This is a genomic window from Bacillus sp. G16 (genome assembly GCF_021282335.1).
Taxonomy (GTDB): domain Bacteria; phylum Bacillota; class Bacilli; order Bacillales; family Bacillaceae; genus Bacillus; species Bacillus inaquosorum.
Genome location: NZ_JAJSOZ010000005.1, coordinates 115344 through 230686, shown reverse-complemented (window position 1 = coordinate 230686; position 115343 = coordinate 115344). Strand labels below are relative to the sequence as shown.

The following is a 115343-nucleotide window of genomic DNA, read 5'->3' as shown; positions in this document are numbered from 1 at the left end:
GCTGCTCAGACATCGTATTTAGACAATTTAACTTTGGAAACGTGCTGTGCGGATTTATTGTTTATATCGAAGGAATTGTAAAATCTGAACATATACAGGCTCACGCCCTCCGACCTTGCTTGAGGGATTTGATGGGGATCAGATAGATGAACATAAAGAAGCGCTGCAAAATACACTATCGATTTCAAGCGTTGCGGCAGAAACGATTTTAAGCAAAGGGGCTGTTTATTTGCCGACGGGCATTCAAAATGATTGATCTTGAAGATACGGACTTTCCTTCTTACATTCAAAAGTCGACCTGAAAGCCATGTAACACCAACCGGCATGTTTTAGTCGTATCCAGATTTTGGTTCTTTCTAAATACAAAGCAGCTGATCGACTTTAACAGAATCAAGCCGATCATCAATGTATTGATTTCCCTTTTGCTGCTTTTATTCATCTTTTTGATCATCAAAAGCAAAGCGATGTTCGCCGCCAAAGCAAAACACTAAGAATTTTTGGCCTCTTTTGTCTGATAAACAGAGTTCTGTTTTGTTTTTCCTCTATCTTTCAGATAATACTGTTCAGATGTAAAAAATTCGGTATATAACGCTTTTACCTTTCTGCTCAATAACAACAGTGCAATCACATTCGGAACGAGAATAAAAGCCAATGCTAGATCCAGAAAGCCCCAGATGGCTTTTGCTCCGCCAGCAGCACCTATGATAATAGCCGCTAAATAAACGAATTTGATCACATGTCCTGCCAGCCGCCCGAACAGAAATTCAGCTTGCTTAACGCCGTAAAAAATGACAACCATAATGGTCGAGACAACAAAGAAAACGAGGGAAATCGAGACGAAGTACCCTCCTCCAGAACCGAAATAGTGCTGAAATGCAGCCGTCGTCAGTGCCGCCGGGTCATTTGAGGCATTCTTCCCTGTCCAGACTCCGGATGCAAGGACGACAAAAGCCGTGGTGGTGCAGATGATCAAGGTGTCAATGACAATGCCGATCACAGACCAGAACCCTTGCCTCACAGGGTGATCAGTCATTGCCGCCGCATGTGCAATCGGGGCTGTTCCCATTCCTGCTTCATTAGAATACAGCCCGCGGGCGAATCCCCAGCGAACGGTTTCAGCCAGTGCAGCACCTGCAAATCCTCCAACTGCTGAAGAAGAGGTAAACGCATTGGAAAAGATGAGAGAGAAAAATGCCGGCACTGATGAAAGATTCATGAGAACAATCAGAAGACCGGCTCCCGCGTATGCCCCTGCCATAAGAGGCACGATAAACTCTGTTACTTTTCCGATCCGCTTGACCCCTCCTATCACCACTAACCCGATCAAAAATGCAATGCCGATTCCCGCGTATATTTTATTGAAAGAAAACGTTTCGGCAAGTGAGACTGAAACCGAATTCCCCTGAACCATGATGCTCGGGACCAGCTCCACGATCAGCGCAACAGAGAACATCGGTCCCCCGACAAATTCCCCCTGCTCGTTTTTTTCTCTGTAATGAACAGCAAGCACACTTTCAGAAAACTTAATGGCCATCGCAAATAAGGCAATAAGCCACATCCAAAAAACCGCTCCGGGACCGCCAAACATAATAGCAGCAGGCACACCGACAATGTTCGCCGCACCTATTGTTGAGCTAAGGGCTGACGTCAATGCCTGAAGCGGTGTGACTGTGCCCTCTCCCTTCGGCTTTTTTCCTACGCTGCCGATCGTCTGCTTCAAAATATATAACGGATAGCGAAATTGAAAACATTTCAGCAAAATGGTGAAGTACAATCCCGTCCCCGTCAGCAAGATGATTAGCGGCGGCCCCCACAGCCAATCAGATATTCGCTCTATCCATTCCAATAGTCGTTCCATCCCATCACCCTTTTTTCGTTTATGAGTTCATTTCCCCGCAGATGGAAAAACATAAACCTATAAGACTGAGAACTGCTGGAACATAAAGAGGATGGCTGTTATCAATCGCCATCCTTCAGACAGGAAAAATCAGCTGGAAGAAGGTCTGTTTCGTCCAAGCCGGTCATATACTTTATTCTTATAAAAAGCGGACGCTGGCTTTGAAAACATGCCTTTTTTGTCGACAAGCTTATCAAGCATCATCTGCTTTTCTGTTTTTTTTCTCATTAATTGCTCGCGTTCTTTGTCGTCATAGCACTTTGCGATTAAATGGTCGATGGTCATAAGCTCTTTTTTGAGCGCACCCTCGTCCTCTGCCATTCCCGCATTTTTTAACATACGGTAGCTCATGCGGAGCGATTCGGGCAAGTGTGCCGCGTCATCTTTTGGCAGCGGCTTTCCCATTCCCGGGAGGTTTTCAAATTCTCCGTCTTTGATGGCGCGCTTAATTTTATCTTCAGACACAATATGAGAAAAATCCATCCTTCCACCTCTTTTCATTTACAGCTTATATTTTATCATACAACCGTCACAATACCATTTTATTCCTTAATTTCTAAAAAGAAACCTCTTTTTACATTTGGCAATATGTCAAAAAAACATTGATTCGACGGCGTTTTTCGCCACTTTTACCATCGTACGATTTTCACTTTTCTAATCCGCCGATTCGTGTTATATTTGATACGTTCGTTTTTTCTATCGTTTCGCTCGAACTGTGATCGGAAAAAAGGAGTGTAACAATGAAAACATTTATTAAAGAAAGAGGACTGGCCTTCTTCTTAATCGCGGTCGTCCTATTATGGATCAAAACGTATGTCGGTTATGTCCTTAACTTCAACTTAGGAATAGACAACACGATACAAAAAATATTGCTTTTTGTGAATCCTCTCAGCTCAAGCTTGTTCTTTCTTGGCTTTGGTCTTTTGTTCAAGAAAAAATTACAGCAGACAGCCATTATAGTGATTCATTTTTTAATGTCTTTTTTACTGTACGCAAACATTGTGTACTACAGATTTTTCAATGATTTTATTACAATTCCGGTCATTATGCAGGCTAAAACAAACGGCGGCCAACTCGGCGACAGCGCATTTTCGCTGATGAGACCGACTGACGCCTTTTACTTTATCGATACGATCATTCTGATCATCTTGGCGATTAAAGTGAACAAGCCTGCCGAAACGTCGAGCAAAAAATCGTTCCGAATCGTTCTTGCGTCTTCAATTCTGGTTTTCCTAATCAACCTGGCAGTTGCGGAATCAGACCGTCCTGAATTGCTGACAAGATCATTCGACCGAAACTATCTTGTGAAATACTTGGGAACGTACAATTTTACGATTTATGACGCTGTGCAGAATATCAAATCCAACAGCCAGCGCGCGCTTGCCGATTCAAGCGACGTGACGGAAGTTGAAAACTACATGAAAGCCAATTACGACGTGCCGAATAACGTGTATTTCGGCAAAGCGGAAGGAAAAAACGTTATTTATGTTTCTCTTGAATCTCTGCAGTCATTTATCATTGACTATAAAATTAACGGCAAAGAAGTCACACCGTTCTTAAATAAATTGGCACATGACAACGAAACGTTTTACTTTGATAACTTTTTCCACCAAACGGGACAAGGTAAAACATCCGATGCGGAATTTATGATGGAAAACTCTCTGTACCCGCTGGCTCAAGGTTCAGTTTTCGTAAACAAAGCGCAAAACACGCTTCAATCTGTTCCTGCAATTCTGAAGTCTAAGGATTACACATCTGCTACGTTCCACGGAAACACGCAGACGTTCTGGAACCGAAACGAAATGTACAAAGCGGAAGGCATCGATAAGTTCTTCGATTCTGCCTACTATGACATGAACGAAGAAAACACGAAAAACTACGGCATGAAAGACAAACCGTTCTTCAAAGAATCAATGCCGCTGTTAGAAAGCCTGCCGCAGCCGTTCTATACGAAGTTCATTACCCTGTCTAACCACTTCCCATTCGGAATGGATGAGGGGGATACAGACTTCCCGGCTGGAGACTTTGGTGACTCTGTCGTCAACAACTACTTCCAGTCAGCCAATTACCTTGATCAGTCCATTGAACAATTTTTCAATGACCTGAAAAAAGACGGGTTATATGATAAATCGATTATCGTGATGTACGGAGACCACTATGGCATCTCTGAAAACCACAATAAAGCGATGGCCAAAGTCCTTGGCAAAGATGAAATTACCGATTATGACAACGCCCAGCTTCAACGGGTGCCGCTCTTTATCCACGCTGCCGGCGTGAAAGGCGAGAAAGTTCATAAATATGCCGGAGACGTTGATGTGGCTCCGACCATTCTGCATTTGCTCGGAGTGGATACGAAAGACTATCTGATGTCCGGTTCTGATATTTTATCTAAAGAACACCGTGAAGTCATTCCGTTCCGTAACGGAGACTTTATTTCACCGAAGTACACGAAAGTATCCGGCAAGTATTACGATACGAAAACCGGAAAAGAGCTTGATGAATCTGAAGTCGACAAGTCAGAAGACTCACTCGTCAAGAAGGAACTTGAAATGTCCGATAAAATCATAAACGGAGACCTGCTGCGTTTCTACGAGCCGAAAGGCTTTACGAAGGTGAACCCTTCTGATTATGATTACACAAAACATGGCGAGGATTCTTCCGAAACGTCAACGGATGACGAAGATAAATAAGAAAAAGCAGAGAGGCTAGCCTCTCTGCTTTTTTATTTCACCGCAGCTCTTAATTCCTCCGCCGCAAATTCCACATTTGGGCCAATGATCACTTGAACCGATTGCCCGCCTGATTTGACAACCCCTTTTGCGCCTGCTTTCTTTAACAGCGCTTCATTCACTAAAGCGGTATCCTTCACAGTCAGCCGCAGTCTTGTGGCGCAATGATCAATGGTTTGAAGGTTTTCTTTTCCGCCGAGCCCTTTCAGCATGATGTTTTCATTGACATCCTGAGCTGTATTTTCATCCAGCACTTCATCAATGTCATCATCTTCCCGTCCCGGCGTTTTTAAATTCAATGCCTTAATCAGTACATAAAACACGATAAAGTATATTGCCGCATAGCATATACCTACCAGAAGCAGAAGCAGCGGTTTTTCTGCGATTCCGTAGCTGAGCACATAATCGATGGCTCCGGCTGAGAAAGAGAAACCTGTGCGGATGCCGAGCCAGTTGACGATAAATAAAGACAGCCCGGTTAAGACCGCGTGAACAGCGTATAAAAGCGGAGATAAAAACATAAATGCAAACTCAATCGGCTCCGTAATCCCTGTAATAAACGCAGTCAAGGCAAACCCGATCATCATTCCCGCCGTCGCTTTCCGTTTTGACGGCTTCGCAGTTACAACCATAGCCAGACATGCCGCCGGAAGACCGAACATCATAATTGGGAAGAATCCGGTCATATATGTGCCCGCTGTTGGATCTTTCGCGAAAAAGCGCGCCAGATCACCTGTCACTCCGTTATATTCTCCGAATTGGAACCAGAAAATATTGTTCAGCACGTGGTGAAGGCCAAGCGGAATTAACAGCCTGTTGAACAGGCCGAATATGCCAGCTCCAATGCCGCCGAGCCCCAGCATCCATTCTCCAAACGCATTAATGCCCGATTGAATCGGCGGCCAGACAACTCCGAATATGCCGGCTAAAATAATCGTAATAATGGCTGTTACAATCGGCACAAGCCGTCTGCCGCTGAAGAATCCAAGATATTCAGGCAGCTTTGTATCCTTGAAGCGGTTATAGGTGTAACCGGCTATTAAACCAGCAATGATTCCCCCAAATACCGCCATGTTGTTTGTTTTATCAATTGTCTTTGTCGCCGCGTCAAGCATCAGATACGATATCGCCCCTGATAAACCCGCGGCCCCATTGCTGTCCTTTGAAATGCCGATGGCAATCCCGATCGCGAAAATAAGCGGCAGATGATCAAAAACCGCCGTCCCCGCTTGATAGATAAACGGGATATTAAATACATCCTCTCTGCCAAGCGCAAGGATTATTCCAACTGCAGGCAGAACCGCAATCGGGAGCATAAATGACTTCCCGAGTTTTTGTAAAAATGAAAGCATACCCATCCCCCTCATACCCTTTTTTTTCAAATATACCATATAAGATATCTAGTGATCTATACCAATTTTCCCGGAGTATTTCTTTTTTCCCAGGTCCGTGTGTTTCCTATTTTTAAGACAGTTGTGGTAAGCTTAATCTAGATTATTTAAAAGAAAGCGGGAATGACAGATGATTGTAACAAACGATCAAGAATTAGAAGGCCTGAAAAAAATCGGAAGAATCGTCGCGCTGGCGCGTGAAGAAATGAAACGGAAAGCAGAGCCCGGAATGAGCACAAAAGACCTTGACCTTATCGGAAAAGCGGTGCTTGATGAGCACGGCGCCGTTTCAGCTCCTGAGAAGGAATACGACTTTCCGGGCGTGACATGCATCAGTGTAAATGATGAAGTGGCTCACGGCATACCAAGCACCTCCAAAATTTTAAAAGCCGGAGATCTTGTAAATATTGACATCTCCGCTGAATTTGGCGGTTTCTATTCCGACACAGGCATCTCATTTGTGCTCGGTGAAGGAGAAGAACGCCTTCATAAGCTTTGCCAATGCGCGGAAGACGCTTTTCAAAAAGGGCTGCAGCAGGCAAAAGCAGGCAAGCGCCAAAACCAAATCGGAAGAGCCGTTTATCATGAGGCACGCTCTCAAGGCTTTACCGTCATCAAAACCCTGACCGGCCACGGAATCGGCAGAAGCCTGCATGAAGCGCCGAACCACATCATGAACTATTATGATCCGTTTGATAACGCGCTTTTCAAAAACGGCACAGTTATCGCGCTTGAACCGTTTATTTCAACGAAAGCAGAAACGATTGTTGAAGCTGGAGACGGCTGGACGTTCAAGACACCGGATAAAAGCATGGTTGCCCAAGTTGAACACACCATCGTCATCACAAAAGATGAACCGATTATCCTGACAAAACTGTAAAACACATTCCGGGCTGCCGGATGGTTTAACCTCCGCCAATTGCAGGTAAAGCATCACTATTCTGCAGGAGGAGGTATTGCAATGAACAGAGATCAAGAAAAAATCCAAATTGAAAACGAAATGAATGCAATGCATGGCACAACAAAAGAAGAAATTTTAAAAGACTTCGAGGAATTTAAAGACTACCTGAAAAAACAAGTTAACCGAGGCAGAAAGCTGGGATTGGATGACGGCAAGCTTGTGAAAAGCGCCGCGATCCTGGGAGACTACCTCAAGAAGCATGAAGAGCCGCAAAACAGTGAAGAAATGCTGCTGCAAGAGATTTGGAGCGTTGCGGACGAAGATGAAAAACAACATTTGGCACAGCTGCTGGTCAAATTGGTTGATAAACAATAAAAACACGAGCCGGGCACATATGCTGCCCGGCTTTCTTGATATTGTCACAGCCCGGCTCTTCCAGATATGCTACACTACTATTATGTCTGTGAAAGGAGCCTTTATCTGCATGTGGTTTATTATTTTCGGCATCATTTTTTTCATTGAAGGCATCATTATGACCGTTTACGGCGTGAAGAAAAAAAACGGGATGCTCACATATATCGGCATTGTGTTCAGCATTATGACATTTGGCGTTGTCATGATGAAACTAACCGGCCATTAAATCATATTCAGCTTTACTCCGCATATACATACAGAAGAACATTCGTACAGCTAGTGCGAAAGGCTCAGTTTTTCCCGCACCTCTTTTCAGCATCTTTTCATGGATGTTACAATGCCAATCGTTTGGTAAAATCCTCTCCATTGGGAGAGATAGGGAAAGGAGTTTTCTGACATGCATTACGGCAGTAAAGGCTGGTATGTGGCAGAATTAAAAAAGCAGGGGATCACGCACCATGAAGGAAGAAAGCTTCAAAGCTATAAAACCTATTTTCTTGCCAACCTGCTTGAAACAAAGAAAAAACAATCTTAAAAATGGTAAAGCCGCGCACGTTGATATGCGCGGCTTTTTTTCTATTCAGCGGGCTGCAGCCTGTCCCTTTTTTTCATAAATGACGCTCTCCAGCTTTCCGACAGTGCGTCTTCACTTAAAATCCGCTCAATGGCAGCAAGATTTTTTGTGTCATGGTAGTTGATACGGTTTGCGAATTGGACTGAGATGCTTGCCGCTCCTCTGGACAGCAATTCCAGTTTGGCGCCGGGAGCCACTCTGCCCTCTTCCAGCACGCGAAAATAAAAGCCGGTATAGCCGGTTTGCTGAACCTTCAGCACCATTTCCTTTACACCAAACTTTTTCGCCAGCTTTACACACGGCTGGCGCGGCTGGCTGACCTGAACAACAGCTTCATCAAGCTTGAACACATCCCCGATGCAAACGTTCTCCTCGGTCAGGCCCGTGACCGTCAGATTTTCACCAAATGCGGCGTTTGGCAGCGGTCTTGAGATGAACTCTTCCCAATACGGATAATGCTCCGCCGGGTAGACACAGACAGCCTTATCAGGTCCGCCGTGATTGACGAGGTCCGCCTGTCCGTCTCCTTCAAAATTCTCCCGATACAGCATGACAGCGGAATCAGCCGGCCGCTTCATGATGCCGGTTTCGATTTTCTTTCCGTCATATTCAAGCGTCTGCGGCTTGCCTAGATTAAGAGAAAGAACTGAATAATGCGCTGGTTTCATACAAACACATCCCCTTTACAGGTTGTAAAATGATTGATTATCATAAAAAGAAAAGGTGGTTTTTACATGCTTCAATACCGAATCGTTGTAAACGGCCGGGTTCAAGGTGTGGGCTTTCGCTATTTTGTTCAAATGGAAGCCGATAAGCGAAAACTGGCCGGCTGGGTCAAAAACCGAGATGACGGCCGTGTCGAGATTTTGGCAGAAGGCCCGGAAAACGCCTTACAATCGTTTCTTGAGGCTGTAAAGAAAGGCAGCCCTTTCTCAAATGTTACCGACGTCTCTGTCACTGAATCCCGCAGCCTTGAAGGCCATCACCGTTTTTCCGTTGTTTACTCGTAAGGCTTATCCTGATAAAAGTAGTTTGGCTTAACGATTGTGTTGTCATAGGAACGGTGGAAGATATGAGTGGCAGCGGGTGAAATCGGCGGAATCAGCCACGTCCAGTCCCCCGTCAGCTTTCTGCCCGCTTCTTCCTCCTGTTCTTCAAACCGTTTAAACTGGCTTGCCGCGGTATGATGGTCAACGATGCTGACACCTTGCTTTTTATACGAGTGCAGCACAGCTTTATTCAATTCAACAAGCGCTTGATCCTTCCATAAATCCGTATTGTAATCAGTAGAAATGCCGATAACGGACGCGACTTTTTTGAGCTTGTCGTACCGCTTTTCATCTGCCAGGTTTCTCGCTCCGATTTCCGTGCCCATATACCAGCCGTTAAACGGTGCGGCATTATAATGAATGCCCCCGACCTCAAGCTTCATATCAGAAATAATCGGCACGCCGTACCATTTCAGCTCCAGATCAGAAAACGCTTCGATATCCGGATGTGTGATTGGAACCTCGATCACAAGTGATCGCGGCAGGTCATACCAGACCGGCTGTTCGTCGCCTTTCATGCGAAAAATGAGCGGCAGCAGGTCAAAATCCGTTCGCTCTCCGCGCCAGCCGAGCTCTTCGCAGGCTGCGGTCAGGGAACGGGAAGCCGGGTCGCCGATTCTTTCTCCGTCTGATTCATATCCAGCGTACCGGATCAGCTGATGATTCCATATCTCGACTTGCTTTTCACCCTTCTCTTCCGGAGGGAAAATCGTAATGGTCGGCCTGATTTTCCCGTTATTGGTGGCGGTTTCAATATGATGAAAGAGGGCGTCACGCACTTCTTCCTTCGTCCGGACGTCACGTCTGTCGATGACATTCAGCGAATTCCAGAACAATCTGCCGATGCAGCGGTTGCTGTTTCTCCAAGCCATTTTTGCCCCGTGCGCAAGCTCTTCCCTCGTATGTACATAGCTTCCGGTCCGGTCAATTTCACTTTTAATGCTATCGAGACGGTCTTTCACTTCCTCTTCCTTGCCCAATTCCTGATAGCATGCGGCAATAAACGCTTTCGCTTCGTTCCAAAGTATTTCTTTTTCTTCCAACAAACTCTCCCCTTCAAATCGCATTCATGCTTTTCATTGTATCGTTTTTAAGCCGGAAGACAAATGATTTTTCTGTATCTTCTTGGAAAACAATAAAAAACACCCGCGTGTGTGGGTGTTAAAGAGACGCTAAACGATTTGCCAATTCAATTAAGTCACTGCGAAAGTTTTTGCCGGTCATCGGTATGCCATGCCCCGTCAGCAGTACTTCCGGTTCAAGGCCGGCAAGCTTCTGAATGGATTCGGCAGCCGTCTCTGTGTCAGGCGTGAAATAAGCCGGCGGCCCATGAAGCTCTTGTTTTTGAATCAGGACGTCAGCCATTTTCTCCTGTTCCACGGTAATGACTGCATCGCCTGATACAAGCACGCGTCCGTCCTCGCGGAATAACGAAATATGGCCCGGCGTGTGTCCCGGAGTCGCAATCCACATCCACTCGTCAAGAAACGGTACAGAGCCGTCTTCCGGCAGTGTCTGCACATGTGAGGAAATATCGATGGAGTGCCGCGGAAACAGCGGCGACAGCTTGGCAACCAGCCCGCTCTTGCTGTCAGGACGAGCCGGAGGATAATCCTTTTTACCTGTTACATAAGGCATTTCCCGAGAATGGACATACACAGGAACATCCCAATGCTCAAGGATCCCTTCGATTGCCCCGATATGATCAAAGTGCCCGTGTGTGAGGATAATCGCCCTCAGCTGAAAATCATCGCCGAATCTTTGTTTGGCTTCACTTACAATCATGTCGGCTGATTGAGGCATGCCCGCATCAATTAAAACAAATGAGCGAGGTTCAGAAGGCAGCTGAATAAAATAGACATTCGCAATTTGCACGGTCAAGCCGTGCACCCCTTTTGCCGCTTCGAACCCCGTTCCGCTTCTGACCGAAGTCAGCGGCATATAAGGATCACTCATGATGACACCTCCGGTATGTTGTATGCCGTTAGTGTGTGTCATTACGCTTGAATTATCATACGGAAATAGAGATCGCACCGATCAATAGAGCGATAGCCGTCATGACGATCACTGCGAGAACCGCCCATTTCAATGCGAATTTTTGATGGTCGTCAATAGAAACCCCGACAAGTCCGACAAGCAAATGAGTAGACGGCACAAGCGGGCTCAGCATATGAATCGGCTGGCCGATGATAGAGGCTCTGGCAATTTCCACTTTATCCACACCATATGCGACAGCCGTTTCTGATAAAATCGGCAGCACCCCGTAGAAATATGCGTCATTCGGCATCAGAAATGTGAAAATGCCGCTGGTTAAGGCCACAATCGCCGGGATCAATCCGCCCATTTGTTCAGGAATCATAGACACGAGCGAAATCGCCATTTCATCAACCATTTTGGTGCCTGTCAAAATCCCCGTAAAAACCCCTGCCGCAAAAATCATTGAGCCAATAGCCAGCACGTTGCTGGAATGCGCCGAGATGCGCTGTCTCTGATGCTCAAGGTTTGGATAATTCACAATCAGTGCAATACAGAAAGCAATGACAAACAGTACGGTTAAACTGACTTTACCCGATACTAAACATCCTATCAAAGAAAGCGTTAACAATAAATTGAACCACCACAGCTTCGGCCGCCTCCACTCATCTTCAACCGCAGCCGCCGGTTCATTGGCATTGGCCGGCTGTTTCAGTTCAATCACCCCAAGGCGCTTTCGTTCCGCTTTTCCAAGCACATACGCAACTGCAACCATACAAAGCATCCCGCTTGCGATGACAGGAATCATCGGCCCTGTAAGCTCAGCCGGATCAACCCCCAGCGCGCTCGCCGCCCGCGGCGTCGCGCCACCCCACGGAATCGTGTTCATGATCCCCATGCCGACTCCCGCGATTCCCGCCAGGATAATCGGCCGGATGCCAAGCAGCAGATAGAGCGGAAGCATTGCGCTTGTCGTAATCATATACGTGGTCGAGCCATCCCCGTCCAAAGCGACGAGCATCGTAAGAACCGCCGTCCCGACAACAATTTTTAACGGGTCGCCTTTGACCATGCTTAAGATTTTGCCAACCATCGGATCAAACAGCCCTGTATCAATCATAATCCCAAAATATAAGATCGCAAACATAATCATGACCGCAGTCGGCGCTACCTGCTGAATCCCCGAAATCATCATGTCCCCGACTTCAGTAAATCCAAATCCGGCGATCAGCGCAAACACAATCGGCGTCAAAACTAACGCTGTCAGTACAGAAAGCCGTTTTGTCATGATCAATGCCATAAACACGAGCATCATGAGAAAGCCTAAGATTGCTAACACACCCATTCCCCCTTAAATGAATCCGCTTACATTTTTTCTCCCTTACTCCCCTTTTTGTCTTGCCTTTTTGCCATCGTATGGGAAAACCATTCGCAAGTAAATAAATAGGTTTTTTTGTATTTTTAATTTTTTAAAACCGTTTTGTTCTTTTTGGTCATTTCTGGGTATATCAAAAAGATCCCGGAATGCCGGGATCTTAATGTCCTGTCATAATGCTTTGATAAAAAACGGATTGCTGGTCAAGAAACCGTTTCGTTTCCCTGCTGTTCAAATAAAAGCTTTCCCAATCCTGTTCGTTTATTTTCCGCTTCCACTCAGGCGAGGATGTGACCTTCTTTAGCGCTTGATCCCAGTAAGAAATCTCTTCCTCCGACATGTTTTTCGGGCCCAAAACCCCTCTCCAATGAGAAAACACAAACGGGATCCCCTGCTCCTTCCACGTCGGAACATCAGGAAAACCTGGAAGCCTTTTATCAGACGTTACAGCAGCTAATGTGATATCGCCGTGCCGCTCATATGGTTTCGCTTCAGAAAGTGTCATGGAAGCCGCTTCTATCTCATGTCTGAACAGCGCCTGAATGAGCTGCTCACTGCTGTCATACTGCAAAAATTGAATGTCAAAAGGGTCAATGCCGTACATATCAGCCGCTCTGACAAACGAGAGCTGATCATCATTGCCAAGCCCCGGCGCAAAGCCGATTTTCACCTTGCCGGGATGCATCTTAATCTCATTCAGCAAATCCTTGCCGTTTGTTAACGCTGATCCTTTTGGCAATGCAACAGTCTGCCATTCCTTGGAGAGAATGGCGAGCGGGGTAAAATCGTCTGTTTTTAATTTGCTTTGCCCGAGAAGATCATTGCTCAGGATTAAACTGGACGTCATGCTGATGGTCTGTTTACTGCTTTCATTGACATATTTCCAGCCTTTCTCTCCCCCGCCGCCGGGTTTATAGACAACATGAACCTCACCCTTCACGATCTGCTTCTGCCTCAGAACAGATTGGATCGCCTGCGCTGTGACATCCCAGCCGCCAGAAGGCTCAGCGGGGACGACAATTTCAATTGGCCCGTCTGGCAGGCGCGGCGCAGCCGCCTGCCTGATGTCCCCCTGCATAAAGATCAATAGAGCAATCAATAGGATCATATACTTTTTCATATCTAGTCCGCCGCCAAATAATATTTTCTCTCCGGCCTGCCGATAATCCCGTATTCAAGCTCGGCTCTTGCTTCTTCCTTTGCCACAAGGTACTCGGCATAGCGGCGGGCAGTCGTTCGTGACGCCCCCATTTTTTCCCCAAGCTCTTCTGCTGTCAATCCTTCTGCTGCATTCCGAAGCGCTTCTTTAATTTTTCGCAGTGTTATCGAATTAATGCCTGTCGGCAAATTCTCTGCCGGCAAAGATGTCTTCACACCGTTCCCGAAAATATGATCGATCATGGATTGGCTGACCTCCGGCTGAGACAAAAGCAGCTTCCTTTTTTCTTTATACTGAAGCAGCACTTGTCTGAACTTGTCAGCCGTTACGGGTTTGATCAAATAGTGGGCAATCCCTGCCCTGAGCGCTTCCTGTAAATGACGCGTTTCTGTTGCCGCTGTGATGATCATAATGTCCACTTCAGGAAATCGGCTTCGTATCTCAGGAATCAATGTGGTCCCAAGCTCGTCCGGCATATAAATATCGAGCAGAAGCAAATCAGCCTTTTGTTCCTCCAAAAGCGCCATTGTCTCTTTGGCATTGGCCGCTTTTCCGATAATCTTGAATCCATCAAGCTGTTCAATCAATCTCTCATGGATTTGCGCAACCCGAAAATCATCCTCCGCAATCGCGATGTGAATCAAATGGATTCCCCCTTTGTTTCTCCTTCGGTATAAATACAGTGAATACCGCACCGCCACTTTTTTGGTTCGCCAGTTCGATCCAGCCGCCCAGTTCATGCACTGAGTCTTTGACATTAGCCAGACCGTAGCCTCTCTTCATCCCCTTTGAAGAATAGCCTCTTTGAAATACAGCTTCCATCTTATCGGGCGGTACACCGGGCCCTGTGTCTGATACTTCGATGACAATATCATGGCCCATATCCGTGATGAAAAACAAAACCTCCTTCACGCTTTGCTCTGCTACCGCTTCGAAAGCGTTATCAATTAAGTTGCCAATAATCGTAATGAGATGGGACAAGCCGATATGTGCAGGAAGAGGCGCGAGCGAGCTGTTCTCATCAATAGACAGCTTGACCTTTTTTTCCGATGCCTTGCTTATTTTTCCCAGCAAAATCGCCTGCACCTGCTGCGAATGGATGTTTTGGAATAAAATATCATGCTGTTCATTTTGTATCGCGTATTCTTCTTTAATCAGCTCAATGGCTTCATCATACTCACCGAGCTCAAGCAGCCCTAAGATCGCGTACAGCTTATTTGAGAATTCATGGGTCTGCGCCCTGAGATCCTCAGAATATTTGCGAACCTCTGTCAGTGTGTCGATCAGCTTTTTCAGCTCTGTTTTCTCCCGGAAGCTGACGACAATCCCATACGCCTGCCCGCCTTGAGTCATCACTTTCGTATTGATAATAAAAACTTGATCATTGACACTTACCTCCTGGTTCGGCAGCATGTCTCCTTGTTCAAGCACAGACTTCAGCCCGGCTCCCGGCATGACGTCCTCAATAGGAAGATGGATCACAGGCTCGGGAAGCTTCAGCATCTCGGCCGCCGACACGTTCATCATGGTGACGACGCCTTCACGATTGGTGGCAATGATTCCTTCTCTAATCGCAAAAAGCATTGCATTCCTTTCCCGATAAAGAGCCGCGATCTCATGCGGCTCAAGGCCAAGCGTATCCTTCCTGATGCTTTTTGCCAGCGCGGCGGCACCGGCAAATCCGAGCAGCAGCACAAGCACAGCGATCACACTCAAGTTTCTCAGATGCTTTTTGATGCCTTGCTCCGTCTCCGTTTGCAGAAAATCAACAGACACGCTGCCGATTACTTGGCTGTATCCCTTCTGCTCTTTAATGATCGGCGCGCTCCCTCTGATGACTCTTCGTCCATCTGCTTTTGTTTCAGAAACATGCGAGCCGCCAAACAAAATTTCTCTGCTGCGCTCCAGCTTCTTTTGACCGCTTTTTTCCGAGGCGCTCCGAATGTCTCCTTTTTCGTCCAACACATAAATGGCATACGCGCCAGTCTGTTCTTTCATTTGTTCAATGACCTCTTGCGTCTCAGCCGCATGTCCGCCTTTTCTCTCAATGAGCTCTTTAGCCGGCGGCATATAGGAAATGGTTCTCGCCGTTTGAACCGCCAGCTGCTCTGCCTGTCTCCGTTCCTCCTGTGTATGCTGAACGGCTAACGTAATGGTCAGCACACCAATGACAAAGACCAGCAGAGCCGCAATGAGCCCCATTATTTTTGTTTGCAGGGAAAAATGGACCCGCTTTTTCACCACAGCACCAGCCGTCCTTTCTACCCTAGATCATATCATTTTTTATAGGGAATTTTCTTATTTTTCAAAATCCATTTTCTTGTGAAGGATAAAACATAGGAGGAAATATTTTTTGCAGATAGTTAAATGAAGAGAAAATAAAAAAGGCAGACGAAGTCTGCCTTTTTCTTTCTACCATATACCTAGTACTTTCCACCATAATCCGCCGATCACAAGCCATGTGACAATATGAACGATCGACAGGATAAATCCGATAGACCACCATTTGCCTTGCGAAATGTAGCCTGCTCCGAAGAAGACCGGAGCCGCTCCAGAACCGTAGTGAGTTGTTGACCCGAACAGATTGCTGAAGAATGCGAGGCTCAGCGCTGCTAAAAGCGGCGGTGCGCCCGCTGCCACGATGACAGCCAGGAATGCTGAATACATCGCACTAATGTGGGCTGTTGCACTTGCAAAGAAATAATGAGAATAATAATACACAACAATTAAGATTAAGAACGCCACAATCCAAGAGAATCCTGATACGGATGATTTCATGGCATTGCTGAACCAAGACACCATGCCTAACTCATTCAGGAAGTTGGCCAGCATGACAAGCGCCGCAAACCAAGTGAGCGTATCCCAAGCGCCCTGTTCTTTCTTGATATCATCCCAAGTCAGAACCTGTGATAATAAAAGAACTGACAATCCGATCAGTGCGGTTGTGGTTGCGTCGATGTTGAAGCTGCCGCCAAAAATCCAAAGAGCAAGCACTAAAAGAAACACAATAACCATGGAAAGCTCTGATTTTTTAAATGGTCCCATTTCTTTCAGTTTTTCGGTTGCGATTTTCGCTGCGTCCGGTGTTTCTTTAATTTCCGGCGGATACAGCTTGTAAATCACAAGCGGTGTGATGATTAAGCTTACAAGTCCCGGAACTATCGCGGCAATTGCCCAGCTTGTCCATGTTAAGTCCACCCCTGCGACATCATGGGCCAGCTTGGCAATCAGCGGGTTTGCCGCCATTGCCGTTAAGAACATAGCAGATGTGATCAGATTCCCCTGAAAACCGGTTTTCAATAAGAATGCGCCGATTTTTCGCTCTGTTCCATTTGCCGGGCTTGATCCGAATGTTTCGGATAATGATCTGATAATAGGAAATATAATGCCTCCTGCACGCGCCGTATTACTTGGAATAGCAGGTGAAAGTATTAAATCACTGAACAGCAGTGAATAAGAAAGTCCAAGGGTTTTTTTCCCGAATTTCTGAACGAATACATACGAAATTCTCGCACCGAGCCCGGTTTTGATAAATCCCCGGGAAATAAAGAATGCGATCACGATAAGCCAAATGGTCTTATTTCCGAATCCGCTTAGTGTATCCTCAATTGATAGTGTTCCAGTTAGTGCAGTAACCGCCAATGCAAAAATTGCAATTGCACCCATTGGCAAGGGCTTGGAGATAAAGCCGATAATTGTCGCGACAAAGATCGCAAACAAATGCCAAGCTTTAGGTTCAAGTCCGGACGGAGCGGGAATAAACCAGATGATTAGTCCCACAGCGACAGTAATAAGCAATGGAACAAGCTTTACTGCTGACTGTTTTCCTGCGTCTTTTTCTGAAGCCATAAATAGGTCTCCTCCTATATACTTGTTTTCCGATCCCCTTTCCCATTCTACTCCTTAACTAAGTTAATAAACATTTTAATTAATTAAAAAAACACAAAGGTGAGCAGCCCTTTGTGTTTTTTTCATTTCTTAATTTAGTTTACCCGCGCCCGCTTGAGATATAACATTTGACTTCACATTCGCGGAAGCATCAATTGATCCGTGCAGAGATGGTGTCCATCCGACAGAAGAGCTCAGCCCGTTTGCAGCCGATGCGCTGATCTGCGTACCGTTCAGCAAGGTGCCGGAATCATACAAAGCCGTTCCCCCGCTGAATACGCTGATTGTTTTAGCAGCTGACAGTCCAGGTACGTCAATAACATTGTTTTGAGCATAAATTTTAGATGACTTTCCGATTCCCCACGCATAGCTGAAGGCATAACCTGAGGAGCTTGTGCTGCCTTCATAATAGTTATTGTATACGTGAACCTGCCCGAAGCGGACTCTCGGTGCACGCTGGACGATATTTTTGTAGTGGTTATGGTGAAGCGTAATTTTCAATTTGCCATCATCAGATGTTTTGCTGTCGCTTGATCCGAAAATGGAGCTTTTATCATGATCGTGATAATAGTTGTAAGACATCGTGATATAGTTAGCACCGTTAGAAGCATCAGTTTGTCCGTCATGGTGCTGATATTCTCTGCCGAAATACTTTGGCGATGTGCTGTCCGGACGTGAGCCGTCATTAAATGTACAATGGTCAATCCATATATGCGTGCCTCCGTTTATCGTGATGTTGTCGTATTGAGAGTTCCAGTTTCCTGAGCTTCCGTCAGTTGGATCCCATTGCGGAAAATAATCATAGGCATCCTGGAATTCGAGATTGCGGATAATGACGTTATCACTCTTGATTTGGAAGTTTCCGCCCACAATTTTGGCATTTGTACCTGAACCGACGATTGTCGTGTTTGCAGGAATATCCAGCATGACCCGTGCTTTTTGGTTTTTCTGAGAGCGTGCTCTGGCTTCTTCTTGTGTTCCGGAAGGCTCTTTTTTGCCCCATGTGCTTGGATCATAGGCTTTCAAATATTTGTTCAAATCGTACTCTGGATCTTTATAGTCATTTAAACCAAGCGGCTTCAAATTGTCATCCACATTCATGTCAATTGTTCCCTTGATATAAATGATTTTTGGCGTTGTGTTGGTATCCTTGCCTAATGCTGAGACAAGCTGGTTTCTGTTGCTGACGGTATACACGTTCGAGGACGATGCTTTTGATCCGCCTGTCGTGCCCGTCGAGTACGCGCCCCAGCCATCATTTGACCCTAATGTCTGATGGCCCAAATCAGCCGCGTTTGCGCCAGCTGGAGTCAACCCTAAGAATAGAGCCGTAGCTAACATCACTTTTTTCATCCACTATGAACCCCCATTTTCTATTTTGTGAGATTTTATTCCAATTTATCACAAAAATATAATAGCAAATTGAGGGACATCCAGAACCGAAAATGTTCCGCTATCTAATTGCGGCATTCTGCAAAACATGCACCGCAAAAACCGCAAAAAACCCAAAAGGCCGAAGTTTGCCTTTTGGGTTCTATCCCTGCATTAAGCCCAGGATTTCACTTTTTCATTGTCTGTTACAAAGAGAAGCACTTTCCCTTCATCCAAACGTTTTTCGAATTGAGCGGCTTCATCTTCAGAAAAGCCGATTTCATGAATTTTATTGCGGAGCTCGTCTCCTTTTTTATTAAACACGTTTCCTACCGCATTCTTAAAACCCGTTTCTTTGGCTCCGATCGTGTTGGCGTTCGTGTTGTCTGCCAGCCGTTCCGTTCTGTCATCGTCGTGAGCTAAGACGTATACATCCTCTTTCGCAACACCCATTTGCTGTAATTCTTCTACATCCTTCATGAGCTGTTCGTCGTTTGTATACTCTTTTACAACTGGTTTCATTCCGACATTCCTCCTTCATGATTACTATATTTCTTTCATACCCGGTCGCATATAGATGAAACAGATCCCAGAACATTGAAGCGAAAAACAGGAAGAATGGTAGTAGCCATTTATTTTCCGCCCATGGTAAAGTGATAGGAACGGGGAATATTTTCAGAAAAATCAAAATCAAAGAGAAACCGCTGCACGGAGCAAACGATCATGAATTGCTGTCTTTATCCGTACGAGCAGGAGGTATGTCTAATGCAATACTTTTCACCAGAACAGCAATACAATGCATGGGTTGTGAGTGATTTAGTCAAACAGATTTTCCATCAGCGCGCCGGCTGTTCACCCGGAATTCACGAGCTTGCGGTCTTTGCTGAGGAACATTTTCATATCGATATCGACTTTGTCTTCTCGATTATCATGAATATCGGCGACATTGAATTCGCGCTCGCAGAAGAAATAGAAAAGAAATTGTCCGGTTATCTCGGCGCTCTCCTTCCTTATGTTAATGCTGATATGCTTAAAAACTCTAAAGCTAATGCCCAAGCGTTTTTGTCTCGGAGACACGGCGATGCTGTATACCATTTATTTGTGTCTGATGATGCTTTCATGAGAAAGCAGTAAAACCGACGCTTTCTTTACTAAAAAAATATTGACATGATGAGCCATGCTATTATAGTGTTTACATGTGATAATGATTCTCATTACTAAATCTAAAAAAAGGAAGAATGACATGCGCACCTATTCTAACAAGTTGATTGCCATCATGAGTGTTCTATTAATCGCCTGCTTCATTGTATCCGGCTGTTCATCAAGCCAGAATAACAGCGGAAGCAGCGAAAGCAAGTCTAAGGATTCAAGAGTGATCCAGCACGAAGAAGGAAAAACGCCAGTAAGCGGCACACCTAAGCGGGTGGTTGTCCTTGAGCTTTCATTCTTGGATGCTGTCTACAACCTCGGCATTACGCCGGTGGGCATCGCCGATGACAACAAAAAAGATATGATTAAAAAGCTTGTCGGCAGCTCAATTGATTATACATCGGTAGGCACACGCAGCGAACCGAATCTAGAGGTCATCAGTTCCTTAAAGCCTGATATCATCATCGCTGATGCTGAACGCCATAAAAACATTTATAAACAGCTGAAACAAATCGCCCCGACGATTGAATTAAAAAGCCGGGAAGCGACATATGACGAAACGATCGACAGCTTTACAACCATTGCTAAAGCGTTAAATAAAGAAGATGAAGGAAAAGAAAAGCTTGCTGATCACAACAAAGTCATCAACGATCTAAAAGCGGAGCTTCCGAAAGATGAAAACCGCAACATCGTTCTTGGGGTTGCTAGAGCAGATTCATTCCAGCTTCATACGTCCTCATCTTATGACGGAGAAATCTTTAAAATGCTCGGCTTTACGCACGCAGTGAAATCAAATGAAGCCTATCAAGAGGTCAGCCTTGAGCAATTGAGCAAAATCGATCCAGATATTTTGTTCATCTCAGCCAACGAAGGCAAGACAATTGTAGACGAGTGGAAAACGAACCCGCTCTGGAAAAATCTCAAAGCGGTGAAAAACGGACAAGTCTATGATGCAGACCGTGACACTTGGACAAGATTCAGAGGGATCAAGTCTAGTGAAACAAGCGCCAAAGACGTCCTCAAAAAAGTGTATAATAAGTAAGACTATGAGAAGCGAGGGGAAATCCTTGCTTCTTCGTTTTTGCAATCAGACGCAGTAAGGAAGTGAGACTGTTGTATCATTCAGCCAAACGGCGCTTATCATCGAGACTGATGATATTTATCATCGCACTGATCATTTTTATATTCGGGCTTGGGCTGAATCTATCAGTAGGAGCCTCAGACATCGGCATCATAGATTCATTGAAATATCTTTTTGTATGGGACGGTTCAAAGGAACAGCTCATCATCTCTACTCTTCGCCTTCCCCGCACATTAATCGGCGTTTTCGTCGGTGCCAGCCTTGCCGTAGCAGGGGCGCTGATGCAGGCCATGACTAGAAACCCTCTGGCTTCACCTCAAATTTTCGGTGTGAATGCGGGCGCATCGCTTTTTGTCGTTGCTTCTCTCGTCATTCTGCCGGCATCGCCCTATTCTTCCGTTGTATTCGCTTTTGCGGGTGCGGCAGCAGGCGGCGCGATTGTGTATATGATTGCCTCATCCGGCGGAATGACACCAGTCAAGCTGGCGCTATCGGGAATGGCGGTGCATTTGTTCCTCTCCTCCATGACACAGGCCGTCATTATTTTAAATGAGTCGGGAGAGGATGTTCTGTACTGGATGACAGGCGCGATTGACGGAAGCAATTGGCAGGACGTCATGACCATCGCTCCGTTTTCTGTCATCGGCATCGGGCTTGCCCTCGTGTTTTCCGGTTCTGTTTCTGTTCTCGGTCTTGGGGACGAGACAGCAAAAGGGCTTGGGCAAAACATGAACGGCATCCGGATTCTGATCAGCTTTATCATTTTAATTCTTTCCGGCGCTTCCGTAGCCGTCGCCGGGCCGATCGGCTTTGTCGGACTGCTCATTCCGCATATTGTCCGCAAGCTGATCGGAGAACATTATCAATATGTGCTTCCGTTTTCGGCGCTGTTCGGTGCCATTTTGCTGGTGTACGCAGATGTTCTGGCCAGATGGATTGCGTTTCCTTATGAATCACCGGTCGGCATTGTCACCGCGATTATCGGAACACCGTTTTTCTTATATTTGGCAAGGAAAGGGCGAAATCTGAAATGAAGAAAACAACCAGAAAACAAAAACGCCCCTTGCTGGCGATACTCATATTGGCCGTGCTTCTGATCGTTCTGTCCGTCATCAGCATCGGCTTCGGTGCATTATACATTTCACCGGATGCGGTGGTGACAAATTTGCTGGGACTGGATCATTCCTTTGAATTCATCATCCAGCAATACCGCCTTCCCCGGATTATACTAGCGATTTTGGCCGGTGCCGGGCTTGCCGCGGCCGGTGCGATTTTGCAGGGTGTCATCCGCAATCCGCTCGCTTCCCCGGACGTTGTCGGCATTTCAAAAGGGTCCGGCCTTGCGGCGATGGCTGTGATTCTGATTTTTCCTAAATCGCCGGTGTACGTGCTTCCGTTCTCTGCATTTGCCGGAGCCGCCATTATTGCTGTACTATTATTAATGATAGCCCGCAAAAAAAGCATTCAGCCCTCTTCATTGGCTCTATCAGGCATCGCCTTAGGCGCGGTCTGCCACGCCGGGATGCAATATATGATGGTCAAGTTTCCGGGCGACGTGAATGCTGCACTCATTTGGCTGACAGGCAGCCTCTGGGGAAGAAACTGGGAAGAAGTCAAGCTGCTAGCGCCATGGCTTTTGATTCTTTTTCCGATCGTCTGCATTCTCATACCGAAGCTGGATCTTATGTCACTCGGCGATGAGCTTGCGCAGGGTCTCGGCGAAAACGCAAACCGGCTGAGATTCATTCTGATTTTCACCGCGGTTGCGCTGGCGGGAAGCTGTGTAGCCGTCGTTGGCTCAATCGGTTTTATCGGTTTGCTTGCTCCGCATATCGCCAGACGGCTTACCGGAGAAAAAGCTAAATATTTACTGCCTGCATCGGCATTGATTGGTGCTATTATATTATTAATTGCAGATACGTTAGGGCGCGGCATCATGCCTCCGGTTGAAATACCGGCCGGAATATTGACAGCCGTGATCGGCGCGCCTTATTTCTTATATTTATTGAAATTCGAAGCGAGGAAACAGTAGGGAGAGGATATCATGGGAAAACTGGCTGCAGACCAGCTCACTCTTTCATATGACAGTACAGTGATTATTGACGGAGTCGATTTAAAGATAGAAGAGGGAAAAATCACTGCACTCATCGGCGCCAATGGCTGCGGGAAATCAACAATCCTCAAATCACTCGCCAGGCTGATGGCGCCAAAAAGCGGTACGGTACTATTAGAAGGAAAAGATATCCACCGCCAGCCGTCAAAAGAAGTCGCAAAAAAACTGGCCATTCTTCCTCAATCTCCTCAGGCGCCTGAAGGATTGACGGTAGAGGAATTATGCTATTTCGGCAGACATCCTCACAAAAAACTGTTATCCAAGCATACCCAAGAGGATCACGATATGGTAGAGTGGGCGCTGGAAGCAACGGGAATGATAGAGCTGAAGGAACGGACACTGGATGCTCTCTCAGGCGGCCAAAGACAAAGAGCATGGATTTCCATGGCGCTTGCTCAAGGAACTGATTTGCTTTTGCTTGATGAACCGACCACGTATTTAGACATTTCACACCAGATTGAAGTGCTTGAGCTGCTGAAAAAGCTGAACCGCGATCATGGCCGCACCGTTGTGATGGTGCTCCATGATTTAAACCAGGCCGCTCAATATGCTGACTATCTGATCAGTGTGCTGGACGGAAAAATATACAATGCCGGAACACCGGAAGATGTGTTTACCCAGCCATTTTTCCGTGAAGTCTTCGGTCTGGAATGCTGCATTATGAGAAGTCCGATCGACCAGAAGCCAATGTGCCTGCCGACGGGACTGTGCCCGAAATTACGGGCGTGATAAAAAGGAGAGGAACCCCCTCTCCTTTTTTGTATGCCGGCTTACCTTTTGTATTTCTCCTCCTCTCCATGTTACAGTGGTGTCAATCAAGTGATAGGAGGATGAAAATGACAGCATCTCAGCAGCAAATTCAATTAGCAAGACGCCCGCAAGGTGTTCCCGTTCATGAAGATTTTCGCTTTGAAACCATTCCGGTCCCCGAGCCGAAGCAAGGGGAAGTGCTTGTCAAAACGCTTTATGTATCGGTTGACCCTTATATGCGCGGCCGTATGCAGGATACGAAGTCATATGTTGAGCCGTTCACCTTGAATGAAGCGCTCTCTGGCGGGGTCATCGCTGAAGTCGTATCAGACGGCGATCATCTGAAAAAAGGCGATATCGTCATTGGAAACCTCAGCTGGCAGGAATTTTCCGCTGTGAGCGAGTCTGCCTTGCGAAAAATTGATACAAGCCTCGCTCCCGCTTCGGCCTATCTCGGCATTTTGGGAATGACCGGCTTGACGGCATATTTCGGACTGCTGGACATCGGGCGCCCGAAAGAAGGCGAAACCGTGGTCGTCTCCGGAGCAGCGGGAGCCGTCGGTTCAGCGGTCGGGCAGATTGCCAAAATCAAAGGCGCGCGAGTCGTCGGCATCGCGGGCTCTGATGAGAAAATCGCGTATTTAAAACAGAAGCTGCAGTTTGATGAAGCCATCAATTACAAAACAGCTGAAGATATCCAAAAAGCGCTAGAAGACGCTTGTCCTGATGGTGTCGATGTGTATTTTGACAATGTCGGCGGGCCGATCTCAGATGCGGTCATGAACCTGCTCAATGAATTTGCCCGCATTCCGGTGTGCGGCGCCATTTCTTCCTATAACGCTGAAAGCGAAGAAGATGATATGGGGCCCCGCGTCCAATCGAAGCTGATCAAAACCAAGTCGCTGATGCAAGGGTTTATCGTAGGCGACTACTCCGATCGCTTTTCTGAGGGGGCAAAACAGCTGGCCGAATGGCTAAAGGATGGAAAACTCCATTACGAGGAAACCATCACAGAAGGCTTCGAAAACATTCCTGACGCGTTTCTCGGTTTATTTAAAGGCGAAAATAAAGGAAAACAGCTGATCAAAGTCAGTGATCCGAGCTGACATGATAATGAAAACACGGAGGGATTTTTGCCCTCCGTGTTTTTGTGTATGGTCAGGTGCGAAGAATCAAAGTGAGGAAACCATCTTCATCAGGTTCAGTGTCTTCCAAAGTAAATCCGGCTGCTTGAAAGCAAGCCAAACTGATTCGATTGTCTTCTTCAATGCATGCCACCCATTCCCGCACGCTAGTAAAATCCGGATCAGCCAGCAGTTTTTGCAATATCTGTTTTCCGTACCCTTGAAGCCGGTACAAAGGATTGACGATTAATCCAATATACACCCGCTTCTCTCCGAACTCCATAACGACCATCCCTGCCGGAAGCTGCCCGTCATAAGCCATCATGACAGTATCGTCTTCATCTTTATTCACTCGTGCATACCACACATCTAATGGCAGCATCCCATCCATTCTCCGCCTTGTATCCTCATTTTCAAACCAGTATTCAAGGATTTTCAGCTCCGGCTCCTTCAATCTTTGAAATCTGTCTATTGAAGCCATCTCCTCACCCCGTACGAACCTTTTTCTATTATTTTACAACAAAAAAAGAAGGGCATACAGCCCTCCTTTTTATTTCGTCTTCAATTTTCCGCCTGTATAAACAGCTTCACTCAGCTCTACGCCAAGCTTCTTCGCCATTTTTTTCAGCTTTGATTCTTCGAGTTTCGTAACGAGGCTCAGCACGTTGCCTTCTTTTCCGGCCCGGCCTGTTCGGCCTGATCTGTGTACATAGCCGTCTTCGTCAGGAATATCGGCATGAATCACGTACGGCAGGTTTTCGATATCCAAACCGCGTGCAGCAATATCAGTCGCCAATAAGAGCGGGAACTCTCCGTCTTCAAATGCGGCAATGATTTTCGCCCGCTCCATTTTTTTCGCTTCACTGTGCAGAACACCGAGATCGACATGGTGATACGCCAATTTTTCCGCGTACACACTCAGGTTGCCGATGTCTCTCACAAATACGAGCGCCTGCATGCCTTGGAGTCTTGACAGCTTTTGCAGCAGCTTCACTTTATCGCGCTGGTCGCAAATCAGATATTGATGCTTCACTTTCCCGGCTTCCGTCTTGCTTCGCTGTACCTTCAATACCTCAGGCTCTTGCGCCAATTCGCGGAGCACGTCCTCTGTTTCCTTTTTGAGGGTTGCAGAAAAACATAGAAGCTGCCGGTCTCTTAATGTCGTTTTAATGATTTGCTTCATCGTTTCGCGATGCTCTGGCAGGACAAGCTGATCCGTTTCATCAAGCACGATCGTTTTCACTTCATGCATTTTGAGTTTCTTCGCTTTAATCAGTTCAAACACCCTGCCCGGCGTGCCGACAATGATATGCGGATGTTTTTTCAGCTTTTCGACCTGCTTCTTCACATTCGCCCCGCCGATTAAGGAAGCCGCGCGCAGCTCTGAGCCCGCTTTCCAATCCTGAATCACCTGAAAAATCTGCATCACCAGCTCACGCGACGGCGCTAAAATCACCGCCTGCGGATGCTTCTGATCTGGCTTAATTCGCTCCAAGACCGGCAGCGCATACGCAAGCGTCTTGCCTGTGCCTGTCGGCGATTCCGCGATGACATCCTTTCCATCCATGATCAGCTGTGCTGCCTGCTCCTGAACAGGTGTTGGCTTTTGAAAGCCGGAAGCATTCCAATTCTCTTGTATAAATGATTGTGCATTATGTAAAAATGGCCAAGTTTGCGTCATTTTTGTTCTCCTCAATTCCTGAAATCTACTCCATAGTATCTCAAAACCTCGCCCGGAACGCAATTTTTCTTTTTCTTTCCTATACCTTTCAACATTCCGATTCCTCCTTTATAATCAAAAGGGTGAATAATACACGCCGATTGTGCGTGTTTGATAAACGATAGAGGTGTAAACATGAGTATTTTATCTGTAAAGGATTTAAGCCATGGCTTCGGTGACCGGGCCATTTTTAATAACGTCTCCTTCCGCCTGTTAAAAGGCGAGCACGTTGGGCTGATCGGCGCAAATGGTGAAGGGAAATCAACCTTCATGAATATTATTACCGGAAAGCTTGAACCTGATGAGGGAAAAGTCGAATGGTCAAAAAATGTCCGTGTCGGCTATCTGGATCAGCATACCGTGCTGGAAAAAGGCAAATCGATCCGTGACGTCCTGAAAGACGCGTTCCATTATTTATTTGCGATGGAACAAGAAATGAACGAGATTTACAATAAAATGGGCGAAGCTGATCCCGACGAGCTCGAAAAGCTGCTTGAAGAAGTCGGTGTGATTCAAGACGCGCTGACGAACAATGATTTTTATATCATTGATTCCAAAGTGGAAGAAATTGCCCGCGGCCTCGGGTTGAGCGATATCGGATTAGAGCGTGATGTCACTGATTTGAGCGGCGGACAGCGCACAAAGGTTCTTCTCGCCAAGCTGCTTCTTGAAAAGCCGGAAATTCTGCTTCTCGATGAGCCGACCAACTATCTTGATGAACAGCATATCGAATGGCTGAAACGTTATCTGCAGGAATACGAGAACGCGTTCATCTTGATTTCCCATGATATTCCGTTCTTAAACAGCGTCATCAACCTGATTTATCACGTTGAAAATCAAGAGCTGACACGCTATGTCGGCGACTACCATCAGTTTATGGAAGTCTACGAGGTGAAGAAACAGCAGCTTGAAGCGGCGTACAAAAAGCAGCAGCAGGAAGTCGCTGAGCTGAAGGATTTCGTTGCCCGCAACAAAGCCCGCGTCAGCACGAGAAACATGGCGATGTCCCGCCAAAAGAAACTCGATAAGATGGATATGATCGAGCTGGCGGCAGAAAAGCCAAAACCGGAATTCCACTTCAAGCCGGCGAGAACGTCAGGCAAGCTGATTTTTGAAACCAAGGATTTGGTGATCGGTTACGATTCCCCGCTGTCACGTCCGCTGAACCTCCGCATGGAGCGCGGCCAAAAAATTGCCCTTTATGGCGCGAACGGGATCGGAAAAACGACATTGCTGAAAAGCCTGCTTGGTGAAATCCAGCCGCTTGAAGGCTCGGTTGAACGCGGCGAGCATCTCTTTACCGGCTATTTTGAGCAAGAGGTCAAGGAAACAAACAACAATACGTGCATCGAAGAGGTATGGAGCGAATTCCCTTCTTATACGCAGTATGAAATCCGGGCCGCTCTCGCAAAATGCGGACTGACGACAAAGCATATCGAAAGCCGCGTCTCCGTATTAAGCGGGGGCGAAAAAGCGAAAGTTAGATTATGCAAGCTGATCAATTCGGAAACAAACCTGCTGGTGCTCGATGAGCCGACAAACCACTTGGATGTCGATGCGAAGGAAGAGCTTAAGCGCGCGCTGAAAGAATACAAAGGCTCCATTCTGCTCATTTCTCATGAGCCAGACTTTTATATGGATATCGCGACAGAAACGTGGAACTGCGAGTCTTGGACGACGAAAGTGCTTTAAACCGAAGAAAACCCGCCTGCTGAAGGGCGGGTTTTTTTACTGCCATTTTTTCTGAACGATTCTCAGAAGCTCTGTCTTTTAAAATAAGGTGCAATGGATATGGTTGTAATGGGAAGGTTCCATGATTAAAAAAAGACACTGCATATGCGCAGTGTCTTTCGTTATTAATGTCCCGCCTTAATTCCGGCAAGATGTTTACGTCCCATGAGAAGGACAAGCATGCCGACAAAAACGACGATCCCGCCTACTGTATATGGTGTGCTTGCTGTGAAGTGCTCTGACAGCATTCCCGCAATCCACGGAGCGAGCGCGCCGCCGATGAAGCGGACTGAGCTGTAGGCTGAAGACGCGATTGAACGTTCAACCGGCGCAGAACCCATCACAGCGGTTGTCATGATCGTATTCACCATACCGAGAACAGCACCAGCGACAACGATACATGTAATAATCAATGTCTGATGGTCTGTCCAGATCCCCATGATCATGAGAATGACTGCAAAGGCGATAAAGAGAACAACCAAGGAACGCACTGTGCCCAGAGCTTTGTGCACGAGCGGCGCAGTAAAGACTGACGTAACAGCCAGCAGAAGGCCCCAGCCAAAGAAGACATATCCGAGACCGTGTTCATCTAAATCCAGTACGAACGGAGAATAAGCAAGCAAAATAAAAAATCCAAAGTTGTATAAGAACGCAGATACCGCCATCGTCAGCAGACCTTTATATTTGAGCGCCTTCATGGCATCAAACACACCGACGCGTTTTGCCGGTTTCGGCAATTTTGGCAGCATGAAAGAAATCGCGATTAACGCAATAAACATTAGGACAGATACCCCAAAAAACGGTGCGCGCCATGAAATGCTTCCAAGCTCTCCGCCTGCAAGCGGCCCGACGGAAATCCCGAGACCGAGCGCCGCCTCATACAAAATAATCGCTTGGGCGCTGCCCCCGACAGACACGCCGACGATGACCGCAAGCGCTGTTGAAATAAACAAAGCATTGCCTAATCCCCAGCCGCCGCGATAGCCGACTAGCTGAGCAATTGAGCTTGAACTGCCGCCAAGCCCCGCAAACACAATAATAAAAATAAGTCCGAGAATTAACGTCCATTTCGCGCCGATACGGCTGGAAATGGCGCCTGAGAAAAACATCATAAATCCGGTTACAAGCAAATAACTTGTAAACAAGAGTGATACTTCACTAGGTGAAGCATGTAATTGTGCGGCAATTGCCGGAAGAATTGGATCGACCAGCCCGATTCCCATAAAGGAAATCACACAGGCAAACGCGACAGCCCATACAGCTTTCGGCTGACTGAGCAAGCCCGTTTTCTGATTCACTTGTTTTGTCTTATCCATTTGACCTGACCTCCATCTTTATCCCATTAAAAGAAACGCTACAAAAATAGCGTTTGGCAAACTTTTCATTCGATTGATTGAATAGCACGTTCCGCTTTATCTTTCATGCCTTGCAGGCGTTCTTTAAAGCTTTCGAATGTGCGGATTTTCTCATCAATCAAATCCAGCTGGTGATTCAGTGTTTCCTGAATTTCCTCCAGTTTTTCTTTCCGTTCCTTAGGATCCAGTGACAACAAATACCCCTCTTTGTTTAACTCTAGCTGGCGGCTGGTTTCCATGAAATGCTGAAGCTCCTGAAGGGAAAAACCGAGCACTTCTTTTGTGCTGATGACTTTCTCAAGCTCCTCCATATCATCCTCTGAATAAAGCCTTACGCCGCCGTCTGTCCGTTTCGGCGCCGGAATCAAACCGATTTCTTCATAAAACCGGATGGTCCGCTTTGTCAGCCCGCTTCTTTTGGCTACTTGATCAATCTTCATCCATTCCAAGGTAAATCCCCCTTCGCCGTTTCTGTTCCCATTATACACCTTTTGAACCTTAACGTAAACGTAAAGTTTTGAAAATCAATAAAAAAACGAGTGCATAAAGCACCCGTCTTTCACTGTCCTGTTTAAGCCAAACTTCCTGTCACTGACAGAGACTGCTTTTGAAGGCTTTCAGAAAGCAATTGATACGCAATCACTTTCTTCTTGTACTGCTTCACGACGTCAATATGGTCGTCGTAGCGGTACACAAACAGCTTCACATCATTTTTGCCTTTTTTCGTATCTATCACCAGCGGCGTACCGCCGTTTTCCGGATATAAATAACGCTCTTCGTCACCTGGGTAAATATAATACTTCTCCAGGAAGACAGCTTCGTTAAATTGGTCAATCACTTTCTGCTTCTCTTCCCCCTCAAGACGTTTTCCAGCTAGAGAGAGAACGGCATTTTCGTCACTCAGCTTGGCGTGCACCTCAAATTTGCTGAGCAGCCATTCCATGACGCCTGTTGGAAGACAGGTTAATACGATTTTCACCAGACTCATGAGGATTAACATCACGATAGTCAATGTCATACTTCATCATCTCCATTAGTTTTCCATGTGCCGCTGACACACAATTTCATCCTATCATAAGCAGGGTGTTTCGTTTTTGTACATTATGTGAAAAAAGCGCGGCCTGCTGCGGGCCGCGCTTTTCTAACTTTCAAGTTCTTCTATCATGAGGGACAATTCTGTCCAACGGTCCATAGCAGCCTCAAGCTCTTCCGCCGTTTTCGCCTGTTCGGCCATCAGCTCTTGGATTTTTCCGAAATCGCTGCCTGCTGCGGCGATGTCAGCTTCAAGCTGCTCATGCTTTTCTTCCAGCTGGGCAATTTTATCTTCGATGCCGTCCCATTCAAGCTGATCTTTGTAGGAAAGCTTTTTCCGTTTTTTCTTCGGCTCAGCTTCGGGCTGTTTTGCTTCAGCAGCCGGTTTTTCAGCTGTTTTTTTCGCTTTTGATTCCTCCATGTAATCACTGTAGGAGCCTTGGAAGCGGGAAATGACGCCATTTCCTTCAAACACAATCAAACGGTCGACGACACGGTCAAGGAAGTAGCGGTCATGGGATACGGTGATGACGACGCCAGGGAACTGGTCGATATAATCCTCCAGGACGCTTAATGTTTCGGTATCCAAATCGTTCGTCGGCTCATCGAGAAACAGGACATTCGGCTCCTGCATGAGAACCTGAAGCAAGTATAAACGGCGTTTTTCTCCTCCGGACAGCTTGCGGATATACGTCTGCTGCATCGAACGCGGGAAGAGGAAACGCTCCAGCATTTGTTCAGCTGTAATGATATCGCCATCCGCTGTTTTTACGACCTCCGCCGTTTCTTTTATATATTCAATGACCTTTAACTCGCCATTCATTTCACTATGATCCTGGGTATAGTAGCCGATTCTGACGGTCTGGCCGATCGCAATATGGCCGCCATCTGGAGTATGACGGCCGGCAAGGGCATTTAACAGCGTTGTTTTTCCGATGCCATTTGGCCCGATGATCCCAATCCGTTCCCCCGGTATGACCAGCTCATTAAAGCGGTCGACAAGTATGCGGCCGTCATAAGCGATCATCACGTTCTCCACTTCAATGACCTGGTTGCCAAGACGGTGGGAGCCAATCGCAAAGTCGAGTGAGTTAGATGACTGAGGGCCTTTCTGCTCCTTAAGCGCCTCCACTCGGTCAATTCTCGCCTTTTGTTTTGTGGAGCGCGCTTTCGCTCCCCGTCTAAGCCAAGCCAGTTCGCGGCGCAGCAGGTTTTGCCGCTTCGTTTCCTTTTGCTCAGCCTGCGCTTCCCGTTCCGCGCGTTTTTCTAAAAACACTTCATAGTTGCCTTTGTACGTGTAGAGGCTGCCTCGTTCGAGCTCATAAATGCGGTTCGTGACACGATTTAAGAAATACCTGTCGTGCGTCACCAGCATGACGGCGCCGGGATATTGGCTTAAATATCCTTCAAGCCACTCAATCGTTTCATTATCCAAATGGTTCGTCGGCTCGTCTAAAATCAGCAGATCAGCGGGCTGAATTAAGTTTTTGGCAATGGCCACCCGTTTTTTCTGACCGCCTGAGAGCTCGTTGACTGGCTTTGTTACGTCGTTGACGCCAAGCTTAGACAATACGGTTTTTGCCAAGGTGTTCGCATCCCACGCGTTGTTCGCATCCATTTTCGCCTGCGCCGCCAACAGGTGCTTCTGACGCTGTTCATTTTCAGGGTCTTCCCCCAGTTCATACAGCGCTTTTTCATATTCACGCAAGGTTTTCATCACAGCCGATTCACCGGAATAGATATGCTCCAGCACAGTTTGCCCCGCAGGCAGCTCCGGGTCTTGATGAAGAAATTCAACGTGCACGCTGCCTGATTTCGTGATGTCTCCCTCTTCGATAGATTCCAAGCCGGCAATCACTTTCAGCAGCGTGGATTTTCCTGTTCCGTTCGGCCCGATTAATCCGATTCTCTCATTCTCTTCAATATGAAAGGAGATATGGTCAAATAATGTTTTATCTCCGTATGTTTTATACAGATTTTCCGCTTTTAGTATGCTCATGGTTCCTATCAATCCTCACGTAAGTTCATGTGTACATTTTAAATCAGCCGCTGGAATAAAACTAGTAAAACGTCAGACAAAGTTCATGGAAATGCAGGATAGAAAAAAGACCCGGGACGTTCGTCCCCGGTCTTTTATTCTTCCTCAAGCGCTTTTTCAGCCATTTTTGCAAGATGCTGTGCGCTTCCTGAAATCTCCTGCATCGTGGCGGAAATTTGTTCAACGGCAGCGGCTTGTCCGTCTGTATGCTGATTAATCGACTCGATTGATTCCTCCAGACCTTTCAGCAGGCTGTGGATTTTTTTCGTGATCTGGTCAATCTGGCCGACATTTTCTTTCGAATGCGTTGCTAGCTTTCTGATCTCATCTGCAACGACAGAGAAGCCTTTTCCAGACTCCCCTGCTCTCGCCGCTTCGATCGCGGCGTTCAGGCCGAGCAGGTTGCTTTGGTCAGAGATGCCTTTCACGGTTACTGAAATATCGGCGATTTCACCTGCGCTTTCGCTTACCTTTTTCGCCTGAGAGGAAATGCCCGTCATTTGAGATGAAAACCCGTTGATTGATTCAGAAATATCGGAAATGGCTGCTGCCGTTTGTTCAACAACAGCCGATAAGCTTTCCGCCACATCATGAAGCTTAGACGACTCCTCAAGGCTCGTTCCGAGGCCGACGCCCCCTATCACTCTTCCATTCTCGTCGTGTAGCGGGATGGCGCGTGCAATCAATGGGAAGCCGAACAATTCTTTCGGAACCATGCTCGTCTTCTTCTGATTGGTGCGGATGGCGTCTGTAATAATATCCCCTTCCTGCAGCGGATCGCCGGCTTTTACGTTGAGAGAAAAGGTTTTGGCAGGTATATTCACAAGCAGTTTTTCCGTATCGTAAATGCCGATTGTAATATCATCCTGAACCAGGCTGTTTAAATAAGGGGCTACTTTGACAAACGCGTCCAGAAGGTCTGCGGTTTCTTTTTCCGTTCTTATGCTCAATTCCATTCACTCCTATTCATTAATAAGGGAAGCTGCGTTTTTCGTGCTGGACCGAAATCCATTTCAGTGTCGTAAATTCTTCAAGGCTCCACTCGCCGTTCAAACGGCCGAGACCGGATTGTTTTTCACCGCCGAAGGCCACATTCGGTTCATCGTTGATTGTCGTGTCATTGACGTGAATCATGCCTGTTTCAATGCGCTTCGCAAAAGCCACGCCGCGCTCAAGGTTTGACGTATGTACGGCACCGCTCAAGCCAAACGGGGTTTCGTTTGCGATATCGACCGCTTCGTCTTCTGAATCAAATTTCATAAAGGAGACGACAGGTCCGAACAGCTCTTCCTTGGCAATGCTCATGAACGGTTTCACGTCTTTTAAGATCGTCGGTTCCACGATCGTTCCGTTAAATCCGCCAAGCTTCACTGGAACAGCGCCTTCTTCAATTGCTTTCTCAACAGATCTCATCAGCCCGTCAGTCTGTCTGCTGTTGATTAGAGGCCCGATAATCGTATCAGGGTCCATCGGGTCACCGACTTTCAGCGATTCCACTTTTGCCTGATACAGTTCAAGGAACTTATCATAAATTGATGAGTGAACAAGTACGCGGTTGGCTGACATACAAATCTGTCCTTGGTGTGTAAATCGGCTGAACACTGCCGCATTAACCGCATATTCGATATCCGCATCTTCAAGCACGATAAAGGCGCTGTTTCCACCGAGTTCAAGAAGCGGCTTTTTAAAATGCTTCATCGCAAGCTGGCCGATGTAGCTGCCGACTTTCGTAGAACCTGTAAATGAGATGATCCGCGGCACCGGGTGTTCGACAAAGCTGTCTCCGATCTCTGCAATGTCTGTAACAACAACATTCAGCAGCCCCTCTGGAATTCCCGCGTTCTCAAAAATTTTCGCAATCAGCGTACCGCCGCAAATCGGTGTTTCCTCATGCGGCTTTAACACGACGCCATTGCCGGCTCCAAGCGCGGGCGCCACTGATTTCATAGATAAAAAGAATGGAAAATTAAATGGACTGATGACACCGACAACGCCTGCCGGCACGCGATATAATCTGTTTTCCTTGCCGTCTATTGTTGACGGAAGAATTTTTCCTTCCATGCGGACAGGGAACGTCGCCGCTTCTTTCATGATGTTTTTAACTAGCCCGATTTCAAAGGCCGCTTTGAGCCTTGTTCCGCCAAGCTCTTCCATAATCAAATAAATGATGGCTTCTTCGTTCTCTTCAATATACGTGACAGCTTTTTCTAAGATATTTCTTTTCTCGAACGGATTGATCGCATCCCATTTTTTCTTCGCCAGCGCCGCTGCTCGATACGCTTCATCTACATCGTCAGCAGTCGCTTTTTGGAAGGTTGTAAATGTTTTTTGAGTATAAGGATTTTTGTTTTCCAATACATTTGGGCTGCTGCCCTCCTGCCATTTCCCGCCGATAAACTGTTTATTCAACTCTTCATATTGAAACATGGTCAGCATCTCCTTTTTAACCGCAAGTCAAAATTGGGCGAATCTATTTTTTCTATCGGTTCACCCTGCATAAAATTGAATATGTTATTAGTAAAAATTACTATCCTATAATACGACAACGCTGTTTCGCTTCTATCGTTTAAAGTGGAAAAATATTTTATTGACTGCGCCAAATTTCGACAATATAATACAACAAGAACTGTATATAATGATTAGAATATTTCGAATATTTCAGGAGGAACTTTTGATGAGTTCATTATTTAGAAAAAAACCGCTTGAAACATTGAGCGCGCAGAGCAAGTCAAAAAGCCTTGCCCGTACGTTAAGCGCATTTGATTTAACCTTGCTTGGTATCGGTTGTGTCATCGGTACAGGGATTTTTGTCATTACAGGAACAGTGGCAGCGACCGGTGCAGGTCCCGCCCTTATCATATCGTTTATTTTAGCGGGGCTCGCCTGTGCGCTCGCTGCCTTCTGCTATGCTGAGTTTTCGTCTTCGATTCCGATTTCGGGAAGCGTGTACTCATACTCCTACGTGACACTCGGAGAGCTGCTTGCCTTTTTGATCGGATGGGACCTCATGCTTGAATATGTCATTGCGCTGTCGGCGGTTGCCACCGGCTGGTCTTCATACTTTCAATCACTGCTTGCCGGCTTCAACCTTCATATTCCGGCCGCACTGACAGGAGCTCCGGGAAGCACGCCGGGCGCCATATTTAATCTTCCGGCTGCAGTGATCATTCTCCTCATCACTGCGATTGTCAGCAGAGGCGTCAAGGAAAGCACACGCTTTAACAACGTCATCGTACTGATGAAAATCGGGATCATTTTATTGTTCATCATTGTCGGCATCGGCTATGTCAAGCCGGAAAACTGGTCTCCTTTTATGCCATTCGGGATGAAAGGCGTCATTGTCAGCGCAGCAACTGTATTCTTCGCGTATCTCGGGTTTGACGCGGTTTCTAACGCTTCAGAGGAAGTGAAAAATCCGCAAAAAAACATGCCCGTCGGCATTATTTCAGCGCTTGCCGTCTGTACGGTTCTATACATCACGGTATCGCTAGTGCTGACAGGCATGATGCCTTATACGAAATTGAATGTCGGGGATCCGGTGTCCTTTGCGCTTAAATTCGTCGGCCAGGACGCTGTTGCCGGAATTATTTCTGTCGGTGCCATTATCGGGATTACGACGGTTATGCTCGCTTTGCTGTACGCTCAGGTCCGTTTGACATTTGCCATGAGCAGAGACGGCCTTCTGCCTGGATTGTTCGCAAAGGTTCATCCGTCATTTAAAACCCCGTTCCGCAACACATGGCTGACAGGTATCGTTGCAGCGGGAATCGCCGGGTTTATTAACCTCGGAACACTGGCCCATCTGGTGAACATGGGAACACTGGCCGCGTTTACGGTCATTTCAATTGCTATCATTGTGTTAAGAAAGAAACATCCGGAAATCAAAGCGTCCTTCAGAGTGCCGTTCGTTCCGGTTGTGCCGATTATCAGCGCAGGCATCTGCCTTTGGTTCATGTACAGCCTTCCCGGCATCACATGGCTTTCATTTGTCATCTGGATCGCTGTCGGAGCGCTTGTTTATTTCCTATATTCAAGAAAACACAGCTTATTAAACAAATAATCTCTTTTCAACCGGCGGTGCCTCACCCGCCGGCTTTTTCCTTTTTTTATGTGCTATACTTTCAGTACATATGAGAAAGGGAGACAAACCGATGAAACAATACCGCACTTTATTATTTGATGTAGATGATACCATCCTTGATTTTAAAGCGGCAGAAGCATTAGCGCTGCGTTTGCTGTTTGAAGATCAGAACATTCCTTTAACAGATGAAATGAAGACGCAGTATAAAACAATCAATCAAGGTCTCTGGAGAGCCTTTGAAGAAGGAAAAATTACACGGGATGAAGTCGTGAACACCCGTTTTTCCGCTTTGTTCAAGGAATACGGTTATGAGGCGGACGGCGCCTTGCTTGAGCAAAAATACCGCAGCTTTCTTGAAGAAGGGCATCAGCTTATTGACGGCGCTTTTGATCTTATCTCAAATCTGCAGCACCAGTTTGATTTGTATATCGTGACAAACGGTGTGTCTAAGACACAATACAAGCGTCTCCGTGATTCAGGATTATTTCCGTTCTTCAAGGATATTTTCGTTTCCGAAGACACAGGCTACCAAAAGCCAATGAAGGAATATTTCGATTACGTGTTTGAACGGATTCCCCAATTTTCAGCAGAGCACGCATTAATCATCGGCGATTCGCTGACTGCTGATATCAAAGGCGGACAGCTCGCCGGGCTTGATACGTGCTGGATGAACCCTGACATGAAGCCGAATGAGTCAGAGATCATGCCAGCTTATGAGATTCGTAAGCTTGAAGAGCTGTATCACATTTTGAAAATCGAACATACCGTCAGCTGCTAATCATGCTGACGGCGTTTCTTTTAAAGAGTCTATTTTCCTCTTGATAAATTCTTCACCTTATGAATAATATGGTGATATGCTTTGGTTATATATGTAAGGAGGAGACTCATTTGGCTATTGCCGCCCCGCTAAAAGAAAAAACAATTCAAAAACCCGGCACCACGGTGTATCCGATTTTGATTATCATCGGAATCTGCCACATGCTCAACGATTCGCTGCAAGCCGTGATACCGGCCATGTTCCCTATTTTGGAACGCTCCATGAGCTTGACATTTACACAGCTCGGCATCATCGCTTTCACATTAAACATGGTATCATCCGTCATGCAGCCTGTCGTCGGCTGGTATACCGATAAACGGCCGCGGCCGTACGCGCTGCCAATCGGTCTGACCGCCAGCATGCTCGGCATTTTAGGCCTTGCATTTGCCCCATCATTTGTAACGATTTTATGCTGTGTGTTTTTCATCGGATTAGGCTCGGCCATTTTCCATCCGGAAGGCTCCCGTGTGGCGTATATGGCAGCCGGCACAAAACGCGGGCTCGCCCAGTCGATCTATCAGGTGGGCGGAAACTCAGGCCAGGCGATGGCGCCTCTGATCACCGCGCTGATCCTTGTACCGCTCGGGCAATTCGGCGCTGTTTGGTTCACGCTTGTCGCCGCGCTCGCTGTTATGTTTCTGCTGTATATTGCGAAATGGTACGCTGCACGTCTCGGAAGTCTTGCCCAGAAGTCCGGCAAACAAAAGAAAACGGCTGAAAACACGGCTATCACCAAGTCTGTTGTATCTGCTCTTATCATTATTATATTTCTCATTTTTGCACGTTCTTGGTATACGAGTGCAATCGGCAACTTTTACACGTTTTACGCGATGGATACATATCACGTAAGCATTCAGCAGGCACAGAGCTATATTTTTGTCTTTTTGCTGTTCGGCGCTGTCGGCACGTTTCTTGGCGGCCCGCTTGCAGACCGTTTCGGAAAACGCTTCGTGATTCTCGGTTCGCTGCTCTGCTCGGCGCCGCTGGCGATTGTGCTTCCATTTTCCGGACCGGTGCTCGCCTATGGCGTGCTCGCATTGATCGGCTTGGTTCTGATGTCGAGCTTTTCCGTAACGGTTGTCTACGCACAGGAGCTTGTTCCTGGAAAAATCGGCACAATGTCCGGTTTGACCGTCGGGCTTGCCTTCGGAATGGGCGCGATCGGCGCTGTGGCGCTGGGCGCTCTGATTGACGCCGCGGGATTGACCCCGACAATGATCGCCATTGCCTTTCTCCCTGTCCTCGGCATCCTAGCCTTCTTATTGCCGAGCGATCAGAAGCTGAGAGAGTGGCATAGCTGAAAAACCCCTGCCATGCGGCAGGGTTTTTTTAATCCAGCTGTATAAAATGAGTATCAGGCACTGCGTGCTTCGGGATAAAGCCGTCCGCAAAGTCCGGGAACGCCGACTGTATTTCGTCAATCCATCTTTTCAGGTTTAACACATACGGCATATAAATCATTTCAATGGTCGCTTCGTCTTCAATCCGATAATACCAGCAAAGATTGAACTCATTTTCTGTCACCAGTGTAAACCCGGAGAAATGATAGAAAATCAGCGGCGTTTCATCTATATACACGCGGCCATCCTTTTGCCCGACCTTATAGTTTTCGATATTCCAAAGCGCTGTATTGGCTCCGATTGATTTGACAACATGCACACCCTTGTACTGCGCCGGCCACTTCTCCACATATCGTTGATCACCGTACGTCTTTCGTTCCGTATTCATTTCTACCGTACAAAATTCAATGCAGTCCTGTCTCCACTGCCACACCGCTTCATATGCTTCCTTCGTATTCCCGGCACCGACAAAACCTGTGTTATAGCGGCCGGTCCGTTCATAGTAGGACATGAACCGCGGCGAGTTGCGGTGATCGGTCAAATACAGAGAAGCCGTTGGGTTTTCCGCAAAAATACGTGATGGATCAGAAAAGAAGAACAGATCGGTATCCATATGGGCAAAGTATTCAGCATCATCCCACTTGCTCATGACATGGAATAAAAAGGCGGGCTTCAATGTCCAGCAATATTCATGAAACGTTCGATTGCTTTTCGCTTTCAGCAGCTCCGGGTCTTCCATTTCATGCAGCTGCACAAAGGTCACATGCTCCCATGGCACGTGCTGAAGCAATTCATACGCTTTCTGATCGACACACAGCACATACAAATGAAAATCATCGCAATGCTCATGGAGAGAATGAATCATGGGCATGAGCTTAAAGATATGCGTCCTTGACACTATCGTTGAAAAATGAAATGTACTCATCATACCACATCCAATTATCTAAGATCCACGTGCAGCAAATCGTTGACAAGCGCATACAGCGCATTGGCAAAATCGTTCACGCCAAGCTTTTTCTTCGCTTTTGGCAGGAGCTTGCGGACAGTTTGTAAATCAAAGTTTTTCGCCGTCACCCTTGGTGCTTTTTTTTGCCAATCCGGGTCAATGTTGCGCTCTTTGACAACATGGAGCAGCTCAAGAAACAGATTCAGCAGCATGTCGTATTTCTGAGATTCAAGCAGCTTATGAATATCAGTCATGATGCCGTTCGTCATGTCAGGAGGAAACGGCCCGTTAAAAGCGAGATGAACGTCTAAGGAGCGGATGTTATTGTATTTATCGCACATATAGGCAATGTTTGCCCGAATATCGTCTACAGACTTACAATTGCTCGGGTGCTCCTGATGAACACTGACAATATCGCGATGCAGCCTGAAGGTCAGTCCGGCCTGATGAAGCCTGATCCCAAGGTCGTAATCCTCAAACCCGTACCGCACAATGCCTTCATCAAATAAACCGAGGTCAACCACATGCTTGCGTCTAACAGAGGAATTATTCGTGATAAAAAAGCGCCATGGCATATGATAGCCTTTCAGGTCATCGCCGTACTCATCTAAAATCTTCTTGAGCACGTCAATAAAGTCGGTATCAAGGTCAAAGCTTTTGTCCAGGAAGCTTCCGTTTTTGATGTCCGCTTCATTCAGCAGCTTTTGTTTGTCTTTCTTCGGCATTTCGTCTACGAGCTTTGCGAGCTGTTCCTTATGTTCATCTTCAAAGCGTTCATAATAAAAACTGTAGATCCGTTTCCAAAACAAACCGCACACGACGAGATTCTCTTCGTTCTCATGGGCTTTGATATGCTTTGCCACAAGATCCTTTGCCGCAAGCATATCGCTGTCATGGAAAATCAGGATATCTCCTCTGGCATTGCGAAGCGCCTGATTTCGGCCGTACGCAATGCCCCTGTTTTCCTTAATCCGTGTAAAAACCAGCGGAAAATCCGCTTGAAACGACTCGAGCATCGAGAGCGTCCCGTCCTCAGAGCCATTGTCCGCTACAATGACTTCAAATTCTTCATCGCACTCCTGCTGGTTTAATGACAGAAGGCTGTTATAGAGACGCTCCTTTGAATTATATGCAGGAATAATAACGCTTGCTTTCACTTCATTTTCACTTCCTGTATTTAATCATTTATTTGTTATCATCTTTTGAAGCAAAACCGTTAAATTCGGGGTCTAACGTTTTAATGTGCTGAATGATATGCGGCAGTGTCTCTTGATACAGCTCATGCACAAACGGCAGGTCTGTGCGGGTTGTTTCATGAATCTGTTTGATTTCATTGATGCTGACGATTCGGTATCCGCTGAAATGGTAAAAAATCAGCGGGCTGCCATCCTCCAGCACGATCCGGCCATCCTCCCAGGAAAACGTATGCTGCCCGTAGTTCCAGTGGCCGATGTTCACACCGGGTGTCGTAATGTCACATACATTCGGAAACAGCTCAGACATATAATCTAAATAGCCCTGATCACCGAATTTCCCTTCACCCGGGGCATTTTTGCATTCCTCAAGACAGCGTTCCTTCCACCACTCCAAGCAATCCGTGCCGGCATCATCATGCTTGAAGCTGATAAAGCCGGAGTTATATCTGCCTAAAAGACGCTGCAGCATGTCAATCTGCTCTCTCTCAAAGGAAGGGATTACGATATCACCCCGTGAAAGGAGCACCGAGCAGTCCGGCTGGTTCTCAAAAATCGGCGACGGATCGGCGTAAAAAAATAAATCCCCGTCAATATACGTCACACGCTCCAGCTCGGGGTTGCTGTTCAGCACAGCTTGCAGAAAGATCGGCTTCATCGTCCAGCAGTACTCGCTTTGATCTCTCGTTTCCTTGAGACTCAGAAGCGTTTCATTTTCAAGCGCGTCCACCGGCACAAGGTTCAGCTGCTTCATCTTCAGCTTCTGTAAGACGCGGTGTGTATCTTCATCCATGCACAGCGTAAAAATGGGACTGTCTTGATCCACTTGCTCTAACGACTTAAATAAGGCGACTGCCTGATATAATCTCCCTTTTGATAAAACGGTGCAATACGCGCTGGTCACAGTCATGTTCACCTCGTTTCACATTACTTTTTGAAGAATTCCGTATACCACTCAATCGTTTTTTCAAGTCCTTCATCAATGGTGTAGGCCGGTGACCAATTCAGCAGCTTTCTCGCTTTTTCCGCGGATAAATATTGATGTTTGATTTCATTGCTCCCCTGATTCAGCACCTTCGGCTTCAGGCTGCTGTTCATTTTCTTCAATATTTTCTCTACCAATTCAAGTACAGTCAGCTGGATTTCATTGCTGAAGTTAAAGGCCTCTCCGGCAAGATTGTTTTCTTCCATTTTTTCTGCCAGAAGCAAATAAGCCTGAACGGCATCTTCAATATAGAAGTAGTCGCGGACAAACGTGCCGTCGCTGCGGATTTCCGGCGCTTCCCCGTTCAGAACAAGCTGAATCGTCTGCGGAATAATGCGGTTGAAGTTCAAATCCCCGCCGCCGTACAGGTTCCCGCAGCGCGTGATGCAGACTGGAAGCCCGTACGTGTGAAAATACGTGTGGCTGATCAGATCTGCGCAGCTTTTTGAGACGTCGTACGGATGCTTGCCTTGCAGCGGCATATTCTCATCGTACGGAAGGTTTTCTTGATCGCCGTAAGCTTTATCACTTGAAGCGACAATCACCCGCTTAATTAACGGATGCTTCCGGCAGGCTTCGAGAATATTCCACGTGCCGAGGATATTCGCTTCAAAGGTAGAAATCGGGTTGCGGTTCGCCACGCCGACAATCGCTTGTGCAGCAAGGTGAAAGACTGTGTCAATTTCATATTCGCCAAGCGCGCGTTCTATCACAGGCAAGTCTTCAAGAGATCCCCGTACGATGTTCATTTTCTTGATATGTTCTCCCTGATAAAGGTTGGATTGAGGCACATGATCTCTGACAAGCCCCGTAACGTTTGCGCCCTGTTCGATCAGCTCTTTCACCAAGTAGCTTCCTAAAAGACCTGTACACCCCGTGACAAATACGTTTTTATTTTTCCAGAAACTCAAATCAGTTCACCATACCTTCCATACTTGTTGTCCTTGATCCCACATTTTGTTGACTTCTAAGAGATTTTTATACGTATCGATGGCCGTCCAAAATCCGTAATGGCGGTACACGGCAAGCTCTCCGTCTTTGGCAAGGTTCTTCAGCGGTTCATCTTCGAACATCATATTCCCGTCCTTCGGCAAATAATCGAAAACCTTGGGACTGAGAACGAAGAATCCGCCGTTAATGATTCCGTCACTCGATGTCTTCTCAGAAAATGTTTTCGCCATGCCTTCCTCGACCGTCAAGGTGCCGAACTGCGAGACTTTGTCAATGCCGGTGACAGTCGCGGCAGCACCCTTTGTCTGATGATAGCTGATGAGATGGAAAAGATTGATATTGGCCAGCCCGTCCCCATAGGTGAGCAGAAACGTTTCATCGCCGATATAGTCTTTTGCCTGCAAGATTCTTCCGGCTGTCAGCGTGTCTTCCCCTGTTTCCAAAAACGTAATTTTCCACGTTTCAGGCTGCCCCAGCATCTGCACCTCTCCTGTAGAGCTGTCGAGTGTCAGGCTGTTGTGCTTCCATTCATAGTCGAGAAAGTATTCTTTGATTTTTTCTCCTTTATAGCCCAAAAGCAGAATAAACTCGTTTACTCCGTAGTACTGATAGATTTTCATAATATGCCATAGAATCGGTTTGCCGCCTATCATGGCGAGCGGTTTAGGAATATCATGCGTGACTTCACTCATTCTCGTTCCTTTTCCGCCGCAGAGAATGACCGCTTTCATCTCTACCCCTCATCTCTATGAATATTGAGTTCGAAACCTGGTACATCTTTACAATCTATCAAGGCGTTTCCCCGATAATTTGTCCGACTTCAATACCGGTTTCAAAATCTACTGTAATGATATGAGAGAAAGGCGGCCTTGGTGACCAAATGGAATCTATTTTTTCAAGTTGGTTATGTAACCAAAAAAAAGAGCCTTGAGCGAAGGCAATGTGCCCGCTCAAGGCTCTTTCTCGTCTTATTTGATTTCTTTTTCCTTGCCGTAATGATAATCAGACGGATCAACGGCTGTGAAATCGCTGAGTTTGTGGAATCTCAGCAAGTCTTTGTACAGGACACTGTCTGACAGACTAAGCTGCTGGTTCACTCTTGTTTTCAGATTCTTCGTTTCTTCATTCGCTTTCAGTTTTTCACCAGTCTTCGTATCGTAAATGACATTATCGACAGATGTGTACTTCGGCGTCACGAAGTCTCCGTTTCTGAACGCCACTGTATCGTCGTGGTCTTTAGAGAATAAATCAGTACCGAAGTTGATGTATTTCTGAGAATCAATTCCTTGTAAGTGCAGAAGTGTCGGCATGACGTCAATTTCGCCGCCATACGTATGGTTCACTCCGCCTTTTTTGCCAGGAACGCGGATCATCAGCGGCACACGCTGGTTCTGCGCGTTTTGATAATCTGTGATCTCTTTTCCAAGAATCTCTTTCATCGCGCGGTTATGGTTTTCAGAAATACCGTTATGGTCACCGTAAATCACGATGACTGAGTCGTCATACAGGCCGGCTTCCTTCAGCTCCTTGAAGAACTGCTCAAGCGATTCGTCAAGGTAACGGGCAGTCTGGAAGTAGCTGTCAACAGTGTTATCGCCAGTTGTCGCTTTCTTAATGGACGCGTCTTTTTCATCCAGATTAAACGGATAATGGTTTGTTAATGTAATCAAATGCGCGTAAAACGGCTGTTTAAGAGATTCAAGTTTTGGAATCGATTCTGTAAAGAATGGCTTATCCTTGAGTCCCATATTAATAATGTTCTCATCTGACATATCATACGTGCTTGCGTCGAAGAACTTGTCATAACCGATATGTTTGTAAATCTGGTCACGGTTCCAGAACGATTTGTAGTCACCATGCAGGACGGCGCTTGTGTAGCCTTCCTTCTGGTCTAAAATCGCAGGAAGCGACTGATATGTGTTTTCGCCTTTCGTCACAAACGCGGAGCCTTCAGGAAGGCCGAAGATGGAGTTATCCATTGTCAGCTCGGCATCAGATGTTTTTCCCTGGCCTGTCTGATGGAAGAAGTTATCAAAATACGTCACATCTTCCCCGCCGTGTGCAAGTTTATTTAAAAACGGCGTCACCTCTTCACCATTCAGCTTGTAATCAATCAGGAATGACTGGAAGCTTTCGAGGTGAATCTTAATGATATTTTTGCCTTTGGCAGAGCCGAAGTACTCGGCATTCGGTTTCGCATAATGAGACGTCGTGTAATTCTCGACGCTTGTTAAATCATCGCTGCTCGCGTAGGCTCTTTGCGTTTCCGTTTGAGCCGTCTGAACACCGTCATAAATGGTGTAATTGTAAAGACCTAAATATTTCACGATATAATTGCGGTCAAACGTTCTTGTCAGCAGCTGCGGACGGTCTTTTTCCGCATAGTGCAGGTTGATGAAAAACAGTGCGATCCCGGAAAGGATCACCAGTGACGCAAAACGTTTTTTCATTTTGTATTCTTTTAATTCAGGTCTCCAGATCAATACCGCAATCAAAATAATGATATCTAAGAAATAGAAAATATCATGACCGGCCATGATGCTGAAAATCCCGTCTCCCATGTTTCCGACGTTGCCGGACTGTTTAATGTTCGGGAACGTCAAGAAATCGTCAAAGAAACGATAGAATAAAATATTTGCATATAACACAAATGTCATCACAAAATCGATAATCAGCATGATAATCGCTGATTTTCGCCCTTTCGCCAGCAAAGCCAGTCCTAAAAAGAAGACGGCGCTTGAGAACGGGTTAAATACCAGGAGGATCTCCTGGGTTGTGCCTTTTACCCCAAGATTAAACTCAGTCTTGTAGGATAAATACGTTTTTGCCCAAAACAGTATAACAGCCAGCACAAAAAAGCTAAGTTTGTAAGAAAAAAGTTTCTTCATGGCAACCTCTACTTTCTTAAACACTTTAAGTTCTTCATTCATATTTACCTGCTCTTTATCCTGTCTTCCAATTCCTTCTTTCCAAACAAAATCAAGGCATCACACAACAATAAATACACCGCGGTATTCCCCGGAATATTTACGCTTTGCACCATACCAGTTTTATTACACCTATTTCAAACCAAACACTGGACGAAAGAAGCCTTCGTTTCGTTTCACATTTTTTCTCGCAAAATAAAAAAAGGATTTCTTTTGTCGTGTGTGCCGCGGAAAAAAGAAATAGATACCGAGTATAAGAATAACATAAACTAGCAAAAACGAAAAATAGGTTTTGCAGACAGCCCGCCCTTCAGGCGGGACTGTGGCTATTGTATGCACTAACGTTTAGCTCCATCACATTTTTTTGAAGAGACAAAAAAAGACTGGATGTCTCCAGTCTTTATAGCCCCGACCAAACATCTTTTGCATATATACCGGTATCCTGCAGATGTTTCAGCCAGTTTTGTGCTTCTTGTTCGCTGGTGCCATGAACAGACTGATATGCTTTTTGCAGCGCTGCCTCCACATCTGGGGCCATTTTGCTGCCATCACCGCATACATAGAGCCTGCCTCCGCGATCGAGAATCGAAATTAATGTTTCTGCATGGTCAGACATGAGATGCTGGACATACGTTTTCGGCATGCCTTCTTTTCGGGAAAAGGCTGTGTGGACAGTGACGATTCCGTCTTTTTCAAACTGCTCAAGCTCATCGCGGTAAATAAAATCCCGATCGTTTCTGCACCCGAAATAGAGATGAGCTTCACCGAGCGTTTTTCCCTCCCGCTTTAAAGCTGCGCGAGCTTGGAGAAAACCGCGGAATGGCGCTACTCCTGTACCCGGTCCGACCATAATGATAGGGGTCTCAGGGTCTTCCGGAAGCTGAAACCGGGATTCCGGTGTACGGACAAACATCACGACATCATCCCCCACCTTGCGTTCCGCTAAGTAATTTGAAGCCACACCTCTGTATTCGCCAAGGCCGCTCCAAGCAGGGCCTCGCACAACACCGACTGTAATGGATGCTTGCTCCGGATTCACCCTTGGAGAGCTTGAAATCGAGTAATATCTCGGTTTTAACGGCCGTAAAAGCTCTAAAAATCGTTCAAACGGCATGTCGCACGCTTCATATTTTTCAAGCAGATTCAGCATAGAAATCCGTTTTTTCAATATTTGTTCCTGGTAGACACCCTCTGCCGTCAGCTCTTCTAATTCGCGTTTATGCGGCGGGCAGACTGTGAATGCCGCCAGCTCCCTTATTTGCGCCCTTGTAGCCGCTTCCTGCACCTCGACGCTGTAGCTGAGAAGATCTTGCAGACTGACAGGCCGGCCCAAAGGCAAATGCCCCGCACTGCGCCCGCTTGCCGACAATGTCACTTGGTCGGTTCCCTTCAGACCGAAGCGGTGAAGAATCCGGCTGACATTGGTTTGGCTGTTCCTCGGCAAGACGCCAAGGTGGTCTCCCTCTCGATATTCAACATCCGGCGGCAGTGCGATTTCGATATGGCGGGTGCTGCGGTCGCTGTCTGCTGACTGGAGTTCACGATTTTCGGCAATGGATGCGTGAGCCGCTTCGTACGATCTGGCCAGCGGGGACTCTCCAAGCCCTCTGACAAACTGAAGGCTCAGCGTGCTTCGTTCCTTATCAGCGTTTTCATTAAGCTCCAGTCCGAATGCTTTGATGGCGTCGGCCCACATGCTTTTTTTCCACTCGTCAAGCTGCCCTTCAAAATCGCCGCTTACATCTCCCTCTCCCCGCTTAGAAAACCGAGTCGCGCCTTTCTCCGCAAGCTGCTCATCAATGAATCTCGGCACGTATTGATACGTACTCGCCCAGTTGTGGTCGCCGCAGCCAAATACCGCATAATGGACGCCCTCAAGCTCACCCGGTTTGATTTCTTGAAGCCACTGAACGAACTGCCCCGCATTGCTTGGCGGTTTTCCGTTATAAGAAGAGGTCACAATGACAACAGCCCCCTCCTGCGGCAGCTTGCCAATCTGGTCGTTCAGAGGTGCCACCTCAGTCCTTACGCCGTGAAGACTGGCTGTATCCGCAAGCTCCCGGGCGACGCCTTCTGCAGTGCCTGTATCAGATCCATACAGCACGAGAAGCGGGCGGTTGTTAAGACCGATGACCGATGCACCCTTTGTTTCTGTTTTCTCTTTTTGCTCATCAGGCGCCGCTTTTTCAGCTGCCGGGACGTCCGCATGAATGGCTTCCTGGTTCCTGGTTTGAACCCTGATGCGAAAATCGCCAGGCTTGAGTGTTAAAGTTTGTTTAATATCAAGTTCATAATTCTCATGATCAATTAACGTGAAATATTTTAAAACCATGCCCAGCACAAGTGTCGCTTCATGAAGGGCAAACTGCATGCCGATACAGGCCCGCTGTCCATTTCCGAACGGTTTGTACGCATGATGAGGCACTTGGTCCTGATGTTCGAACCGTTCCGGCCGGAATTCTTCAGCGTCCTCTCCCCAAGCGTCTCGATCACGATGAAGCTGAGGAATCAGCACAGAAATTCTGTCTTTCGTTGTAATCGGGTATTTTCCGCCAATGACTGTGTCTTCCTTTGGATAAAGGCTGAAAGCTGGAGCTGTTGGCCATAAGCGCAAGGATTCATTTAAAATCATCCGTATGTATGTCAGTTCGAGCACTTGTTTATAGGTCGGCGCTGCATCAGTCAAAACCCGGTCAACCTCTTCATATGCCTTTTTCAGTTTGTCAGGATGCTTCAATAAATAGTAGATCGCAAAGGAAAGCAGGCCGCTCGTTGTTTCATGCCCGGCAATCAAAAACGTAATGATTTGAAAACGGATATTTTCATCGTCAAGCTTTTCACCTGTTTCCGGATCTTCCACATTCAGCATGCGGGCAAGCAAATCTTTTTCATCCTGGTCTCCATTCGATCTCCGCTCCGCAATAATGCTGTCGACTAACGAAAACATCGTTTGAATATCATGATGAAATTGTCGCTTTGTTCTGACCATAAGCTTATCTTGAAAATCAAGCCGCTGCATCTGGTGCATCGCTTCATCAAGCGCCCGCACCATGCTGTTGATAAACGGGTGGGGCGTTTCTCTGTAGTAGCTGTTAAAGCGATAGTTAAACCCGCACAGCCCAATTGTGTCGAGCGTCAGCCGGGTCATATCCCCTGGGACATCGACTGCTTCATTCGGGTTGAGCCTGGCCCATTTTTGAATGAGCTGAACAGCGATATCGACCATTTTCTCATGGTAGTCCTTCATGGCCCGCTGGCTGAACGTCGGCATCAGAATATTGTGCGCTTTTCTCCAGTTAGGCTCATGTGTCCAGCTTGTAAATAATCCGTCACCGGAAAACGCGCGAACCTTCTCCAAGGCGCCTTCAATGCTTTTATCGAACCGCTCTTCATCACAAACCTCTTTCACCAATTCATGGCCGGACACCACAATGGTCGTGCCCGCAGGTGTATGAATTTGAAAAATTGGCCCCTGCTCTTCCGCCAGTTTGATCAGCGACAGTGTCGGTTTGTCTTTATCAATTAAAGGCAGGTTGCCGAGCGGCCCAAACGTCTTTGGCTGAGGAATCGGGCTTGTTTCCTTCATCGAACCATTCCTTTCCGTATGAAATGCCTTCTATCTGACTACATTTCCCTTTCATGGTCAGGATTATTCCGTTCCTCTGATTGACGTACGAACATCGTTTTTTCTATACTTGAGAAGCTGTACAATACGCGAATAAGGTGAGTTCATATATGGATTTTGAAATTCGATTTTTATCCTTTTATGTCATACAGGTGGAAGGCAAGGACGAGCAGGCAAACAAGCAGTTCAAGCACTTCCAGACCCTTGATACGGGTGAATTTGAAGAAAGCGAGCTGAAGGACTTTCTCGACGGGGAACTGAAAAAAATCGTCAAACGGAAAGCCGACCGCCATCCACAGTCCGAGCAGGTGCCGACGAAAATCGGCCATTTTATCGTCGAGCCCGGTCACGAGCTCGATTCCAACCCGAACTACAACATGTTTAACCGTGCGCGCCTGGCGGAAACAAAAGAGGACTTTAACGAGCTGAGCGAGCAGTTCGTCCGCACGTACCTCGACACGAGCGCAGTCCGCGGCGGTGTGTTCCTCGTCGCTTCGGCCGTGCCGAGAAAATACTTCGACGAGTCATTTGTCTTCATTATGAAATGTGATTTCGAGCCAAAGGTCGCCCGCATTTCAGACGCGTCTTCTCTTATTAAAAAAGTCGAAATGGCGATTACGACAAAAAACATGAAAAGCATCCAATACCCGTTCATGCCTGAGGAAGGGATGGTCGAGGAAGGCGAGCTGAAAATCCACCAGGCCTCGCACGCCCGCTATTTTGAGGACTTTCTGAAATTCGTCGAGTACGGAGAATCGATGCCGGAAATCATGAAAAACCAGGTCATGAACATGGTGCAGGAGCACGTCTACGAGACATTTGAAGACAACAGCGAAGAGCTCAAGCAGTTCGAGCACGACATCGAAATATGGGAAGCAAGCGAAAAACGGGAAATCCAAGAGCGCCTCGACACCCATCAAGTCATCGAAGCCTCCGCCCAAATCATCGAGCACACGCCCGAAGCCCAGCTGAAAATGAAAGTCGGAGAAACTGAGATTAAGGGATTGCTAGCGGATTTTGGCGATTCAATTCATCTCGCAAAAGTGAACGGGCGCTATGTCGCGCTGATTGAAGCCGAGACGATTTCTTTTGAGAAGGGCAGTTCGCCGGTTGAGTTTTATAAGCCTGAGGGGCTGCATGAGGTGATTGAGCGGATACAATGGAAAAATATAAATGATGATTAGACGTTTGTTAAAAATAATAAAAGAGAGAATACTTCAGTATTCTCTCTTTCTTTAAATAGCCATATATTAATTAGCGATCACAAGCAATACCATCACCATCACGGTCAAGATGTTTCGCATACCCCGGTTCACCAGAATGTATAGGGGCAACACCAGCTTGCCGTGCTGCGGTACAATTTTTGTAATACACATTAGTCTGTTGTTCTTGTGCCTCTGCTTGTTGTAACTCTTTCTCTTGCTCACGCTTTTCTTGTGCTAGTCGCTCTTCTTCCTCTTGCTTACGTTTCTCTTCTGCTAGTCGTACTTCTTCCTCTTGCTTACGTTTCTCTTCTGCTAGTCGTGCTTCTTCTTCTTGCTTACGTTTCTCTTCTGCTTGCTTTTTTGCTTTTTCTTCTTGCTTACTCTTATTATCTTGTTGTTTATTATCTTCATGTTTGCTTTGATTTTCTGTCTGTTCTGCCTTTTGTTCGGTCTTTGAAACAGATGTTTTATCACTTGATTTTACAGAGTTAGCTTCTTTATTGTTTTCTCCAAAAAATGTATTAAATATTAACAAAAATATCAGCAGGTAAATCAATGAAGCAATAGCTCTTTTCCACCACTTACCACTTCGAAACCCTAATATTTTTTGATACCATTTCCGCTTCTTCTGCTTAAGAGGAATATTTGCAGCATTTAAAATAGAAACAAATTCCTTGCCAGATATATTTATAATCAAACTTTCCCCTGTTTCCGCAACATTGATAACTGTTTTTATTGCAAATCGATCTATAACCGCGTTAGAAAAGTATTTAAAATCCCACTTATTTAATAGTTTGGATTTTCTTTCTTTATTATCAAATTCATATAAGTACACCACTTGATTGTCGAGTACAATAAAATTACCCTTACTTTGTCTATCCTCTTGGAAAAAGCCTTCCGCTATCAAGGCAGCATTTTTATGTTTTTCACGCAATAATCGTTCGCCATTTTTCATAAGACTTAGATTATCCCTCTTCATTAGAAAAGAAGTAATTTTAACATTTCGATTTTGTAAATCAATTAATTTTTCAGCATGTAAAAAATAATCAAAATCATGTGTAACGGTAGTTAGAATTTCTTTTGATTGATTAGATATCATGTATTCTAAAATCTCTATAAATTCTTGGCTATCATCATTTTTCTTAATATCATCGAATGTACGTTTTAAACGGCCTATCTTAAGGCTTAAAATCCAACTATTTTTATCTTTTCCATCAGTTCTTACTTCAATATCATTAATTTGTGAATATTCATATGTTATTTGTTCGTACTTAGAAACAAAGAAAATGGATTGGGTAGTAAGTGCTAATACCCCTTTTAATTCTCTACCACTTTTTTTATCACATTCAGCTTCAATAATCTTTAGAACATTTTCTTTCGACGATAAGGTGACCCTTTCTGCGTCTTGTAATAATCTTTCATACTTTGAAAATAAGGTTTTTTGGCCCATTGTAGGGCGTTTACCTATCCACTTTTGCATAATGTCCCCCTATTTTACATTAATGAAATTCTAACAGAAACTTTTGTTTTTTGACTTAATTTTACCAAATACAGGGTGATTTTACATCATTTATTGTTATATATTTCTAGATAAATTAGTTAAAACACTTGTGTCTTTCTAAATAAAAAGTCCAGAAATCACTTTCTGGACTTTTCCTATTAGTACCCTTCCCTCAACACCGCATGGCACTCCCCAATCAGCTCTTCCGCTCCCGGCTCTCCTTTTAGGCCGCGGCGGACGATTTCTGAGGAGAGGTTCTGGACTTTCAGCGCTCTTGGTGCTCTTCTTTCGTAATACGCATGAAATGCGATTTCGATGTCGGCGTGGTTTTTGAGTTCTTCAGCGAGGACGATGGCATCCTCGATGGCCATTGCCGCTCCTTGTGCCAAGGTCGGCGCTCCGGCATGGGCGGCGTCTCCTCCGATGACGACGCGGCCTTTGTACCATGGCTCCTGCACTGCGACCTGTTCCAGTTTGTTAAACATGACAGGATGCTCTTTTGACATATGCTTTGTGACAAAATCGAGCCCCGGAAAACCAGAGAGAATCTCTTTTACTCTATCAAACCGGGTATCTTCTTTATCCCAGTAATCGCTCGTGCAAGGCTGGAGAACGAAGACATAGCCGGCGTGTTCCGCCAATGGCACGACGCCAATTTGTGTGTCTCCGCTTCTATACATCAATGTCGCGTCCTCAAATGTAAAATCAGGAAGCTCGATATAAAAGCGCCATGCCCCCATGCCGAGGTGCTCTTTTTCTGTTTCCTTTTGCAGCATCTTATCGCGAACAGCGGAATGGATGCCGTCAAAGCCTGCCAGAATGTCAGCCTGCATCTTTTCTCCGTCTTCACATACGGCAGTAACCGATTCAGCCGTTTCTTCATAGGTAACAACCTTTTTCCCCCACTTGATATGTACACCCGCCGCCTCGGCATGCTTAATGAGAATGTCATTTAGCGTCTTTCGCAAAATATTATTTCGTCCTGGAAGTGTATCGTCTAAAAAGGATTCACTGACTTGAAACAGCAAATCCCCCTGTGCATCAAACGTTTTAAACCATTCTGTTTGAAAGCCATGCTTACAGCAATCTTCGAATATGCCCAATTCTTTCAAGACCGCCAGTGCGTTTTGCGGCTGGAGAATCCCCGCACCCGTTTTGCGGTTTTCTGTAGCCGCTTCACACAAGGTGACGGAAAACCCTGCTTTACTAAGGGAAATGGCCGCTGATAATCCGCCGATTCCGCCTCCCGCTATCAAAATATGTTTCATATAAATAACCACCTTTTCAGTTCTTTATATAGTTAGGCGCCTAACTATATTACCTTACTATGTCCCGTGAAAAGCTGTCAATCATCTCCAAGCTAAGTTGCGTTATGGTTATCGCTCCTTTATAATCGTGTCACAACGAACGTACGGGAGCTTATTATGATGGAATTAAAACATTTACCGAAATATAAGCATATAACAGAGCACGCCGAGACGTATGCCAATATTGACGCCGGCTCTCTTGAATTGTTTTTATCTCTTTTTGATATCTCAAAAAAAATGAATCATGTGATGGAGCATTATTTCGCAGGCCGCGGGCTGTCAGAGGGAAAATTCAAAATCCTGATGCTGCTCTTTGATGCCAAGGACCACACGTTAAGTCCGACCGAGCTTGCCAAGCAATCCAACGTCACGAAAGCAACGATTACAGGCCTGCTGGACGGGCTGGCGAGGGATGGGTTTGTCAGCCGCAGACATCACACAAAGGATAAACGAAAAATCAGCATTGAACTGACAAAGGAAGGCAAAGAACGGCTGGAGCAATTTCTGCCCGGTCATTTCGGCAAAATCTCCGCGGTGATGGAAAACTACAGCGATGAGGAAAAAGACATGTTCGTGAAGATGCTTGGTGATCTTTTTGAAAAGCTAAGCGTGTTTAAAGACTAAAAAACCCGTCCGACCAGGACAGGCTACAGCGTCTTTTCTTCTGAAGCCGGATACGTATCCGGCTGTTTTTTCTTTATGACCGTAACAAATATGCCGCCGATGACACATGCAATGCCGATCAAATGCACAAGCTCAAACGGCTCCACACCTGACAAAATGACAGCCGAACAACTCCGCCTGCCTTTTTATGCATGACGAAAAGCGCCTATCCAATGACAGGCGCTCTCTGATTAATCATCACTGCTCAAAATGCCAAAGAAGCGAAGCAGGTTGATGAACAAGTTGATAAAGTCAAGGTACAGCGATAATGCCATAACAGGAATTAAGTCTTCCGTAATATGGCGGTGTTTGATTTGGTTCAAATCATACAAAATGTAAAGGGAAAAGACGATGGTTCCGATGACGGAATACGCCATCATCGCCGCTGAGTTTAACGGACTGAAAATGTTGAAAATGCCAACCACTGCCAGCGCGAGCACCGCTACCAGCAGAAATGACCACAGGAAGGATAAATCCTTCTTCATTTTTGCGCCGATTGTGCCCAGAACAGCAAAAATAACAAATGTAGAGCCAAAAGCTTCAAGCACGACATAGGCGCCGGCGATGGAAGCGTAGTGGCTGACGATCGGAAATAAGGTAATGCCTGAAACAAATGCGAATGTATATACAAACGCATACCCGACCGCTTTTCTTCTGCGCATCCAGAAGGCCAGAATAATCATCCCCACTTCAAGAATGGAAAGCGGCAGCATCAAAGCGATAGGAACAAATTGGCCGATAAAAAGACCGACAGTCGCGATCAGCAGCGTGAAAACAAAGACTGTCAAGATGCGCTGCATGATCGATTGCTTACTCTCGTGAGCCGTAGCTTGCATGTCAAAAATCCTCCTAAAAAATGATCTTAAAGGTCTATTATATAAAAATTGGATGAAATATGTATATGTTTTAAGGAGAATTTAATGAAAACAAACGCCCTTATGCGATCACTTTGATTCTTTCCTTTTCAGCGAAAAACGGTGCTTTTCTATTTTCTCAATTTGGGTAACCTGAGAATCATGAACCGTAATCTGAACAGTGCCGAAGTCGAGCGTTTCCAGCGAGCTGATTATTTTTTCAATCACTTCCGGATCAATGGTTGATTTTGAAACCAAAGGACCTTCCCCCCTGTTGAATTTATTTTAATTCACAGTATTCTTATAAGAATTATAATATTATGTTTTTTTTGATAAATCAATGGTGTTTTCTGTTCAAATCAAAAAGGCATATGATCACCCGATGGCGGACAATCATATGCCTAATCAGACTTCCTATCTGTTTTCTTCCAATTCCTCAACAATACAGCGGACGCCCATATTTTCTAATGCCTGCTTCAGCGTGCCGTATGTTTCATATTCACTGAAATCTAGCCCCAATTGAATCGATGTCTGGGCCACATCCGGGCGAATCCCTGAAAATACAGCTTTAACGCCTAATAAGACAAGCGTTTTTGACAGGTTGTACAGTTGCTGCGCCACCATGGTATCCACAATCGGAACACCCGAAAGATCAACGACAAGGCTTGTAATTTTTCTCTCGATACAGCGGACAGGCACTGTTTCTAAAATGACCTGTGCCCGTTTCGTATCTATGGAGCCGATTAGCGGCAATATCCCGATTCCATCCGCAATGGAAATGACCGGGCAGCCCAGCTCAGAAATCAGTTCCTGCTGAGACGTGAGCCTCATCAGCATAAATTTTTGGTACTGCTCGGAAAATTCAATAATCAGCTTATCGAACGACTGATTCACAATGCGGTTCCACCGGTCGGCATCCTCATTTGTGACGATATCCTGATTCTCTTTTATAAACGCAACGACAGCATCCCAGAATGAGATTCTTGAGTTTGATATGGCTTCTACGACCTCATGCACCTGAACATCTTGCTCTACCCTGTTTTTCGCGACGGTTTGCGCCCATTTAGTCATATTTTCTTGGAACTCGGTTTGATCCTCCAGAAATGCGCTTGCGATTGTTATATTGGTAAACGTATGCTGCTCGGTTAAGAGCTTTTTCATTTCTTCACTTAAATGGTCGGCGGAATATAGCTCTCCTTTCAGCTGGCATCGCAAGCTGAACCATTTGTCAGTAATATCCGCAGTGTGGTCTATGATATATTGATATAATAATTGATCGATATTCACGGTCTGTCTCCTTTTTCATAATAGAAGCTCTTTCATTATAAAATGATAAATCGGAATTGTGAATGGGACTAGGGAAAAATGAAATGATTCTGCATCCCGAACACATTCCAATTTCATCCATAGGCGAATGCACCAATAAACGTCCGCATGCATAGACTGCAAATGTACAGTTTACAATGAGAAAGGACGTTATCACATGTATTATGTTGATCCTTATATGTTTGCCGGGCATTTTTATGATCCTTGGCCTGCTTTTGAATATGAATACCGTTATCCAAATGGTTACCCATGGTCGGGCATCGGCGGCGGGGCTGTGCCCGGTACTGGCGGCGGATCCGGCCCTGGCATTGGCAGCGGGGCTTTGCCTGGCTTCGGCGGCGGTTCTGGCCCTGGCATTGGCGGTGGGGCTGTACCTGGTTTCGGCGGCGGTTCTGGCCCTGGCATTGGCGGCGGGGCTGTACCTGGTTTCGGCGGTGCGCCACAGGGCCCCCCGCCTTCCCAAATACCAGCGAAGCCGCAAAAGCCGCAGGGTACTCAAGGAGCTGCTTTTTTAGTTGAACCCATCACCATTCGGCCTTGCCTCTTCCGGTTTACCTATGTTTGGTTAACCAATGGCCGCTCATTTTGGTTCTTCCCGATCATTCTTGGCAGAAGATCCGTCGGCGGCTTTTATTGGGATCCTTCACGGCGACGCTGGGTTTATTTCGCCTTAGACACTAATTTGATAGATGTTGTGAGCTGCTCGTATTAATCGAAAATCAGCCGTTTTCCGGCTGATTTTTTTATGTTACTTCGGCCGTAAACAGGTTATAGTATTACTATCTTTCAAATTGGAGGTTTCCCTATGATCAAACAAATTGGCACTGTTGCTGTATATGTTGAAGACCAGCAGAAAGCGAAGCAATTTTGGGCGGAGAAGGTTGGCTTTGATATTGCGGCGGACCACCCGATGGGGCCCGAGGCAAGCTGGCTGGAGGTTTCGCCAAAAGGAGCCCAGACTCGTTTAGTCATTTACCCGAAAGCTATGATGAAAGGCTCTGAACAAATGAAGGCTTCTATCGTGTTTGAATGTGAAGACATCTTTGATACATACGAGAAAATGAAAACAAACGGTGTAGAATTTCTCGGTGAGCCCAATCAAATGGAGTGGGGCACCTTCGTTCAATTTAAGGACGAAGACGGCAATGTGTTTTTATTGAAAGAATAACGATGCGGCGGCGGTTCTATTCCGCCGTGCTCTTCCTTTGACATTGAGAATGAATTTCATTTACAATCATTCATATATAAGAATGATTGGAGAGAGACAGATGTTTGTTCAGTTGAGAAAAATGACGGTAAAAGAAGGCCATGCAGATAAAGTCATAGAACGTTTCAGCGCTGAAGGAATCATTGAAAAACAAGAAGGTTTAATTGATGTGACAGTGCTTGAGAAAAACGTCCGCCGCGGTGATGAGGAAGTTATTGTCATGATTCGCTGGGAATCTGAGGATCACTGGAAGCAATGGGAAAAGAGCGATGCGCATATCGCCGGCCATAAAGCAAACAAAGGCAAACCAAAGCCTGACTATCTGATCAGCACTGAAGTGAGCATGTATCATGTAAGAGCTGTTAAACAAGGGACTCACGAATAACAAAAAGAGCTTGCACCAGCTGCAAGCTCTTTTTTGCGGTCATGATGAACTGCTTTCTTCGTATGTGATGAGATAAAGAGGCTGGTTGGCGTGCCACTCCGCATATAAGACGTCCTCAGCCCTTTCAACTCCATGCTTTTGCAGCGATTGTTTCAGCCATTGTTCATCCACGCCTGCTTCCGTCAGGTTGTCAAACACAATCTCCCCATCCAGTATTAATGTAGCCGGCAAAGACACATCCTTAGGCGGAAGGTTCATATCTTTTCTGGTCGGTTTATCAAAATCGGCTTTCGGGAGCACACTGATCATCCCGTTTGTTTCCAAAATCGCATATTCCACTTCCTGAATCGAAAAGCAGCCTTTTTGTCTCAGGAGGCTTTGCAGCTGATTAATATCGAGCTTGTTTTCCTTCAGCATCTTGTATTTCAGCTTTCCTTTATGGATCACAATATTTGGTTCGCCCTCCAGAAACTTTCTGGATCCTTTTAGCTTTTGTGTAATCAATTCAATTAAAAAGATAAGCAAGCCCCATAGAAGCGAAGCAAAAATAATTTCTTTAATCTTGATTTCATGATCATAGACGGCATTTCCAACCAGTTCCCCTAAAATTAAAGCAGAAATAAAGTCAAACGGAGTAAGTTGAGAGAATTGGGTTTTCCCAAGAAACTTCAAAATGACAAATAAAATACCGAGACCGCAAACTAATTCTATTGCTACATTTAGATAATCTCCCACGTTGATAGCACCTACTTCTTAAAAGCTACTACCATTATGGTCAACTGCACTATTTCTAAACCGGAACTGCACATTTCGATAAAAAAAGCAGCCCGTCGCCGGCTGCCGTTTTCACATCATTTGGTGCATTGCCAGCATGTCATGAAAAAGCCGCTCTGCATCACTGCGGTCAATTGTGACAAGCGGATCATTGAGAAACGCCTGAAATGCGAGAGCGCGATCCTTTGTTAAACCGGCTACCGCCACTGCCTCCTGATTGGATACGTGCCTAGCCGCCAGCATTTCCACACCTTTCGGCAGCGCTCCAGAGAAAATCGGGTGGACGCTGTTGCGGGTAATCAATGCATTCGTTTCGACAATCGCTTGTAAAGGAAGATTCGAAACTTGGCCTTGATTCGGCACATTTACATTCGTGACGAATTCACCCAATCCGAGAAGAGCCGCTATGATGTTCACGCCTTCTTCTCCCGAGGCTTTCCCGGCAGCGCCCCGTTTTTGTACGATCAATCGTTCTGTTTCTTTTCGTTTCTCATCTCTGCCTTGTTTTCTGAATGATACAGATGTGAGATGAAATTTCCAAGCCTCAGGCTGTTTGAGGTAAGGACCGTGAAGAAATTCTGCCAGGTGCCTGTCACCTGCAGCGGGGATGGCGCCATACGTTTCAAATAAATCAAACGCGACACGGTGTGCCGAACGAAAGACGCTATCCCTCCAGCTTTCCCCCTGCAGCTCATACCCTGATTCTCCATAATGCGCGCTGAATTCATGGAATATAGGCAGCAGGTCAATATGGCGGTAAGAGGCTTCCGTGATCCATGTGAAATGGTTAATGCCGAGTACATTGACGCGGATATCTTCGCGCCGCAGCACCTCTACTCCGAGCCTTTCTGTGACCATTTCCGCCAGCAGCTTTTGCGTGCCGAATACCTCGTGGCAGCAGCCAATCGCTTTGATGCCGGGAAAGACTTTATACAGCACTCTTGTACAGACAGACATCGGGTTTGTATAATTAATGACCCATGATTCCGGTGCGTAGTCTCTTATTGCCCGGGCAATTTCCGCAAACATCGGGGCCGCTCTTAAACCTCTGATGATCCCGCCCGGCCCGACAGTATCACCCACAGATTGATAAATGCCGCAGCGCTCAGACAAGTGGACATCGATTTCCATGTCATCCAGTGAACCCGGCAAAATAGAAATAATGACGATATCCGCGCCTGATAACGCCCTTTTCAAAGTAGAAACTGCTTCGTACCTCCATCTGCCGTCTCCGCTGTAATTGCCGATCACTTCATTTTTTTGAGCCGCTTCAAAATCAAGATCATAGAGCGCCACCGTGCCTGACATCCGTTCATCAATCGACAGATCACTCATCAGGCTTCTGGCCCAGCCTTGAGATCCCCCGCCGATATAGGCGATTTTAATCTGATTTAACGTACTGATATGAAACACTCCCTTTCTCAGCCTTTCACCGAACCGATCAGCATTCCTTTCGCAAAGTGTTTTTGTAAGAATGGATAGACCGCCAAAATCGGAAGCGTCGCAATGACAATGACGGCGAGTTTAATTCCCTGCTCAGGCGGAACGGTATTTTGCATCGTATCGCCATTGGTCGCCGTTAAATCCGATAAGATTGTGACTTGGCGAAGCACCATTTGCAGCGGCCATTTTGCACTGTCATTGATATATAAGAGGGCGTGGAAGAAATCATTCCAAATCCCGACCGCATAAAACAGCGCAAAGGTCGCAATAACCGGCTTTGACAGCGGCAGGGCGATTCGCCAGAAAACGCCGATTTCGGAACAGCCGTCAATTTTTGCCGATTCCTCCAGCTCGCGCGGCAGCTGCTGAAAGAAGTTTTTGATAATAATAAGATTGAACGGATTGATCGCCATCGGCAGAATCAATGCCCAATACGTATCCAAAAGGCCAAGAGATTTCACGACAAGGTATGTCGGAATCATGCCGCCGGAAAACAGCATGGAGAAAATCACCAGGTTCAACAGCAGATTCCGTCCCTTCACATGCCGCTTCGCCAGCGGATACGCCATCGTGAAAGTGAAAAACAGCTGCACAGCCGTCCCGACCACGGTGATGAAGATGGATACGCCCATGCTTCGGATGAACGTCGGTGTCGAAAACACATACTTGTAAGCATCGAGTGTAAAGGTTTTCGGGAAAATAAAGAAGCTGCGCTGGGCGAGCTCCGATTCTGTCGCAAAGGAACCGGCGATAATATACAAAAACGGCAAAATGGTAATCGCGCCGACACCGCCGAGAAACAGAATATTGCAGATGTCAAACACCCGTCCGGCTTTTGTGTTGTGCATTGTGTGAATTTCAGCCATACCTCTCCCTCCTCTAAAACAATCCTTCCTGATCAAACTTTTTCGCAATGTAATTGGCGCCGAAAATCAAGATAATCCCGACAACCGATTTAAACAGACCGACTGCTGTACTGTAGCTGTACGCGCCTTGGGTAATCCCCATCATGTACACGTACGTGTCAAAAATGTCGGCTACGCTGCGGTTAAGCGAGTTTGTCATCAAATACACCTGTTCAAAGCCGAGATTCAAAAAGCTGCCGATTCTTAAAATCAACAAAACGATAATGGTGCTTCTGATTGCCGGCAGCGTAATATGCCACATTCTCCTGAACCGGCCCGCTCCGTCCATAATAGCGGCTTCATACTGCTCCTGATCAACCGTCGCCAGCGCGGCCAGAAATAAAATCGTTCCCCAGCCTGTCTCCTTCCAGATGCTTTGCATCACGATCATAGGCCGGAACCAGTCCGCGTCTGATAAGAAGGAAATCTGCTCACCTGTCAAGCTCATGACCATTTTGTTGATCACACCGGTATCAACAGTAAAGAAAACAAAGGTGATGCTGACCACGATTGTCCATGAAACAAAATGGGGCACGTAAATAAAGGTTTGGATGCATCTTTTATACACGGCCTTTCTCAGCTCATTCAAAAGCAAGGCCAAAATGAGCGGTGCAGGAAAGGCAAACAAAAGATCCAGGCTCGCCAGCATGAGCGTGTTGCGCAGCAGCCGAAAAAAATCCGGATTCATAAAAAAGTCTTTGAAATAATCAAAGCCAACCCATTCGCTTTTCCAGAAGCCGAGATATGGAGAATAATCCTTAAATGCAATTAGCACGCCCCACATCGGCAAGTATTTGAATATCAAAAAATAAAGCAGACCGGGAATAAGAAGAAGATAAAGCCATTTGTCCCGTTTGAGCGCAGCCATCCAGCTGATGCCTTTTCCAGCAGTGAGAACAGGTGCATTACCCTTCTTCGGCACTGTTTCCATATCTGTTCTCCTTTCGTGGTACCGGCGCGCCCGCCGAACGGCAGGCGCATCGGTTTATTTTGATGATTGATACAATTTGTTCAAGTCCTTCATCAGTTCATTGCCGCCGCTGTTTTTCCAAAGCTCCACCGCATCCTCGAACCCTTTTTCATCAATTTCTCCAATGATAAATTGTGTTCTCGCGTCGAGAATGATGTTGTCAAGCTGGGCTCCTTTTTGGGTATACACATCAGATACAAGCGACTCAGCCGGGTTAAAGACGGCTATTTTTTCTCCTTCGGTTATGATGTCCTTGCGATGCTGGAAGAGCTTTGTTTTCTGGTCTTCGATGTAATACTCGCTTTTCGGAATCGACATGCTGAACTGCGCCAAGCCTTCATGCTCATAGAGGAGTGATTTGTTGTTTTTTTCAAGTGAGGTGAATACGCCGTCCTTGAGCTCGTAATTGCGGCCCTCCACGCCGTTGTTCGAGAGAATCTGCGCTTCCTTATCATTCATCTTATCGAGGAAGGACAGCACCTCTTTCAGCTCTTTTTCGGTTTTGACGCTTGATTTTGGTATCGCGATCATGCCTGAATAACCGGATGTCGGGAAGGTGCGCTTGCCATTCGGTCCCTCAAGCGAGCCGACGATATCAATGATATCCTTGTTCGACTCATCCGCCTCCTCCATCGCGCTTTGGATTTGAGACGCTCTGGAGCCTGTATCAACGATGACACCCGCTTTTCCTTTCACAACCGGATCGTTCCACTTCGCTGAATCCATGACCGCAAAGTCCTTATTGATTAAGCCTTCATCATAAAGCTTTTTAAAAAACGTGAGCGCCTCCATGTATTCCTTCGTTGTAAAATCAGGAATCAGCTTTCCGTTTTCAACGCCGTAGCGGTTCGGAGCGCCGAACCAGATTTGCAGAACATCCCATGGGCTTCCGTTGCCGAGCCCCATCCATTTCGGAACGACCATGCCGTACGTATCATCCTTGCCGTTTCCGTCAGGATCTTTTTCCTTAAAGGCTTTCAGCACTTCATAGAAATCATCAACCGTTTCCGGCATATCCAGACCGACGTTTTCAAGCCAGTCGGTTCTGATGATCATACACGCTCTGATCAGGTCCCTCGTTCTGTAGATTCCGTACACCTCGCCGTTCACCGAGCTGTTCTTCAAAATCTTTTCATCTGCCTGGCTTACATTCTTGTAGTCTTTTAAATAAGGAGACAGCTCCCAAAATGCCCCCGCTTTGACGGACTTGATAAAGCCCGCTGATTTATCTTTAATCACAATGGCATGAGGCATCTCTCCGGAAGCCATGACAATGTTGAATTTGTCGTTGTAGGATGAATCAGGCACCCATGTGACCTTAATATCTTTGCCTGTGTATTTTTCGAGCGCTTTTAATGAAGGGCTCTTTTCACTCGGGCTTTCCGGCGATAAGAGCGGCGCCATAATTTTGATCGTGTCTTTCGAACCGCCTGCTGAACTGGATGTTTCCGAATTGCTGCATCCGGCGATCATCATGGCAGCGAGCGGCAAGGCCAGCCATTTTTTTCGCATTCTATTTTTCATGATGCGTAGGTCCCCCTTTTTTTCATTTTGCATTTCCCCTTTGCCCCTCCAAATATAAAGCGCTTACATAAATTCTTGCAATCTTCATTTTTTGCACCATTTCTCCTATGAAATTGCGACTGTTATCCTTTTTTGCCGGATGTATCTTTTTTTGCCGGAAGGGAATCCCCGATCAGTTCCAGCGCTGCTATGACGTTCAAACACCATTGAGAGACGGTGTTCGTTGTCACCCACGGGAGCTCCTCCAGCTCCGTCCATGTTTCGATGCGCTCCGGTTTGATCGGAAGCGGCGTATGGCTCAGCTTATCATCAAGCAAAAGATTCCACGCTTTGGCAGCGAGATGAGAATCTTGTTTGTTTCTTGCGGCGTAGGCAGTCATGGCAGCAGCAAACATCGGCCAGTGAAAATGCCTGTCATGAAGCGCGCCTCCGCTTTTTTTCCGTTTTTCTGCATCACTGAGTGTGTAAAATTCACCGAATTCACTCAGCATTTCCTTCCATTCCCGGTCATCAAGAAGCTCAGCCAGCTCCATCCACACTTGCGGCGCGCCGAAGGCAATGATCATATGATATCCGCCCGCTATGCCGTCTCCCATGTGATGAAGCATCGAGGTCGCCGGATCATATTCAAATGTCGGGCCGGATAATAAGCGGAGCGGCAGCCGCTTCAGGCAGCTGATACCCGTTTGGATTTTCTTAAGATAATCTGGATTTCCGGTACGCTCCCATTCAGTCAGCCAGTTCGAGCAAAACGCCGCCCAGTCCGGTCCCGTTCTCGCGTGGGTCGGGTGCTTGCCTTTTTCGTAAAAAGCACGCATCGGATCGGTTTTGACGAGGGCGTAATCGGCGTCCTTCACTTCTGTCAAAAGATCTCCAGTCCGCTCATCTCCCGTCAGATAATAATAAAATTTATAAAGCCCGGCCATGCTGATCCTTGCTTCCTTACAGCCGCATCCCCAGTGCACAACATTATGCCGTGAGCCAAGCCCTGCGTATTCCCCGAGATGAAAGCTGTCCGTTTCGCTCGTGTGGCGGGTCATGGCTTCTGCCATGCGGAAGATATCCTCTCTGCCAGAGCGGAAAAACGCCTGCCACAGCCATAAGGTCGGAACGAGCTCATTATTTTGCCATGCGTACCCGCCGAGATCATACCGCCACATATGCCGGATCGGGTCATACGTATGCATGACGTCGCCATAATGCCAAAACCCGTACCATCTGCGCTGCTCTACTTCCTTTTTATAAAATAGAAAGGCGGCGTCAAGCTGTTCTTCCAGCTCTTTTTTGAGTGGATGGGATGTGTCAATGACACTCCAAACCCCCAGCGCCTTTGATTCGTAATAGACGTCTGGCTCGCATACAAGCAGCGGAGGCGCCTGCCATTTGTCAGCGAGCGTATTGAGGACATCATCAGACGGCGTGCGAGAAAAGCACGACAGGCTGATTTCATTTGTATTGGCAATACCGGTCGGGTCAGAGCGCATTTCATCAAAGCCCTCATACGCGCTGACCACATGGGTGTTTCCTGTATAATGCCGCAAATCCATTGCTTCTCCATCCGGGGGCCAAAGCCAGACAGTCATTTTGGGATGGCTGCCAGCAAGACCTGTAATTTCCAGCGCTGACGGATATTTCTCAAAAAAATACCGCAGACCGAGTGCTATGCCGCCATTTTCGCCGCCCGCATAACAGAGCCCCTTCGCCCGGCTGCCATGCAGCATGCCGACCCACGCATAATCTTTTCCGGTCCGTTTTGACAGGCTGTAATGATCGCTGGAATCCTGAACAAGCTTGACATCGTTCCAAATCGCATTCTGTGTGCCGTGCGCAAACCATTCCTTGTGCTCTTCACTTGGAGACAGTATTTCGCCATTGATTTGTTTTTGATAAAGCGGATACCGTTCACTAAATTTACGTGTGCCAAATAGCTGGGCGGGTTCTTTGTACATCCCTTTGTCTCCCGCAAAACGGAAATGTCGGTTGTACGGCTCCCCTTCCAGAAAAAGGTCAAACACTATGCCGAGCCCCTTAATGAAATCTTGTTTTCCATTCCTGTCAATCAGCTGCGTGTGTACGATGCCGATTTCAGACAGTCCGGCATAAAACGTCAATCGGATGACAAACGGCAGCCACTCCTCATTTGTTTTTTGGAGAATATGCACGCCCTCTATCTTGACCACCGCTTTGATAGGACCGCTCTTCTCAATTGCCGCACGTTTGATGAGACTGACAGACGTTTCATGAAAAAGAGCCGTTTCCGCCGCCGTCTCTTTTCTCGTTTCTCTTATGGCAACGAGCCTCCCGCCTGCGGCGATCGGCTTTCCGTTGATCTGCAATGATTGAATGAAGTCGGAGCCTGTTTTATGGATGGTACAGGTGAGCATTCCTGTATCGACTTGGATGTGATGCTCTGACTCATTGATGCTGAGCGATTCTGTTGGCTGCGGGGCTTCTCCTTTTTGCACTGTAAAGCTTTGGTTTGCCTGTCCGCTGAACACCGCCGCGTGCTTCGTCCACTTGATGCTCCCGTCCGGCCAATAGGCCGACGGTTCGCTTTGCACATATCGGCTTACCGCATTTTCATTCACAAGCGCCAGTCGGTCTCTTTTTTTCAATTCTCCTTTTTTCCATGGCACGCCCCACGTTACACCGCTTGTCACCTTTGGCTGTTCTGATAACCATTTGATCTTTTTCATCGGTCCTCTCCCTCCATAGAAAAAAGCTGATTCGATGCAAAGAATCAGCTACGATTTGTCAAACTGAATCACACGGTATTCATGCGGTCCGACCGCCAGCCTTCCCGCTTTCGCCGAACGGTTTGTCAACAGATCCGTTCCCGCTTCCGGCAGTGTCACGCTTCCGCCTTTTCCATCCATATTGATGATGATCCACACAAGGCCGTTATCGCCTTTGCGCGGGGCAACGATCGTGCCGGGTGTAACATCCGACCGGACAGAAATGGCTGCTTCAGCCGCGTAATGCCTGACGAGCGCTTCCAGCATTGCATCCCCTTCTTTCCCGGATGGAAGCGAGCCGAGCATGACGATTTTCCCTTTGCCGTGCTTCTGTTCTGTCAGAAAAGCATGGCCTGCTCCCGGTCCTGATTCAACCGTGCCGAGGGTGTTTCCGCTCTCTGTATCAAACACCGCGCTCCACAGCCCGAGCGGCGCTGTGATGCCAAACGCTTTTCCTGTATTTACATTCTCGTTCATTGGAAAGGTAAACAGCGTTTTGATCCCGGCTGTTTTCTCAAGTTCTCCAAGCCCGCAATCGGTATGAATGGTATGTTCGCTTGTGCGTCCTCCTGTCAGCGGCCCGGCGATCCAGATGCCGCCCGCTTCAGCGAATGCCAAAGCTTTTTTGATAAATTCAGCAGACAGATACGGCACAAATGGCGTAAACAGCAGGCGGTAGCCGTCCAGCGGAACGCCTTCCGGAATGAGGTCGCGGTGAATCCCCGTGTTAAGAATGCGTTCATAAAAGTGCGTCACTAGCGAACGGTGCTGGAGTCCCCGGTGAGGTTCAGTTTTGAAAAATGCTTTTGCTCTGTCGGAGTAAGTCATCGCCGCCTCGGCTTGAACGGGTTCAGTCGATAGAATGACCGGTTCGATTTCCTTTCTTGCCCGCTCGACCGCCAGCACATTTCGGTAGCCGACGGTGGGCTCGCCCCAGGCACTCAGAACAGAACCGTGTGAAATCTCACTGCCTGAACGCTGCTGGCGCCACAGCCAATAGCAAAAGCCCTCGCTTCCTAAAGCGTAGGAAGATACAGCTTCAGCCTGCAAATACCCGTCGGCGTGCGGGAAAGCGGAGCTTTCGAGCGAGGCAGCATATGACGGACTCGTTTCCAATATCCAAAACGGGCGACCTTGTTTCAAATTTCTCCATAAATCACAGTTCAATAAGAAGGCAGAGGCGTTTTCCTGAGAAGCGTACGTATCATAGGAGGCAAAATCGAGATTCCGAAACATCCGCTCATTGTCCACACTGAACATGACAGAGCCGTTATGCGTGATCGGCGCATCCGAATAGCAGCGGATGATTTTGGCCTGTTCATCGGCAAATAAAGCGATCATCTCCATCGAAAACAGCTGATACATTGTGCTTAGTGAGGCGTGATGCAGAAACGGGGCTGGCCCCGGCTGCGGCACCTGCTCAAATGTCTGGTAGGTTTCGCTCCACACATCGGTTCCCCATGCCTCGTTTAACCGCTCAATCACGCCATAGCGGTTTCTGAGCCAGTCATGCCACAAGTGCAAGCACGTCTCACACATGCATTCAGCAACATGGCATTTAAACTCATTGTCGAGCTGCCAGCCGATTAGTCCCGGGAGCTGGCCAAGCTCCTTGGCGATGCTTGTGGTGATGATGGCGGCTTTTTTTCGGAAATACGGGTTGTTCGTACAAGCATGCTGACGGGATCCATGCCCCATGACCTCTCTTTTTTCGTTTACATGCATGCGCTCCGGACTGCCGTGCGACAGCCAAATCGGCGGTGTTGGCGTCGGCGTGCACATGATCGTTTCGATGCCGTTTTCATACAGCCGGGTGATGATCTCTTTGAAAAAACCAACGTCAATTTTTCCTTCCTCCGGCTCCATGACGGACCAGGCAAATTCGCCGATCCGCACCACATTGGTGCCAGCTTCACGCATCATGTCAATGTCCTGCTGAATCGTCTCTTCATCCCATAATTCCGGATAATAGCAGGCGCCGTGATATAGTTTTCTCCTCACATTTTTCACCCTTCTTTGATGATCGATTCTGTCAATGGCAGGCCGAGCTCCTTTATGCCTTTTGCCACAAGTTTCGCCATTTCATTTGCGCCCTTTTTTGTAAAGTGCGTGTAATCGTTAATTCCTTCTGAAACCATAAAATAGGTATACACTTTTTCCTCTCCCTTTTCGGTAAAGAAAGCGAGGCTTTTCCCCATCAGATCAATGAGCTGGACATTCTCCTCATCAGCCGTTTGCTTCATGGCAATGCAATAATCAGGAAAGTCGTTCAAAAACACGCCGTTTTCATAATGAAAGCGGGCTACGGGGGTAATGAGAAGCGGATGGGCGCCTTTTTCCCTTGCGCCTGCGATATACTGCTTTAAATATTGTTTATAGGTGGTATAAGGCTCGGTGTAGCGCTCCGGCTTATTTTTCGACGCGTCATTATGACCCATCTGCACAAACAGCCAGTCATCCGGCTCGATCACATCAAGAATCGCCTGAAGCCTGCCCTCTTCCACAAATGTTTTCGAGCTTCTTCCCCCGATCGCCCTGTTAATCACTTGAATATACTCCGACAGATGTGAGCCGAGAAACTGTCCCCAGCCCCCTTGATTTGTGCTGTCTCCATACGTTTGAACAGTCGAATCTCCGGCAAGATAAATGTTATTTGCCATTACTCATTCCCCCTCGTTTTTTTCATTTCATATGGCTTCGATCATGGTAGCCCTTCCCTTGAAAAACCGGTGAGTGCAACGCCTGAACATTGTTCGTCCTGCCCTTTGATAAGCCATCCTTACAAAGCGATCAGCTTTTGCTTTGTATACCATACGTCCCTCCTATAGCGGCGCCTCCGCTTTGCCGCCCGATGTACAGAGCGGGCTTCGGCGGTTTTTTCATCCCCGTTCCGAGATAAAAGCTCGTGTGCGGCGGCTGGTTGTAGGCGGTGTTCTGCCAGGCAATGCCAAGCCTGTAAACCGGATCGTGCATCAGCGTGTAAAAGCGGTAGCGGGTGAGATGTGTCGTTGTATAAATGCGGAGTGCACTGCTGTCTTCCGTTCTCCATATCACTTCTTCCCGCCAGTCTCCGAACAGATTGGCCTGAAGAACAGGGTTTCCTTTCGTGCCGTTGTTGGACAGCACGCCGTCCGGCTGAAAAATCGTCTTTAGACAGCGATTTTCGGCATCCCACTTTTCAATCTTTGGCCTGCCGATTGTTCCGTCCCAGTCATGATCGAGCAGCTCCCTGACCAAGTCGCCGTCCCACCAGATGGCGAAATTGGCTGAGGCAGGCGCTTTGTCGTTGATTTTTTCTCCTTTGCTCGTAAAAAGGCCGTATGACATTCCGTCATTGCCCGGCGGATCAATTCCCCAGACAAGCGACCCTTTGTAGTTTGGATCGATATGAGCCGCCATGCCTCTGCCGACATCTGTCCCGGCATGGACGCCCCATAATATCTCGCCGGTTCCGGCATCTCGCAGTGACAGTCCGTACGGCTTTGTGGCATCCTCATGCACCTGAAACACTTCAAGCCCTTTTCGGGACGGATCCAGATCCCCTACATGCATCGCATCTCCGTGCCCGAGTCCCGTTGTGTACAGGCCGGTACCGTCATGATCGACCGCCATGGCGCCGTAAATGATTTCATCCTTCCCGTCGCCGTCAACATCCGCCACGCTCAAGCTGTGGTTGCCCTGCCCTGCGTACGCTTCATTACCCGGCTGATTGGAATCAAATAGCCAGCGCTTTTTAAGCCCCCCGTTTCTGAAATCGTATGCCACGAGCACCGCTCTCGTATAGTAGCCGCGCGCCATCACGAGGCTCGGCCGTTCCCCATCCAAATAAGCGATTCCGGCGAGAAAACGGTCCATGCGGTTTCCGTAGCGGTCTCCCCAGTCCTCCAGCTTGCCGCGGGGCGGTTCATATTCCACGGTCGTGAGCGCTTCACCGGTTTCTCCTTTAAACACCGTCAAATATTCCGGACCGGACAGGATTCTGCCCTGTTCATTTCTAAAATCGGCATGCTCATCGCCTATGATGTGTCCTTTCCCGTCTGTTGTGCCGTCGGCTGTTTTCATGGCGATTTCTGCTTTTCCGTCACCGTCCAGGTCATAAACCATAAACTGGGTATAATGCGCACCCGCCCTGATGTTTCTGCCGAGGTTGATGCGCCACAAAAAGGTGCCGTCCAGTTTATAGGCATCTATGAGAACCTCACCGGTATATCCGTCATGGGCGTTATCTTTGGAATTGGACGGGTCCCACTTCAGGATGATTTCATATTCTCCATCCCCGTCCACATCCCCGACACTGGCATCATTGGCGCTGTAGGTGTACTGCTTTCCATCCGGCGTCACACCGCCTTCCGGTTTGTTAAGCGGAACCTCTAGGACATTTTCCCGCCAGACGGGAGCTTCTTTGGAAAGCTTTTCTTCCCGTCCTTTATTGACGGCCGCCACCTGATAAACAGAGTCCGCCGTCCCGTTTTGATCAAGAAAATTGGTGCTGTCCGCGATCGGCTCGCGGGTGATCCGCTTTCCGTCCCGATAAAGGTGAAAAGCCGTCGTCTCATGATCCGTTCCGAGAAAACGCCAGCTGACAAACACGCCCTGCTCTGTCTTGACCGCAATTAGACCTCTGGTCAAGTATTCCATCTGCCTCTTTTTTGGTTTCATTTGATGGGAACGGGCTGCAAGCAGCCCGTTCCTCCCCCCCTTTCTGTTAAGGCGTATACATATTCGGTTTTGGCTGTTCCGCCATGCCGTCCCCTAAAAAGAAGCTTGTGTGCGGCGGCTGATTATACGCGACATTTTGCCAGGCGATGCCAAGCCGGTACACAGAATCGTGCATCAGCGTGTACAGCCTGTGCTCAGTCGGAATGGTCGTGGTGTAAATGCGGAGCGCACTGCTGTCCTCCGTTCGCCACACAACTTCCTCACGCCAGTCACCGAGCAGATCAGCCTGAAGTGCCGGTGTTGCTTTTGTGCCGTTGTTGGCGGCTGCGCCTGACGCAGTCAGCACATTTTTCGATACGGCGTTTTGATAATCCCACTTATCGATTCGGTTGCTGTCCAGCTGTTCCCGCAGCAAGTCGCCGTCCCACCAGATGCCGAAGTTGGTCGAGGATGGAACGCTGCTTCCGATTTTGACTCCTTTCGCTGAGTAAAGAGAACCGTTTGCCCATACTTCCTGTCCCGGGTAACGCGGGTCAATATCAGCAGCCATCCCCCGGCCTACATCCTTGTCGGCATAAACGCCCCAAAGGATTTTTCCGGTTGCCGCATCACGGAAGGATAAGCCGTATTTTGCGTTTTTGTCCTCATGCACCTGAAACACCTCAAGACCAGGCCGGCTCGGATCAAGATCCCCGGTATGGAGGGCATCCCCGTGGCCTAAGCCAGTCGAGTACATGCCTTTGCCATCATGATCAACAGCCATTGAGCCAAAAATGATCTCATCTTTACCGTCTCCGTCAACATCCGCGATGCTCAGGTTGTGATTCCCCTGTCCGGCAAACGCTTCATTTCCCGACTTCGAAGAATCAAGCGTCCAAAGCTTTGACAGCTTTCCGTCTCTGAAGTTATAGGCGACAAGCATGGTTTTGGCATAATACCCTCTAGTCATGATCAAGCTCGGCCGCTGTCCGTCGAGGTAGGCAATGCCGGCGAGAAAACGATCAACACGGTTGCCGTAGCTGTCTCCCCAATCCGACACATTGCCGCGCGCCGGTTCAAAGTTTGCGGTGACAAGCTCTTTCCCGGTTGCACCTTGAAACACAGTGAGATATTCAGGGCCTGAAAGCACACGCCCCTGTTCATTTCTGTAATCAGCATTGGCATTTCCAATCACTTTGCCCGTGCCGTCTTTTGTCCCGTCTGCCGTTTTCATCGCCACTTCCGCTTTTCCGTCACCATCAAGGTCATACACCATAAACTGGGTGTAGTGCGCTCCCGCTCTGATGTTTTTGCCGAGATTGATCCGCCATAATTTCGTTCCGTCCAGTTTATACGCGTCAATCAGAACGTCACCCGTATAGCCATCCTGTGAATTGTCCTTTGAATTAGACGGGTCCCATTTCAGGATCAGCTCGTATTGCCCGTCTCCATCCACATCGCCAACACTTGCGTCATTGGCGCTGTAGGTGTAAGCTTCACCCTTTGGCGTCGTACCGCCAGCCGGTTTATCCAGCCGGACAGAATGATACGGCTGCGCCCATACGGAGGCTTTTTCAGAAGCCGCCTGTTCGGTTCCGTTTACGATAGCCCGAACCGTATACGCAGAGCCCGTCGATCCGTTTTTATCCACATAGTTCGTGGTTTTGACAGGCGCAGCATTCAGCTTTTGCCCGTCTCTGTACACATTGAACGAAACCGATGCGTTTTCAGTGCCAAGAAACCGCCAGCTGACAAAAATGCCGCCGTCCGTCTTGACCGCCACAAGCCCCCGGTTCAGCGCTTCCATCTGCCGCGCTGCCCCTTCAGCTTTCATAGGACATACAGAGGCTCCCATCACCAACAAGACCAGCAACGTAACAGCGGTAAATATGCGTTTCCTTCGTGTAATCATCAGACAGCTCCTTCTCATTTATCTGTAAGCGCTTACTTAATTTGGATTTTATGCGCTGCGGGAGCTGTCTTCAATTTCACTTTTTTGCATCTGCCTTTTTCAGACACTGTACTTTTTTGCGCGATTGTCATTTTTTTGTTACCCGGCTTGGCGGTGCTGGGCCTCTGTCTTTTGAAACCCTCTGAAAGCAAAAAACATCGACACAAGCCCAAATAAACATGGGCCGTAAAATGGAATCAGGCCTGGGAGCGTATACAGCAAATAAAGGACAAATCCGCACCCGATCAGCATACAGCCGGTCGTCAGCGGCCGCATGGCGCCAAACAGCAGCGCTTGAGGAATATATTTGCGAAGCGGGAGCTGGTAGTGCACATAAAGGGGAAACACATACATCAATGCGATGATATACAAAAGACCCACAAGCAGCGTGCAGCTCGTCACAGTAAAGGACAGCCAATCCGTACTGGCTGAAAAATAATGATAATTCGCGGACAATATGAGCAAAAGAGCAACAAACGCCAATCCAATCGCATTGACCTTGAGAAACTCTTTTTTGTAGGTAGCGAGGAATAACGGAAACACCGTGACATCCTTTTGCCCCATTAGCCATTTCCGTATGACGGCACACATCGCGGCTGTGCTCGGCGCCCAGCCGAAAAGAACACCGCCCAAAAGCGTAAACAACAGCCACAGCCCGTTGAGCCACGCAATTTTCACCACCGCTTCGCAGCCCGCATAGAGCGCATCCGTTACCGTCGTCTTCATCTTCTCACCGCTTGATGCACAGCAAAATCTTGATAAGCCGCTTTCATGGGCGCCATCTGCCGGAATCCGATTTTCCCTTTCGTTAACACAGGCCCATACGTACTGCCGTCGTCCATCCACTCAAGAATGGGTAGATCATTGATTGAAAAGTGCACATAACCTTTGTCTTTGATGAGCTTCATATGATACGGAGAATCAGCGTCGTCTGGAGAAGGCAGCGGATCGGCTCCCATCGCGGCGAGGTGGAAACCGCGGCTTTTTCTTAAATTGCAAGTGCGGAATGCTCTTTCCTCCGCGTATTTTCTGCGGAAATACGACAGATGGAGCGCGTTGATGTCCCCCGAATGATATTCGGGGTATTTTCCCGTTCTTTTCTTGAGACTCGGATCAAACAAATCCTCGCCTCCAATCCCCGCAGCAGAAAAAAACAGCATACACAGTCCCGGCTGCTCAATTGGAGAGAAGTCCCACGTCACAATAACGCCGTCTGGAAAGGTTTCGGGGCACCAAAAGACAAAATGTGCTTCGTCTTGAACATGCGACAGGTGCAAGCGGTGATCGTCAAATGAGATCTGTCCGCCTCCCTCCATCCGCCAGTCCTTCACATCGCTTGCTGACCGGAGCGGATTGCGGTACAGGCACGCGCCTTCCTTATACATATTCTTTTCCCTCCCGGCTCACAAGATGGTCCTTCAGCGGAAGGCCGAGCTCTTCAATGCCTTCTGCCACAAGCTTCGCAACCTCCATTGCCCCTTCTTCCGAAAAATGCGTATTGTCCTCAATGCCGTCCGGATAATTCGGATGTTCATTCGGCTGAAACCAAACGAACAATCGCTTCGACTCCTCCGGTCCGTATGCTTCATAGAGCTCCTTTGTTTTTGCCAGCAGATCAATCACGGTCACATCAAGCTCCTTCGCCAGTGCTTTCATCGCATCAGGGTACTCGCCGAGCGTATGCTCAATCCGCCCGTTTTCATCGAAGCGTCGGCGCTGCACTGATGTGATAAACACAGGATGCGCTCCCTTTTCGCGTGCCGTATCTACAAACAGGGTGAGAAATTGCTGAAACGTGGAGTACGGCTTCGTCCCGCGCGGTTTCTGGTCATTGTGGCCGAATTGAATAAACAAATAATCGCCTTGCGTGATGCGCTCAGCAATCGACTGAAGCCTTCCTTCCTCCACAAAAGAATTGGTGCTCGCTCCTCCTTTGGCGTGATTGTGCACCTTCACATCTTCAGAAAACAATTGCCCGAATACCTGCCCCCACCCCGCCATCGGCGCTTCATGAGGCGGGCAGTCACTTACGGTGGAATCCCCCGCTAAAAACACTTGAATCGGTTTCTCCATCACATGTTCTCTCCTTTCACGGCGTTTCCTGATACATTTGCCTGAAGACACCAGGCGGCATGCCGACCTGTTTTTTAAAAATCCGATTGAAGTAATTGTGGCGGTAGCCGACTGCTTCTGACACGTCATGAATTTTTTTATTCGTATTCACCAGCAGTTCTTTCGCCTTTTCGATTCTGATTTGGGTTACATAATCAATAAAATTAATGCCGATTACTTGCTTAAATGCCTTGCTTAACGTATATGAATTCATGCCGAGCGCATCGGCACAGCTTTCCAGCGAAATATCCGCCATATACTGTTCGTGAATCATGGCTATGACACGTTCCGCCAGCTGCTTTTGCTGTCTGTTTTTTCTGCCCTCAAGCTTGGAAAGATAAGGCGTTACGACAGCATCCATCAGCCAGGCCGCCGCTTCACCGGGTTCGCGCAGTTCTGAAATGTCAAGAAGCAGATCCCGATGCTGAAGCAGTTCACTCGGATTGAGCCCGGAATGCAAAATATCCTCCTGAATACGGGAAAACAGCTGAATCAGGGCGGAGTGCACATTCCTGTCTATAGCCGCCTTTTCCGCCAGTTCCTCCATGCATACACGAATCAGTTCCTCGGCCTCCTGTTTTCTTTCCAGCCGGATAGCCTGAACAATTTGTTTTTCCAGTTCAAAAGGATAATAAGGGGCGGATTGCTCATCCTGAGGAAAGTCTGCCTGCAAATCAATCACCTGATGCCGGTTGGCAAACTGCCTGCGGGATTTGCCGCTTTTCACATCTTGAAATAAAGCAGGGATCTCTGTGACACGCTCCGCCTTCCTGCTCATCGTTCCGGTCAGGCTTAATCCGGTGACACCACCAAATTGGCATGCCAGCTCCGTTACATACGCCTTCAGATCAGAGCTGTTTGTTTTTATCACAAGCACGGTGACGGAAAGCCGGCCGATATCAAGTATGGAGGGATGAAAACAGCGTTTTGCCGCAAGCTCCTCGGCCAGATTGGTCAGGGTAAATACAGCGAGCTGTTCATCCCCTTCACGGAAGATGCTTTTTTCAGAGCGGAGGCCTGTCACCTGAAGATCAAGCACATGAAACACGTTTTCTCCGATGCTCCATCCTGCCTCCTCCATCCGCGATCTGAGGCTTTCCTCGTTGTCATAGTAAAAATCGCCCTGCAAGAGGTGCTGCAAAAAACTCTTTTTCATGTGGGGTGTCTGCCGCAGGAGCTGCTCTTGAAGCTTCCGGCTTTCAAGGGATAGATCATGCCATCTCTTTTCAATCCACTTGAATTCATCCTGCCCGGACGCCTGCCATGTTTTCTTCTCTCCGCCGGTAAACAAGCCAAGCAACTGCTGAATGGGACGATAAATTTTTTTTGATGCATACCACGTCATGCACACCGCTAAGATAATGCAAATGACAAGCATCACGATGATCACTTTTGATAAAAACACCATCGGCGCTGTAATGGCTGAAAGAGGCGCCGCTGACACAAAGGTCCACTTCTGATGCATTCGGTTCATTTCCCCAAAGGAGACGGAATACACCGTGCCGTCCCATTCCATCTGAAAATGGCCTTTCTCGTCCGGCTGTTTTTGTACCTCTTCAATTAAAGTCTTTTGAAAATCTTTTTCTCCCTCATGAAATAGAACCTTCCGATTTTGATCCAGAAGCAGCGCACTGCCATCAGGATAAGGGGACAAGCTTTGCAGGATCGACTCCATTTCTTTCGGATCAACCGCCAGCATGATCGCGCCGAACGGTTTCTCCGCCGCGCCCGGAATGAGCTGGATCAGCATCGCCTGATTTCCCGACCGGTTCCAATAAATACTGTTGTCTGAGGCAAGCAGCGGGCGATACTTGCGAAGTGCCTCCTGTTCTGTCAAAGCGCTGTATTCGGGGCTCAGCACAAGAGGCCGGGGGCTGTTCAGAAAGATGGAAGCCTGCTCGATCAGCGGCTGCTGGTCCCGTAAAAGAAACAGTTTTTTCGTTAATTGATAGGAGAACGTAAAGTCTTTCTCCAAATCCCTCTCGGCCAATCCGTTCATCAGCGAAGAATCGTATGCCATCTGGGTGAGAGTCAGCTCGAGCACTCCAAGCTTCTCATCCATCCGGCTGACTTCACGCGCCACCTGTGTTTCATGCGATTTCTGCAGCTCTTTCTCTACCTTGTCGATCGAAAGAAAGTAGATAGCGCCGCCAGTCAGCAATCCGGGAATACAGGCAATCAGCAAAATGAAGACAAAGTTTCTTTTGAAATACGTTCCCTTCCAGCGTGAAACCCGTTCCTTCTGTTGAGGCTGTTTTTTCATCCCTTTCCCCCCGCCGCCGTCTTTACTGATACACGCGTTTTTTCGTTCTCAAAACATCAGCAAGAAAAGTCAGCGCAAGTCCCTGTCCCCATCCTTGTATTCGTTTGTAAGGCACCTGTTTGTATCCCTCGGCATTATTCATGACGGCTGTTCCGGCCGATACCTTGCTGACCCGGCCGTCCTCTTCCACCGCATCCAAAATGGCGGAAAGCGATTTCTGCACGTATTTTGTATAGAGCTTTCCGCTCGACAGCAGAGCAGAGGCAATGCCCGCCGATGCCGACACCTCGAGATACGAATCCGGATCATCCAAAATGGTATGCCACAACCCTGATTCATCCTGAAGCCGGACAAGTGCGCTCAGCTGGTCTCTGAGCGATCCGTCGATGATCATAAAGGAGGGATGCGTCACCTCAATGAGCGGGAGCGCCTTCGCCATCGTGAGTGCTGCCCAGCCATTCGCCCTGCCCCAATAAATCCCTGACAGATGATTTTGCGCTTTGTTGTCCCAGGCGTGGTAGTACAAATTCGTAACGGGGTCTTGAAGCACGTCTTCATGTCCGTGAAACTGGCGCAGACCGTCTTCAAAATAATCCTCGCGCTCCATCACCCGCCCGATTCTCAGCATAAACAGCCCGGCCATCATCAGCGTATCCGCCCATGCCTGCTCAGGAAACACATATTCAGCCGAATTAACCGTATGCTGAAGGATGCCCTCGCCGAAGCGCGGCGCTTTATGCAGCACATATTCCGCCATCTCGCCGGCCGTTTCCAAATACACGTGATCCCCCGTCACTTTGTGGAGAAATAAAAGCGTATGTCCAATAGATACCCCGTTGATCGAAAGCGGCGGCAGCCCATCCTCCAGCTGTTCATCCACCCACGTTTTTAACAGATTGATATATTCCTCGTTTTCCGTTGCTTCATAAGCTTCCGCCACGCCGTAAAACGCGACGCCGCCCGGCCAATCCCACGCAAAATCCATCTGAAATGTCCGTTTCACGATCCGGTCAATGACGGACGTCACCTTTTCTTCATCAAAGATAAGCTGTGCCATCTGCAACACTCCTTTTTATTTTAATCCGGTCGTACTGATCCCCTGAACGATATATTTCTGAAACAAAAAGAATACGAGAATCACAGGCAATAACGAGACAGCCGACATCGCAAACATCGCACCCCAGTTCGAAGCCGATTCCGTATCGAGGAAAAGCTTCAGCGCAAGTGAAACAGGATAAAGCTCCGGCTTATTCAGATACAGGAGCGGCTGAATCAACTCCTCCCACTTCCAATAGAAGGAGAAAATCGCTGACGTGGCAAGCGCCGGGGCAATCAGCGGCAGAATGATCCTCCAAAAGCAGGCAAAGCGCCCGCAGCCGTCGATTCGCGCGGCTTCATCCAGCTCCTCGGGAATCGTCCGAATAAACTGGATCATCAGAAAGATAAAAAACGCATGCCCGAAAAATTGCGGAACGACAATCGGTTTAAAGGAATTCAGCCAGTCTAATTTCGCAAACAAAATATACTGCGGAATCATCAGCACTTCATGCGGCAGCATTAACGTCCCCATCATGCAAGCGAACCAAAACGCTTTTCCCTTAAACGGGATGCGCGCAAATCCGTACGCAATGACAGCCGATGACAGGACGGCGCCGATTGTGGACAGCCCGACAATGATCGCCGAGTTTTTAATAAAGGTCAGAAACGGCTGCCCCGCAATCCCCTTCCATCCTTCAGCATAGTTACCGAGAATAAAAGGATCTGGAATGAGAGAATGAGAGGTTGTAAAAATACTGGAGCTTTCCTTAAACGAGCTGACAAACAGCCAAATGACCGGGTACAGCAATAACACCGCCAGCAATGCCGTAAAAACATGGAACAGTATGCGTTTAGGCCTGATACGCCCGGCTTTTTTTCTCTCAAAAACCGGGGCTTCTCTGTCAGGCTGGTTGACCGGCTCCATCCATCATTCCTCCTTTGACTCGTAATGAACCCAATATGACGATGTTTTAAACAAAATCAGCGTAATCAGCCCGACAATGAGAAGCATGACCCACGCCATCGCCGATGCGTAGCCCATTTGAAAATAGTTAAACGCCCGCTGGAACAAATAGAGCGAATACAAAAGTGTCCCGTCAAGCGGCCCGCCCTCGCCCTTTGAGATGATATAGGCAGGTGTAAACGTCATAAAAGCAGAAATCGTCTGCATCACCAGATTGAAGAAAATAATCGGCGTAAGAATCGGAAGCGTGATCTTAAAGAAACGCTGCACCCGATTTGCCCCGTCCACGCTGGCTGCTTCCAAATACGAAGACGGGATGTTTTTCAGCCCGGCCAGAAAAATCAGCATTGATGACCCGAACTGCCAGACAGACAGCAGAATCAATGTCCACAGCGCACTTGTCGGGTCCTGATACCAAAGAATTTTTTGATCAATCCCGACAAAAAACAGCAGTGCATTGATGACCCCGTCATTGCCAAAAATATTGCGCCACATAATCGCCACGGCCACGCTCCCGCCGATGATGGAAGGCAGATAAAAAAGCGTTCTGTACATGGCCGTTCCTTTTGATGCATTGTTTAAAATGACAGCGATAAAAAGCGCGAAGCCGAGGCGGAGCGGAACCCCGGCAAGCACATACGTAAACGTCACCTTCAGCGACTGCCAATACTTTTCGTCACCCGTAAACATTTCCTTGTAGTTGTCGAGCCCGATCCACTTCGGCGCCGTAAACAAGTCATAGCTTGTGAAGGACAGAAACAGGGACGCCCCCATCGGAATCACCGTAAAACAAAGGAACCCGATAATGAACGGAGAAATAAAAGCATATCCCGCCAGATTGTCTCTTCTCATGCCCCGGCTTTTTTTCATTGCGTCAGCCCCATTTCCCGTCAATTATTTCTCTCTAATATCTCATTGGCCTGCTTCCGGAACGTTTTGGCGGCTTTTTCCGGCGATATCTTCTGATACAGAATCTGATCAGACGTATCCTTCAGCAGCTTGATGACCTCCGCGCTTCCCACAGGCTCCGGCGGATCGGCTTTGCTGATGTTTTTTGATGCTGTTTCTACATATTCCACGATGTTGGCTTCTTTCTCATTCAGCTTCGGTTTAATCGCATCCGCTACCTTGTCGGATACCGGTACACCCCGCTCGCCTTTGATCAGCATGTTTGCCTCTTTATTGTTGACGAAGAAGTCGATAAACTTTGCTGCCTCTTTTTTATGCTCAGAGCTTTTCGGAATCGAAAACAGCATACTCGGCTTCAGCGTCAGCGCCTTTTCCTTCACTTGCTCCGGCGGCAGATAAAGAGACAGCGGCGAGTCTGTCAGCCGGGCAAATCCCAAATATTGATTGGAGTAGTTCCACGTAATCGCTGATTTGCCTTTGACGATAAAGTCGTCCTCCATCCCTTTAATCTGTGCGCTTTCATCAGGTGTTGGGGATGTTTTCGCTTTCACCAGCCTCAGCTGCCGTTCAAAATAATCGACGAACAGCTGATCATCCTGATACGCGAGCCCTGTGCCGTCTTCTTTATAAAAACGCTCACCCTTCGTGCGCAAATAATAAGGGAAGAAAATATCAGGCGGATGCATTCCGTTAGAGCCGTAGACGCCGGCTTTTTCCTGAAGATCATACGCCAGCTTCTCGTAATCCTCCCACTTCCAGTTTTCCTGATTGATGGACACACCGGCTTTTTTCAGCAAATCATCATTCGCAATTACAGACAGCACGTTGACGCCTAGCGTAAATCCATAGAGCTTATTGTCAATTTTTCCGCCCGACAGCATATTCTCCTCGATTGAACTGACATCAATCGTTCCATCCTTTGTATACGGCGTTAAATCTTCCAGCTGGTTCTTCTTGCCGTATTGTGCCAAATAAGCGGTATCCATTTGAATGACATCGGGAAGCTGGCCGGCGGCAGACATCGGCGCAAGCTTTTTCCAGTAGTCATCCCAGTTCGCAAATTCCGCATCAATATGGACGTGCGGATTCTTTTTCTCATATAGTTCAATCACCTTCGTTGTATAATCATGCCTTGGCTGCCCGCCCCACCATGCGATTCTGAGCGTAATGTCTTCTTTTTTCCCCGATGCCTCTTCGCCCGCAGAACATCCGCTGAAAAAAAAGACACATACAAGCGATAACAGCACGAAACAAATCTTCTTCAAACCAATCCCCCCTTTAATGTAAGTGCTTACATTTTATTTTAAAGCGTTCAGATGGGGCGAAACACTCAAAAAACAGTGACGAAAGTAAAAAAAACAGAGATGGCTATCCTGCGGAAGCGCCTCCCTGTTTTCTTCTGAATTCTGACGGTGTCAGACCGGTATATTTTTTAAAGACGAGACTGAAATACTTTGGATTATCGCCAAACCCGATTTCTTCCGCGATCTCTGAAACACTCACGTCCCGCCTTAATTTCATCTGCTTCATCGCATGCTCAAGACGCACTCGCGTTACGTATTGGGAAAATTTCTCACCTGTTTCCTGCTTAAATAATTTCCCGAGATAATCAGGATTCATAAACAGCATATCCTTCGCCGCCCACTTCAAGGAGAGATTCGGATTTCCGAGCTCGTCGGCAACAAGCCTGATCATTTTCGAAATCACTGCGCTCCCGTGCAGGTCTCCAGACGCTTCGGCTGTGTCACGAAACAGCTGCCCCGCGTTCCGGAGTTCTCCCGCCTGGCTGATGGCCATCTGGCGGTTCGCGAAAACGTCCGCCGCCTTGTCAGCGGCGTTCTCCGCTACGGCGAGCACGGTCCACTCTCCGCTGTTGCAAACCGCTGTCAGCGCAGAACCGAATGCCTCTTTGGCCGCGGCATCATCAACAGATTGTTCCCCTTTTAAAATCAGGAGGCGAACCTTTTTTTCGGCAAGTGAAGGCGGCGGAGACAGCTGGGCTACGCCGGCGATCAAACCCTCCAAGTATTGATCGGCAGCAAAGGAACGGATATGATCGAGCTCATGTTTCAGGTGGGCGGTTTTCTTTTTCCGCACCTCATGCTGCTTCAGCTCAGCAATGATTTCCTCCAGCGAGCTGATAATTTGCTGTTCATTGCAGGGCTTCAGCAAATAATGCTTTACACCGTATTTCATGGCTTCCTTCGCATACTCAAACTCTCCAAACCCGGACAGGACGATAAATTGAACAGACGGACTCACGGCTGACACCTTTTTGATCAGCTCAAGCCCGTCCATGCCGGGCATTTTGATATCTGTAATAACGATATGCGGCTGCTTATGTAAGATCTTGTCATACGCCTCATTCCCGTTCAGCGCTTTGCCGATCAATGAAGCACCAAGCGCCTCCCACTCAATGATTCCTGCCATTCCGTCAAGAATAATCCTCTCATCATCAGCTAGTAATATCTTATACATCACGCCACCTCATTTCGGCACGGTATTGTGATCACAATCCTCGTTCCCTTTCCTTGCTCACTTTGAATGTGCAATCCGTACGGCTCTCCGAATGTCAGTCGAATGCGTTCACGGATATTCCAGAGTCCGATTCCTCTTCCGCCCGATGTTTCGAGGATCCGCTCATCCATGCCAGGGCCGTTATCTTCGACCGTAATACAGACACAATTCTTCGTCTTTTTTGCCTGAAGGCGGATGGCGCACGGCCTTGTGAAGGGCTCAAGCGCGTATTGTATCGCATTTTCCGCCAGCGGCTGGAGCGTCAGTTTTGGAATGAGGCAATGCTTCACTTCTTCGTCGATATCCAAAGTGAAGTTCAGGCGCTCTTCAAATCGAAACCGCTGAATGGTCATATAATGAAGAACGATGTCCGCCTCATCCTGAATGGTCACTGTATCTTTCTTCATATGTATACTGTTACGCAGAAGAAAACCGAGCGATTCCACCATTTTTGAGATTTGCTTTTGCTGATTCGCCTTTGCCAGCCAATTGATGGACTCGAGCGTGTTATATAAAAAATGGGGGTTAATCTGGGCTTGCAGTGCTTTCAATTCGGTTTCTTTAATGATAAGCTGCTTCTCCACATTTTCTTCCATAAGCTCATTAATCCGTTTCATCATAACCGTAAAATGGCGGTTCAGCATGCCGGCCTCATCCTGTGTATGTTCCGGCAGAGATAGAGATACACCCGCTTCAAGACCGCCGTGCTGCACCGATTTCATCGCGGACACAAGCTGCTCGATCGGCTCCGTAATGCTGTTGGCGATTTTCCGTCCGAAAAGCAAAACCACACAGAAAAACAGAAGAAAACACGTGCCGATCACCGTTTTCATAAAGGAAATTTTTGCGAACATCTGATCAAAGGGGATGACATTATAGTAGCTCCAATTTTGATAGGATGATTGAAGAAAAGAAATAAAATAACGTTTGCCATTCTTTTTTATCAAGTCATAACCGGGGTGCTTTAGCGTCTCTTTTGCCGCCTCAGGCGCAAGCACCGAACCATGTGCCGAATACACCAAATTCCCGCTTTGGTCGGCGATCATCATGTCTCCAACCGAATCGCCCCAATCCTTCGGCAAATCACGAATCATCTGTTTCACATTGACTTGGATCAGCACCATACCCAAGCCATTCAAACTCAGCTGGTGATAAGATCTGATTTGCCGCGTTGAAATCAGGACAGGATCTGAACCGCCGAGCGTCATCCAAAGATTTCTGCCATTTTTCGCTTTGGCTCGTTTAAACACCTCTTCCTGCTGCTGCTCCAAAAGATCTGAAGAACTGCTTCCGGCTGAATACTCTGAGCCGCGGGCATCGATCAAATGAATGGAATCGATGTACTTTTCATCGCTGGCATATTCCGCCAGCTGATCCCACAGCTCCTGCTTCATTTGATACTGATCGTACGTATCATCACGATTTTGCATGCTCAGGATGCGCTGAATCTGTTCGTCCGTAATGATTTCATATGACACATCCTCTATCTTCTTCAGCTCGTCTTCGATCCTTTCAGAAGACATCCGCAGCACCTCCGACGACTTGCGGTAAATCTGCTCATCATACACATGAAAGGCGTATTGCACCCCGCTGTATACAAACAGAAAGGACACGGCCATAATCAGTGAAAGGAACACAAACAGCTTATCCTTAATCTTCATCCGCCTGTACCAGCCAGCAACTTTTTTTTTCATGCCGCCTTTTCTTTCTCCTGCCGCTGATCCATTGACCGAAACGCTTTAAAGGATAGCTTCGTTATAATCAGGCTAAGTAAACTCCCGCTGAAAAACAGCAAAAATGTGACATGAAACAGCACGAGAAACAACACACCGACAGCGCCCGCTGCCATCATGAGCGTCACCGCCGGACGGCTGAAGGCAATCAAAAAGCTGATGCTCAGCACCTCTCTGATTTTCACATCAAAATGAGAAAACACCGGGAACACATACAGCACAACAAATGCGAAAATCAGGCTGATGCTCAAGAACACATTGACAAGCACAGGCTGATTCATTTGAGCCGCAATCCGCATATCCGCAAACAGAAACAGGCCGGCTGTCACAACAATAAGCCCGAGGATTTGCGCTGCCCGCCACTCCTTTTTAAACGCCCGAAAAAAGACTGAAAAGACCGGGGCATCCGTGTTCCCCTTCGCCCATTCTCTCGCCACTGAAAACATCGCTGCAGTAGCGGGCATCAGCCCAAATACAACCAGACCTGCAAGGGAAAACAAAATCCAAAGCACATTCAAATAGGCTAATCTCATCACCCACGTACAAAAACGATTCAGCCCATTCGTCACACTGTGTATCATCAACATCACCTTCCTGCTACAGAAAACGCTTTCATTTTAAAGTAATATGTATTTCTCCTTCCGAAAGAAAATTCCTGCCGCCTGTGAAAAATTCGACATCATGAGAGCAGCCGCCACTCTTATTTTTTCCTGTATCGCCGGATGACTTTTCCGATCAAATATCCGGCAATGGATCCGCAAATGACATTGAATCCAAGCATTCCGAGCGCAGCCCCCTCCCAGCCGCGTACAAAAGCGAGGCTGTACCAGATCGCAAACACGCCAAGGACAACCAGCCCGGCCAACATCCATTCCGGCAACCTTCTGTCAGGAAGCTTCATCCGTACAAAAAACGAGACGCTAGTGAACAGACAAGCCGTCACGATCCCTATTACAAAAAAAATTGGCCACATCGCCTGCCCTCCCTTTTAGAAAAAGACAAAAAAGCCTCCTGCAAAGGACGCTTATTCTGCCGAAATCTCTTTCTCAAATAAATGATACCCGGATGGATCGGCACCCATAAATTCATATCCCATACGCCGATAAAAGGAGTGCAAGGCGTCGTTATCAGCGACACAGTCAAGCCGGATCTGTGTTTTTCCCGGATAGTCAACACCCGTTTCTGCCCAATGAAGAACACGCGCGCCAAGCCCCTGTCCTGCAAACCGGCGGCTGACCGCCAGGCGGTGCAAATAAATGGACTCCTCGTGCCCATCATCTCCCCAAAGTGTCCTGTCCCACTCGCTCGGTTCCGGCAGCAGCATCACGACAGCCGCAAGCTCTTCGTCTTTTTTAAACACAAACACATGTCCATTTTCAATTGAACCCGTGATATCATGTGTATCTTGCCCTTCCAGCAGTCCGCTCCATTGGTTAGAGCCCCGATCCCGAAGCCATTCAGCAGTTCGGACGAGCAATCCAGTAATCGATTCCGCATCCTCATACACGGCCGGACACGCGTAAAATCCATCTGCAATCGTTTTACTCTTAATCTTAAAAGATGACATAAAGGCCTCCCAATCAAAAAGTAAGCTTGCACACACCTTGATTATAATGCAGACCTAACAGCAAAAACAGACATTTTCTCTGTATGTAAAAGGGGTGCATGAAAGAGAGGCCCATCTGCCCATTAGAAAAACTTCTTTTTATCCCGTTCTTCTTTTAAAATCTCAACCGCTTCTCTGAAGCGCATAGAATGCACGATTTCACGTTCACGCAAAAAACGCAGGGAATCGTTCAAATCAGGATCATCCGATATATCGATCAGCCATTGATACGTCGCCCGCGCCTTTTCTTCTGCCGCAATGTCTTCGTATAAATCGGCAATCGGGTCGCCCTTCGCCTGGATATAGCTCGCTGTAAACGGCACGCCCGCCGCATTGTGGTAAAAAAGCGCGCCATCATGATTGGCATAGTGATCGCCGAGCCCGGCTTCACGCAGCTGCTCCGGCGTGGCATCTTTCGTCAGCTTATAGACCATGGTCGCAATCATTTCCAAATGGGCAAATTCCTCCGTGCCGATATCCGTTAAAAGGCCGATGACCTTATCAGGAATCGTATACCGCTGGTTCAAATACCGGAGAGCTGCGGCCAGTTCGCCGTCCGCTCCGCCATACTGCTCAATCAAATATTTCGCCAGCGTCGGATTGCACGTACTGACCTTGACAGGGTATTGCAGCTTCTTTTCATACACCCACATTCAGGCATTCCTCCTTATACTTGCCACGGCCAAGGCCCTTTTCCCCAATCCCAATCCTCGCCCGCGGGGCTGTTTCCGAACTGCAGAAGCGGTCCGTAAGAGGATTCGAACTGTCTTTTTAAGTGCCTTGAATAACCGGAGTATTGATTGAATTGCTTCAGCGCGTCTTCATCATGAGGATGTGTATTTAAATAAAGGCTCAGCTCAACGAGCACAAAATCAGCGGCCTGGATTTGCTCAAGCTGACGGTAATATTCGGCATCAATCTTTTTTGCCATGTACGTCTCCCCCTCGATAAGGGTTTTCATAAAAATCATAGAGATCCTTCCAAAGGGTGCCTTTCCTTAAAGCCTCCATTGGCGAGAACTGCTCCATATGCTCAGGCTGAAAGGTCATATAAAGATTAGGCGGCGTTCTGTAATATTTCTTCCCTATGGGCGGACAGGGATCAAAACGGCTGTGAAAGGGCGTGTATGTTTTGACAGGCGTAAACGGCTGCATATCCTTCATTCCGGCTCCTCCTTTCTCAAAAACAATGACCTTAATAGGTATGAGGCAGGAGGCATGATTATGACTGAAACACGACTTAGCTTTTTCAAAAAGAAGACCTTCGGCATCGCCGAAGGTCTTTCTAGATCAATCAGTCCAAAATGAGGTCAGCGTTTCCAGTACGCAGCATGAGCTGCCGCAAACTCAGTCAGTGAACGGGGTTCTTTTCCCGTCACACGCTTCACTGTATCCGTTACCCGATGTTCCGCACCATGGCGAATCGCTTCATCCAGCCCCGCCATAAAACGGGCATAGTCCGCCGGCAAACCTGCTGCCTCCATCCTATTCTGCAGCTCGGAACGAGAAATGCTGACGTGCTCCACCCGGCGTCCCGCCGCAGCTCCGATGATCTCCGCCGCTTCGGCATAGCTCAGCGCCTCGGGTCCTGTCAGAATATGATGTGTTTGATGAGGAACATCATCTATCAAAGCACGCACGGCCGTTTCTGCGATGTCATCAGCGTCGATGAACCCTAGCTTTCCCTCACCCGAAGCCGTGATGATGTGCCCATCCGTTTGAATAGACATGCCATGCTGGACATTGATGAAGTTTTGCATAAAGTAAGAAGGCCGGAGCACCGTCCATTCAGGGAAATCACGTACCGCCCGATGAAGCGCACCAAACACAGGGCCATCCTCAGGGACAACCGACGCACTGAGCATTACCACTCGCTCCGCACCGAGCCGCTTTGCCTCCTTTAGAAACGGGAGCACATAAGGAGCCGGGTCAAATACACCGACCGGGGCAACAAGATAGATCTGTTTCACCTGTTCTAAAGCAGGTGTAAAACTGGACGTGTCCTTCCAATCAAAATACACATACTCAGCATCAGAAAGCGTGCCCTTTTTCCGGCTTGCAATACGCACTCTGTACCCGAGCTCTATTAAACGGCTGGCGATTCGGCTCCCGGTTGTGCCGGTCCCGCCCGTGATTAAAATCGGCTGCTGTTTCATCATTTTCCACTCTCCTCTGTTTGCAAAAATGATCCTCCAAACGCCTCTTTTACGACGAGCGGATTCCAATAATCCTTATAACGCACAATGCGGCCGTCCCTCGTTTCGATGACACTGATATAGCTTTGGCGATAAGGCAGCCCAGTCTCAATCACATGGCCGTCACATTGAAACTCCGCGATGATCGTATTCGTATCTGCTGAGCGGTACACTGTCGGAGCCGTAAACGAAGAAAGGTGAATCTGATCAGGATAATCTTTAATATAATTGTAAATGGCCGCCTTTCCTTCTATTCTTTTTGGTGACCCCTCCGGCGCATAAGGAAACTCAAATACGGCATTCTCATCCCAAAGCTCCGTCCAGCTCTTCATGTCCTTCTCAAGCATATAGGCCATAAACTTTCTCAATGTGTCACATGCCTTTTCAAATTCATTCATTAACATTCATCATCACCTCATTTTTATTTTAGACCATTTAGTCCGAAAAGTGCATACATGGGCAAAGAATCCTTTACCACATGTTAATCAAGCACCGATAAACTTACGTCAACATGGTCCTGAAGCCGGCCCATATCAGCCGTCACTTTGGCGACAAACGTCAGAGACAGCCTGCTCTGATTCAAGTATCGGGCAAGCGCAGATATATCAGTATCTTCGCCAGTCAATTCTCCTTGATCCTTCGCTCTTAAAAGCGCCTGATAAAAAGCGTCCTCAAGCTGCTTCGACTGTCCCTCAAAATACCGGGCAAGCTCAGGATCATGCGGGATCTGTTCAATCGCACTGTTAATAATGAAACACGCCTTCGCCCGTTCCGGATCTTTAAGGACATTGACGCCTTCTTGAAAAATTTCACGAATGGCTTCCTTTACAGATCCAGGCGCCTCAAGCCTTTCCATAACGGCAGCATTTTTCCCCTCAAGATACGTTTTCACAGCTGACAGAAACAAATCACGCTTCGTGCCATACGTATCATACAAACTTTGGCGCGCAATGCCTAAATGAGAGAGCAGTTCCTGAAGAGACGTGCCTTCGTAGCCGTACTCTCCGAAAACCTCTATCGCCCTGTGAAGAACAAGCGCCGTATCAAATTCTTTATTCCTCCCCAAAAGGCTATCACCTCCTGAAACAAATGTTACCAGTTTCCAGACTGAACAGTCAAGAAAAAGATAAAAAACACTCTTGAACTGCAAGAGTGCCTCTTTTTACCTCATCTTTATTTATAGCCGTCTTGTCCCCAGTTGCCCATATGGTGGTGGTGATGGTGGCCGTAATTACCATCATGATGATGGTGGTGATGATTATCTTTTCCATCATGATGCTGGTGATAATAGTGGTGATGCCCATCGTTCTCATGGTGCATGCCGTAGCTCGGATCACTTACAGTTCCCGGATAGCCAGCATAGCCGCCGCTTGGATAACCGCCGTAGCCCCTGTGTGCGCCATGGCCCGGATATCCGCTGTCCCCTCCATATATGCCGTATCCTGGGTAGCCTGCATCTTGCATATTGTATCCCTGATGGCCAATACCACAGCCAGGATAACCAAAACCGGGTCCTCCATACATATGTCTAATATCAGTCATATTCATCCACTCTCTCCTTCGCATAGGTTACAGTCCAGAGTATGAGAAGATCTTATAGATCGTATGGGCGGCCGCCTAAACCAGCTAAAAAGAAAAAAGCAGACCATGACAGTCTGCTCACTTCTTATTCACCTAAATCAACGTTATGATACACCTGCTGAACATCTTCCAAATCCTCTAATGCATCAATCAACTTTTCAAACTGTTCCTTCGCATCATCCGGAAGCGTCACTTCACTTTGCGCAAGCATGGTCAGCTCCGCTACTGTAAATTCCTCAACGCCCGCGTTTTTAAACGCCTCCTGCACCGCATGGAATTGGTCCGGCTCAGCATATACGATCACGCTGTCATCTTCTTCTAAAATGTCACGGACATCGACATCCGCTTCCATCAGGATTTCAAGCGCTTCGTCAGCTGTTTTGCCATCCATACCGATAACAGCCGTCGCATCAAACATGTAAGCAACAGATCCGCTCACACCCATGTTTCCGCCGTTTTTCCCGAACGCCGCACGCACTTCCGGCGCCGTACGATTTACATTATTCGTCAGCGCATCAACGATAATCATTGATCCGTTCGGCCCGAAGCCCTCATAACGAAGCTCATCGAAATTCTCTTCCGCTCCGCCCTTCGCCTTCTCGATCGCACGTTCAATGATATTTTTCGGCACGCTGTAAGTCTTCGCGCGCTCAAGCACAACCTTCAGCGCCTGGTTGGATTCCGGATCAGGCTCGCCCTGTTTCGCCGCCACATAAATCTCACGGCCAAACTTCGCATAAATCCGACTCGTATTCGCGTCCTTAGACGCCTTCTTCTCTTTAATATTGTTCCACTTACGGCCCATGATGCTCCACTCTCTTTCATATATATCAATCTGTATATTGTTATTCACTTTATCCATTATACCTCAAATGGTTTGGTTGTTTCGAGTGTCTTGCGTTAGAAATAGAAGGAATGCCGCGGTGTGGAGAATCGAACGTCTTCCGTAAAGCAAGAAAAAGCCCTAGCTAAGGGCTTTCTTCTTCTGATCCATGGGTTTGTAAGGGGAATGATCGATATACGTCGTGTTTCGATCCGTTGATTCCTTAAAGCCGCCGGAGTTTGCCAAGAAAGGAAACGAAATGCTTCCGAAAATAAGGGTAACACCAAGGCACATCAACACTTTTTTCTTAATAAGCATATAAACACTCTCCTTTTTGAATATCTTCTTGCGCTTTCAGCACTTTCCGATAAAACGCAGCAGCGTGCTCAAAATGACAGCGGCTTTCAAAAACAGCGGCAGCGCTGCGGGCACATGCTTCAATGTAAGCGTGCAGGTTCTTTTTTTCAAAATAGGCTAACATCTCAAGGATTCTGGTCTCATCAACACTCTCTTTGTAGACGGCCTGCAAGAACAGATACAATTCTTTATAAAATTTGTGAGAACCCGCATTTGGATATGTTCTAATATGGCCTAATCCTTCCTCTATGAACTGAAACGCCTTCTGTGTTTGGCCTGTTTTACATAATGTCCAGCTTAATCCAAACAAGACGTTCGGAAGCAGATCAGGGACCGTTTCTCTGCTTACCTTCGCTGCTTTTTGGAAGTGTTCTATAGCCATCTGATCGTCTCCTGATCTGTCATAACTGTTCGCGATGTTCAACAAAGAAATGGCGATAAACCGGTCGTTTTGAATGTCCATGGCCAATTCCAGCGCCGCTTCTAAATGCGGCAGCGCTCTACCATAATGTTTGAAATCATCATAGTTGCCGGCGATCACAAACAAGCTTTGTATGGTTCTAATGCTGTATAGGGGATGGTTTTGATAAATGTCTAAGGCTTGAAGAATATGATGCATCGACACATGGGTTTGCTTCATATGGTAATACGCTTCTGCCACTTTAAAATGGAATTCCGCTTTCTCAATTTCATCTGACACAAACGGCAGTTCTTTCTCCGCCTCGCGATAAAACCCGATCGCTTCCACATATTCTTTTTGATCAAATTCATACATGCCGCGGAAAAACAAAGAGTAGTATTTCAAAAGGCCTGTGAGTTTTTTCTGAGGAGTCTCAATCGTTTCCAGAAGCTCTGTCACTGTAGGGCGATTCCCGTATGTTTGTCCCGGCTCCAAATAATCCAGCATCAGCTGGTGCCGAAAACACATCAGAGAATAATAGATCAGCAAATCCTGATCCTCTTCCATCTGCTGAATGTCCTGCTCCACCTCCGCTTTCAGAACCTCAGCATCCGGAACACTGAACTGGCGAATCATCTTGTACCATTCATTTATCTTAACACCGACACGCGAAGACGGTATGGCTTGACTCAACGGCTTCCCTCCTTCTCTGTGAGATATGTCATATTCTATCAATCCCATATTTTGAAAACAACACAGAAGGAAGAAATTGTTTTTTCATCCTGTCAATTTGTTTTTCCCCGCAAAAAAAAGACCCTTTGCGCAAGGGTCCATGCTTATTTCACATACGCATTCACTAGCTCGTAACAGCGCTGATTCTTCGTTTTACTTGTTCTATAAAAGCAAACACGTCTTCAGCAGGCATCAGGTTTTCCAGCAATTGAATGACATTCTCTTTCCCCACAATTAACTCCTGATCTCTTAACATCACAGGCGTTTCCTTAAACACATGCCAAGGATAAAATAACCTGAGAAAAGGATCTGAAAAATAAATCCCTTTGTCCGTTAATGTGATGCCATCTGTTTGCTTCACGGGAAAAGTACTCCAGAAGGAGATCATCTCCTGATCCTTAGGAATATGCAGCCGTTTTCTCAATCGTACCTCTCTCTTTTCAGAAATCTCGTTACCGACCAGTAGCCCATTGGTCAAACCGAACATCTTGTCATGGCTGTTCTGAAACAAAATACTGATTTCCCTCAATTCACTGGCAGAAACAGATACATGATCTATCCGGGGTTCCGTAAGCAAATCCAAGCCATTTTCACTAAGAAATTGCTGAATTACCCTCAACAGCTCTGCCAACAGATCCGCAGGATATGAACTGAAGCCGACATCAAAGACCTCTTCTCCCTCAAACCAAATCTCATAATCATCCGTCGATTTAATCGATTGGATATCAGTGAATGCTTCCCAGGTCACACATCCTTCTTGTTCTCCAAATCTCTTCCAGTACAGTCCCTTACTCGTAAACATAACAAAGCTTTTCGCTTTATTTCCCATGGAACAATTCAGTAAGGCCGTCACCGTTTCTTTCTTCGATAACGGGAATAGCTCACACGCATATGTCAAAAGCTCCTCAGGAACAAATCCGGTAAAGAACTTATCTTTTTGATACATTGAACACAAATCACTCAAATATGAACCACCCATCGCTTCATCGTCCTCCTTTTGTTTCATATACGAGTACTTTGAATGAAAGTTTCACAGAATTTCGACACCGTTATCAGCAAAGATCAACTCTTGAACAAAAAAGAAAAAGACGCTAAGAGCTTTGATGAGCTTTCAGAATCTATAGCTTTAATCAACCACAACAAAATCCTGTACCTTAACCTGTTCCTTAGGCAAATCAAACTGATAAAGCTTCTTCTTAGAACGAATATCAAACACACCCACGTACCCGCCAATGCCCTTTTTATGCTCTTCCTGGGCAACAATATACAGTTGATTCCCCTTAAACTTTGCATCCATATAAGGGAATTTCAAGCCGTATGTGTGAAAAAAAAAATCCTTCCCATATTCCAGCAAGTTCGCTTCACCCTCTTTGTCTTCATACGTCACGTAAAAGGTGCAGCTTTCTTTGTCATAGTACACGGTATCAGCGTATTCAAGCTCATCAGGATACGGAATATATGTCGTCTTCCATGTTCCTTTTTCAATAACAGTCAGTTCATGCTGCGAGCTCGCGACAATAAATTCCTCCGAGTCTGCGAATTTATCTGCGTATGAGGCTAAACCTAGGGTTTCAATGATTTCCTCTGTTTTTCTATCGATCACATAAATAGACATGCCTTGGATGATATAAATATAGTTCTCATCACTGGCCCCCATCGTGACAAGCGAAGGCAAGGTGAGCTGATATTCCTTTTTCGTTTTTCTGTCGTTTATGTATATCTCATTCCCCGTCGTATCAACATTATAGGCCTTAACAGTGACATCCTCCCCCTCATACCAAAACGCAAATGGATCTGACAGCAGATGCTCTTTGACCACATCCTTCTCCAGCGTATAGTAAAAAGGCTCGTGCTCCGCTAATAATACAATGTCTGTTGATGCGACAGATTTCGTTTGAATATAAGGCACATCCGCCACCTTGAACGTGCGCCTATTAAACCTTTCGCCTGTTGAGGTTGAGAGCAGCGTGCTTTCTTTTATGAGAGGATTGGAGTAGATAAAAAAGATGCGGTCTTCTTCAGGGTGGATGGCGGAAGCTTTGACAGGAATATTGTCTTTATTGTGTAACTGAACATACAGAGCAATGGCGCATACCATTAACCCTAATAAACTAAATGTAACCCGTTTTTTCTTCATCAACATGCTCCTTAAAAATACAATATAGAATCCCAACTTCCAAAAAATGTTTAGTGATCAATATCATTTCGACCATGTTTCCACCAATCCCTTCATGAATAAAGACATATGCCAAATGACTCATTTTTCCACCAAAACACGTTCTCACACCCACCCTCATCCTGCTCCGTGGTAAAATTTTGATATTGAGCGAACAAAAGAAGGGAAATGGTCATGAAAGTATTTGAAGCGAAAACACTGCTTTCGGAAGCGACAGACCGTGCAAAAGAGTACAAAGTACTAAGGATGCAAATGGTGAACTTGAGAAAGCTTTAAAAAGCGTCGCTGATCTAAGTGACAGCGAATTCTCAGGAAAAGGCGCCAGCAACATCAAAGCCTTCTACCATGACCACGTCGGCGTCACCGACCAATGGATCGACTACATCGACATAAAAATCGCATTTTTCAACAGCATCGCCGGAGCCGTTGAGGACAAAGGCCTCTCTGACGCATACATCGAAGAATCCTTTCTGGAACACGAAATGGCAAATGCCCACAAAAAATCAAAGTCCATCATGTCCGAACAGAAAAAAGCCATGAAAGACATCTTGAATGATATCGACGACATCCTCCCGCTCGACCTGTTTTCAACAGAAACCTTCAAAGACGAGCTGGCAGATGCCAACGACAAACGAAAAAAAACACTGGAAAAATTGGACGCCTTAGACGAAGACCTGAAGACAGAATACGCCCTGTCAGAACCAAACGAACAATTCATCAAGTCCGACTTCCAAAAGCTCCAAGAAGCAACGGGCAAAGGCAAAAACGCCACACCCATTCACTACAACGCCAGGGCGTACCGTGAGAGCGACATACATAAGAAAAAAGGCGACATCGAGAAGCGGACGGATGCTTACTTGAAGATTAAGAAAGAGGAAGCGAAGGAACGCGAGATCAAAGATTTGAAGAAAAAGCTTGCGGATGGTGTGTCTGACCCGGATGAGTACTTAGAAATTGCGAAGAAGATTGGGTATGAGAACCTTGAGCCTTATCAACAACAGTATGTGATACAATTAGAAACGGCTAAGCAGGAAGCTAAAATTTTAAAAGGAATTGGTGAGGGATTATACAACTTTGGAAAAGACACTGCTCTTGGTGTGAAGGATATGATTTTACATGCACCAGAGACAATTAACAGTGTATACAAATTTTTAAACTCCTCTCCCACCCAGCAACTCGCAACAGTTACGTTTACGGGAGTTAATATATGGGCAGCGTTATCCGATTCATGGAAGCGTGATATGGTAAACGGAGACGCAGAGTCAAGATCACGTTGGATCACCTATTCCCTGGCCACTGTTGTAACAGCACTTATTGGAACTAAAGGTATAGATAAAGTTGGAAAGCTAGGAACACTCACAGCTCAAAAAACTATTACAAAAGGCAGTAAAGCACTTGTTACTACCTCAGAAATGTTCAGTAACATGCTTTCTAATAGAACAAATCAATTTGCTTTTGCGGGTGACTTACAAAAAATACAAGATGTTCATAACGTTCTAAATACTGAACTTCTTAGAGATGTATCAAAAAAAGAAAGTGTATTATTTCAATCAAATAGTGGGAAATCACCTTCGAAAAGTAGTACTTTTGATGTTACATCTTTTGAAAAGAAAATGTATAGCATGAACATCAATGAAAAAATTGCTTTTATAAGAGAAACCGCCGCCCCAATTGCTAAACAGAATGGCTGGAAAAAAGATTCTAAACTATCCACAATTAATAAACGAGATGTATACTACGATTCAAAAAGTAAAACATATTATGCTCTAGATACACAACATGGGCGCTTTGAAGTCTTAAATAAAAGAGGGAAACATCAAGGGGAAGTCGATTTTAACCTTAATCCTACTAAAGAAGCGGACAAATCAGGCGGACATGATTTAAGAATAAAATAGATATTTTGGGAGGTACCCTTATGGATAAATTGATTGCTGATGCTATTAATAAATTCTACAATAAAGAGTCTACACAAGAAGAGTATCTATCTTTATGTAAACAAGAAATTATCCTCTCTGACTCATTAAAGTCTTATTTAAAAACAGAAAAAATAAGTTATGAAAATACAAATGAGGATGAAATTTGGCCTTCTGCTACATTTAGATTTGAATTTGAACCATTTGTAAAAAATGATTTTAATATAAGCTATAGCAGCAAACTAATGATTTCTAAGTTGGCTCCTATCTTTTACATACAACATGAATTTGAGTTAGAAAACATTGATCCAAAGAGAACAACTCCAATCCTAGATGGTTTTAGTACACAAACATATTCTATGCCTCAACAGGAATTCGATGCAAAAGTGAACCAAACTCTAAAACAAATGGGATACAACGCTCTTGATTATCAAGAAATGAACGAAATCATTTGTGATCTTGATATAAAAACAGCGCCTTTATTCGGTCCTCAAGTCACGGTAGAACTGGCATTATTTCATGATTTGCTAGAGCTTTGTCCAGAGTAGCAATGCTGGAGGATGAGTCTTTTTTGGAAAATGAATTAAATGCATTATATAGAAACATAGCTGAAACCGTTAACGAAATGATACCAGAACCATGGGAGAAATTTTTGTTCTATGCTCAGGTTTCAGAGACAGGTGGAGGCACTTACTTTTTTTATAATTCTCAAAATGAACCTAATCATTTTAAGTACAGTCTTGAAATTCCGTTTGAATATGATATTGACGAAAATGAATTCGATCAGTATGAGATGGAATTATTTAAACTAAGCGAAAAAATGAGAGATGTTTTCAAAGATCATGATCAAGAATTATTTTACTCCTTCACTCTTAGCCTAGAAAGATCAGGAAAATTAACTGTCAACTTTGATTATACAGATTGGTTTAAGACAGATTATAGTTTCAGTGATCAGTTTATCATCTGGAAATTTAAATATTTAGGGGAAGAACCTAAGGATCCATCATTACAAAAATTAATAAAAAAATATTTAGAAGAATATCCTGAAAATCCAATTTAATAAAGTTGGGATAATGATGTTAGAAAAAACTTATCTACAAATAACTGATGTCATAGGAAAAATAATTCCTGCTGATTGGAGTAAAATTGTTCTTTATGCCGAAATACTAGACGGTTCCAGAGAAGTGTATTTTTTCTTTCAAACACCAGAAAACGATGAATATATATACTCTCACGACATTCCAGAACAATTTCAAGTCAGTAAAAAGATTTATACCGAACTATTAATAGATCTTCAAGAGTTATTTAAACAGTTACACAATGAGTTTAAAGAAAATAATCCTGAAGCATGGACAAATTTGACACTGAATCTTGAAAGCAATGGAACGTTCTCAATTGATTATGATTATGAAGATGTTATTGAATCTACTTTGGACGAATACCAAAGACAAATGATTTGGGAGTACAATAACTTGGGTATTTTCCCTGAAGACGAAGAGGATAAAGAATTTGTTAAGGATTATTTAAATATTAAATAATGCCATCAACAATTCAAAGTTAAAGGTTAATTTAATGGAAACTGTAAAAATAGGTGAACTATATCAAAAGATTGCTGAATATCTAAATGAAATGATCCCATCTCAATGGAAAAAGATCGTTTTATATGCTGAAATACTTGATGACTCAGCAGATATATACTTTTATTTTACAACATCAAATAATAGTGATTATTTATATTCTCATAATATACCTGAACAATTTAATGTAAGCGAAGAGATTTACGATCAACTGCTAATTGAACTTCAAGAGCTATTTGAAGAACTAAAAGAAGAATTTAAACTAGGCAACCAAGATAATTGGACAAATCTCACTTTAAAATTAGAAAACACCGGAAAGTTTTCAATTGATTATAATTATGATGATGTTTTATCGTCTGAACTTGATGACCTTCAAAGACGAGATGTTTGGAAATATCAAAATTTAGGGATATTGCCTAAAGATGAGGACGACAAAGAATTTGTAATAAACTACTTCGGTCTATAAATCAAAAATGGCTCAGCCCTTCTCTGCTGAGCTATTTTTGATAACTAAGATTTCTCGACGATTGAAGGTGAAAAGATTGGAAACTAAAAAAATGCAAGATTTGTACCAGCTTATTAGTCAGAAATTAAATGACATCATACCTTGTGAATGGACAAAAATTTATCTTTATGCAGAAGTATTAAATGACTCTACCATGGTTCTCTTTCACTTCAAGACACCAGAAAATAATCAAATTATTTATTCACAAGATATACCTAACCATTACAACGTAAGCAAGGATATCTTCAAGACGTTGTTAAGAGAGCTAAGAGAACTTTTTGAAGAATTAAAAACTGAACACAGAAATAATAACGATGATGTTTGGACGAACCTTACACTAACATTGGATCGTAGCGGAGAATTCCAATTAGATTATAATTATGATGATATTTTAGCATCAGAATTAGATGGATATGAAAGAATCGCAATATGGGAATATAAAAACCTTGGTATTTTGCCTGAAGATGAGGATGATAAAGAATTTGTAATTAGCTACCTCGGTCTATAATTAAAAAATAGCTCAGCCCTACTCTGCTGAGCTATTTTTTATAAACCAATCTAAAATAAAGAAATTTTAGAGGTTTTCCATATAAATATATATTGATTATAAATACAATTAATAAACTCTATAATGAGGCTAACCTTTCTCAAGACAATTATCTATCATTATGCAAACAACCTATAACATTACCAGAAGAAATAAAGTCATTTGTAAAATCAATGTAGATACAATCTATTGGAGGGTAAACAATGGATAAACTGACAAAAGAAGAGTTGATCTTTCTTGTAAAGGAATTAATGAACCCAACATTAGATAATGAGAAAGTCAGTGAATATCTCGATTTATTAGAGAAAAATGTTCCTCATCCGGCACCAAGTGATTTAATTTTCTGGAGCAATGAAGATTACACAGCGGAACAAGTTGTAAAAATTGCTCTAAATTATAAAGATGAGTAGTCTATCAAACCATTAAACAGATATAGCAACTCTCAAATGGAATAGAAATTTAAAAGGAGCATCACCTTGACAGTAAGAAAAGAATTAATAAAACAAATTAATTTAACAATCGTAGCAATAAAAACAATTCATCAAAAGAATCCAACTCCAATGGTCAAAAACATATTAAAAAGATACGAAGAAGCAATAGTCTTTATCCAACATTCATCTGAGGAACAATTTGAAGAAGGCTTTTCTAAAATTAGAAACAAATTAGACACTTTGACAAGAGCATACCTAGAATCAGCTAACGACTACATGAATCCTATGCTCAAAGAAATGCATAAGACAGAAAAACTGCTAAAAGAATACGACGAAACTGCTCAGTCGTAATAACCGCAATCCAAAGTTCAAAAGTTGAGATTGTACTACCTTCACAAAACCAAATATAACGCGAAACACCCAAACTGCCATTTGCGGATCACACCGAAAATTTATTTTGCGGTCTCTCAAACCCTTCCTATTAAATTTCAGTATTGATAAAATTTACATAATTAGTGAGAAGAGGAAGGGTGAGCAGTTTGGGCACAATTTCGTCTCCGCACGTTGGGATGAAAATTAATGAGTGGAACCGGCATATTCAAAAGTTTAATGTGACTGACTCTGAAATGCTTAAAGCTGAGATCGAACGGGACATTGACATCATGGAAGAAGACCAAGATCTCTTGATTTACTATCAGCTCATTGCATTTCGTCATCAGCTTATGATTGATTATGTGATTCCATCTGAAGGAAACCAAATGGAGTTGTCAGAATATTTAAAGAGAATTGAAGGAAGCAACAGGAAAATGGAGAAACTCGTTGAATACTACTATTATTTTTTTCAAGGGATGTATGAATTCAAACAGGGCAATTTCTTAAGTGCCATTACATTCTATCAAAAAGCGGAAAACACCATTCCTTATATTTCAGATGAAATTGAGCGGGCGGAATTTTATTTTAAAATGGCTGAAGTGTTTTATCATATGAAACAAACCCACGTATCCATGCACTATTCTTCTCAGGCGTATAACATCTATAAAACGCACGACCTTTACTCAGTCCGCCGCATACAATGCCATTTTGTAATCGCAGGAAACTACGACGATTTAGAAAGTCATGAAAAGGCGCTCCCTCACCTCGAACAGGCACTAAAAGGCGCACGGCTGCTTGAAAGCAAAAACAAGCGGATTTACGGCCAAGCTTTATTCAATATTGGAAATTGTTATCTTAAAATGGGTGAATTGACGAAAGCAGCAAAATACATGGAGAAATCGATACTCCAATTTAAAAAATCAAATTTCAACAACTTGACACAAGCTTACCACGATTTAGCCTTAATTTATTTTCTTCAACATAAACAAGAACAGGCAATGGATTGTTTCAGAAAAGGCGTACGCTTCGCATGTGAATTTGACGATGGCCTATTTAAAATTATGTTTGAAGGATTACAGGCGCTGTTTATCAAAAAAGGAGAAGCGTCCATTTTATTAAATGTTTTCAACAAATTAGAGACATCCCAGGGATATCCTTATATGGAAGAGTTGGCATTATTAGCCGCAAAGTTTTATACTGAAATTGGGCAGATGGATGATTCTGTTATCTGTTTCAAAAAGATGGTTCATGCCCGCAAACAAATTCAGAGAGGGGATTGTTTGTATGAAATTTAAACTGACTTTGTGCGCTGTAATTGCTTTGATCGGTGTAAGCTTTATCAGTTCTTCCTTAGGAAATGAAGTAAATGTGGCATCCAGAAACATGACAAGCAAAGCTGCAAACGATTCAACGAACTCCCTAGCAGACAAAGCCATCTTTGACAAGGAAATAACGATTGCAGAAAACGGAACGCTTGGTTAAGGACAAGACGCAGCTTAGGCTGCGTCTGTTTTAATAGCATCATGTTATTTAATACTTGTATTGTGCTTTTTCTTCAGCAACTAATGAAGACTTAAAAAACTTCTCTTTATAATTCATTTGCATCTGTTTCAACCTCTTTAAAAAGTAATTTTCCAATTCTTTGTCTATGCAATAAATAAAACAACCTTTCTGTCCCCGAGTCATCAATGTTCTGTATGTGTTGCGAATAATTTCGTCTGCAAGCTTCTCCGCTTCATCTGAATTTTGCTTTAACATTTTCTTCAAACCACGTAAGGAGGTATCTGTTTTTGCCCGCTTTGAATGATCGGTCAATACTACTCCATCCCTGCATACTAGATCATCACCTATAATTACACCTACATAATCAAATTCCAAACCTTGGCATGTGTGTATACAACCTATCTCATTAACAGAATCTTCATCAATTGCCCACGTGTCAGAGTTATTTAAATTCCAACTCATTCCGAATTGATATTCAGGAATCTCGATATCATGGAATTCTGTTTTAGCTTTTCCTTCCTTCACCCAATTCCAACAGTAACCGGCAACTATTCGAGATTTATTATTAACTTTATTCAGCTTTTCTATCTCTTTACGCAGTTCATTTGGATTTTTATATATACGAAAATCATAGCTCGTTCCAATATAATTAGAATTCGCTGTTTCCCGAATTTGCAGAACATCATCTAACCAGCTTATATAACCATCTGAACCATTGCAACGAAACTGTGAATCCAGTTTCATATTTGTAATCTTGGCACCTAATTCTTTTGAAAATTTATGAATTGTATCAATGCTCCCAATATCCTTTAGCGTCACTCTTTGACGTTCATCTATAAAAAAAACAGAAAATTTGGAAGCATTTATTATTTCCTTAATTTGATTTTCCCCAAGGTTATTAAATAACCCCGATTTTTCATTTAATCGATGCGATTCATCAACAATCAAAACATCAAATTCATCTGATGGAGCATTAACATAACTGCCCGATCCTGTAAATAAATTATCAATGTGCCCCTTTCGAAAATTTTGTTTTAACTTAGTAGCATATATATTTCTCGGAGCTGCATTTTTTGTTACATATTGTGCAACCAGACTTCGATTTGTTGCTTCTACTAATAAATTTATTGCAAGAACAGACTTTCCTGTACCAGGGCCGCCTTCAACAACTAAGACTTGTTTTGTGTTTGTACGTAACGCTTCATTTGCTAAATGTAAAGCAGCCTCATAAACCACTTTTTGATCATCAATCATCATAAACTCTTGATTACCTTGAAGCATACTATTTAACGAATCTTGAAGAGACTTTGAAGGCCTTATTTTTCCCTTATCTATTGTATATAGAATTTCTTTGTTGTCCCCATACTTAACATACTTTTTAATGAAATCACGAAGTTTACCTGAATCACCTTTGATAAAAACAGGTGCTTCTTTTATATAATAATCATATATTGAATCAGTTAACGGATCATCTGCACCCTGATTCAAGTAGTTATGTAAGTATGTACAAGGATATAGATTGATATCTTCTTTCTGAGCATTTTCATTATAGTCTTTGATTAATGCAGCATAAGACCAAGCTTGATAAGAGGGATGGGTTGTCTCCCGTAAACCTTGATTTATAAACGTTTTAACAATAGCCTCTTTACCATTAATTTTCTCAACTTTCTCCCATTGTTTAAGTTCTACAATCACAACAGATGAACGATAATCCTTATCTGATCCAGATATAAGAAAATCAATACGCTTCGAAGTATGTGGTATTTTAAACTCAATAGCAATTCCTGCATCCTTAGGAATTTCTCTATCACTTAATACCCTATACATATACTGCATAGAGTTATCCCAAGACCTAACCTCTCTCTCATTTATTCTGCCAATTTTATCATTGTAGTTTTTATAGATATTCGTCACCAATTTATCGTCAAACACATCACTTAGAAACTCTTCTTTTGTAGCTTCATAAACTATCATTTCCTTCACCTTTTCATTTTTACTCTCTTTTTATAAGTATACGTTTGAATTCACATGATAATTAACACTAAAATACTTTCGGATAAACTTTTTTGTTAATTTTACCACATTCAAATAAGCTAGTTTTATATTTTTATCGGTTAATAAAAGCAATACTTCACTTCATTCATTTTTTAATAATTCACAAAAAAAGACAGTGTCCTCTAAAAGAGACACTGTTTATTTCAATATGAGCTTCGCCACACACTCCACATGATTCGTATGCGGAAACATATCCACAGGCTGCACTTCGAGCGTCTGATACCCGCCTTCCTCAAGCACCCGCAGGTCTCTCGCAAGCGTTCCAGGATTACAGGACACATACACTACCCGCTTCGGTTTCATCTCCACAATCGTCCGCAGAAGGGCTTCGTCGCAGCCTTTTCTTGGCGGATCGACGACTAGCGTATCGGCCGTGATGCCTTCTTCATACCATTTTGGAATCACGGTTTCCGCTTCCCCGACCGCGAACTCTGCGTTTGTGATGCCGTTTAATTCTGCGTTTCTTTTAGCATCCTCAATTGCTTCCGGTACAATTTCAACACCGTACACTTTTTTCGCCTGTTTCGCTAGGAAGAGAGAAATCGTTCCGATGCCGCAGTAGGCGTCGATGACGGTTTCTTCACCTTGAAGCTCCGCATATTCAAGCGCTTTGTCGTAGAGCACCTTTGTTTGCTCTGGGTTAACCTGATAGAACGATCTGGCGGAGATGGCGAATTTGACGTCTCCGATCAGGTCGTAGATGTATTCTTCGCCCCAGATGACGTTTGTTTCGTTTCCGAAGATGACGTTTGTTTTGTTTGGGTTGATGTTTTGCACGATGGATTTGACGTGCGGGAATTGCGCTGTGATGTCTTCAATGATCTTCGCTTTGTGCGGGAAGTCGTTTGTTCTTGTGATGAAGACGATCATCATTTCGCCCGTAACGACGCCGTATCTGACCATGATGTGGCGGAGCCAGCCTTTGTGGCGTTCTTCGTTGTAGGCTTTGACACCGTATTTGGCGCAAATGTCTTTGACGGCTTGGACGGCTTCGTCGTTTTTGGATTGCTGGATCAGGCAGGCGCTCATGTCGATGATGTCATGGCTTCTTTGCTGATAAAATCCGGCGACGAGTCCGCCTTCCCGTTCTCCTACCGGCACCTGCGCTTTGTTTCTGTAGTTCCAAGGGTCTTGCATGCCAAGTGTCGGGTGCACGGTGACGTTGGACAGGTCCAGCTTGCCGATCCGTTCTAACACGTCTTTGACTTGTTTCTGTTTAAACAAGAGCTGGCCTTCGTAGGTCATGTGCTGAAGCTGGCAGCCGCCGCATTGTTTGTAAATCGGGCATGGGGCATCCGTTCTATGCGGGCTTTCTTCCTTCAGCTCAATCAGGCGGCCAAAGGCGAACCCTTTTTTGACTCGGGTCACTTTGATTTGGGCTTTTTCCTCCGGAAGGGCGTTCGGCACGAAGATCGGGAAGCCCTGCACCTTTGCGACGCCCGCTCCTTCGTGGGTCAAATCCTCAAATGTCACGTCGTAGTATTCATTCTTTTCTACTGGGGGTTTCATTTTCATCTATAATCACCTCTAGTTTTAAGCGAAAGAAAAACTTGGCCTGTACAAGCCAAGTTTTTAGTCATCCAGCTGTTCCGCTTTCTCCTTCGGCATGACGACGTGAATGTGTCGATACAGATTCACGAATTCGCCCGGCAGCATGCCGCCGTACTCGCCGTCCAGGTTCAGCTGCATCTTTTCTGATACATTGACTTTCACGCGGTTCGCTTTTGTATAAATAATGTGCTGGTCGTTGATGTGTTCGCCGCGTAGCGCCATCGTTGCGACCCTGATAAATTCAGCAAGGTTTGCTTTCTTTAGTATCATCAAATCAAACATGCCGTCATTCAAACTGGAATCCGGCGCGAGCTTTTCGAACCCGCCGACGGAATTTGTCAGCGTGACCAAAAACAGCATGATTTCACCTTGAAACAGCTTGCCGTCATATTCAATCTCGACTTCTGTCGGACGAAGTGAAGGCAGCATTTCCATTCCCTTTAAATAATAGGCAAGCTGGCCGAGCATCGTTTTGAGTTTGCTTGGCACGTCGTACGTCAGCTCCGTCAGACGGCCTCCGCCGGCGATATTGATAAAATACTGGCCGTTGACCTGTCCGATGTCAATCGGGCGGGCAACGCCGTTAATGACCGTATCTGCCGCTTTTAAAATATCCTCACGCGGAATATTAAGCGCTCTCGCAAAATCATTCGTTGTACCGACAGGAATGACACCGAGTGTCGGACGGTTGTCTAAAGGCGCAAGCCCGTTGACGACCTCGTTGATCGTCCCGTCCCCGCCTGCCGCAACGATTAAGTCAAACTCACGCAATGCCGCTTCCTTGGCGGCGTGCGTCGCGTCTCCTGCGCATGTCGTCGCATGGGTGGAGGTTTCATAGCCGGCTTGTTCAAATTTTTGCAGGACCTGGGCAAGATGCTTTTTAAAGATCTCCCGTCCCGAAGTCGGATTGTATATTATGCGTGCACGTTTCATTATCTCATCATCCTACTTAAGAGTATCCGATCCATTTTTACACTAACAACCTTTAATTATACTATGAGTTAAAAAAATCGCAACAAAATGTACATAATCTTACAGGTGAAAACGCACAAAAGCCTCAGCAGAGCTGAGGCTTTTTGTTTTTTTTACTCTTCTTCCGTTCCCGGTTTTTTCTTGCGGAACTTCGCCAATACTTCATATACGATTGGCACGATCAAGAGCGTCAGAAGCGTTGAACTGATCAAACCGCCGATAACCGTTACGCCGAGTCCTTTTGAAATGACCTGGCTTCCGCCTTCGAAGCCTAGCGCTAACGGAATCAAGGCGCCGATTGTCGCGATGGCTGTCATCAGGATCGGACGGAGTCGTGTAGAGCCGGCTTCTAAGAGCGCTTCTCTCGTAGACAGTCCTTCCGCTTCCTTATGGATGACGCGGTCAATTAAGACAATGGCATTCGTGACAACGATACCGATCAGCATGAGCATACCGATCATTGCGTTCAGACTGATCGTTTCACCTGATACATAAAGTCCGACCAGGGCACCGATGACTGTGAACGGCAATGAGAACAGAATCGCAAATGGCGCTAGTGCTCCGCCAAATGTAATCACAAGCACGAGGTAAACGATCGCTATTGCTGCCAGCATCGCTAAACCAAGCTTCGTAAAGGAATCAGCGATATCTGCTGATACCCCGCCTGTATCAATCGTTACGTTATCAGGCAGGTCAAGCTTATCAATTTTCTTCTGGACATCAGCTGATACGGCTGTGACGTTGTCAGATGTAACCTCACCCGTGACATCTGCATAGACTTTGCCGTCACGTTTTGACACGGTATCAGATGTTGATCCTTCTTTCACTTTGGCGACATCGCCAATTTTGACTTCCTGGCCAGTCGCAGAAGTAATCTTTTTGTTCTCTAAATCTTTCACACTCTTATACTCGTCTTTTTCCGTCTTAATGTTCACATCAAGCTCTTTGCCGTCTTTTTTCACGGTTGTGAGCGGTTCCTGTGATGTTTGTGTCATTAAGGCCTGAGAAATTTGAGACGCAGTTAAACCGAGTTTGCTTAATTTTTCTTGGTCAGCGACAAATGTATATTCATCGTATTTGCTGGAAAGGCCTGAGTTTACGTTTTTCAGATCCTTTTCATCTTTCATGATTTTTTCAATGTCTTTGACCGTGTCTTTAATGTCGTTTTCTGAATCGCCATACACATAGTATGTTAATTCATTGTTATTGCCTGAAGAGCTGAAGTCCTGTGACTTCCATTCTCCGCGGTCAGATTGCTTTTGGATTTCCTTCAGCACGTTGTCTTTTTCTTTATCAAAGTCAGGCGTGTCGCTTTCATATTTGATATAGAATAACGCACCGTTAGAATCTCCTCCGGCAAGCGGGCTGCCAGAGCCTAATGAATACTGAACCGTATCGACATGCTTACGGTCAAGCAGGATTTTTTCCGCTTTTTCAGCTTCATCTTCGGCTTCTTTTTTCGTTTCACCCGGTTCTGGGCTGTATGTGAGCTGCATCGTTTTTTCTTCCTCGGACGGCAGGTAGCTGGCACCGATTAACGGTACGAGGAACAAGCTTCCAAGCAGCATCAGAATGGCGACGATAGACGTGATCCATTTGTGGCTCAGCGCCCAGTTCAATACTTTTTTATAGATGTTTGCAAGTCTGCCAGGTTTGTGCTCTTTCGCTTTGATTGGCGCGCCCGTTAATGATTTTTTGAACAGGCTGTGCGCCAGCATCGGCACAAGCGTGATCGAAATCACCAGGGATGCGGCAAGTGCAAAAACAATCGTTAAGGCAAACGGAATAAACAACTCACCGATTTGTCCGCCTACAAGTGCGAGCGGCAGGAATACCGCAATTGTCACAATCGTTGATGACATGATCGGTTTAAACATTTCCTTCGTCGCTTCACGAACCAAGGCTTTTCCGCGGAGCGGCTCATCCTTGAGTCTCATGCGGCGGTAAATGTTTTCGATAACAACGATAGAGTCATCGACAACCCGTCCAATTGCAACAGTCATTGCGCCGAGCGTCATGATATTCAGTGTGATATCAAGCTGTTGCAGCACAAGAAGTGCGATGAGCAGTGATAATGGAATAGAAACAACCGAAATTAATGTTGATTTGATATCTCTTAAGAATAAGAGAATAATCACAATCGCAAAAATAGCACCGAAAATGGCTTTGCTTAACATCGTGTCAACTGACTGTGTGATCGGCTCTGCCATGTCGAGTGTTGCGCTATAGTCGAAGCCTTTATGGTCTTCTTTGAACTGCTTCAGCTCATCTTTGACATCGTCAGCAACCTCTACTGTATTCGCATCGTTTGCTTTGACGATGTTGATGCCGATGCTGTCTTTGCCATTTGTGCGCGAAACGGACTCAGCTTTTTTCACATCTTTCATTGTGGCAATGTCAGAAAGCTTAACCGTCGGCACATCTGTGCTTGCGCTTTGCTGCGCCTGTGCTGCCGCTTGCGCGCTTTGAGCTGCTTGTGCACTCTGCGCTGCCGCTTGTGATGCTGCGCTGCTGCCTGCACTTGAAGCTGATGCCGTTGGGATTCTCATATTCTTTAAATCTTTAATTGTTTCGATATCGCCGCTGACGACGACAGATTTTTCTTCATTTCCGAATGTGTACAATCCAAGCGGAGTTGTCACATCTGAACCTTGAATCACTTGTTTGACTGTATCTTCATCAAGGCCGTATTCTTTCAGTTTGTCTTCTTTGAAAGAGAATTCAACCTCTTCCACCTGCTGGCCTGATACTTGGACTGAAGCAACGCCTTCTATGCCTTCAAGCTTAGAAACGAGGCTGTCTTCCACTTGTTTTGTCAGTTCTTGCAGGTTGTCTTTATCACTGGACACGCTCAGCGTCAGAATCGGGAAGGAGTTCAAGCTGTAGCGTGAAATTTCCGGATCCTTCGCGTCATCAGGCAGGCTGACGTTTTCTAAGGCTTCAGCCGCTTCTGTTTTCGCTTTGTCCATATCTTTCTCATAGTCATATTCAATCATGACCGACGATGCGTTTTCGTAGGACGTTGACGTCACAACGCTGACTCCGTCCAAATTCTGCACCGCTTGTTCAACCGGTTTGGTCACCTCATCAGCCACTTGGCTTGGGGTCGCACCCGGATATGTCGTACTGATCGTTAGGTAAGGCATGTTCACGTCAGGAATGGATTCTTGCTTCATATTCATACCCGCATACAAGCCGGCTGCTGTTACAATAATCGTCATCAGCCATACGGCGAATTTGTTTTTCAGAACGAAATTAATAACGTGATTCATCATATCCTCCATTACATTTTTTATTGACTGACTGGTCATTCTATATAATACTAAACGTTATAATGCAACAACGTCAACTCATATACCAGAAAATTTTACTAAATTTTTCAAGGATTAAGGGGAAGCACGTCATGAATGAAAAAAAAGAGAGAATCATAAAAACCAGCATTCATTTATTTGCGAAAAAAGGATTCGCAGCTACGACGATTCAGGAAATCGCCAGTGAATGCGGTATCTCGAAGGGCGCTTTTTATTTGCACTTCAAATCAAAAGAAGCGCTGCTGTTATCTGCCTGTGAATATTACATTGGCATGTCTATGAAAAAAATGAAGAATATAGAAGAGAATCTCGCCGGAAAACCGCCTAAAGAAGTATTAAAAAAGCAAATTGGCGCTCAATTTGATGATTTCCGTGATCATAAAGATTTTATCGTTCTTTTGCTTACCGAAAATATCATTCCGGAGAATCAAGAAATCAAGCAATACTTTTACAAAGTAACCGCGGAGACGGATAAACTGTACCGGAACGCCTTGCTGGCGTCCTATGGCGAAGGAATCGAGCGGTACGTCGCAGACCTCTCCATCATGGCAAGGGGCATTGTGCATTCCTATATGAATGTGATGGTATTTAACGGAGAGCTCAATATCGATGCAGAAGAAATCTCAGCTTTTATCATCGAGAGATTGGATGACCTCGTACAGGGGCTGAGCCGTTCAGCCCTCAATCCCATTGTGCCAAAAGACATTTTCAGCCCGATGCCTGCGGGGAAAGATCAGCTGCTTGAGGACATTCAGAAAGCGAAAGAAAACAGCACACTGCCTGAGGATATCGTCGTGTCGCTGGATGTCATCGAGGAAGAGCTGTCTCAGGATAAACCGCGCAAGCCGATTATTAAAGGCATGCTGTCCAATTTGACCGGGACCAACGACAAAGAAGTTGAAAAGCTTCGAGCTCTGATCTCTGTCTTCATCTCGATTTGACCATCAAAAAAGCAGCCCCTACGGGCTGCTTTTTTATTAGCGTTTTTTAATTTCTTCAAGCAGGATTTTGTTGACCATCGGCGGGTTGGCTTGTCCTTTGGACGCTTTCATAATCTGTCCGACAAGGAAGCCGATCGCACGGTCTTTCCCGTTTTTAAAGTCTTCGATTGATTGAGGATTGTTGTCAAGCGCCTCTGTGACAAGCTTCAGAAGTACGCCTTCGTCAGAAATCTGCACGAGGCCTTTTTCTTTCACAATCTTCTCAGCGTCGCCGCCTTTTTCAATCAATTCCTTAAACACTTTCTTCGCGATCTTAGAAGAAATAGTTCCTTTTTCAATCAATTTGATCATGCCGGCAAGGCCTTCAGGTGTCAGCGCAACGTCAGCAAGCTCTTTTTGTTCAGCATTCAGATAAGCTGACACTTCTCCCATAAGCCAGTTAGATGCTTGTTTGGCTTCAGCGCCTTTTTGAACGGTTTCTTCAAAGAAATCAGCCATTTCTTTTGTCAGCGTCAGAACCATCGCGTCATATGCAGGCAAGCCAAGCTCATCGATATAACGCTTGCGGCGCTCATCTGGAAGCTCAGGAATGCTTGCTTTTACGCGTTCCTTCCATTCATCGTCAATGTAAAGCTCGACAAGGTCTGGCTCCGGGAAGTAACGGTAGTCGTCAGATCCCTCTTTGACACGCATGAGAATGGTTTTCTTCGTTGCTTCATCATAACGGCGAGTTTCCTGCTGGATAACGCCGCCGGAGAGAAGAACCTGCTCCTGGCGTTTTTCTTCATGCTCAAGGCCTTTTTGAACAAACGCAAAGGAGTTCAAGTTTTTCAATTCTGTTTTTGTGCCGAATTCCTCTTGGCCGATTGGGCGAAGAGAGATATTGGCGTCACAGCGAAGTGAGCCTTCTTCCATTTTACAGTCAGAAACGCCTGTATATTGGATGATGGACTTCAGCTTTTCAAGATACGCGTACGCTTCTTCCGGCGTGCGGATATCCGGCTCTGATACGATTTCAACAAGCGGCGTTCCTTGGCGGTTGAAGTCAACAAGAGAATAGCCGTCTCCTGTATGCGTCAGTTTTCCGGCATCTTCTTCTAGGTGAAGGCGTGTGATGCCGATGCGTTTTGTTTTTCCGCCGACTTCAATTTCGATCCAGCCGTTTTCGCCGATTGGCTTATCAAATTGAGAAATCTGATACGCTTTCGGGTTGTCCGGATAGAAATAGTTTTTGCGGTCAAACTTCGTATCTGTTGCGATCTCACAGTTGAGCGCCATAGCGGCTTTCATTGCGAATTCAACAGCTTCTTTGTTCAGAACAGGCAGGACACCCGGGTACCCGAGGTCAATGACGCTTGTCTGCGTATTCGCCTCCGCGCCGAATGGCGTCGGAGAGCTTGAGAAAATTTTTGATTTTGTTTTTAACTCGACGTGGACTTCAAGTCCGATTACCGTTTCAAAGTTCAATTCTTTTCACCCCTTACAATTCAGGTTTTGCTTTATGATGGTCTGTCGCTTGTTCAAATGCATGAGCAACACGGTATACAGTGCTTTCGTCAAAGTGTTTTCCGATGATTTGCAGGCCGAGCGGAAGTCCGTCTGCTAATCCGCATGGCACGCTGATTCCCGGTACGCCGGCAAGATTGACCGGAATCGTTAAGATATCGTTTGCGTACATTGTGAGCGGATCTTTCGTGTTCTCACCGATTTTAAATGCAGGTGTCGGTGTCGTCGGACCGACAATGACGTCATATTTCTCAAATACGTCTTCGAAGTCTTTCTTAATCAAAGTACGCACTTTTTGCGCTTTTTTGTAGTACGCATCGTAGTAGCCTGAGCTTAAAGCGAACGTTCCGAGCATGATGCGGCGTTTGACTTCATTTCCGAAACCTTCGGCGCGCGTTTGCTTGTAAAGGTCGATCAGGTTTTCAGCGTTATCTGTGCGGTAACCGTAGCGGATGCCGTCAAAGCGTGCAAGGTTGGCTGACGCTTCAGAAGATGACAGCAGGTAATATGTCGCCAGCGCATATTTGCTGTGCGGAAGAGACACTTCTTCCCATGTAGCGCCGAGGCCTTCAAGCACTTTCAGCGCGGCAAGAACAGATTCTCTCGCTTCTTTGCCGACACCTTCACCAAGGTATTCTTTCGGAACTGCGATTTTCAGTCCTTTGATGTCGCCAGTTAATGAAGAAAGAAAATCAGGCACGTCCACATTTGCGCTTGTAGCGTCCATTTTGTCTACACCGGAAATCGCTTGTAGCAAGAATGCGTTGTCCTCAACTGTACGGGTAATCGGCCCGATTTGGTCTAATGAAGACGCAAATGCGACCAGCCCGTAACGGGATACACGTCCGTATGTAGGCTTCAATCCGACAACGCCGCAGAAGGATGCAGGCTGACGGATGGAACCGCCTGTGTCAGATCCAAGAGAAAACGGAACTTCTCCCGCAGCAACCGCAGCCGCTGATCCGCCGCTTGAACCGCCGGGAACTGTATCCAGATTCCAAGGGTTTTTCGTCAGCTTGTAAGCTGAGTTTTCGGTAGATGATCCCATGGCAAATTCGTCCATGTTCAATTTTCCGATTGTAACCGCTTCAGCGTCTTGAAGGCGCTGAACGACAGTAGCATCGTAAATCGGATCGAAGTTTTCGAGAATTTTGCTGGAACATGTTGTGCGCAGCCCTTTTGTTACGATATTATCTTTTACGCCGATCGGCATACCGAAGAGAAGACCATGCTCAGAACGGCCGTCAACCGCCTCATCAAGCTCCTTCGCGTACGCGCGCGCTCTTTCTTCATCTAATGCCAAAAAGGCTTGTACCTTATCATCAACCGCTTGGATGCGTTTATAAGATTCGTCAACCAGATCAGAAATCTTAATCTCTTTTTTATGTATGAGCTGTTTTAATTCTGTGATTTTATGATCAAATAATGACATTCTTGTGTCCCTCCTTTAGTCCAGAATTGATGGCACACGAATATAGCCGTCTTTATGGTCAGGCGCATTTTTCATGACATCCTCAACCGGAAGACCTTTACCCGCTTCATCTTCTCTCATGACATTTTTCATTTTCAGCACGTGAGTTGTAGGTTCCACATTGTCTGTGTTGACCTCATTAAGCTCCTCGGCAAATGAAATGATGCTGTCGAGCTGTTCAGTGAACATTTTTGCTTCTTCTTCAGTAATCGCAAGTCTTGCAAGGTGCGCAACGTGCTTTACTTCTTCTATTGAAATTCGTGACATATGATCCACCTCCACATATTTCTCCGTTAAGTCATATAATACTGATCATATCAAAAACAAGCCCTTTAAAGCAACAAAACGCCTTAGGACAGGCCTGTGTTTTCGAGACAATACCCTATATATTTTATACTAAAAAGAGGCGAAGGAGAAACGAAATATTTTTCTGAAAATTTTTACTTTAATTATTTTTTGAAAGCGTTTTAATCTTTATTCCCTTCTAGGTTAGCAGCGGTATTTCCCTCTGATGATCCATGTTTCATCGCTTGAATGGCCGGGAATACTTTGTTAGGTTAAGTTACCAAGTGCACCCGCAAAAGAATTTCTTTCGGTTTGCACTAGCGCCAGGCTGCTTAACTGGCACCATCAATTTGAGAGGTGATGCAACATTATTAGAAATGAAGAGAGGGTAAAACGTGAGTATTGAAATTATTATATCGTTAGGAATTTACTTTATTGCCATGCTGTTAATCGGCTGGTATGCATTTAAGAAAACCACTGACATCAACGATTACATGCTTGGTGGAAGAGGTCTCGGACCGTTTGTCACTGCTTTGTCTGCCGGTGCGGCGGATATGAGCGGATGGATGCTGATGGGTGTTCCCGGCGCGATGTTTGCGACAGGGCTGTCAACCTTATGGCTTGCTTTAGGTCTCACAATCGGGGCGTACTCAAACTACTTGCTGCTGGCTCCAAGGCTGCGTGCTTATACGGAAGCGGCGGATGACGCGATTACGATTCCTGATTTCTTTGATAAACGATTCCAGCATTCTTCATCACTGCTGAAAATCGTATCTGCTTTGGTTATCATGATCTTTTTCACATTGTATACCTCTTCCGGTATGGTATCTGGCGGACGGCTGTTTGAATCTGCTTTTGGCGCGGATTACAAATTAGGCTTGCTTCTGACTACCGGTGTTGTCGTATTGTACACACTGTTTGGCGGTTTCCTTGCTGTCAGTCTGACTGACTTCGTGCAGGGTGCGATCATGTTTGCAGCACTAGTGCTTGTGCCGATCGTTGCTTTTACCCATGTGGGCGGCGTTGCTCCGACTTTTCATGAAATCAGCGCTGTTAACCCAAATTTATTGGATATCTTTAAAGGCGCGAGCGTCATTAGCATTATTTCCTATTTAGCCTGGGGCTTGGGCTATTATGGCCAGCCTCATATTATCGTCCGATTTATGGCCATTAAAAACATTAAAGATTTAAAGCCTGCACGCCGAATCGGCATGAGCTGGATGATCATTTCAGTTCTCGGTTCCGTGCTGACGGGTTTAATCGGTGTTGCTTATGCCCATAAATTCGGTGTTGCTGTAAAAGATCCGGAGATGATATTCATTATCTTCTCTAAAATCTTGTTCCACCCTTTAATTACAGGATTCTTATTGTCAGCTATTTTGGCTGCCATCATGAGTTCCATCTCCTCACAGCTCTTAGTAACAGCAAGTGCTGTGACAGAGGATTTATACCGGACGTTTTTCAGACGAAAAGCTTCCGATAAAGAATTAGTAATGGTCGGGCGTCTGTCCGTCTTAGTGATTGCCGTTATAGCGGTTCTCTTATCATTGAATCCGAGCAGCTCCATTCTTGATTTAGTCGGATACGCGTGGGCCGGCTTCGGTTCAGCTTTCGGGCCTGCGATTCTGCTCAGCCTGTATTGGAAGCGGATGAACGAATGGGGCGCGCTTGCTGCGATGATTGTCGGGGCTGCGACCGTGTTGATCTGGATTACAACCGGCCTGGCAAAATCAACCGGCGTGTACGAAATCATCCCTGGGTTCATCCTCAGTATGATTGCCGGCATCATAGTCAGCATGATTACAAAGCGTCCTGCAAAAGCCTCTTACCGATTATTTGGTGTTATGGAAAAGCTGTTAAAACGCAAAAAGTAATCAAAAAGCCATCAAGCGCAGCTTGGTGGCTTTTGTGCCCTTGTTTTGCTATAAAT

Annotated in this window: 104 protein-coding genes and 8 pseudogenes (1 of these 112 only partly in view); 36 read left to right on the top strand and 76 right to left on the bottom strand. The window is 46.1% G+C overall.

All coding sequences use genetic code 11. The features are described 5' to 3' along the window. Together LWH95_RS08225 and LWH95_RS08220 are read left to right on the top strand one after the other, a co-directional pair. Positions 1-249: pseudogene (locus LWH95_RS08225) on the top strand (spore germination protein); its annotated part reaches 83 nt to the left of the window's first position; the annotation flags it as partial. Positions 250-265: 16 nt separating this feature from the next. Beyond that, positions 266-491 (top strand): annotated as a pseudogene (locus tag LWH95_RS08220) (endospore germination permease); the annotation flags it as partial. Here LWH95_RS08220 and LWH95_RS08215 read toward each other — a convergent pair. Continuing rightward, the gene (locus tag LWH95_RS08215; protein ID WP_232919306.1) at positions 488-1858 is read right to left on the bottom strand and encodes an alanine/glycine:cation symporter family protein; all 1371 of its coding nucleotides are present in this window, start codon (positions 1856-1858) and stop codon (positions 488-490) included. The pseudogene LWH95_RS08220 and the gene LWH95_RS08215 overlap by 4 nt on opposite strands. A gap of 129 nt (positions 1859-1987) precedes the next feature. Beyond that, positions 1988-2380, bottom strand: a complete 393-nt coding sequence (locus tag LWH95_RS08210; RefSeq protein WP_003239874.1) for a J-domain-containing protein — start codon at positions 2378-2380, stop codon at positions 1988-1990. 257 nt (positions 2381-2637) lie between these two features. Here LWH95_RS08210 and ltaS point away from each other — a divergent pair, with 257 nt between their 5' ends. After that, on the top strand, positions 2638-4587 hold the full coding sequence (gene ltaS / locus LWH95_RS08205; RefSeq protein WP_019257772.1) for a lipoteichoic acid synthase: 1950 nt from the start codon (positions 2638-2640) through the stop codon (positions 4585-4587). A gap of 32 nt (positions 4588-4619) precedes the next feature. Here ltaS and nagE read toward each other — a convergent pair whose 3' ends face one another. Then, complete coding sequence (gene nagE, locus LWH95_RS08200; RefSeq protein ID WP_232919305.1) at positions 4620-5978, bottom strand: N-acetylglucosamine-specific PTS transporter subunit IIBC; 1359 nt, start codon at positions 5976-5978, stop codon at positions 4620-4622. A gap of 169 nt (positions 5979-6147) precedes the next feature. Between nagE and map the strand changes: the two genes are divergently transcribed. The 4 genes from map to LWH95_RS08180 all read left to right on the top strand — a co-directional run bounded on the left by map (position 6148) and on the right by LWH95_RS08180 (position 7867). After that, entirely contained in the window at positions 6148-6897 is a 750-nt protein-coding gene (gene map / locus LWH95_RS08195; protein WP_003223067.1) for a type I methionyl aminopeptidase, read from the top strand. 81 nt (positions 6898-6978) lie between these two features. Further along, positions 6979-7293 carry a DUF3243 domain-containing protein gene (locus tag LWH95_RS08190; RefSeq protein WP_232919304.1) on the top strand — a complete coding sequence of 105 codons (315 nt, stop codon included), beginning with the start codon at positions 6979-6981 and terminating at the stop codon, positions 7291-7293. Positions 7294-7402: 109 nt separating this feature from the next. Then, positions 7403-7558, top strand: coding sequence for a hypothetical protein (locus tag LWH95_RS08185; RefSeq protein WP_003239883.1), 156 nt, complete (start codon positions 7403-7405; stop codon positions 7556-7558). A 171-nt stretch (positions 7559-7729) separates the two neighbouring features. Further along, positions 7730-7867: a YflJ family protein gene (locus LWH95_RS08180; protein WP_003239885.1), complete on the top strand. Its 138-nt coding sequence runs from the start codon at positions 7730-7732 to the stop codon at positions 7865-7867. Positions 7868-7908: 41 nt separating this feature from the next. Here the strand turns inward: LWH95_RS08180 and LWH95_RS08175 are convergent, their stop codons facing one another. Further along, entirely contained in the window at positions 7909-8574 is a 666-nt protein-coding gene (locus LWH95_RS08175; RefSeq protein ID WP_232919303.1) for an MOSC domain-containing protein, read from the bottom strand. Between the two features lie 66 nt (positions 8575-8640). Between LWH95_RS08175 and LWH95_RS08170 the strand changes: the two genes are divergently transcribed. Next, on the top strand, positions 8641-8916 hold the full coding sequence (locus LWH95_RS08170; RefSeq protein WP_060398155.1) for an acylphosphatase: 276 nt from the start codon (positions 8641-8643) through the stop codon (positions 8914-8916). On the opposite strand, the gene nosA is transcribed toward LWH95_RS08170, so the two are convergent. The 9 genes from nosA to LWH95_RS08125 form a co-directional block, all read right to left on the bottom strand. Further along, entirely contained in the window at positions 8907-9998 is a 1092-nt protein-coding gene (gene nosA / locus LWH95_RS08165) for a nitric oxide synthase (RefSeq protein WP_232919302.1), read from the bottom strand. The two genes, LWH95_RS08170 and nosA, sit on opposite strands and share 10 nt — an antisense overlap. 118 nt (positions 9999-10116) lie before the next feature. Then, positions 10117-10911, bottom strand: a complete 795-nt coding sequence (locus LWH95_RS08160; protein WP_232919301.1) for an MBL fold metallo-hydrolase — start codon at positions 10909-10911, stop codon at positions 10117-10119. A 55-nt stretch (positions 10912-10966) separates the two neighbouring features. Next, entirely contained in the window at positions 10967-12268 is a 1302-nt protein-coding gene (gene citM, locus LWH95_RS08155) for a citrate transporter CitM (RefSeq protein ID WP_225516071.1), read from the bottom strand. A 196-nt stretch (positions 12269-12464) separates the two neighbouring features. Further along, entirely contained in the window at positions 12465-13424 is a 960-nt protein-coding gene (locus LWH95_RS08150) for a tripartite tricarboxylate transporter substrate binding protein (protein WP_119913547.1), read from the bottom strand. A 2-nt stretch (positions 13425-13426) separates the two neighbouring features. Further along, positions 13427-14107 carry a two-component response regulator CitT gene (gene citT, locus LWH95_RS08145; protein WP_019257761.1) on the bottom strand — a complete coding sequence of 227 codons (681 nt, stop codon included), beginning with the start codon at positions 14105-14107 and terminating at the stop codon, positions 13427-13429. Continuing rightward, positions 14079-15707, bottom strand: coding sequence for a two-component sensor histidine kinase CitS (gene yflR, locus LWH95_RS08140; RefSeq protein ID WP_232919300.1), 1629 nt, complete (start codon positions 15705-15707; stop codon positions 14079-14081). The genes citT and yflR overlap by 29 nt, the downstream gene beginning before the upstream one ends. A gap of 168 nt (positions 15708-15875) precedes the next feature. Then, on the bottom strand, positions 15876-17312 hold the full coding sequence (locus LWH95_RS08135; RefSeq protein WP_232919299.1) for an anion permease: 1437 nt from the start codon (positions 17310-17312) through the stop codon (positions 15876-15878). A gap of 129 nt (positions 17313-17441) precedes the next feature. Next, entirely contained in the window at positions 17442-18704 is a 1263-nt protein-coding gene (locus LWH95_RS08130) for a pectate lyase (protein WP_133488968.1), read from the bottom strand. Positions 18705-18896: 192 nt separating this feature from the next. Continuing rightward, positions 18897-19244 (bottom strand): general stress protein, encoded by a 348-nt coding sequence (locus tag LWH95_RS08125; protein WP_003239911.1) that lies wholly within the window; start codon positions 19242-19244, stop codon positions 18897-18899. 243 nt (positions 19245-19487) lie between these two features. On the opposite strand from LWH95_RS08125, the gene LWH95_RS08120 reads away from it, so the two are divergent. From LWH95_RS08120 to LWH95_RS08095, 6 genes are all read left to right on the top strand, one after another. Next, the gene (locus LWH95_RS08120; RefSeq protein ID WP_019257756.1) at positions 19488-19856 is read left to right on the top strand and encodes a YfmB family protein; all 369 of its coding nucleotides are present in this window, start codon (positions 19488-19490) and stop codon (positions 19854-19856) included. 109 nt (positions 19857-19965) lie between these two features. Continuing rightward, positions 19966-20913: a Fe(3+)-citrate ABC transporter substrate-binding protein YfmC gene (gene yfmC, locus LWH95_RS08115; protein WP_232919298.1), complete on the top strand. Its 948-nt coding sequence runs from the start codon at positions 19966-19968 to the stop codon at positions 20911-20913. Between the two features lie 71 nt (positions 20914-20984). Next, a complete protein-coding gene (fecD, locus tag LWH95_RS08110) occupies positions 20985-21986 on the top strand; it encodes a Fe(3+) dicitrate ABC transporter permease FecD (RefSeq protein ID WP_003239919.1) in 1002 nt (333 codons plus the stop codon). Further along, on the top strand, positions 21983-22984 hold the full coding sequence (gene yfmE / locus LWH95_RS08105; RefSeq protein ID WP_084990712.1) for a Fe(3+)-citrate ABC transporter permease YfmE: 1002 nt from the start codon (positions 21983-21985) through the stop codon (positions 22982-22984). Before fecD ends, yfmE begins: the two co-directional genes overlap by 4 nt. Before the next feature lie 12 nt (positions 22985-22996). Further along, positions 22997-23794, top strand: coding sequence for a Fe(3+)-citrate ABC transporter ATP-binding protein YfmF (yfmF, locus tag LWH95_RS08100; RefSeq protein ID WP_019257752.1), 798 nt, complete (start codon positions 22997-22999; stop codon positions 23792-23794). A gap of 107 nt (positions 23795-23901) precedes the next feature. Next, positions 23902-24921 (top strand): NADP-dependent oxidoreductase, encoded by a 1020-nt coding sequence (locus LWH95_RS08095; RefSeq protein ID WP_133488964.1) that lies wholly within the window; start codon positions 23902-23904, stop codon positions 24919-24921. A 52-nt stretch (positions 24922-24973) separates the two neighbouring features. Here the strand turns inward: LWH95_RS08095 and LWH95_RS08090 are convergent, their stop codons facing one another. Then, on the bottom strand, positions 24974-25420 hold the full coding sequence (locus LWH95_RS08090) for a GNAT family N-acetyltransferase (RefSeq protein WP_133488962.1): 447 nt from the start codon (positions 25418-25420) through the stop codon (positions 24974-24976). A gap of 69 nt (positions 25421-25489) precedes the next feature. After that, the gene (locus tag LWH95_RS08085; RefSeq protein WP_133488960.1) at positions 25490-26620 is read right to left on the bottom strand and encodes a DEAD/DEAH box helicase; all 1131 of its coding nucleotides are present in this window, start codon (positions 26618-26620) and stop codon (positions 25490-25492) included. Between the two features lie 174 nt (positions 26621-26794). Here LWH95_RS08085 and LWH95_RS08080 point away from each other — a divergent pair, with 174 nt between their 5' ends. Beyond that, positions 26795-28351, top strand: a complete 1557-nt coding sequence (locus LWH95_RS08080) for an ABC-F family ATP-binding cassette domain-containing protein (RefSeq protein ID WP_133488958.1) — start codon at positions 26795-26797, stop codon at positions 28349-28351. Positions 28352-28515: 164 nt separating this feature from the next. Here the strand turns inward: LWH95_RS08080 and LWH95_RS08075 are convergent, their stop codons facing one another. From LWH95_RS08075 to yfmT, 6 genes are all read right to left on the bottom strand, one after another. Then, entirely contained in the window at positions 28516-29706 is a 1191-nt protein-coding gene (locus LWH95_RS08075; RefSeq protein ID WP_060398139.1) for an MFS transporter, read from the bottom strand. 65 nt (positions 29707-29771) lie between these two features. Next, positions 29772-30194, bottom strand: coding sequence for a MerR family transcriptional regulator (locus tag LWH95_RS08070; protein WP_003239946.1), 423 nt, complete (start codon positions 30192-30194; stop codon positions 29772-29774). Positions 30195-30316: 122 nt separating this feature from the next. Then, positions 30317-30763 carry a YfmQ family protein gene (locus LWH95_RS08065; RefSeq protein WP_003239949.1) on the bottom strand — a complete coding sequence of 149 codons (447 nt, stop codon included), beginning with the start codon at positions 30761-30763 and terminating at the stop codon, positions 30317-30319. Between the two features lie 123 nt (positions 30764-30886). Beyond that, positions 30887-32776 carry an ABC-F family ATP-binding cassette domain-containing protein gene (locus tag LWH95_RS08060; RefSeq protein WP_232919297.1) on the bottom strand — a complete coding sequence of 630 codons (1890 nt, stop codon included), beginning with the start codon at positions 32774-32776 and terminating at the stop codon, positions 30887-30889. A gap of 134 nt (positions 32777-32910) precedes the next feature. Then, positions 32911-33315, bottom strand: a complete 405-nt coding sequence (locus LWH95_RS21790) for a methyl-accepting chemotaxis protein (protein ID WP_373683402.1) — start codon at positions 33313-33315, stop codon at positions 32911-32913. Between the two features lie 469 nt (positions 33316-33784). Then, entirely contained in the window at positions 33785-35242 is a 1458-nt protein-coding gene (gene yfmT / locus LWH95_RS08050) for a benzaldehyde dehydrogenase (RefSeq protein WP_133488952.1), read from the bottom strand. A 247-nt stretch (positions 35243-35489) separates the two neighbouring features. On the opposite strand from yfmT, the gene LWH95_RS08045 reads away from it, so the two are divergent. The 3 genes from LWH95_RS08045 (at position 35490) to LWH95_RS08035 (ending at position 39014) form a co-directional block, all read left to right on the top strand. Beyond that, positions 35490-36875: an amino acid permease gene (locus tag LWH95_RS08045; protein ID WP_148983149.1), complete on the top strand. Its 1386-nt coding sequence runs from the start codon at positions 35490-35492 to the stop codon at positions 36873-36875. A 91-nt stretch (positions 36876-36966) separates the two neighbouring features. Then, a complete protein-coding gene (locus LWH95_RS08040; protein WP_133488948.1) occupies positions 36967-37674 on the top strand; it encodes a YjjG family noncanonical pyrimidine nucleotidase in 708 nt (235 codons plus the stop codon). A 110-nt stretch (positions 37675-37784) separates the two neighbouring features. After that, a complete protein-coding gene (locus LWH95_RS08035) occupies positions 37785-39014 on the top strand; it encodes an MFS transporter (protein WP_232919296.1) in 1230 nt (409 codons plus the stop codon). Positions 39015-39042: 28 nt separating this feature from the next. Here the strand turns inward: LWH95_RS08035 and LWH95_RS08030 are convergent, their stop codons facing one another. The 7 genes from LWH95_RS08030 to cypD form a co-directional block, all read right to left on the bottom strand. Beyond that, on the bottom strand, positions 39043-39978 hold the full coding sequence (locus LWH95_RS08030; protein WP_100276035.1) for a putative nucleotide-diphospho-sugar transferase: 936 nt from the start codon (positions 39976-39978) through the stop codon (positions 39043-39045). A gap of 14 nt (positions 39979-39992) precedes the next feature. Next, positions 39993-41156: a glycosyltransferase family 2 protein gene (locus tag LWH95_RS08025; protein WP_148983150.1), complete on the bottom strand. Its 1164-nt coding sequence runs from the start codon at positions 41154-41156 to the stop codon at positions 39993-39995. Positions 41157-41184: 28 nt separating this feature from the next. After that, positions 41185-42096, bottom strand: coding sequence for a putative nucleotide-diphospho-sugar transferase (locus LWH95_RS08020; protein WP_148983193.1), 912 nt, complete (start codon positions 42094-42096; stop codon positions 41185-41187). Between the two features lie 23 nt (positions 42097-42119). Continuing rightward, positions 42120-43088: a GDP-mannose 4,6-dehydratase gene (locus LWH95_RS08015; protein WP_003239968.1), complete on the bottom strand. Its 969-nt coding sequence runs from the start codon at positions 43086-43088 to the stop codon at positions 42120-42122. Positions 43089-43094: 6 nt separating this feature from the next. Then, positions 43095-43859, bottom strand: coding sequence for a glucose-1-phosphate cytidylyltransferase (locus LWH95_RS08010; RefSeq protein ID WP_003239970.1), 765 nt, complete (start codon positions 43857-43859; stop codon positions 43095-43097). 237 nt (positions 43860-44096) lie between these two features. Then, positions 44097-46016, bottom strand: a complete 1920-nt coding sequence (gene ltaS1 / locus LWH95_RS08005; protein ID WP_133489096.1) for a lipoteichoic acid synthase LtaS1 — start codon at positions 46014-46016, stop codon at positions 44097-44099. 439 nt (positions 46017-46455) lie between these two features. Beyond that, complete coding sequence (gene cypD, locus LWH95_RS08000) at positions 46456-49641, bottom strand: bifunctional P-450/NADPH--P450 reductase (protein WP_232919295.1); 3186 nt, start codon at positions 49639-49641, stop codon at positions 46456-46458. Positions 49642-49790: 149 nt separating this feature from the next. On the opposite strand from cypD, the gene LWH95_RS07995 reads away from it, so the two are divergent. Further along, the gene (locus LWH95_RS07995; protein WP_232919294.1) at positions 49791-50864 is read left to right on the top strand and encodes a DUF3900 domain-containing protein; all 1074 of its coding nucleotides are present in this window, start codon (positions 49791-49793) and stop codon (positions 50862-50864) included. Between the two features lie 70 nt (positions 50865-50934). Here LWH95_RS07995 and LWH95_RS07990 read toward each other — a convergent pair whose 3' ends face one another. Beyond that, positions 50935-52365 (bottom strand): excalibur calcium-binding domain-containing protein, encoded by a 1431-nt coding sequence (locus LWH95_RS07990; RefSeq protein WP_232919293.1) that lies wholly within the window; start codon positions 52363-52365, stop codon positions 50935-50937. A 179-nt stretch (positions 52366-52544) separates the two neighbouring features. Continuing rightward, a complete protein-coding gene (locus LWH95_RS07985) occupies positions 52545-53654 on the bottom strand; it encodes an FAD-dependent oxidoreductase (RefSeq protein WP_232919292.1) in 1110 nt (369 codons plus the stop codon). A gap of 159 nt (positions 53655-53813) precedes the next feature. Between LWH95_RS07985 and yetL the strand changes: the two genes are divergently transcribed. Beyond that, a complete protein-coding gene (yetL, locus tag LWH95_RS07980; RefSeq protein ID WP_232919353.1) occupies positions 53814-54317 on the top strand; it encodes a transcriptional regulator YetL in 504 nt (167 codons plus the stop codon). Between the two features lie 23 nt (positions 54318-54340). Here yetL and LWH95_RS07975 read toward each other — a convergent pair. The 4 genes and pseudogenes from LWH95_RS07975 to LWH95_RS07960 form a co-directional block, all read right to left on the bottom strand. Further along, positions 54341-54484, bottom strand: a pseudogene (locus LWH95_RS07975) (DMT family transporter); the annotation flags it as partial. 63 nt (positions 54485-54547) lie between these two features. Then, positions 54548-55192, bottom strand: a complete 645-nt coding sequence (locus tag LWH95_RS07970; protein ID WP_232919291.1) for a Bax inhibitor-1/YccA family protein — start codon at positions 55190-55192, stop codon at positions 54548-54550. A 108-nt stretch (positions 55193-55300) separates the two neighbouring features. Continuing rightward, the gene (locus tag LWH95_RS07965) at positions 55301-55468 is read right to left on the bottom strand and encodes a YezD family protein (protein WP_014476089.1); all 168 of its coding nucleotides are present in this window, start codon (positions 55466-55468) and stop codon (positions 55301-55303) included. Between the two features lie 156 nt (positions 55469-55624). Continuing rightward, complete coding sequence (locus LWH95_RS07960) at positions 55625-56497, bottom strand: STAS domain-containing protein (protein ID WP_060398125.1); 873 nt, start codon at positions 56495-56497, stop codon at positions 55625-55627. Between the two features lie 196 nt (positions 56498-56693). Between LWH95_RS07960 and LWH95_RS07955 the strand changes: the two genes are divergently transcribed. The 3 genes from LWH95_RS07955 (at position 56694) to hmoA (ending at position 58128) form a co-directional block, all read left to right on the top strand. After that, entirely contained in the window at positions 56694-57248 is a 555-nt protein-coding gene (locus LWH95_RS07955) for a hypothetical protein (RefSeq protein ID WP_225516103.1), read from the top strand. A 93-nt stretch (positions 57249-57341) separates the two neighbouring features. Then, positions 57342-57704 carry a VOC family protein gene (locus LWH95_RS07950; protein ID WP_003239988.1) on the top strand — a complete coding sequence of 121 codons (363 nt, stop codon included), beginning with the start codon at positions 57342-57344 and terminating at the stop codon, positions 57702-57704. A 100-nt stretch (positions 57705-57804) separates the two neighbouring features. Then, positions 57805-58128 carry a heme-degrading oxygenase HmoA gene (gene hmoA / locus LWH95_RS07945; RefSeq protein ID WP_060398123.1) on the top strand — a complete coding sequence of 108 codons (324 nt, stop codon included), beginning with the start codon at positions 57805-57807 and terminating at the stop codon, positions 58126-58128. Between the two features lie 39 nt (positions 58129-58167). Here hmoA and LWH95_RS07940 read toward each other — a convergent pair whose 3' ends face one another. The 35 genes and pseudogenes from LWH95_RS07940 to LWH95_RS07770 all read right to left on the bottom strand — a co-directional run bounded on the left by LWH95_RS07940 (position 58168) and on the right by LWH95_RS07770 (position 94434). Continuing rightward, the gene (locus LWH95_RS07940; RefSeq protein WP_232919290.1) at positions 58168-58863 is read right to left on the bottom strand and encodes a DUF421 domain-containing protein; all 696 of its coding nucleotides are present in this window, start codon (positions 58861-58863) and stop codon (positions 58168-58170) included. 111 nt (positions 58864-58974) lie between these two features. Next, on the bottom strand, positions 58975-60315 hold the full coding sequence (gene lplD, locus LWH95_RS07935; protein WP_232919289.1) for a family 4 glycosyl hydrolase: 1341 nt from the start codon (positions 60313-60315) through the stop codon (positions 58975-58977). Positions 60316-60323: 8 nt separating this feature from the next. After that, a complete protein-coding gene (locus tag LWH95_RS07930) occupies positions 60324-61211 on the bottom strand; it encodes a carbohydrate ABC transporter permease (protein ID WP_232919288.1) in 888 nt (295 codons plus the stop codon). A 13-nt stretch (positions 61212-61224) separates the two neighbouring features. Beyond that, a complete protein-coding gene (locus tag LWH95_RS07925) occupies positions 61225-62181 on the bottom strand; it encodes an ABC transporter permease (protein WP_003239999.1) in 957 nt (318 codons plus the stop codon). A gap of 54 nt (positions 62182-62235) precedes the next feature. Further along, positions 62236-63744: an extracellular solute-binding protein gene (locus LWH95_RS07920; RefSeq protein ID WP_232919287.1), complete on the bottom strand. Its 1509-nt coding sequence runs from the start codon at positions 63742-63744 to the stop codon at positions 62236-62238. Positions 63745-63866: 122 nt separating this feature from the next. Next, positions 63867-66440 carry an exo-rhamnogalacturonan lyase family protein gene (locus LWH95_RS07915; RefSeq protein ID WP_232919286.1) on the bottom strand — a complete coding sequence of 858 codons (2574 nt, stop codon included), beginning with the start codon at positions 66438-66440 and terminating at the stop codon, positions 63867-63869. Positions 66441-66488: 48 nt separating this feature from the next. After that, positions 66489-68480 (bottom strand): beta-galactosidase, encoded by a 1992-nt coding sequence (locus tag LWH95_RS07910; RefSeq protein WP_232919285.1) that lies wholly within the window; start codon positions 68478-68480, stop codon positions 66489-66491. A 5-nt stretch (positions 68481-68485) separates the two neighbouring features. After that, positions 68486-69139, bottom strand: a complete 654-nt coding sequence (locus LWH95_RS07905; RefSeq protein ID WP_232919284.1) for a rhamnogalacturonan acetylesterase — start codon at positions 69137-69139, stop codon at positions 68486-68488. A gap of 162 nt (positions 69140-69301) precedes the next feature. Beyond that, a pseudogene (gene rhgX, locus LWH95_RS07900) lies at positions 69302-71138 on the bottom strand (rhamnogalacturonan exolyase). A gap of 46 nt (positions 71139-71184) precedes the next feature. Continuing rightward, positions 71185-73029 carry a rhamnogalacturonan lyase gene (gene rhgW, locus LWH95_RS07895; protein WP_442860841.1) on the bottom strand — a complete coding sequence of 615 codons (1845 nt, stop codon included), beginning with the start codon at positions 73027-73029 and terminating at the stop codon, positions 71185-71187. A gap of 138 nt (positions 73030-73167) precedes the next feature. Further along, complete coding sequence (locus LWH95_RS07890) at positions 73168-73794, bottom strand: YesL family protein (RefSeq protein ID WP_232919282.1); 627 nt, start codon at positions 73792-73794, stop codon at positions 73168-73170. After that, positions 73791-74453, bottom strand: coding sequence for a YesU family protein (locus LWH95_RS07885; RefSeq protein ID WP_225516122.1), 663 nt, complete (start codon positions 74451-74453; stop codon positions 73791-73793). The genes LWH95_RS07890 and LWH95_RS07885 overlap by 4 nt, the downstream gene beginning before the upstream one ends. Next, positions 74446-75144, bottom strand: a complete 699-nt coding sequence (gene rhgT / locus LWH95_RS07880; RefSeq protein WP_232919281.1) for a rhamnogalacturonan acetylesterase — start codon at positions 75142-75144, stop codon at positions 74446-74448. The genes LWH95_RS07885 and rhgT overlap by 8 nt, the downstream gene beginning before the upstream one ends. A gap of 13 nt (positions 75145-75157) precedes the next feature. Beyond that, on the bottom strand, positions 75158-77443 hold the full coding sequence (locus LWH95_RS07875) for a helix-turn-helix domain-containing protein (protein WP_232919280.1): 2286 nt from the start codon (positions 77441-77443) through the stop codon (positions 75158-75160). Between the two features lie 22 nt (positions 77444-77465). Further along, positions 77466-78500: a rhamnogalacturonyl hydrolase YesR gene (gene yesR / locus LWH95_RS07870; RefSeq protein WP_148983167.1), complete on the bottom strand. Its 1035-nt coding sequence runs from the start codon at positions 78498-78500 to the stop codon at positions 77466-77468. A gap of 15 nt (positions 78501-78515) precedes the next feature. Continuing rightward, the gene (locus LWH95_RS07865; RefSeq protein ID WP_232919279.1) at positions 78516-79406 is read right to left on the bottom strand and encodes a carbohydrate ABC transporter permease; all 891 of its coding nucleotides are present in this window, start codon (positions 79404-79406) and stop codon (positions 78516-78518) included. A gap of 3 nt (positions 79407-79409) precedes the next feature. Then, positions 79410-80339, bottom strand: a complete 930-nt coding sequence (locus tag LWH95_RS07860; protein ID WP_133488906.1) for a carbohydrate ABC transporter permease — start codon at positions 80337-80339, stop codon at positions 79410-79412. Further along, positions 80336-81619 (bottom strand): ABC transporter substrate-binding protein, encoded by a 1284-nt coding sequence (locus tag LWH95_RS07855; protein WP_232919278.1) that lies wholly within the window; start codon positions 81617-81619, stop codon positions 80336-80338. The genes LWH95_RS07860 and LWH95_RS07855 overlap by 4 nt, the downstream gene beginning before the upstream one ends. Positions 81620-81722: 103 nt before the next feature. Further along, entirely contained in the window at positions 81723-82832 is a 1110-nt protein-coding gene (locus tag LWH95_RS07850; RefSeq protein ID WP_133488902.1) for a response regulator transcription factor, read from the bottom strand. Further along, the gene (locus tag LWH95_RS07845; protein ID WP_232919277.1) at positions 82832-84565 is read right to left on the bottom strand and encodes a cache domain-containing sensor histidine kinase; all 1734 of its coding nucleotides are present in this window, start codon (positions 84563-84565) and stop codon (positions 82832-82834) included. Before LWH95_RS07845 ends, LWH95_RS07850 begins: the two co-directional genes overlap by 1 nt. Continuing rightward, the gene (locus tag LWH95_RS07840; protein ID WP_119913527.1) at positions 84562-85191 is read right to left on the bottom strand and encodes a YesL family protein; all 630 of its coding nucleotides are present in this window, start codon (positions 85189-85191) and stop codon (positions 84562-84564) included. The genes LWH95_RS07845 and LWH95_RS07840 overlap by 4 nt, the downstream gene beginning before the upstream one ends. Before the next feature lie 113 nt (positions 85192-85304). Next, positions 85305-85606 (bottom strand): annotated as a pseudogene (locus LWH95_RS07835) (YesK-like family protein). Between the two features lie 22 nt (positions 85607-85628). After that, complete coding sequence (locus tag LWH95_RS07830; protein WP_133488894.1) at positions 85629-86171, bottom strand: GNAT family N-acetyltransferase; 543 nt, start codon at positions 86169-86171, stop codon at positions 85629-85631. Positions 86172-86293: 122 nt separating this feature from the next. Continuing rightward, the gene (gene cotJC / locus LWH95_RS07825; protein WP_003240039.1) at positions 86294-86863 is read right to left on the bottom strand and encodes a spore coat protein CotJC; all 570 of its coding nucleotides are present in this window, start codon (positions 86861-86863) and stop codon (positions 86294-86296) included. A gap of 14 nt (positions 86864-86877) precedes the next feature. Continuing rightward, entirely contained in the window at positions 86878-87141 is a 264-nt protein-coding gene (gene cotJB, locus LWH95_RS07820; RefSeq protein ID WP_003240040.1) for a spore coat protein CotJB, read from the bottom strand. Beyond that, positions 87125-87373 (bottom strand): spore coat-associated protein CotJA, encoded by a 249-nt coding sequence (cotJA, locus tag LWH95_RS07815; protein WP_061186154.1) that lies wholly within the window; start codon positions 87371-87373, stop codon positions 87125-87127. Before cotJA ends, cotJB begins: the two co-directional genes overlap by 17 nt. 126 nt (positions 87374-87499) lie before the next feature. Further along, positions 87500-88368, bottom strand: a pseudogene (locus LWH95_RS07810) (NmrA family NAD(P)-binding protein). After that, the gene (locus LWH95_RS07805) at positions 88365-88808 is read right to left on the bottom strand and encodes a nuclear transport factor 2 family protein (RefSeq protein WP_119913732.1); all 444 of its coding nucleotides are present in this window, start codon (positions 88806-88808) and stop codon (positions 88365-88367) included. The pseudogene LWH95_RS07810 and the gene LWH95_RS07805 overlap by 4 nt, the downstream one beginning before the upstream one ends. Positions 88809-88885: 77 nt before the next feature. Then, positions 88886-89470, bottom strand: a complete 585-nt coding sequence (locus tag LWH95_RS07800; protein ID WP_133488888.1) for a TetR/AcrR family transcriptional regulator — start codon at positions 89468-89470, stop codon at positions 88886-88888. A gap of 107 nt (positions 89471-89577) precedes the next feature. Further along, the gene (locus LWH95_RS07795) at positions 89578-89946 is read right to left on the bottom strand and encodes a spore coat protein (protein WP_232919352.1); all 369 of its coding nucleotides are present in this window, start codon (positions 89944-89946) and stop codon (positions 89578-89580) included. Between the two features lie 124 nt (positions 89947-90070). Beyond that, entirely contained in the window at positions 90071-90790 is a 720-nt protein-coding gene (locus LWH95_RS07790) for a YebC/PmpR family DNA-binding transcriptional regulator (protein WP_133489092.1), read from the bottom strand. 159 nt (positions 90791-90949) lie between these two features. After that, positions 90950-91126 carry a phosphatase RapH inhibitor gene (locus tag LWH95_RS07785; RefSeq protein ID WP_119913524.1) on the bottom strand — a complete coding sequence of 59 codons (177 nt, stop codon included), beginning with the start codon at positions 91124-91126 and terminating at the stop codon, positions 90950-90952. Beyond that, complete coding sequence (locus LWH95_RS07780; RefSeq protein ID WP_119913523.1) at positions 91116-92258, bottom strand: Rap family tetratricopeptide repeat protein; 1143 nt, start codon at positions 92256-92258, stop codon at positions 91116-91118. The genes LWH95_RS07785 and LWH95_RS07780 overlap by 11 nt, the downstream gene beginning before the upstream one ends. A gap of 163 nt (positions 92259-92421) precedes the next feature. Beyond that, positions 92422-93276, bottom strand: a complete 855-nt coding sequence (locus LWH95_RS07775) for a hypothetical protein (RefSeq protein ID WP_232919276.1) — start codon at positions 93274-93276, stop codon at positions 92422-92424. Between the two features lie 147 nt (positions 93277-93423). Then, positions 93424-94434 carry a hypothetical protein gene (locus tag LWH95_RS07770; protein WP_232919275.1) on the bottom strand — a complete coding sequence of 337 codons (1011 nt, stop codon included), beginning with the start codon at positions 94432-94434 and terminating at the stop codon, positions 93424-93426. 213 nt (positions 94435-94647) lie between these two features. Between LWH95_RS07770 and LWH95_RS07765 the strand changes: the two are divergent. The 11 genes and pseudogenes from LWH95_RS07765 to LWH95_RS07715 form a co-directional block, all read left to right on the top strand. Further along, positions 94648-95805 (top strand): annotated as a pseudogene (locus tag LWH95_RS07765) (ribonuclease YeeF family protein); the annotation flags it as partial. A gap of 80 nt (positions 95806-95885) precedes the next feature. After that, a complete protein-coding gene (locus LWH95_RS21710; RefSeq protein ID WP_332880186.1) occupies positions 95886-96368 on the top strand; it encodes a colicin E3/pyocin S6 family cytotoxin in 483 nt (160 codons plus the stop codon). Positions 96369-96388: 20 nt separating this feature from the next. Then, positions 96389-96934, top strand: a complete 546-nt coding sequence (locus LWH95_RS07755) for a hypothetical protein (protein ID WP_232919274.1) — start codon at positions 96389-96391, stop codon at positions 96932-96934. Between the two features lie 23 nt (positions 96935-96957). Next, positions 96958-97446 carry an immunity protein YezG family protein gene (locus LWH95_RS07750; RefSeq protein ID WP_232919273.1) on the top strand — a complete coding sequence of 163 codons (489 nt, stop codon included), beginning with the start codon at positions 96958-96960 and terminating at the stop codon, positions 97444-97446. Between the two features lie 16 nt (positions 97447-97462). Continuing rightward, the gene (locus LWH95_RS07745) at positions 97463-97924 is read left to right on the top strand and encodes an antitoxin YezG family protein (RefSeq protein WP_232919351.1); all 462 of its coding nucleotides are present in this window, start codon (positions 97463-97465) and stop codon (positions 97922-97924) included. 34 nt (positions 97925-97958) lie between these two features. Then, positions 97959-98429: an immunity protein YezG family protein gene (locus tag LWH95_RS07740; protein ID WP_232919272.1), complete on the top strand. Its 471-nt coding sequence runs from the start codon at positions 97959-97961 to the stop codon at positions 98427-98429. Between the two features lie 76 nt (positions 98430-98505). Continuing rightward, positions 98506-98976, top strand: coding sequence for a TIGR01741 family protein (locus LWH95_RS07735; RefSeq protein ID WP_003240070.1), 471 nt, complete (start codon positions 98506-98508; stop codon positions 98974-98976). A gap of 242 nt (positions 98977-99218) precedes the next feature. Beyond that, positions 99219-99425, top strand: coding sequence for a bacteriocin immunity protein (locus LWH95_RS07730; RefSeq protein ID WP_003240072.1), 207 nt, complete (start codon positions 99219-99221; stop codon positions 99423-99425). A gap of 66 nt (positions 99426-99491) precedes the next feature. Continuing rightward, positions 99492-99797 carry a hypothetical protein gene (locus LWH95_RS07725; protein WP_003240074.1) on the top strand — a complete coding sequence of 102 codons (306 nt, stop codon included), beginning with the start codon at positions 99492-99494 and terminating at the stop codon, positions 99795-99797. 188 nt (positions 99798-99985) lie between these two features. Next, positions 99986-101113 carry a Rap family tetratricopeptide repeat protein gene (locus tag LWH95_RS07720; protein WP_232919271.1) on the top strand — a complete coding sequence of 376 codons (1128 nt, stop codon included), beginning with the start codon at positions 99986-99988 and terminating at the stop codon, positions 101111-101113. Further along, complete coding sequence (locus tag LWH95_RS07715; RefSeq protein ID WP_100276002.1) at positions 101103-101300, top strand: hypothetical protein; 198 nt, start codon at positions 101103-101105, stop codon at positions 101298-101300. Before LWH95_RS07720 ends, LWH95_RS07715 begins: the two co-directional genes overlap by 11 nt. Before the next feature lie 48 nt (positions 101301-101348). On the opposite strand, the gene LWH95_RS07710 is transcribed toward LWH95_RS07715, so the two are convergent. The 4 genes from LWH95_RS07710 to srfP form a co-directional block, all read right to left on the bottom strand. Continuing rightward, the gene (locus LWH95_RS07710) at positions 101349-103295 is read right to left on the bottom strand and encodes a DUF2075 domain-containing protein (RefSeq protein WP_232919270.1); all 1947 of its coding nucleotides are present in this window, start codon (positions 103293-103295) and stop codon (positions 101349-101351) included. Between the two features lie 219 nt (positions 103296-103514). After that, positions 103515-104891: a 23S rRNA (uracil(1939)-C(5))-methyltransferase RlmD gene (rlmD, locus tag LWH95_RS07705; RefSeq protein ID WP_232919269.1), complete on the bottom strand. Its 1377-nt coding sequence runs from the start codon at positions 104889-104891 to the stop codon at positions 103515-103517. Positions 104892-104948: 57 nt separating this feature from the next. Then, complete coding sequence (locus LWH95_RS07700; RefSeq protein ID WP_003219448.1) at positions 104949-105860, bottom strand: diacylglycerol kinase; 912 nt, start codon at positions 105858-105860, stop codon at positions 104949-104951. 152 nt (positions 105861-106012) lie between these two features. Next, positions 106013-109171, bottom strand: coding sequence for a surfactin resistance protein SrfP (gene srfP, locus LWH95_RS07695; RefSeq protein WP_232919350.1), 3159 nt, complete (start codon positions 109169-109171; stop codon positions 106013-106015). 131 nt (positions 109172-109302) lie between these two features. Between srfP and LWH95_RS07690 the strand changes: the two are divergent. Then, positions 109303-110191: pseudogene (locus LWH95_RS07690) on the top strand (TetR/AcrR family transcriptional regulator). Here the strand turns inward: LWH95_RS07690 and gatB are convergent. The 3 genes from gatB to gatC are packed head-to-tail and all read right to left on the bottom strand — an operon-like array spanning position 110188 to position 113395. Next, the gene (gene gatB, locus LWH95_RS07685) at positions 110188-111618 is read right to left on the bottom strand and encodes an Asp-tRNA(Asn)/Glu-tRNA(Gln) amidotransferase subunit GatB (protein WP_003240092.1); all 1431 of its coding nucleotides are present in this window, start codon (positions 111616-111618) and stop codon (positions 110188-110190) included. The pseudogene LWH95_RS07690 and the gene gatB sit on opposite strands and share 4 nt — an antisense overlap. 13 nt (positions 111619-111631) lie before the next feature. Next, positions 111632-113089, bottom strand: a complete 1458-nt coding sequence (gene gatA / locus LWH95_RS07680) for an Asp-tRNA(Asn)/Glu-tRNA(Gln) amidotransferase subunit GatA (RefSeq protein ID WP_003240095.1) — start codon at positions 113087-113089, stop codon at positions 111632-111634. 15 nt (positions 113090-113104) lie between these two features. Then, entirely contained in the window at positions 113105-113395 is a 291-nt protein-coding gene (gene gatC / locus LWH95_RS07675) for an Asp-tRNA(Asn)/Glu-tRNA(Gln) amidotransferase subunit GatC (protein ID WP_003219442.1), read from the bottom strand. A 413-nt stretch (positions 113396-113808) separates the two neighbouring features. Here gatC and opuE point away from each other — a divergent pair, with 413 nt between their 5' ends. Continuing rightward, on the top strand, positions 113809-115287 hold the full coding sequence (gene opuE / locus LWH95_RS07670; RefSeq protein WP_103672132.1) for a proline transporter OpuE: 1479 nt from the start codon (positions 113809-113811) through the stop codon (positions 115285-115287). The last annotated feature ends 56 nt before the right edge of the window (positions 115288-115343 follow it).

What these genes read in the sequence shown, in the direction of transcription:
- map (WP_003223067.1), top strand. Translation starts at nt 6,148, where the DNA reads ATGATTGTAACAAACGATCAAGAATTAGAAGGCCTGAAAAAAATCGGA.
- ltaS (WP_019257772.1), top strand. Translation starts at nt 2,638, where the DNA reads ATGAAAACATTTATTAAAGAAAGAGGACTGGCCTTCTTCTTAATCGCG.
- LWH95_RS07985 (WP_232919292.1), bottom strand. Translation starts at nt 53,654, where the DNA reads ATGAAACATATTTTGATAGCGGGAGGCGGAATCGGCGGATTATCAGCG.
- LWH95_RS07730 (WP_003240072.1), top strand. Translation starts at nt 99,219, where the DNA reads ATGGATAAACTGACAAAAGAAGAGTTGATCTTTCTTGTAAAGGAATTA.
- LWH95_RS08120 (WP_019257756.1), top strand. Translation starts at nt 19,488, where the DNA reads ATGCAATACTTTTCACCAGAACAGCAATACAATGCATGGGTTGTGAGT.
- LWH95_RS07740 (WP_232919272.1), top strand. Translation starts at nt 97,959, where the DNA reads ATGGAAACTGTAAAAATAGGTGAACTATATCAAAAGATTGCTGAATAT.
- LWH95_RS07845 (WP_232919277.1), bottom strand. Translation starts at nt 84,565, where the DNA reads ATGAAAAAAAAAGTTGCTGGCTGGTACAGGCGGATGAAGATTAAGGAT.
- LWH95_RS07830 (WP_133488894.1), bottom strand. Translation starts at nt 86,171, where the DNA reads ATGTCATCTTTTAAGATTAAGAGTAAAACGATTGCAGATGGATTTTAC.
- LWH95_RS08085 (WP_133488960.1), bottom strand. Translation starts at nt 26,620, where the DNA reads ATGACGCAAACTTGGCCATTTTTACATAATGCACAATCATTTATACAA.
- nagE (WP_232919305.1), bottom strand. Translation starts at nt 5,978, where the DNA reads ATGCTTTCATTTTTACAAAAACTCGGGAAGTCATTTATGCTCCCGATT.
- yesR (WP_148983167.1), bottom strand. Translation starts at nt 78,500, where the DNA reads ATGGCACAGCTTATCTTTGATGAAGAAAAGGTGACGTCCGTCATTGAC.
- LWH95_RS07700 (WP_003219448.1), bottom strand. Translation starts at nt 105,860, where the DNA reads ATGAAACGTGCACGCATAATATACAATCCGACTTCGGGACGGGAGATC.
- LWH95_RS07905 (WP_232919284.1), bottom strand. Translation starts at nt 69,139, where the DNA reads ATGGCAAATAACATTTATCTTGCCGGAGATTCGACTGTTCAAACGTAT.
- rlmD (WP_232919269.1), bottom strand. Translation starts at nt 104,891, where the DNA reads ATGAAAATGAAACCCCCAGTAGAAAAGAATGAATACTACGACGTGACA.
- LWH95_RS08040 (WP_133488948.1), top strand. Translation starts at nt 36,967, where the DNA reads ATGAAACAATACCGCACTTTATTATTTGATGTAGATGATACCATCCTT.
- yfmE (WP_084990712.1), top strand. Translation starts at nt 21,983, where the DNA reads ATGAAGAAAACAACCAGAAAACAAAAACGCCCCTTGCTGGCGATACTC.
- LWH95_RS08175 (WP_232919303.1), bottom strand. Translation starts at nt 8,574, where the DNA reads ATGAAACCAGCGCATTATTCAGTTCTTTCTCTTAATCTAGGCAAGCCG.
- LWH95_RS08125 (WP_003239911.1), bottom strand. Translation starts at nt 19,244, where the DNA reads ATGAAACCAGTTGTAAAAGAGTATACAAACGACGAACAGCTCATGAAG.
- LWH95_RS07875 (WP_232919280.1), bottom strand. Translation starts at nt 77,443, where the DNA reads ATGAAAAAACAGCCTCAACAGAAGGAACGGGTTTCACGCTGGAAGGGA.
- LWH95_RS07805 (WP_119913732.1), bottom strand. Translation starts at nt 88,808, where the DNA reads ATGTTAATGAATGAATTTGAAAAGGCATGTGACACATTGAGAAAGTTT.
- LWH95_RS08075 (WP_060398139.1), bottom strand. Translation starts at nt 29,706, where the DNA reads ATGGATAAGACAAAACAAGTGAATCAGAAAACGGGCTTGCTCAGTCAG.
- LWH95_RS08060 (WP_232919297.1), bottom strand. Translation starts at nt 32,776, where the DNA reads ATGAGCATACTAAAAGCGGAAAATCTGTATAAAACATACGGAGATAAA.
- LWH95_RS08045 (WP_148983149.1), top strand. Translation starts at nt 35,490, where the DNA reads ATGAGTTCATTATTTAGAAAAAAACCGCTTGAAACATTGAGCGCGCAG.
- cypD (WP_232919295.1), bottom strand. Translation starts at nt 49,641, where the DNA reads ATGAAGGAAACAAGCCCGATTCCTCAGCCAAAGACGTTTGGGCCGCTC.
- yfmC (WP_232919298.1), top strand. Translation starts at nt 19,966, where the DNA reads ATGCGCACCTATTCTAACAAGTTGATTGCCATCATGAGTGTTCTATTA.
- LWH95_RS08185 (WP_003239883.1), top strand. Translation starts at nt 7,403, where the DNA reads ATGTGGTTTATTATTTTCGGCATCATTTTTTTCATTGAAGGCATCATT.
- LWH95_RS08065 (WP_003239949.1), bottom strand. Translation starts at nt 30,763, where the DNA reads ATGACATTGACTATCGTGATGTTAATCCTCATGAGTCTGGTGAAAATC.
- LWH95_RS07795 (WP_232919352.1), bottom strand. Translation starts at nt 89,946, where the DNA reads ATGACTGATATTAGACATATGTATGGAGGACCCGGTTTTGGTTATCCT.
- LWH95_RS07990 (WP_232919293.1), bottom strand. Translation starts at nt 52,365, where the DNA reads ATGCAAAAGTGGATAGGTAAACGCCCTACAATGGGCCAAAAAACCTTA.
- LWH95_RS07920 (WP_232919287.1), bottom strand. Translation starts at nt 63,744, where the DNA reads ATGAAAAATAGAATGCGAAAAAAATGGCTGGCCTTGCCGCTCGCTGCC.
- LWH95_RS07915 (WP_232919286.1), bottom strand. Translation starts at nt 66,440, where the DNA reads ATGAAAAAGATCAAATGGTTATCAGAACAGCCAAAGGTGACAAGCGGT.
- yfmF (WP_019257752.1), top strand. Translation starts at nt 22,997, where the DNA reads ATGGGAAAACTGGCTGCAGACCAGCTCACTCTTTCATATGACAGTACA.
- LWH95_RS21790 (WP_373683402.1), bottom strand. Translation starts at nt 33,315, where the DNA reads ATGACGGGCATTTCCTCTCAGGCGAAAAAGGTAAGCGAAAGCGCAGGT.
- rhgW (WP_442860841.1), bottom strand. Translation starts at nt 73,029, where the DNA reads ATGATTACACGAAGGAAACGCATATTTACCGCTGTTACGTTGCTGGTC.
- hmoA (WP_060398123.1), top strand. Translation starts at nt 57,805, where the DNA reads ATGTTTGTTCAGTTGAGAAAAATGACGGTAAAAGAAGGCCATGCAGAT.
- LWH95_RS07715 (WP_100276002.1), top strand. Translation starts at nt 101,103, where the DNA reads ATGAAATTTAAACTGACTTTGTGCGCTGTAATTGCTTTGATCGGTGTA.
- LWH95_RS08095 (WP_133488964.1), top strand. Translation starts at nt 23,902, where the DNA reads ATGACAGCATCTCAGCAGCAAATTCAATTAGCAAGACGCCCGCAAGGT.
- cotJC (WP_003240039.1), bottom strand. Translation starts at nt 86,863, where the DNA reads ATGTGGGTGTATGAAAAGAAGCTGCAATACCCTGTCAAGGTCAGTACG.
- ltaS1 (WP_133489096.1), bottom strand. Translation starts at nt 46,016, where the DNA reads ATGAAGAAACTTTTTTCTTACAAACTTAGCTTTTTTGTGCTGGCTGTT.
- gatA (WP_003240095.1), bottom strand. Translation starts at nt 113,089, where the DNA reads ATGTCATTATTTGATCATAAAATCACAGAATTAAAACAGCTCATACAT.
- yetL (WP_232919353.1), top strand. Translation starts at nt 53,814, where the DNA reads ATGGAATTAAAACATTTACCGAAATATAAGCATATAACAGAGCACGCC.
- LWH95_RS07890 (WP_232919282.1), bottom strand. Translation starts at nt 73,794, where the DNA reads ATGAAGACGACGGTAACGGATGCGCTCTATGCGGGCTGCGAAGCGGTG.
- LWH95_RS07785 (WP_119913524.1), bottom strand. Translation starts at nt 91,126, where the DNA reads ATGCTTATTAAGAAAAAAGTGTTGATGTGCCTTGGTGTTACCCTTATT.
- LWH95_RS07775 (WP_232919276.1), bottom strand. Translation starts at nt 93,276, where the DNA reads ATGGGTGGTTCATATTTGAGTGATTTGTGTTCAATGTATCAAAAAGAT.
- LWH95_RS08170 (WP_060398155.1), top strand. Translation starts at nt 8,641, where the DNA reads ATGCTTCAATACCGAATCGTTGTAAACGGCCGGGTTCAAGGTGTGGGC.
- LWH95_RS07925 (WP_003239999.1), bottom strand. Translation starts at nt 62,181, where the DNA reads ATGGAAACAGTGCCGAAGAAGGGTAATGCACCTGTTCTCACTGCTGGA.
- LWH95_RS07970 (WP_232919291.1), bottom strand. Translation starts at nt 55,192, where the DNA reads ATGCAAGCTACGGCTCACGAGAGTAAGCAATCGATCATGCAGCGCATC.
- LWH95_RS08135 (WP_232919299.1), bottom strand. Translation starts at nt 17,312, where the DNA reads ATGGCTTCAGAAAAAGACGCAGGAAAACAGTCAGCAGTAAAGCTTGTT.
- LWH95_RS08150 (WP_119913547.1), bottom strand. Translation starts at nt 13,424, where the DNA reads ATGAAAAAGTATATGATCCTATTGATTGCTCTATTGATCTTTATGCAG.
- LWH95_RS07790 (WP_133489092.1), bottom strand. Translation starts at nt 90,790, where the DNA reads ATGGGCCGTAAGTGGAACAATATTAAAGAGAAGAAGGCGTCTAAGGAC.
- LWH95_RS08130 (WP_133488968.1), bottom strand. Translation starts at nt 18,704, where the DNA reads ATGAAAAAAGTGATGTTAGCTACGGCTCTATTCTTAGGGTTGACTCCA.
- cotJB (WP_003240040.1), bottom strand. Translation starts at nt 87,141, where the DNA reads ATGGCAAAAAAGATTGATGCCGAATATTACCGTCAGCTTGAGCAAATC.
- LWH95_RS07850 (WP_133488902.1), bottom strand. Translation starts at nt 82,832, where the DNA reads ATGTATAAGATATTACTAGCTGATGATGAGAGGATTATTCTTGACGGA.
- srfP (WP_232919350.1), bottom strand. Translation starts at nt 109,171, where the DNA reads ATGAATCACGTTATTAATTTCGTTCTGAAAAACAAATTCGCCGTATGG.
- LWH95_RS07950 (WP_003239988.1), top strand. Translation starts at nt 57,342, where the DNA reads ATGATCAAACAAATTGGCACTGTTGCTGTATATGTTGAAGACCAGCAG.
- cotJA (WP_061186154.1), bottom strand. Translation starts at nt 87,373, where the DNA reads ATGAAGGATATGCAGCCGTTTACGCCTGTCAAAACATACACGCCCTTT.
- LWH95_RS07865 (WP_232919279.1), bottom strand. Translation starts at nt 79,406, where the DNA reads ATGGAGCCGGTCAACCAGCCTGACAGAGAAGCCCCGGTTTTTGAGAGA.
- LWH95_RS07885 (WP_225516122.1), bottom strand. Translation starts at nt 74,453, where the DNA reads ATGTATAAGGAAGGCGCGTGCCTGTACCGCAATCCGCTCCGGTCAGCA.
- LWH95_RS07770 (WP_232919275.1), bottom strand. Translation starts at nt 94,434, where the DNA reads ATGAAGAAAAAACGGGTTACATTTAGTTTATTAGGGTTAATGGTATGC.
- gatC (WP_003219442.1), bottom strand. Translation starts at nt 113,395, where the DNA reads ATGTCACGAATTTCAATAGAAGAAGTAAAGCACGTTGCGCACCTTGCA.
- LWH95_RS07840 (WP_119913527.1), bottom strand. Translation starts at nt 85,191, where the DNA reads ATGTTGATGATACACAGTGTGACGAATGGGCTGAATCGTTTTTGTACG.
- LWH95_RS08210 (WP_003239874.1), bottom strand. Translation starts at nt 2,380, where the DNA reads ATGGATTTTTCTCATATTGTGTCTGAAGATAAAATTAAGCGCGCCATC.
- LWH95_RS08160 (WP_232919301.1), bottom strand. Translation starts at nt 10,911, where the DNA reads ATGAGTGATCCTTATATGCCGCTGACTTCGGTCAGAAGCGGAACGGGG.
- LWH95_RS07930 (WP_232919288.1), bottom strand. Translation starts at nt 61,211, where the DNA reads ATGGCTGAAATTCACACAATGCACAACACAAAAGCCGGACGGGTGTTT.
- LWH95_RS08215 (WP_232919306.1), bottom strand. Translation starts at nt 1,858, where the DNA reads ATGGAACGACTATTGGAATGGATAGAGCGAATATCTGATTGGCTGTGG.
- LWH95_RS08030 (WP_100276035.1), bottom strand. Translation starts at nt 39,978, where the DNA reads ATGAGTACATTTCATTTTTCAACGATAGTGTCAAGGACGCATATCTTT.
- LWH95_RS07745 (WP_232919351.1), top strand. Translation starts at nt 97,463, where the DNA reads ATGTTAGAAAAAACTTATCTACAAATAACTGATGTCATAGGAAAAATA.
- LWH95_RS07995 (WP_232919294.1), top strand. Translation starts at nt 49,791, where the DNA reads ATGGATTTTGAAATTCGATTTTTATCCTTTTATGTCATACAGGTGGAA.
- LWH95_RS08180 (WP_003239885.1), top strand. Translation starts at nt 7,730, where the DNA reads ATGCATTACGGCAGTAAAGGCTGGTATGTGGCAGAATTAAAAAAGCAG.
- LWH95_RS08080 (WP_133488958.1), top strand. Translation starts at nt 26,795, where the DNA reads ATGAGTATTTTATCTGTAAAGGATTTAAGCCATGGCTTCGGTGACCGG.
- LWH95_RS21710 (WP_332880186.1), top strand. Translation starts at nt 95,886, where the DNA reads ATGTTCAGTAACATGCTTTCTAATAGAACAAATCAATTTGCTTTTGCG.
- LWH95_RS08090 (WP_133488962.1), bottom strand. Translation starts at nt 25,420, where the DNA reads ATGGCTTCAATAGACAGATTTCAAAGATTGAAGGAGCCGGAGCTGAAA.
- LWH95_RS07755 (WP_232919274.1), top strand. Translation starts at nt 96,389, where the DNA reads ATGGATAAATTGATTGCTGATGCTATTAATAAATTCTACAATAAAGAG.
- LWH95_RS07710 (WP_232919270.1), bottom strand. Translation starts at nt 103,295, where the DNA reads ATGATAGTTTATGAAGCTACAAAAGAAGAGTTTCTAAGTGATGTGTTT.
- LWH95_RS07955 (WP_225516103.1), top strand. Translation starts at nt 56,694, where the DNA reads ATGTATTATGTTGATCCTTATATGTTTGCCGGGCATTTTTATGATCCT.
- yfmT (WP_133488952.1), bottom strand. Translation starts at nt 35,242, where the DNA reads ATGTTTCAATATGAAGAGTTGAATAAACAGTTTATCGGCGGGAAATGG.
- LWH95_RS08010 (WP_003239970.1), bottom strand. Translation starts at nt 43,859, where the DNA reads ATGAAAGCGGTCATTCTCTGCGGCGGAAAAGGAACGAGAATGAGTGAA.
- LWH95_RS08190 (WP_232919304.1), top strand. Translation starts at nt 6,979, where the DNA reads ATGAACAGAGATCAAGAAAAAATCCAAATTGAAAACGAAATGAATGCA.